Annotated in this window: 73 protein-coding genes; 43 read left to right on the plus strand and 30 right to left on the minus strand. The window is 65.5% G+C overall.

From position 1 onward, the window contains the following. From VNM24_06110 to VNM24_06180, 15 genes are all read right to left on the minus strand, one after another. A partial coding sequence (locus VNM24_06110) for a hypothetical protein (GenBank protein HWQ38176.1) occupies positions 1–457 on the minus strand: 457 nt, incomplete at its 3' end. 39 nt (positions 458–496) lie between these two features. Further along, the gene (locus VNM24_06115; protein HWQ38177.1) at positions 497–994 is read right to left on the minus strand and encodes a cupredoxin family protein; all 498 of its coding nucleotides are present in this window, start codon (positions 992–994) and stop codon (positions 497–499) included. Between the two features lie 25 nt (positions 995–1,019). Further along, positions 1,020–1,358, minus strand: coding sequence for a copper-binding protein (locus VNM24_06120; protein HWQ38178.1), 339 nt, complete (start codon positions 1,356–1,358; stop codon positions 1,020–1,022). 58 nt (positions 1,359–1,416) lie between these two features. Then, on the minus strand, positions 1,417–2,778 hold the full coding sequence (locus tag VNM24_06125) for a copper oxidase (protein HWQ38179.1): 1,362 nt from the start codon (positions 2,776–2,778) through the stop codon (positions 1,417–1,419). After that, positions 2,775–4,220 (minus strand): TolC family protein, encoded by a 1,446-nt coding sequence (locus tag VNM24_06130; protein HWQ38180.1) that lies wholly within the window; start codon positions 4,218–4,220, stop codon positions 2,775–2,777. Before VNM24_06130 ends, VNM24_06125 begins: the two co-directional genes overlap by 4 nt. A 330-nt stretch (positions 4,221–4,550) precedes the next feature. Further along, a complete protein-coding gene (locus VNM24_06135) occupies positions 4,551–4,970 on the minus strand; it encodes a hypothetical protein (protein HWQ38181.1) in 420 nt (139 codons plus the stop codon). A 108-nt stretch (positions 4,971–5,078) separates the two neighbouring features. Next, complete coding sequence (gene cueR / locus VNM24_06140) at positions 5,079–5,546, minus strand: Cu(I)-responsive transcriptional regulator (GenBank protein ID HWQ38182.1); 468 nt, start codon at positions 5,544–5,546, stop codon at positions 5,079–5,081. Between the two features lie 44 nt (positions 5,547–5,590). After that, positions 5,591–6,124 carry a DUF4396 domain-containing protein gene (locus VNM24_06145; protein ID HWQ38183.1) on the minus strand — a complete coding sequence of 178 codons (534 nt, stop codon included), beginning with the start codon at positions 6,122–6,124 and terminating at the stop codon, positions 5,591–5,593. A gap of 237 nt (positions 6,125–6,361) precedes the next feature. Next, positions 6,362–6,814 (minus strand): histidine phosphatase family protein, encoded by a 453-nt coding sequence (locus VNM24_06150; GenBank protein HWQ38184.1) that lies wholly within the window; start codon positions 6,812–6,814, stop codon positions 6,362–6,364. Between the two features lie 12 nt (positions 6,815–6,826). Then, a complete protein-coding gene (locus tag VNM24_06155) occupies positions 6,827–8,359 on the minus strand; it encodes a CHAD domain-containing protein (protein ID HWQ38185.1) in 1,533 nt (510 codons plus the stop codon). 52 nt (positions 8,360–8,411) lie between these two features. After that, the gene (gene ppk1 / locus VNM24_06160; GenBank protein ID HWQ38186.1) at positions 8,412–10,601 is read right to left on the minus strand and encodes a polyphosphate kinase 1; all 2,190 of its coding nucleotides are present in this window, start codon (positions 10,599–10,601) and stop codon (positions 8,412–8,414) included. Positions 10,602–10,722: 121 nt separating this feature from the next. Further along, a complete protein-coding gene (locus tag VNM24_06165) occupies positions 10,723–10,998 on the minus strand; it encodes an oxidative damage protection protein (protein HWQ38187.1) in 276 nt (91 codons plus the stop codon). 85 nt (positions 10,999–11,083) lie between these two features. Continuing rightward, complete coding sequence (gene argA / locus VNM24_06170; protein HWQ38188.1) at positions 11,084–12,403, minus strand: amino-acid N-acetyltransferase; 1,320 nt, start codon at positions 12,401–12,403, stop codon at positions 11,084–11,086. Positions 12,404–12,414: 11 nt separating this feature from the next. Then, entirely contained in the window at positions 12,415–13,182 is a 768-nt protein-coding gene (locus VNM24_06175; GenBank protein ID HWQ38189.1) for a 3-hydroxyacyl-CoA dehydrogenase, read from the minus strand. A 60-nt stretch (positions 13,183–13,242) separates the two neighbouring features. Beyond that, a complete protein-coding gene (locus VNM24_06180; protein HWQ38190.1) occupies positions 13,243–14,016 on the minus strand; it encodes a 16S rRNA (uracil(1498)-N(3))-methyltransferase in 774 nt (257 codons plus the stop codon). A gap of 93 nt (positions 14,017–14,109) precedes the next feature. Here VNM24_06180 and VNM24_06185 point away from each other — a divergent pair, with 93 nt between their 5' ends. The 20 genes from VNM24_06185 (at position 14,110) to VNM24_06280 (ending at position 38,296) form a co-directional block, all read left to right on the plus strand. Next, a complete protein-coding gene (locus VNM24_06185; GenBank protein HWQ38191.1) occupies positions 14,110–14,298 on the plus strand; it encodes a hypothetical protein in 189 nt (62 codons plus the stop codon). 12 nt (positions 14,299–14,310) lie between these two features. Beyond that, a complete protein-coding gene (locus VNM24_06190; GenBank protein ID HWQ38192.1) occupies positions 14,311–14,862 on the plus strand; it encodes a thioredoxin family protein in 552 nt (183 codons plus the stop codon). After that, positions 14,847–15,659, plus strand: a complete 813-nt coding sequence (locus VNM24_06195; protein ID HWQ38193.1) for an inositol monophosphatase family protein — start codon at positions 14,847–14,849, stop codon at positions 15,657–15,659. The genes VNM24_06190 and VNM24_06195 overlap by 16 nt, the downstream gene beginning before the upstream one ends. A 129-nt stretch (positions 15,660–15,788) precedes the next feature. Then, a complete protein-coding gene (locus tag VNM24_06200) occupies positions 15,789–17,513 on the plus strand; it encodes an acetolactate synthase 3 catalytic subunit (protein ID HWQ38194.1) in 1,725 nt (574 codons plus the stop codon). 24 nt (positions 17,514–17,537) lie between these two features. Further along, a complete protein-coding gene (gene ilvN / locus VNM24_06205) occupies positions 17,538–18,029 on the plus strand; it encodes an acetolactate synthase small subunit (GenBank protein ID HWQ38195.1) in 492 nt (163 codons plus the stop codon). Positions 18,030–18,135: 106 nt separating this feature from the next. After that, positions 18,136–19,152, plus strand: coding sequence for a ketol-acid reductoisomerase (gene ilvC / locus VNM24_06210; protein ID HWQ38196.1), 1,017 nt, complete (start codon positions 18,136–18,138; stop codon positions 19,150–19,152). A 156-nt stretch (positions 19,153–19,308) separates the two neighbouring features. After that, entirely contained in the window at positions 19,309–19,968 is a 660-nt protein-coding gene (locus tag VNM24_06215) for a phosphatidylserine decarboxylase (protein ID HWQ38197.1), read from the plus strand. Then, positions 19,965–20,768 carry a CDP-diacylglycerol--serine O-phosphatidyltransferase gene (gene pssA, locus VNM24_06220; protein ID HWQ38198.1) on the plus strand — a complete coding sequence of 268 codons (804 nt, stop codon included), beginning with the start codon at positions 19,965–19,967 and terminating at the stop codon, positions 20,766–20,768. The genes VNM24_06215 and pssA overlap by 4 nt, the downstream gene beginning before the upstream one ends. A gap of 261 nt (positions 20,769–21,029) precedes the next feature. After that, positions 21,030–22,565 carry a 2-isopropylmalate synthase gene (locus VNM24_06225; protein HWQ38199.1) on the plus strand — a complete coding sequence of 512 codons (1,536 nt, stop codon included), beginning with the start codon at positions 21,030–21,032 and terminating at the stop codon, positions 22,563–22,565. A gap of 170 nt (positions 22,566–22,735) precedes the next feature. Then, positions 22,736–24,052, plus strand: coding sequence for an NAD(P)/FAD-dependent oxidoreductase (locus tag VNM24_06230; GenBank protein ID HWQ38200.1), 1,317 nt, complete (start codon positions 22,736–22,738; stop codon positions 24,050–24,052). Positions 24,053–24,066: 14 nt separating this feature from the next. After that, on the plus strand, positions 24,067–25,473 hold the full coding sequence (locus tag VNM24_06235) for a TolC family protein (GenBank protein ID HWQ38201.1): 1,407 nt from the start codon (positions 24,067–24,069) through the stop codon (positions 25,471–25,473). Further along, positions 25,470–26,534 (plus strand): hypothetical protein, encoded by a 1,065-nt coding sequence (locus VNM24_06240; protein ID HWQ38202.1) that lies wholly within the window; start codon positions 25,470–25,472, stop codon positions 26,532–26,534. Before VNM24_06235 ends, VNM24_06240 begins: the two co-directional genes overlap by 4 nt. 190 nt (positions 26,535–26,724) lie before the next feature. Then, positions 26,725–29,850 (plus strand): efflux RND transporter permease subunit, encoded by a 3,126-nt coding sequence (locus tag VNM24_06245; GenBank protein HWQ38203.1) that lies wholly within the window; start codon positions 26,725–26,727, stop codon positions 29,848–29,850. A 44-nt stretch (positions 29,851–29,894) separates the two neighbouring features. Further along, complete coding sequence (trxA, locus tag VNM24_06250) at positions 29,895–30,269, plus strand: thioredoxin (GenBank protein ID HWQ38204.1); 375 nt, start codon at positions 29,895–29,897, stop codon at positions 30,267–30,269. A 584-nt stretch (positions 30,270–30,853) separates the two neighbouring features. Continuing rightward, positions 30,854–32,014: an efflux RND transporter periplasmic adaptor subunit gene (locus VNM24_06255; GenBank protein ID HWQ38205.1), complete on the plus strand. Its 1,161-nt coding sequence runs from the start codon at positions 30,854–30,856 to the stop codon at positions 32,012–32,014. Positions 32,015–32,043: 29 nt separating this feature from the next. Then, positions 32,044–35,175, plus strand: a complete 3,132-nt coding sequence (locus tag VNM24_06260; protein ID HWQ38206.1) for an efflux RND transporter permease subunit — start codon at positions 32,044–32,046, stop codon at positions 35,173–35,175. A gap of 185 nt (positions 35,176–35,360) precedes the next feature. Then, entirely contained in the window at positions 35,361–36,569 is a 1,209-nt protein-coding gene (locus VNM24_06265; protein ID HWQ38207.1) for an MFS transporter, read from the plus strand. Beyond that, positions 36,566–36,733 carry a hypothetical protein gene (locus VNM24_06270; GenBank protein ID HWQ38208.1) on the plus strand — a complete coding sequence of 56 codons (168 nt, stop codon included), beginning with the start codon at positions 36,566–36,568 and terminating at the stop codon, positions 36,731–36,733. Before VNM24_06265 ends, VNM24_06270 begins: the two co-directional genes overlap by 4 nt. Before the next feature lie 134 nt (positions 36,734–36,867). Beyond that, a complete protein-coding gene (locus VNM24_06275) occupies positions 36,868–37,566 on the plus strand; it encodes a pirin family protein (GenBank protein ID HWQ38209.1) in 699 nt (232 codons plus the stop codon). A 61-nt stretch (positions 37,567–37,627) separates the two neighbouring features. Then, on the plus strand, positions 37,628–38,296 hold the full coding sequence (locus VNM24_06280; protein HWQ38210.1) for an ABC transporter ATP-binding protein: 669 nt from the start codon (positions 37,628–37,630) through the stop codon (positions 38,294–38,296). A gap of 243 nt (positions 38,297–38,539) precedes the next feature. Here VNM24_06280 and VNM24_06285 read toward each other — a convergent pair whose 3' ends face one another. The 5 genes from VNM24_06285 to VNM24_06305 form a co-directional block, all read right to left on the minus strand. Continuing rightward, positions 38,540–39,040 (minus strand): hypothetical protein, encoded by a 501-nt coding sequence (locus VNM24_06285; protein HWQ38211.1) that lies wholly within the window; start codon positions 39,038–39,040, stop codon positions 38,540–38,542. A gap of 75 nt (positions 39,041–39,115) precedes the next feature. Next, entirely contained in the window at positions 39,116–39,493 is a 378-nt protein-coding gene (locus tag VNM24_06290; protein HWQ38212.1) for a c-type cytochrome, read from the minus strand. Between the two features lie 70 nt (positions 39,494–39,563). Next, positions 39,564–40,973 carry a benzoyl-CoA 2,3-epoxidase subunit BoxB gene (boxB, locus tag VNM24_06295; protein HWQ38213.1) on the minus strand — a complete coding sequence of 470 codons (1,410 nt, stop codon included), beginning with the start codon at positions 40,971–40,973 and terminating at the stop codon, positions 39,564–39,566. A gap of 63 nt (positions 40,974–41,036) precedes the next feature. Then, a complete protein-coding gene (boxC, locus tag VNM24_06300; GenBank protein HWQ38214.1) occupies positions 41,037–42,722 on the minus strand; it encodes a 2,3-epoxybenzoyl-CoA dihydrolase in 1,686 nt (561 codons plus the stop codon). Positions 42,723–42,741: 19 nt separating this feature from the next. Beyond that, positions 42,742–43,626 carry a helix-turn-helix transcriptional regulator gene (locus VNM24_06305; protein ID HWQ38215.1) on the minus strand — a complete coding sequence of 295 codons (885 nt, stop codon included), beginning with the start codon at positions 43,624–43,626 and terminating at the stop codon, positions 42,742–42,744. A 38-nt stretch (positions 43,627–43,664) separates the two neighbouring features. Here VNM24_06305 and VNM24_06310 point away from each other — a divergent pair, with 38 nt between their 5' ends. From VNM24_06310 to VNM24_06370, 13 genes are all read left to right on the plus strand, one after another. Continuing rightward, complete coding sequence (locus VNM24_06310) at positions 43,665–44,219, plus strand: flavodoxin domain-containing protein (protein HWQ38216.1); 555 nt, start codon at positions 43,665–43,667, stop codon at positions 44,217–44,219. A gap of 63 nt (positions 44,220–44,282) precedes the next feature. Continuing rightward, entirely contained in the window at positions 44,283–45,878 is a 1,596-nt protein-coding gene (locus VNM24_06315) for a benzoate-CoA ligase family protein (protein HWQ38217.1), read from the plus strand. A gap of 51 nt (positions 45,879–45,929) precedes the next feature. After that, complete coding sequence (locus VNM24_06320) at positions 45,930–47,129, plus strand: ABC transporter substrate-binding protein (protein ID HWQ38218.1); 1,200 nt, start codon at positions 45,930–45,932, stop codon at positions 47,127–47,129. A 106-nt stretch (positions 47,130–47,235) separates the two neighbouring features. Further along, a complete protein-coding gene (locus VNM24_06325; GenBank protein ID HWQ38219.1) occupies positions 47,236–48,135 on the plus strand; it encodes a branched-chain amino acid ABC transporter permease in 900 nt (299 codons plus the stop codon). Continuing rightward, positions 48,132–49,094: a branched-chain amino acid ABC transporter permease gene (locus VNM24_06330; protein ID HWQ38220.1), complete on the plus strand. Its 963-nt coding sequence runs from the start codon at positions 48,132–48,134 to the stop codon at positions 49,092–49,094. The genes VNM24_06325 and VNM24_06330 overlap by 4 nt, the downstream gene beginning before the upstream one ends. Beyond that, positions 49,084–49,839, plus strand: coding sequence for an ABC transporter ATP-binding protein (locus VNM24_06335; GenBank protein ID HWQ38221.1), 756 nt, complete (start codon positions 49,084–49,086; stop codon positions 49,837–49,839). Before VNM24_06330 ends, VNM24_06335 begins: the two co-directional genes overlap by 11 nt. 50 nt (positions 49,840–49,889) lie before the next feature. After that, positions 49,890–50,609, plus strand: coding sequence for an ABC transporter ATP-binding protein (locus VNM24_06340; protein HWQ38222.1), 720 nt, complete (start codon positions 49,890–49,892; stop codon positions 50,607–50,609). Beyond that, positions 50,609–51,451 (plus strand): alpha/beta hydrolase, encoded by an 843-nt coding sequence (locus tag VNM24_06345; GenBank protein ID HWQ38223.1) that lies wholly within the window; start codon positions 50,609–50,611, stop codon positions 51,449–51,451. Before VNM24_06340 ends, VNM24_06345 begins: the two co-directional genes overlap by 1 nt. Before the next feature lie 112 nt (positions 51,452–51,563). Next, a complete protein-coding gene (locus tag VNM24_06350; protein HWQ38224.1) occupies positions 51,564–54,092 on the plus strand; it encodes an FtsX-like permease family protein in 2,529 nt (842 codons plus the stop codon). Positions 54,093–54,196: 104 nt separating this feature from the next. Continuing rightward, positions 54,197–55,240 (plus strand): lipocalin-like domain-containing protein, encoded by a 1,044-nt coding sequence (locus tag VNM24_06355; GenBank protein ID HWQ38225.1) that lies wholly within the window; start codon positions 54,197–54,199, stop codon positions 55,238–55,240. Between the two features lie 96 nt (positions 55,241–55,336). Further along, positions 55,337–56,119, plus strand: a complete 783-nt coding sequence (locus VNM24_06360) for a 3-hydroxybutyrate dehydrogenase (GenBank protein ID HWQ38226.1) — start codon at positions 55,337–55,339, stop codon at positions 56,117–56,119. Positions 56,120–56,307: 188 nt separating this feature from the next. Beyond that, positions 56,308–56,724 carry a CDGSH iron-sulfur domain-containing protein gene (locus VNM24_06365; protein HWQ38227.1) on the plus strand — a complete coding sequence of 139 codons (417 nt, stop codon included), beginning with the start codon at positions 56,308–56,310 and terminating at the stop codon, positions 56,722–56,724. A 57-nt stretch (positions 56,725–56,781) separates the two neighbouring features. Further along, the gene (locus VNM24_06370; protein ID HWQ38228.1) at positions 56,782–57,180 is read left to right on the plus strand and encodes a DoxX family protein; all 399 of its coding nucleotides are present in this window, start codon (positions 56,782–56,784) and stop codon (positions 57,178–57,180) included. 51 nt (positions 57,181–57,231) lie between these two features. Here VNM24_06370 and VNM24_06375 read toward each other — a convergent pair whose 3' ends face one another. The 5 genes from VNM24_06375 to VNM24_06395 all read right to left on the minus strand — a co-directional run bounded on the left by VNM24_06375 (position 57,232) and on the right by VNM24_06395 (position 62,253). After that, positions 57,232–57,945, minus strand: coding sequence for a hypothetical protein (locus tag VNM24_06375; GenBank protein HWQ38229.1), 714 nt, complete (start codon positions 57,943–57,945; stop codon positions 57,232–57,234). Beyond that, a complete protein-coding gene (locus tag VNM24_06380; GenBank protein HWQ38230.1) occupies positions 57,942–59,327 on the minus strand; it encodes an FAD-linked oxidase C-terminal domain-containing protein in 1,386 nt (461 codons plus the stop codon). The genes VNM24_06375 and VNM24_06380 overlap by 4 nt, the downstream gene beginning before the upstream one ends. Positions 59,328–59,616: 289 nt before the next feature. Next, positions 59,617–60,705: an enolase C-terminal domain-like protein gene (locus tag VNM24_06385; protein ID HWQ38231.1), complete on the minus strand. Its 1,089-nt coding sequence runs from the start codon at positions 60,703–60,705 to the stop codon at positions 59,617–59,619. Between the two features lie 28 nt (positions 60,706–60,733). Then, positions 60,734–61,669, minus strand: a complete 936-nt coding sequence (locus VNM24_06390) for a 2-dehydropantoate 2-reductase (protein HWQ38232.1) — start codon at positions 61,667–61,669, stop codon at positions 60,734–60,736. A 95-nt stretch (positions 61,670–61,764) separates the two neighbouring features. After that, entirely contained in the window at positions 61,765–62,253 is a 489-nt protein-coding gene (locus VNM24_06395) for a transcriptional repressor (GenBank protein ID HWQ38233.1), read from the minus strand. A gap of 203 nt (positions 62,254–62,456) precedes the next feature. Here VNM24_06395 and VNM24_06400 point away from each other — a divergent pair, with 203 nt between their 5' ends. From VNM24_06400 to VNM24_06420, 5 genes are all read left to right on the plus strand, one after another. Further along, the gene (locus tag VNM24_06400; protein ID HWQ38234.1) at positions 62,457–63,635 is read left to right on the plus strand and encodes a pyridoxal phosphate-dependent aminotransferase; all 1,179 of its coding nucleotides are present in this window, start codon (positions 62,457–62,459) and stop codon (positions 63,633–63,635) included. Positions 63,636–63,829: 194 nt separating this feature from the next. After that, a complete protein-coding gene (locus VNM24_06405; protein ID HWQ38235.1) occupies positions 63,830–64,693 on the plus strand; it encodes an alpha/beta hydrolase in 864 nt (287 codons plus the stop codon). Positions 64,694–64,775: 82 nt separating this feature from the next. Beyond that, positions 64,776–65,642, plus strand: coding sequence for a tetratricopeptide repeat protein (locus VNM24_06410; protein ID HWQ38236.1), 867 nt, complete (start codon positions 64,776–64,778; stop codon positions 65,640–65,642). A gap of 62 nt (positions 65,643–65,704) precedes the next feature. Further along, a complete protein-coding gene (locus VNM24_06415; GenBank protein HWQ38237.1) occupies positions 65,705–66,709 on the plus strand; it encodes a DUF1835 domain-containing protein in 1,005 nt (334 codons plus the stop codon). A gap of 266 nt (positions 66,710–66,975) precedes the next feature. After that, positions 66,976–68,130: an alpha/beta fold hydrolase gene (locus tag VNM24_06420; protein ID HWQ38238.1), complete on the plus strand. Its 1,155-nt coding sequence runs from the start codon at positions 66,976–66,978 to the stop codon at positions 68,128–68,130. Between the two features lie 426 nt (positions 68,131–68,556). Here the strand turns inward: VNM24_06420 and VNM24_06425 are convergent, their stop codons facing one another. Both VNM24_06425 and VNM24_06430 read right to left on the minus strand, forming a co-directional pair. After that, complete coding sequence (locus VNM24_06425) at positions 68,557–68,706, minus strand: hypothetical protein (protein HWQ38239.1); 150 nt, start codon at positions 68,704–68,706, stop codon at positions 68,557–68,559. 423 nt (positions 68,707–69,129) lie between these two features. After that, on the minus strand, positions 69,130–72,216 hold the full coding sequence (locus tag VNM24_06430) for a BTAD domain-containing putative transcriptional regulator (GenBank protein ID HWQ38240.1): 3,087 nt from the start codon (positions 72,214–72,216) through the stop codon (positions 69,130–69,132). A gap of 184 nt (positions 72,217–72,400) precedes the next feature. On the opposite strand from VNM24_06430, the gene VNM24_06435 reads away from it, so the two are divergent. Together VNM24_06435 and VNM24_06440 are read left to right on the plus strand one after the other, a co-directional pair. Continuing rightward, positions 72,401–73,642, plus strand: a complete 1,242-nt coding sequence (locus VNM24_06435) for a branched-chain amino acid ABC transporter substrate-binding protein (protein ID HWQ38241.1) — start codon at positions 72,401–72,403, stop codon at positions 73,640–73,642. A gap of 117 nt (positions 73,643–73,759) precedes the next feature. Then, complete coding sequence (locus VNM24_06440; GenBank protein ID HWQ38242.1) at positions 73,760–74,989, plus strand: branched-chain amino acid ABC transporter substrate-binding protein; 1,230 nt, start codon at positions 73,760–73,762, stop codon at positions 74,987–74,989. A 126-nt stretch (positions 74,990–75,115) separates the two neighbouring features. Here VNM24_06440 and VNM24_06445 read toward each other — a convergent pair whose 3' ends face one another. Together VNM24_06445 and VNM24_06450 are read right to left on the minus strand one after the other, a co-directional pair. Beyond that, entirely contained in the window at positions 75,116–75,907 is a 792-nt protein-coding gene (locus VNM24_06445) for an aldolase/citrate lyase family protein (GenBank protein HWQ38243.1), read from the minus strand. Positions 75,908–76,328: 421 nt separating this feature from the next. After that, positions 76,329–76,517, minus strand: coding sequence for a hypothetical protein (locus VNM24_06450; GenBank protein HWQ38244.1), 189 nt, complete (start codon positions 76,515–76,517; stop codon positions 76,329–76,331). Between the two features lie 248 nt (positions 76,518–76,765). Here VNM24_06450 and VNM24_06455 point away from each other — a divergent pair, with 248 nt between their 5' ends. Further along, entirely contained in the window at positions 76,766–79,936 is a 3,171-nt protein-coding gene (locus VNM24_06455; GenBank protein ID HWQ38245.1) for a BTAD domain-containing putative transcriptional regulator, read from the plus strand. A 371-nt stretch (positions 79,937–80,307) separates the two neighbouring features. Continuing rightward, positions 80,308–81,777: an amidase family protein gene (locus VNM24_06460; protein ID HWQ38246.1), complete on the plus strand. Its 1,470-nt coding sequence runs from the start codon at positions 80,308–80,310 to the stop codon at positions 81,775–81,777. 102 nt (positions 81,778–81,879) lie between these two features. On the opposite strand, the gene VNM24_06465 is transcribed toward VNM24_06460, so the two are convergent. Then, positions 81,880–82,674 (minus strand): DUF4922 domain-containing protein, encoded by a 795-nt coding sequence (locus VNM24_06465; GenBank protein ID HWQ38247.1) that lies wholly within the window; start codon positions 82,672–82,674, stop codon positions 81,880–81,882. A gap of 459 nt (positions 82,675–83,133) precedes the next feature. On the opposite strand from VNM24_06465, the gene VNM24_06470 reads away from it, so the two are divergent. Then, on the plus strand, positions 83,134–83,487 hold the full coding sequence (locus VNM24_06470; GenBank protein HWQ38248.1) for a hypothetical protein: 354 nt from the start codon (positions 83,134–83,136) through the stop codon (positions 83,485–83,487). The last annotated feature ends 35 nt before the right edge of the window (positions 83,488–83,522 follow it).

Raw genomic sequence — 83,522 nt, forward strand, 5'->3', positions numbered from 1 at the left:
GCGCCAGGGACAAAGCGTTGACTCCCCGATGCTCGGCGCTGGGCATGACCTGCCGCATGAGGCTGTGCTCATGCTGGTAGCGCGAGTCGCCGATCAGCAGGCGGTGCCTGAGGGTCCCGGGGTTGTTCACCACGATGCGCACCGTTTCGCCCGGGCGCACCGAGAAGCTCGCGGGCGAGATCCGCAGCCGGTCCGACAGCTCCAGGCGCACCGTCCGGCTCGCCTGATCGGCCGCTCCCGGCCGGCCGAAGGCGAAACTTCTTGCCGGGTCCTGCGTCTTGCGTTCGTGGCCGTGCTGCTCATGGATCTGGCGCGCGGTTTCCTGCAGAGTCTGTCCGGTCATGCCGGGCATCCCGCCCATCCGGGGCGGGAAGTCGTGCGGGCTGTGCTGGGCGACGGCAAGACCCGAGGTCGTTGCCAGAACCAGGCTGACCGGAAAGAAGATGGATTGCCGCATGGGGTGCCTCCTCTCACGACTCGGAGTCGCGCGAAAACCTCACTTCGCACTGGTCACCGTCATCTTCATCCCCGCCGGATAGTGACCGGGGACGTGACAGGCAATCTCGAAAGTGCCGGGCCTGGTGAATTGCCAGATCAGCGCTTTCGTCTCCCCCGGTTCGACGGTGATGACATTGGGCTCGTCGTGCTTCATGCCCGGCATGGCTTGCATCATCTCGGCGTGCGCGGCCTGTTCTTCAGGGGTGCCGATGCCGAACTCGTGTGTAAGCTTGCCCTTGTTCTCGACCACGAAGCGCACGGTTTCGCCCGCTTTCACCGTGATCGACGAGGGTTCGTAGCGCATCGAGTCCAGCATCACGACCTTGATCGTGCGCCTGACCGCCGCGGCCATGCCCGGCTTGCCGGCAGCGGATGCGTGGGCGGCATGGTGCGCGTGCGCGCCGTGACCGTGATGCTTCTCATCGGCTGAGACGGCAGCGCTGACCAGCCCGGCGACACCGGTCGCCATCACGGCAAGAAGGAATCGCGTTTTCATGGTTCTCTCCGTGGCAGTCAGGCGATCACCTCACCGGGGCAATGCGCGTGATGTGATACTCCTTGCCCATCTTCACCAGGTCGAACTCCACGCGGTCTCCCTCCTTCAGGCCCTTGAGCAGGGCGGGATCGTGCGCCTTGAAATCCATGACCATCCTGGGCCAGCGCAGCGATTGGATCGGCTCGTGCTCCATGGTGATCACGCCTTTGGCGAGATCGACCGACTCGACCAAGCCCTTGCCCCGATGGATCTTGTCCGACTGCGAGGCGTGATGGCCGGAATGCTCTTCATCCGCCGCGTTCGCAGGTGGCAGTGCAAGGCCGAGCGAAAGCGCGGCCGCGGTGGCAAGAATTGCAGTTTTCATGTGATCTCCTTTTCAGGTGAAGTGAACGAACAATGAGTCGCGTTGGTGCGCTCCATCCTCAGCCGCTCCGTGCCTGCTGATCGGTGTCTTCTTCGGGCGTAGGCTTGAAATCCTGTCTGACGGGCACGGGGATATCGCCTTCGAGCTTCCATGCGACCGTTCCCTTCGGGTGTTCGTACCAGCCGGGATCGGTGTAGTCGCCGGGCGGCTGCGCGTCGCGCACTTTCACCACGGTGAACATGCCACCCATCTCGATCGGCCCGAAAGGCCCTTCCCCCGTCATCATGGGCAGCGTGTTTTCCGGCAGCTTCATGTGGCCCATCGCCGTGTGCGCGGCGTGCTCGGCCATCCCGGTCTCGCCCATCGCCATGTAGCCGGGTACGAGCTTGCGGATGCGCCGCGCGATGTCGTCGTGCTTGACGCCGATCATGTTCGGAACTTCATGACCCATCGCGTTCATGGTGTGATGCGACTTGTGGCAGTGCAGCGCCCAGTCGCCCGGCGCGTCGGCGACGAACTCCCCCACCCGGATGTTGCCGACCGGCACGAGCAGGGTGGTCTCCTTGTAGCGCGCGCTGGGCGCAATCCACCCGGCGTCGGTTCCCGTCACCTCGAACGCAGTTCCGTGGATGTGGATCGGATGCTCGTGCATGGACAGGTTGGCGATGCGGATGCGCACCCGATCGCCGGTGCGCGCGACCAGTGGATCGATCCCCGGGAACACGCGGCTGTTGAAGGCCCACATGTTGAAGTCGGTCATCACCGACGGGTCGGGCGTGGCCGTGCCGGCGTGGACCGCGAAGTTGTGCAGGATGAAGCAGTAGTCGCGGTCGATCTTCGGGTGCTCGGGGGTGCGCGGATGCACGATGAACATTCCCATCATGCCCAGCGCCATCTGCACCATTTCGTCGGCGTGCGGGTGGTACATGAAGGTGCCGTTCTGGCGCAGCGTGAACTCGTAGACGTAGGTCTCGCCGGGCTGAATCTGCGGCTGCGTGAGCCCTCCGACGCCGTCCATGCCGTTGGGCAGGAAGATGCCGTGCCAGTGAATCGAGGTGTGCTCCGGCAGCTTGTTGGTCACCAGGATGCGCACGCGGTCGCCTTCGACGCACTCGATGGTCGGACCCGGCGTGGAGCCGTTGTAGCCCCAGCAGTTGACGATCATGCCGGGCGCGAACTCGCGCTTGACCGGTTCGGCGACCAGGTGGAATACCTTCACGCCGCCTTCCATCTTCCATGGCAGCGTCCAGCCGTTGAGCGTAACGACCGGCGCATAGCTGACGCCTGCAGGCGCGGGCAGCGGCGGCCGGGTCGCGGCGGAGGCTTTCTCCGCAGCGGTCGCGGGGCGAAACGCCGCGCTGACCGCGCCGCCGGCAAACAGCGCGGCGCCGGTCTTCAACAGATCGCGTCGAGTGATCATTGCGAATCTCCGTGCTGATGTTGGCCTTGATCCTCGGGTCGAGCCGCCGGGCTCTGCGTCGAGGTTGCATCGCCCGCGGCCGCCGGAATCGCGAGCGCGGCGCCGGCGGCGCGTTCCAGATCAGCCCATGCAGTCCAGAACTCGCGCCAGACGCCGATGTAGTCGCGCGCCGCGTTGATCTGCGCCTGTTTCGCAGCCAGCAGCTCGTACACGCCGACCAGCATGCCGTTGTAGAACTTCAGCGTCTCTTCCACGACGCGCTCGGCGAGCGGGAGGATCGCTTCGCGGTAATGCCTGACCGAATCATGCGCGGCCGCAAGCCGGCCCATGGCTTCGCGGACCTCGGCGCGCACGTCGATGGCGAGTTGCGCGTAGCGGCTTTCCGCCTCGCGCAATTGCGCTTCCAGCCGGGCGATGCGCGCCTGGCCGCGATCGAACAGCGGAAGCCCCAGTTCCAGCTCCGGACCGCGCGCGGTGCCGCCATCCGGATCGCGCTTGACAGTGAAGCCGATACCGAACGCCGACAGCCAGCGCGTCTGCTTCGTGTAGTGAAGCGCCAGGTGCACGGCTTCGACTTCGGCGCGCTGCGCCGCCAGGTCCAGGCGCTGGTCGACCGCTTTGTTCTCCAGTTGCGGAGCCGGCGGCAGCCGGTCAGGAACGTCCGGCAGTCGGTCGGGAAGCCGCCAGGCGGTATCCTCGCCCCACAAGCCGAGCAGGCGATTGAGCTTCTCCCGATCGGCATTGAACGCGGCCTCGGCGCGCGCGGCCTCGAGCGAAGACTGCGCGTGGAAGGATTGCTGCAGAGCCTGCTCGCGCAGGCTCAGATTGCCGGCCTGGTACTGGCGTCGGGCCAGCTCGGCCGCGGCTTCGGTCGCATCCGTTACTTGCACGAAAAGCTCGATGGCTTGTCGATCCGCGACCAGGGCGTACCAGGCGCGCTTGACTTCGGCGATCAGATCGAGCGCCGATTGCGCGACTTCCAGGCGAGTGCGCTCCAGGTCGGTTGCCGCAAGCTTCTTGCGCGCCGAAAGCGTGACGACATTGAGGAAGTCCTCGAACAGCGACAGTTCGCTCTCGGTACCGGCATCGTCCCTGAGCAGGGACAGGCCGAACACCGGGTTGTCCAGCAAGCCGGCCCGGATCAGGTCCGCGCGCGCCACCTGCGCGCGCGCCAGCCGTGCGCGCATCTCGCGGTTGTTGACGAGCGCGATGGCGATGGCTTCGTCAAGGCTGAGTTCGTCGGCGAGCATCGCGCGCACCGCCTGGCGCACGGCCCGGTCTTCGGGAACGCCCGCGTTCCAGTCCACCGGCCGCGAAACCCGCGCGGACACGGTTTGCGCGACCTCGCCTTGGACGCGATCGCCAGGCAGGTTCGCGCACGCGCCCAGCAGGGGCAGAGTCAGCACCACCAGAATTCGAGTCAGGCTCCGCCTCGCGCTCATCGGTCCTGATCCCCGTGGTCATGGTGGGAATGAGCGTCTTCGGGGGAGGCTTTCCCTTTACCTGTCGAAGGCGCGGGTGCGCTCGACTGCGTGGCCCGGTAGCGCTCGAGAACCGTAGCCGGATTCACGACCCCCGGCGCGGCGGCCGGGTCGGCGGGATGGTCGGCCGCGCGCTGCCAGGTGCCGGCGGCGCAGCCGGAAAGCATCAGGGCGCCCGCAGCAGCGAGCGCAAGTCTGTTCGAGAACATAAGCTCCTCACGCGGATTCGCGGGCAAACGGCCCGCAGCCGAGCACGAGCGCGCAACGGCCAGCGGCGGCTGCGCACAGAACTCAGATCAGCGTAAAGAGCGGAGGTCGGTGCTCCGGGAGAGGAACGGTGCCGTGCAGGATGCCGGGCGCGGAGGCAGGTGCGGCAACAGAAACGAAGCCGGCCCCGGTAAGCCCGGGTGAGGGCAGCGTGAAAGCACAGCTCAGGTGACAATGGCCGCAGTCATCGCACGGAATCAGGCTGGCCTGAGCGGTATGGTTCGCGCCTGCCTGAGCGGCGTGCGCAGCATGATCAGCATGCCCCGCAGCATGCCCATTCGTGGCGTGAAGGCCGGCATGCGCCGTGCTCGCGGGCGGCGCGATACCCTGATCCGGCTCGCCGACCAGGCCGTGCTTGCAGAACGGCATCACCACCGCGGCCATCCCTTGCACGGGCAGCCACAGCGAGATGAGCAGCACTACGGCCAGCTTCCAGCGGCACATGCTTCTAGTATAGCCACTTCGGGGAAGAACCATGTCCCCGTCCGACACCCTGGACTGCTGCCGGGTTCCTGACCCGCGCGCCGATTCGAGTGCATCTTCGGGCTCGACTCAGGCAAAGCGCGCCCGCGGCCCGCCATGAGCCCTGGTCCGGGACTGTGGCGATCGTGCGTCCTCCGCAGAGAGGTCGTCGAGGATCGGGCACTCGGGGCGATCGTCACCGTGACAGTGCGCCGCGAGCCGCTCCAGCGTTCTCTTCATCTCGGACAGCTCTGCGATTCTCGATGCCAGTTCCGCCGCATGGGCCAGCGCGCGCCGCTTGACCTCCGCGCTCGCGCGGCGCCGGTTCTGCCATAGCCCGAGCAGGGTAGCGATTTCCGCGATGCCGAAGCCGAGGCCGCGCGCGCGGCGAATGAAGCGCAGCGTGTGCACTTCGTTCATCGAGTACTGGCGGTACCCTGACCCGGTGCGGCGCACCTTGGGTAGCAGCCCGAGCGACTCGTAGTGCCGGATCATCTTGGCCGACACGCCCGAGAGTCTGGCGGCCTGCCCGACGTTCAGCAATTGCTGCAGCTCCATGACTCCGCTCCAGAAGATCGGTGCGATGCGCCAGCGCGGTTCGGTCAATGGTACTGATGCACGACCGCGTGACCCCGGCCGCGGGTCAGCAGCCAGCGATTGACCGGGTAGGCCGCGATGCCGGCGACGAGCAGCGCACAGGCAAGACTGCCCCAGAACAGCCTGGAGCCGAGCGGGGCATCCATCGCGCCGGGAATCGCCAGCATGATCGCATTGTCCACGATTTCCATGACGGTGATTGAGGCGGTGTCGGCCGCGAGCGCCAGGCCGATCGCACGCTTGAAAGCAAGGCCCGCACGCAGCAGCGGGATCATGGTGAGCAGGTAACCGAATAGAAACGCAAGCGCAACGGCGAGCGCAATCGTTGCGCCGTTGTCCCAGCCCAGCGCGGTGCCGATCACCATGCCGAGAATCTCGCCGATGCTGCAGCCGGTCAGGCAGTGCAGTGTCGCCGAAAGCGCCAGACGGTTGAGCGAGCCGGTGGAAGCGTGCGGCCCGTGATGCGACTCCCGGGCACGCTGGCCGTGATGCGCGGATCCATGGTCTCCGGAATGGGAGTGCAGGTCGTTCAGGTTCATGGCAACGGTCCTCCGAGTGAAATGACGGCGCCATCCTGAGGCTTCCCATCGTGGGAAGGTCAAGCGGTTCCTTTCGCCGCGCGCGACCTTGAACCGGCCGGTGACCGGGCCCAACGCTTCGAGGGCGTGCAGGGTGCGCAGCGCCCCGGCTACGGATGAAAAGCTCGCGCAGCGGTGGCACCGCGCGTGGATCGCCGGCGTCGGGGACTGCGTGGCCGAGATCGGCCGCTTCGACCATCAGAGCAGCTCGGGTGCGATCACCGCGCGCAGGACGATCTGCGCTTCCTCGCCGCGCACGCGGTTGCTGAGCCACCACACTGCGCCCTTCTTGATGCTCCACTCGCGCGCAACGCCCGAGAGCAGGAAGGCCGCGGTCTGCCCGAGCGTCGGCTGATGGCCGACGACGATCACGGCGCGCCCCGCGTCCGGCCAACCAGCTGCCGCCAGGATTGCGGGATAGGCGGCATCGGGACCGATTTCACGCTGCACTTCATAGTCCTCGCTCAGGGCGTCGGCGGTCTGCCTCGCGCGCTGCGCCGGGCTCACGATCATGCGCACCTTGCGCGGCACTCTGGCACGCAGCCACTCGGCCATTGCTCTTGCCTGCTGCACACCCTTGGGGGTCAGCTTGCGCGCGAGATCGGGTGTGCCGTCCTCGGCATCGGCGTGTCGCCAAAGAATGAGGTCCATATTGCACTCCCTCTACCAGAAGACCGCGGCGCGACTGAAGCGCTCCCAGGCCCGCTTCAATGGTCTGAGCTGTTCCTGCATGTCAGCCGCGCAGTGGCTGCGCAGATAACCCAGTGCGGCATGCTTCACGCCGCCTGCGTGTTCGCAGAGAGCATCGACCAGCCGAACGGCGCTGGCCGCGTCGTTGATGCGGCCGAGCGCGTCCTGAAGATCGGCCAGTCGCTCGATGTAGCCTTGCGTCTTGCTCCCGGGAAACAGCGAGGCGAAAAACTCACAGCCATAACGCAGTTTCTTGGCGTCGATTCGCAGTCGGTGCAGCGCGGCCGCGTCGGCGGACTCCAGCACCGCGCCGCGCTCGAGCAGCTTGCGCTGTCTGCGCTCCAGCACCTTGCGGGCAAACGCGACGAGCGGCATGCGCGCACAGGCCCGGTGTTCCTCGGTCCGGCGCTGCTGCCAGACGTCGCAGCGCAGTGCCAGCGCCAGATCGAGCATCAGCTCCGTGTAGGAAAGGGCCTCGATCGCGGCACGGGCGGCGCGGCGCGCGGCGGAGCGCGCGCGCAGGGCGCGACGCCGGACACCGGTCAGATCGATCTGCGCCCCGACCTGCGCCTGCGGCAGCGTCTGCGTCAGGAAGACATCCCAGTCGCGAGCTTGTCCCAGCAGCGCCGCCAGAGTCTTCAGCGCGGCAATCGGCTGCCGGAACGCCGACTTGGGCACGGCGCGCGAAAAAACGCCGAACGCTGCGCGCAATCGGCGCAGCGCTACCCTCGCCTGGTGTATGTATTCCGGATCTCTCGAGCGCAGGACGCCGGCTTCGTTGGCCTGGAGCTGTCGCAGGCACGCGGTCGCCACCGTTGCGAACGCCGCATCCACGGTGCCGTGGACGGACAGCTCGATCGGCGCGGCCTTGACCGGTTGGACCGCCTTGCCATTTGCGAGACGGTAGCCGCGCTGCGCCTTGGTGGTGTTTTCCAGCCGCAGGGGCAGGTCGCGCAGCAGCTCGCGCGCCAGCGCGAACAAGGCCCGCGGCTCGCCGGCCTTGAGCTCCAGTTCGATTTCCGAGATCGGCGCGCGCCGCGACCCCGCCCGGATTTCGCCGCGGTCCACCGCGATTTCGATGCGCAGGCCGGGCGCGGGTTCGATGGTCGCGCGCCGGCGCCGGAAGCGGGTTGTGAAAACCACCGCGAGGCGGCTTCGGTCCTCTTCGCGTGCGATCAGCTCGCCCAGGCCGGCCTCGACCAGAGCGGAGAAGTCGAGAGCTTGCGACGCGACTTCGCTGTCGACCTCGCGATGCTCGTGCAGGCCGCCGACGGCCGCCGCGCCGATCTTGACGGTCTGGATCCACCGGCCCGCCTCGCACCGCAAGCGGATCGCAGCGCCACGCCGGCACAACTCGAAGCCGGGCGTATCGTAGTAGGCGGAGAAAACGGTGCGGCTGGCGGGAGGCGAACGCAGCCAAGGCCGGATCGCCGCGCTTTTCCAGACATCGTTGGCCCGCTCCGGGGCGACACCGAGCTTGAGTTCGATCTCCTGCTGCGCGGCCATGGACGCTTGCCTGCCGGTCGGGCGAAGGTTTTTCCGGTGGCGCGAAGCCCCTTCAGTTCGCCGCGGCGCCGGGGTGCGCCGAAAGCGACTCGAGCAGCGCGAGCTGGGCGGCGACGGGCTTCGCACGGCCGGGGTGCCTGCGGTGGTACTGTCCGTTGGCGTCCATGTCCCAGGCCTGCATGTTGTCGGCGAGGTAGATCCTGAGTGCTTCGTCGAGCACGCGCTTCTTGAGCCTGGGGTCGAGCACGGGAAAGCAGACCTCGATGCGCCGGAAGAAATTGCGGTCCATCCAGTCGGCGCTGGCCAGGCAGACGGTATCCGTGCTGCGGAAATAGAAGGCGCGCTCATGTTCCAGGAAACGGCCTACGATCGAGCGCACGCGGATGTTCTCGGACAACCCCGGCAACCCCGGCCGCAGCGCGCAAACGCCGCGCACGATCAGATCGATCTGCACGCCCGCCTGCGAAGCCGCATACAGCGCGGCGATGATCTCCGGCTCCAGCAGTGCGTTCATCTTGGCGATGATCTGCGCCGGCTGGCCGGCGCGCGCGGCCTCCGCCTCCTTGCGGATCGCCTCGAGAATGCGCAAGTGCAAGGTGAACGGCGACTGCCACAAGTGGGTGAGCCGCGTGGCCTTGCCCAGACCGGTGAGCTGCATGAAGATATCGTTGACGTCTGCGCACACCTGTTCGTTGCAGGTGAACAGGCCGAAGTCGGTGTAGAGCGTCGCCGTGCGCGAGTGATAGTTGCCAGTGCCCAGGTGCACGTAGCGTTTCAGGCCGCCTTCCTCGCGGCGTACCACCATCGCCATCTTGGCGTGCGTCTTGTGCCCGACCACGCCGTAGACCACGTGCGCACCGACTTCCTCCAGCCGCTGGGCCCAGACCAGGTTCGCCTCTTCGTCGAAGCGCGCCAGCAGCTCCACAACCACAGTGACTTCCTTGCCGCTCTTGGCTGCGTCGATCAGCACCTGCATCAGCTCGGAATTGACGCCGGTGCGATAGACCGTCTGCTTGATCGCCACGACCTGCGGATCGGCCGCGGCCTGCTGGATGAAACTAACCACCGGCTTGAACGACTGGAACGGGTGGTGCAGGAGAATGTCGTTCCTGCGCATCGCTTCGAAGATGTCGCCCTCCTCGTCTAGCGGCTCGGGCAGGCCCGGAATGAAGGGCGCGAACTTCAGCTCGGTTCGATCGACCAGATCGGGGATCTGCATCAGCCGCACCAAGTTCACCGGGCCGTTCACGCGGTACAGATCGTCCGGGCCCAGATTGAACTGCTGCAGCAGGAAATCGGAAATCTCCCGGGAGCACAGATCGGCTACTTCCAGCCGCACCGCGTCGCCGAAGTGACGTTGCGGCAGCTCGCCCTGCAGCGCGATGCGCAGGTTCTTGACTTCTTCTTCGTCGACGAACAGGTCCGAATTGCGCGTCACGCGGAACTGGTAGCAGCCCTGCACCTGCATGCCCGAGAACAGCTCGCCGACGTGCGCGTGAATGATCGAGGACAGGAACACGAATCCGTACTCGACACCCGCGATTTCGAGGGGCAGGCGGATCACCCGCGGCAGCACCCGGGGAGCCTGCACCAGCGCGATCCCGGAGTTGCGACCGAAGGCGTCCTTGCCGGAGAGTTGCACGGCGAAGTTCAGGCTCTTGTTGAGAATGCGCGGGAAGGGATGCGCCGGGTCGAGCCCGATCGGGGTCATGACCGGCATGATCTCGCGCAGGAAGTAGTTCTTGATCCAAGCGCGCTGCGCCTCGGTCCAGTCGCGGCGGCGCAGGAAGTGGATGCCGGCGCCGGCCAGTTGCGGGAGCAACTGTTCGTTCCAGAGCCGGTACTGGTGCGCCACCAGATCGTGGGCCGCCGCCGAAACCTGGCGGAACACCTGGACCGGCGAGGCACCGTCCGGCCCGGAAGCTTCCACGCCCAGGTCGATCTGCGCCTTCAGCCCCGCCACCCGGATTTCGAAGAACTCGTCGAGATTGTTGGAGACGATGCAAAGGAAGCGCAGCCGCTCGAGCAGGGGCACGTCCCGGTCTTCGGCCTGCGCCAGCACACGCCGGTTGAATTCGAGCTGCGAGAGCTCGCGGTTGAGCAGATGGCCCGGATCGACCGCGCGCGATTTGCGCGACTTCGATCCGGCGAGCGCGGCCTTCTTGCGGGCCGCCTTGTCGACCACCGGCCCCGTGAGCCGATCCGGCGACTCCGCCTTGTTGAAGATCATCTTGTTCGTCATTCGCCGTGCCTGGTAGGTCCGGCTCCGCTCAAGTCGCACGGCGAGCGAAGGGGCGCTTGTTGCCGTGCGAGGATGCGTGACTCGATGCAGCGGGGCCGTGGTGCGCCCGCGAGGCGCGAAATCAGCGCCTGGTGGGCGGCACGTAGCCTGCGGCGGTGTCCGCCCCCGAGCCGAAGAAGTAGCGCTCGGTCTGCTCCATCAGATATTTCCTGGCCTGCGGGTCGGCGAGGTTGAGCCGGTTCTCGTTGACCAGCATCTTCTGGTGCTCGAGCCAGGCCTTCCACGCCTCCTTGGAGACGTTCTCGAAAAGCCGCTTGCCGAGTTCGCCTGGAAACGGGGGAAAATCGAGACCTTCCGCTTCCCGTCCGAGCTTCACGCACTTCACCAATCTGGCCATCTTTACGGTTCAACAGGTTAGATGCAGCGCGTTGCCGCCGCGTTACGCGCGTGTGACACGGGACGAATTATAAGACCGGCATCTGCTACAGGGGTTTGGCGAGTACCTTGGAGCGCCGCTGGTAGTTGTACAGCGCCTGCTTGCGCGCGGGGAGCACCGCAAGCGGCGCTTCGCTGAAGCCGTGCTCGACGAACCAGTGCGAAGCCCGAGTAGTGAGCACGAACAGTTTCTTGAGCCCGGTTTTCCTGGCGCGGCTCTCGATCGTTTGCAGCAGCCGCTCGCCGGCCCCGCCGTTGCGGTAGTCCGGATGCACCGCAAGACAGGCCAGCTCCCCCACGCCGTCTTCCGGAAACGGATAGAGCGCGGCACAGCCGACGATCACCCGATCGTGTTCCAGCACGACGAAGCGATCGATCTCGATTTCCAGCAGTTCGCGCGAACGTTTGACCAGCGTGCCGTCGGCCTCCAGCGGCTCGATCAGTCGCAGGACGCCGCCGACGTCCTCGATCGTGGCCTCGCGCAGGCGCTCCAGCGGATCGCGCGTGACCATCGACCCGACGCCCTCGTGGGTGAACAGCTCCAGCAGCAGCGCCCCGTCCAGATGGCGGCTGATCATGTGCACGCGCGGGGTTCCGCCCCGGCAGGCCTGGATGGCGAATGGCAGATACTGTTTCATGCCGGCCGGAAGCCGTGCCGCGTCTTCGAGCAGCGCCTCGGCGTCAGTGACCGTGAGTTCGCGCAGAATGCTGCCGTCGCGTCCCGGCAGTCCGGCTTCCTCGGCGAGGAAAATCAGCTTGTCGGCGTGCAGGGCGATTGCGACCTGGGCCGCGACGTCTTCCACCGTCAGATTGAAGGTCTCGCCGGTGGGCGAATAGCCCACCGGCGAAATGAGCACCAGCTCGTCGCCATCCAGCCGACGGCGGATGGCTTCGGCGTCGATCTTGCGCACCTCACCGGCGTATTGCATGTCCACACCGTCCACCACGCCTTTGGGCCGGGCGACCACGAAGTTGCCCGAGGCGACGCGGATGCGCGCACCAGCCATCGGCGAATTGGGCAGCCCCATGGACAGCAGCGCCTCGATCTCCACGCGCAACTGGCCGTTGGCCTGCTTGACGCAGGCCAGCGTGGCCTCGTCCGTCACGCGCACGCCGCGCACGTAGCGCGACTCGATACCGCGCGCGGCGAGTGCATGCTCGATCTGCGGGCGCGCGCCATGCGCGAGGACCAGCTTGACGCCGAGGCTGGCCAGCAGGTTCAGATCGTGCGTCAGACCGACGAAGCGGCCGTCGGCCACCACCTCTCCGCCGAAGGCGATGACGAACGTGCGCCCGCGGAACGCGTGAATGTAAGGCGCCGCGGCGCGGAACCATTGCACGAAGTTTTCGTTGGGGAGCGCCTGCATCGCGGAGGGACTCAGCGCGGAGCCATCCGGATGGCGCCGTCGAGGCGGATCACCTCGCCGTTGAGCATTTCGATCTCGAAGATGCTGCGCACCAGCTGCGCGTATTCCGACGGCCGGCCGAGCCGCGAGGGGAAGGGCACCTGCTTGGCGAGCGAATCCTGCACTTCCTGCGGCATGCCCTTCAGCATCGCGGTCTCGAAGATTCCGGGCGCAATGGTTACCACGCGGATGCCGCTGCGCGACAGGTCGCGTGCGATCGGCAGCGTCATCCCCACGATTCCGCCCTTCGAAGCGGCGTAGGCGGCTTGTCCGATCTGCCCGTCGAATGCCGCCACCGACGCGGTATTGACGATGACCCCACGCTCGCCCGCGGCGTTGGGAGTGAGCTTCGACATGGCATCCGCGGCCAGCCGGATCATGTTGAAGGTCCCGATCAGGTTGACGTTGATGACGCGACTGAAACTGTCGAGCCGGTGCGGACCTTCCTTTCCGACCGTTTTCTCGCCCAGCGCGATGCCGGCGCAGTTCACCAGTCCGTGCAGGGCGCCGAAGTGCTTGAGCGCCGCGTCGACCGCTGCCTTTGCGTGTTGCTCGCTGGTGACGTCGCACTGGACAAAACGCGCCTTTGCGCCGAACTTCGCGGCCAGCGCTTCGCCAGTTGCCTGCTGCATGTCGGCGATGATCGCGTTGCCGCCGGCGGCGACGACCATTTCCACCGTGGCCGCGCCCAGTCCGGAGGCGCCGCCGGTGACGATGACAGTGCTGTTCTTCAGTTCCATGCCGATACCGTGCGAATGGCGGAAAAAAGTTGAAAGGGCCGCAGTATATCGGCGCGACCGCTAAAAGTCGCCCCACAGGGCCTGGATGCCGGCTAGCGCGGCGAGCGCTGCGGTTTCGGTGCGCAGGATGCGCGGCCCCAGCCGAACGGGCAGGAAGCCGCGGCCGAGCGCGGCTGCCACTTCCGCGCCCGACAGACCGCCTTCCGGACCGACGAGCAGCAGCACGCGAGCGGGAGCCTTGGGCAGGACCTTGAACGAAACCTCCGCGGTCGGCGACAACAGCAAGCGCAGTTCGCCGCGCGGCGCCGCCACCGGCAGCCGCGCCAGCCAGTCTTCGAGCTTCAGCAACGCGGCCACTCGCGGAACGGTGTTTCGCCCGCACTGCTCGCAAGCGGACACGACCAGGTTCTGCCAGTGCTCGGCGCGGCGCGCGGCCCGCTCTGCAGTAAGGCGCACGACGCTGCGCTCGGTCATCAGCGGCTGAATGCCGCTCACCCCCAGCTCGACGGACTTCTGCAGGGTCAGATCCATGCGATCTCCGCTGCAGACGCCTTGCGCCAGAATCGACTCGATCGGCGATTCACGCTGTGGCTCGGTGTAACCGCCGGTCTTGACCCAGACTTCGCCGCGGTCGAGGCGGACGATGCGCGCCTGGTACTCGCCGCCACGCCCGTTGAACAGCACCAGCGGGTCACCGATGGTCAGGCGCAGAACCCGTGCGGCGTGATGCGCGGCGCCGGAGGGCAGGCGCACTTCCGAACCGTTGCCCAGCGTGTCCGGGAAAAAGAAACGGGCGCCGGGCTTGACCGCTTTCTTTTGCACGCCATCGTTCATGGCTAGAATTCTGCCATGCGACCTTCGCTCGGTCCTTGCGTCTTCACGCCCTACCTGCCCCGATACCGCTTCGCGCGATAGGAGCCCGAGTCGATGGCGGCCCAGACCCCGGTGTGCGACTTTGGCTGGAAGGCGCGCGATTTCGATCTGCCCGGTACCGACGGCCGCCGCTACGGCTTGTCGGACGTGCGCGGCGCGCCGCAGCGCGGAGCAGGGGCCCCGCTTGCGGGGATGCGACCGTGCAGGCGCGCGTGGGCCGTGCACTCGGGCGTCTGGTCATAGGAGCTCGAGTCGATGGCGGCGCAGACCCCGGTGTGCGACTTTGGCTGGAAGGCGCGCGATTTCGATCTGCCCGGTACCGACGGCCGCCGCTACAGCTTGTCGGACGTGCGCGGCCCCAACGGCCTGCTGTTGATGTTCATCTGCAACCACTGTCCCTACGTCAAGGCCGTGCGCGAACGCATCATTCGCGACTGCAAGGACCTCGCTGCCCTTGGCGTGGGTTGCGTGGCGATCAGTTCGAATGACCCGGAGGATTATCCCGAGGACTCGTTCGAGAACATGAGGCAGGTGGCGCGGCAGTTTGCCTACCCGTTCCCCTATCTGTACGACGAGACCCAGGAGATTGCCCGCGCCTACGGGGCAGTGTGCACGCCGGATTTCTTCGGGTTCAACAAGGATCTGGAGCTTCAGTACCGCGGGCGCCTCGACGCCTCGCGCACCGCGCCGGTGCCCGATGCCCGGCGTGAGCTCCATGAGGCGATGGTGCAGATCGCACGCAGCGGCAAGGGACCGTCGCAACAGATCCCTTCGATGGGCTGTTCGATCAAATGGAAGCGGTCCTGACGCAATCTTCCGCCGTTCTGGAGCGTGTGATCGAGGTGGTTCGCAGGGTTGCTTCCGACGAAATCATGCCGCGTTATCTGAAGGTGGCGCATCAGCGCAAGTCGGACGGCAGTCTGTTCACCGAAGCGGACCTGGCGGCGCAGGATGCGCTGTCCCGCATGCTGCCGCAGATCCTGCCGGGGCCGATAGTGGCAGAGGAGATGACCCAGCAGCAGCAGGTCGAGCGCTGGGTCGGTGGCGCCGAGGGCCTGTGGTGTGTCGATCCGATCGACGGGACTTCCAATTTTGTCAACGGCCTGCCGTACTTCGCGGTGTCGGTGGCGCGGATGCGCAACGGCCGCAGCGTGCTCGGCGTGGTCTACGACCCGGTGGCCGACGAGGTGTTCTACGCGCAACGCGGAGCGGGGTCCTATCTCAACGGAGAGCGGCTGCCGATCAAGACGCAGATTCCGGAGCTGCGCAACGCGATGGCCCAGGTCGATTTCAAGCGCCTGCCGCGCACCCTGCGCGCCGCGCTGGCTGCCGCACCACCTTACTCATTCCAGCGCAACTTCGGCGCCAGCACGCTCGAATGGTGCTATGTCGCCGCCGGGCGCTTCGACGTCTATCTTCACGGCGGCCAGAAACTGTGGGATTACGCGGCCGGGTCGCTCATCCTCGAAGAGGCGGGGGGATACATGGCCACGCTGGAGCACGATGACTTCTGGGCCGGTCGCCTTTGGGAGCGCTCGGTCCTAGCCGCACGCGAGCGGACGCTGTTCGAGGCGTGGGCCCGGTGGGTTCGCGCTCATGTATAGAAACCATCTCCAGGGACTTTCCGCGTTTCTCTTCGCCCTTCGCGCGCGCTTTCAGGCGCCTTGACCGGTACAACCCGCCCCGGTATCTTGCCAAGTTTTCGCAGCAAATCTACCTACTTAGGTGCCTTCATGGAAATGACCCGGGCGTTTACCGCTGAACTGACCGGGGCCGAAATCGTTTCCCGTTGTCTGGCCGAGGAAAAAGTCGAATACGTCTTCGGCTATCCGGGCGGCGCGGTCCTGCCGATCTACGACGAGCTGTTCAAGCAGGACAAGGTCCGGCACATCCTGGTACGCCATGAGCAGGCCGCGGTTCACGCCGCCGATGCCTATGCGCGCTGCACCGACAAAGTGGGTGTCGCCCTGGTGACTTCCGGGCCGGGAGTGACCAACGCGGTGACCGGCATCGCCACCGCATACATGGATTCGATCCCGGTGGTCATCCTGACCGGCCAGGTGCCCACTCACGCCATCGGGCAGGACGCCTTTCAGGAGGTAGATACCGTCGGCATTACCCGACCCTGCGTGAAGCACAACTTTCTGGTCAAGGAGGTCAAGGATCTCGCCGTCACCATCAAGAAGGCGTTCTATCTGGCGGCCAGCGGCCGGCCCGGGCCGGTGGTGGTGGACATCCCCAAGGATGTCACGCTGGCCAAGACGCCGTTCTTCTACCCGGAGACGGTGTCGATGCGTTCCTACAACCCGGTGGTGAAGGGCCATACCGGCCAGATCAAGAAGGCGATCCAACTGCTGACGCAAGCCCGGCGGCCAATGATCTACACCGGGGGCGGGGTCATTCTCGGCAACGCGGCCCAGGAACTGACGCAGCTGGTGCGCGCGCTGGGCTTCCCCTGTACCAACACCCTGATGGGGCTGGGCGGCTTTCCCGGCACCGATCCCCTGTTCCTCGGCATGCTGGGCATGCACGGCACTTACGAGGCCAACATGGCGATGCAGCACTGCGATGTGCTGCTCGCGATCGGGGCGCGCTTCGACGACCGGGTGATCGGAAACCCGAAACACTTCTTCCAGGAACAACGCAGGATCGTCCACATCGACGTCGATCCCTCTTCGATCTCGAAGCGCGTGAAGGTCGACATCCCGATCGTGGGCGACGTCAAGGAGGTGCTGCAGGAAGTCAACCGGCAGCTGGCGGCGAGCAAGGAAAGGCCGGACGAGACCGCGCTCAAGAAGTGGTGGGCGCAGATCGAGCTGTGGAAGAGCCGGGACTGCCTGAAGTACGACCGCGCGAGCCCGATCATCAAGCCGCAGATGGTCATCGAAAAGCTCTACGAACTGACCAGGGACATGGACGCCTACGTCACCTCCGATGTCGGCCAGCACCAGATGTGGGCGGCGCAGTTCTACAAGTTCGACAAGCCGCGCCGCTGGCTGAACTCGGGCGGGCTCGGCACCATGGGTGTGGGTCTGCCCTATGCGCTGGGTGCGCAACTGGCGCACCGCGACGCCACCGTGATCTGTGTGACCGGTGAAGCCAGCATCCAGATGTGCATCCAGGAGCTGTCCACCGCGAAGCAGTACCACCTGCCTGTCAAGATCGTGAACCTGAACAACCGCTACATGGGCATGGTCCGGCAGTGGCAGGAGTTCTTCCACGGCAACCGCTACGCCGAGTCCTATATGGACGCGCTGCCCGACTTCGTCCGGCTCGCCGAGTCGTACGGTCATGTGGGCATGCGCATCGAGAAGCCATCGGACATCGAAGGTGCGCTCAGGGAAGCCCTGTCGCGCAAGGACGAGCTGGTCTTCATGGACTTCGTCACCGACCAGACCGAGAACGTGTTCCCGATGGTTCCGGGCGGCAAGGGTCTTTCGGAAATGATTCTCGTCTGACCCTTTTCTTCACGCTCGCCATCCATGCGGCACATCATTTCTTTGCTTCTGGAGAACGAGTCCGGCGCGCTGTCGCGCGTCTCGGGCCTTTTTTCCGCACGCGGCTACAACATCGAATCGCTCACCGTCGCGCCGACCGAGGATCCTTCGCTTTCGCGCATGACCATCGTCACCACTGGCTCCGACGACGTCATCGAGCAGATCACCAAACAGCTCAACAAGCTCATCGACGTGGTGAAAGTGGTCGACCTTTCGGACGGCACGCACATCGAGCGCGAGCTGATGCTGGTGAAGGTGCGGGCCTTCGGCAAGGACCGCGAAGAAATGAAGCGCATGGCCGACATCTTTCGCGGCCGCATCATCGACGTGACCGACAAGACCTATACGATCGAGCTGACCGGGACCGGCGCCAAGCTCGACGCGTTCATCGAAGCGCTGGAGCGCGGAGCCATCCTGGAGACGGTGCGCACCGGCGCGTCGGGCATCGGCCGCGGGGAACGTATCCTCAAAGTCTAGTCAGGCGCGAGGAGTGAGGAGAGAGGGGTGTACCGGGTGACACCTTGCCCCTCGCGCCTGACCCCTCGCCCTTCACGCCGTTGCACATCATCAAGAAGAGGAGAACATGAAGGTCTTCTACGACAAGGATGCGGATCTGCGTCTGATCAAGGGCAAGAAAGTCGCCATTCTGGGCTACGGCTCGCAGGGCCATGCGCACGCGCTCAACCTCAAGGATTCCGGCGTGAAGGTCACCGTGGGGCTGCGCAAGAGCGGAGCGTCCTGGGACAAGGCGAGGAAGGCCGGGCTGGAGGTCAAGGAGGTCGCCGACGCGGTGAAAAGCGCCGACATCGTCATGATTCTGTTGCCCGACGAGCACATCGCCGACGTCTATCGCACCGAAGTGGAGCCGAACATCCGCAAAGGGGCGACGCTGGCCTTCGCGCACGGCTTCAACATCCATTACGGACAGGTGGTGCCGCGCGCCGATCTGGATGTGGTCATGGTGGCGCCCAAGGCGCCGGGACACACGGTGCGTTCGACCTTCGTGGCCGGCGGCGGGGTGCCGATGCTGATCGCCGTGCATCAGAACCCGTCGAAGAAGGCGCGCGACCTCGCCCTGTCCTATGCCGCGGCGATCGGCGGCGGCAAGGCCGGCATCATCGAAACCAATTTCCGCGAAGAGACCGAGACCGACCTGTTCGGCGAGCAGGTCGTGCTGTGCGGAGGCACGACGGCGCTGATCCAGGCGGGATTCGAGGTGCTGGTGGAGGCGGGCTATGCGCCGGAGATGGCCTACTTCGAATGCCTGCACGAGCTCAAGCTCATCGTCGATCTCATCTATGAGGGCGGCATCGCCAACATGCGCTACTCCATTTCCAACAACGCCGAATACGGCGACTTCACGCGCGGGCCGCGCATCATCACCGAGGAGACCAGAAAAGAGATGCGCCGCATCCTGAAGGAGATCCAGACCGGTGCCTACGCTCAGGAGTTCCTGCTGGAGAACCGCACCGGCGCAGTGAAGCTGAACGCCATGCGCCGCATGGGCCGCGAGCATCCGATCGAAGTCGTCGGCGAGCGCCTGCGCGAGATGATGCCGTGGATCAAGGCCAATCGGCTGGTGGACAAGGCCAAGAACTAATGGCGAGGGAGGCGTGACCAGAAGCGATACCGACCCTGCCTCCGTATCAACCGACACGGTGAAGTGCCGCGCCGAGAGCCGGTGGCAGTTCAGGTTGCCGATGCGCGATCTGTCACCGCTCGCCCGGCGCTCGTGGCTCCTCACCCGGCGAACCGCGTGACGCCCTGGCCGCACCCGCTCATCGCCCGCGAAGGCTGGCCGTTCGTGGCCGGCTCGATCGCGGTTGCCGCGACGGCGACCTGGATCGGCGGCTGGTGGTCGGTGCCGTTCTGGCTGCTCGCCGCCTTCATCCTGCAATTCTTTCGCGATCCGCCGCGGCGCGCGCCCGCCGATGCGGACGCGGTGCTGGCCCCGGCCGACGGCCGGGTGGTCATGGTAGGCAAGGCCAACGACCCCTACACCGGGCGCGAGTCGCTGAAGCTCTCGGTGTTCATGAACGTGTTCAACGTCCATTCCAACCGCAGTCCCGCCGACTGCGAAGTGGTGCGCAACTGGTACCACGCGGGCCGTTTCCTGAACGCCGTCCTTGACAAGGCCTCGCTGGAGAACGAGCGCAGCGCGCTGCTGCTCAGGCTCGCCGACGGCACCGAGATCACGTGCGTGCAGATCGCCGGGTTGGTCGCGCGCCGCATCCTGTGCTACGTCAAGCCCGGCGACCGCTTGCAGCGCGGTCAGCGCTTCGGCTTCATCCGCTTCGGCTCGCGCGTGGACCTGTATCTTCCGCCCAGCGCGCGTGCGCAGATCGCCATCGGCGACAAGGTGTATGCTGGGGCGACCATCGTCGCCCGTCTCGAACGTTCAGTGACAACGCCATGAACTATCCCGGGCCCCGTCCCCGCTGGTTGATGAAGAACGCGATCGGCCGTCCCGGCATCTACTGGCTGCCCAACGCGATCACGACCTGCGCGCTCTTCGCCGGGTTCTACGCGATCGTCCAGGCCATGAACCTGCGGTTCGAGCTCGCGGCCATGGGCATCTTCGTCGCCATGGTCTTCGACGGGCTCGATGGCCGCGTGGCGCGACTCACGCGTACTCAATCGGCTTTCGGCGCCGAATACGATTCGCTCTCCGACATGGTCGCCTTCGGCGCCGCACCGGCGCTCGTGATCTACGAGTGGGCCCTGAAGGGAATGGGCAAACTGGGCTGGTTCGCCGCCTTCGTCTATTGCGGCTGCGTGGCGTTGCGGCTGGCGCGCTTCAACACCAATCTCGGGCTGGTCGACAAACGCTTCTTCCAGGGACTGCCGAGCCCGGCCGCCGCCGGCCTGATCGCGGGTTTCGTCTGGGCCATGGAAGCCTACGACATTCCGCGCCGCGAGCTGCCCTGGGTGGCCTGGTCGCTCGCCGTATTCGCGGGGTTCACGATGGTGAGCAACATCAAGTTCTACAGCGGCAAGGACGTGAACCTGCGCAAGGCGGTGCCGTTCTGGGCGGTCGTGCTGATCGCCTTTTCCGTGGTGGCCATCGTCCAGATCGCCGACAACCTGCCGGAAGTGCTCTTCTCCCTGTTCCTGATCTACGCCGCGTCCGGCTATGTGATGTGGATCGTGCAGTTCGTCTCCCGACGCAGGTCGAAGCAGCGACCGCCGCCGCGCCAGGAGCCCGGCGCCGGCTGATCGCGCCCGCAGTCTTGCGCGCCGGGCGAAAAGCTCTTATATTCGCGCGCATGTTTCTCCCACAGCACGGCCGACTTGTTCTCATCGCCGCCAGCGTCCTGCTGGCGGGCCTGCTGCTGCGCCTCGGGCGCTAGACACTCGAACGCTTCCCCACAGACAGTTTGCCGGGTTCGCTGAAAAAACCCGGACACCAGACGACACCGGAATTGCGTCCCGCGGGCACGACCTCGCGGGATCGGACCGAATCATCGGAGGCAGGCCATGAAGGAACACTTGATCATTTTCGATACGACGATGCGCGACGGCGAGCAGAGTCCGGGCGCCTCGATGACCCGCGAAGAGAAGCTTCGCATCGCGCGCCAGCTGGAGAGAATGCGGGTCGACGTCATCGAAGCCGGGTTTCCCGCAGCGAGCAATGGCGATTTCGAGGCGGTCAAGGCGGTCGCGCAGGCGATCAAGGACAGCCGCATCTGCGCCTTGGCGCGCGCCACCGACAGCGACATCCGTCGTGCCGGCGAAGCCGTCAGGCCGGCCGCAGCGGCGCGCATTCACACCTTCATCGCCACATCCCCCATTCACATGGAGCGCAAGCTGCGCCTGAGGCCCGAGCAGGTGATCGAGCAGGCGGTGAAATCGGTCAGGCTGGCGCGCTCGCTGTGTGAAGACGTGGAGTTTTCTCCCGAGGACGCCGGCCGTTCCGAGATCGACTTTCTGTGCCGGGTGCTCGAGGCGGTCATCGAGGCGGGGGCGAGCACGATCAACATTCCGGATACCGTGGGCTACACCATGCCGGAGCAGTTCGCCGGCATGATGCGGGAGCTGCGCGAACGGGTCCCGAACTCGGACAAGGTCGTGTGGTCAGTGCATTGCCACAATGACCTGGGACTCGCGGTCGCCAATTCGCTGGCCGCCGTCATGGCGGGCGCGCGCCAGGTCGAGTGCACCGTCAACGGCCTGGGCGAGCGCGCCGGCAACGCCTCGCTCGAGGAGATCGTGATGGCGGTGCGCACACGGCGGGATTATTTCCCCTGCGACACGCGCATCGACACCACGCAGATCGTGCCGGCCTCGAAGCTGGTGGCCGCGATCACCGGCTTTCCGGTGCAGCCCAACAAGGCGATCGTCGGCGCGAACGCCTTCGCCCACGAATCGGGCATTCACCAGGACGGCGTGCTCAAGCATCGGGAGACCTACGAGATCATGCGCGCCGAGGACGTGGGCTGGACTACCAACAAGCTGGTACTCGGCAAGCACTCGGGGCGCAACGCCTTCAAGCAGCGCCTGAAGGAGCTGGGCATCGAGCTGGAGTCGGAAGAAGCGGTCAACGTCGCCTTCGCCCGGTTCAAGGAGCTGGCGGACAAGAAGCACGAGATCTTCGACGAGGATCTGGTCATGCTCGCCTCCGACGAGGCCGTGACCCAGGAACAGGAGCACTACCGACTGGTGTCGCTTCTCGCCCACTCCGAAACCGGCGAGACACCGGTGGCGCGCATCGTGATCGCCGAGAACGGCGCCGAGCGGCAGGCGGAAGCCCGCGGCAGTGGACCGGTGGACGCCACGTTCAAGGCGATCGAATCGATCGTGGCGAGCGGCGCCGACCTGCAACTGTACTCGGTCAACGCCATCACCAGCGGAACCGATTCCCAGGGCGAAGTCAGCGTGCGGCTGTCCAAGGCCGGGCGCATCGTCAACGGCCAGGGCGCCGACACCGACATCGTCGTGGCCTCGGCGAAGGCATATCTGAATGCCCTGAACAAGCTGCATTCGCGGCTCGAGCGGCTGAACCCGCAAGTGTGAGATAGGCAGACCATCGAGGCATCGGGAGGAAGAGAACTCGTATGCCTTCGTGCCTTGGTGCCCTTGTGACGAATTCCTTGCTCTGAATTGCTTCCGGGCCCGGCTCGTGGCGCGGGCCTGCTATTCTCCGCACTTCACGCAATCGCAGGTACAGGGGAAGGCGGGGAGAAATGCAGACGGGGGCGCACCACTTGGTGATCGTCGGCGGAGGTGCCGGCGGACTGGAACTCGCCACCCGCCTCGGCGACCGGCTTGGGCGCAGGAAGAAGGCCAATGTCATTCTGATCGACCGGTCGCGCACGCACCTGTGGAAGCCGTTGTTGCACCAGGTCGCGGCCGGATCGATGGACCTCAACGACCACGAACTCGACTATCTGGCTCAGGCGCGCTGGCATCACTTCCGCTTCCAGCTCGGCGAGATGATCGGGCTCGACCGTTCACGCAAGGAAGTCAAGCTCGCGCCGATCGTCGATGAAACCGGCGCCGAGGTCATCCCGGCGCGCAGCGTGCGGTACGACACGCTGGTGATGGCGGTTGGCAGCCATACCAACGATTTCGGCACGCCCGGGGCGGCGCGCCACGCCATCTCCCTGGACACCGCCGAGCAGGCCACGTTGTTCTATTCGCGCCTGCTCAACGCCTGCCTGCGGGCGAACACCCAGAACGAGCCGCTCAAGCCGGGCCAGCTGCAGGTGGCGATCATCGGGGCCGGGGCCACCGGCGTGGAACTGGCTGCCGAGCTGCACAACACGATCCGCGAACTGGTGTCGTTCGGACTGGACCGCATCGACCCGGAGCGCGACATCAAGCTCACGATCATCGAGGCGGCACCGCGCATTCTGCCCGCGCTGCCCGAGCGCCTGTCGGAGGCCACGCTCAAGCTGCTGCACAAGCTGCGCGTGGAGGTTTTGACCGGCGAGCGCGTTACCGAAGTCAGTGCGCAGGGCGTGCGAACCGCGGGCGGGCGCTTCGTTCCGGCCGAACTGGTGGTATGGGCCGCCGGGATCAAGGCGCCCGATTTTCTGAAGGGTCTGGACGGCCTGGAGACCAACCGGCTCAACCAGCTGGTCGTGCATCAGAACCTGCAAACCACTCGCGATCCCGACGTTTTCGCCATGGGCGATTGTGCGAGCTGCCCCTGGCCCGGCAAGCCCGTGCCGGTGCCGCCGCGGGCACAGGCCGCGCATCAGCAGGCGTCGCATCTGGCGCGATGGCTTCCCGCGCACCTGCAGGGCCAATCCGTGCCGCCGTGGACTTACCGCGACTTCGGTTCACTGGTTTCGCTCGGCAAGTACAGCACGGTGGGCAGCCTGATGGGGGCGATCACGCGCGGCAGCCTGATGATCGAGGGACTGTTCGCCAGGCTGATGTACATTTCCCTCTACAAGATGCACGAATACGCGCTGCACGGCCTGGCCAAAGTCGTGCTCGACACGCTGGCCCGCCTGATCACGCGCCGCACCCAGCCTCACGTCAAACTGCACTGAGCCCCGGTTGCATCATGTCCGCATTTCCGAGGCGGCGCCGCCTTGTTGCGCTGGGATTGCTGGCGCTGGCCGCCTGCGTGCCCGTGCCGTACCAGGCGCGCGAGCTCGATGCGACCGCCGCCGCGGCCGACTACGTGGCGCGCCGGGTCGATCAGCCCGGGCTTGCCCGGTTCGCCGCGCGCAGCGGCTACGCCGGTACCTGGCCGCCGGAGCAGTGGTCGTTCGCCGAGCTGGCGCTGGTGGCGTTGTATTTCGATCCGCACGTGCGCAGCGCCCGCGCGCAGACCGACGTCACGCGCGCGGAGCTGGCGCTGGCCGGCACCCGCGAAGGGATGAGCCTCACGCCGGTGATCGAGCACCACAGCCGGCAACTCGACGACGCTCCGTGGAGCGTGGGCGTGGCCCTAGAGCTGCCGTGGGTGGCGCGCACCCGGCGGGAAGCCCGGCGCGCGCGCGCCGTGGCGCTGGCGGACGCGGCCGAGCTGGACGTTGCGCGCTCCGTGTGGCAGAGCCGGGCGCGGCTGCGCGACGCGCTCATCGAACTGACCGATTCGCGTCGTCGGCTCACCGTGCTGGAAGCCGCCCTGTCGGCGCGTCGCGACATGCGCAACCTGGTCGCCCGGCGCGTCGAAGCCGGCATGCTCTCCGCGCGCGAACTCGCGCAGGAAGAAGCGGCGCTTGGTGAAGTGGAAGCGACAGTGGAACTCGAGCGCGGACGGTTGCGCGCCGCGCGCGCGGCGATGGCGGGCAGCCTCGGGATTGCGCCGGAGGTCTTTGCCCGCATGACGGTCGCGGATTCGCCGCTGGGCGATGCCGCGCCGCCAATGACGCCTGCCGAGGTGCGCGCGGCGGCTTTGCGTAACCGGCTCGACGTGCATCGGCGCCTGCTCGAATTCGGCGCGGCCGACGCCGAACTCAGGTTGGCGGTCGCGGCGCAATACCCGGACCTCGCGGCCGCTCCCGCTTACCTCTGGGACCAAGGCGATAGCGTGTGGTCGCTCGCCGCCCGGATCGCGTTTCCTGCATCGGCACGGGCCGCGGCGACGGTGCGCCGGGCCGAAGCCGCGCGCGAGCTGGCGGCCCGGCGCTTCATCGAGCTGCAACACGAAGTCATTGCCCAGGCCGAGCGCGCATCGGCGCGGCTTGTCTCAGCGCTGGCGCAGCGCGAGGCTGCTGCGCGCCAGGCCGCCGCGGCGCGCGCTCGACTGCAACGCGCGCAGACACTCTTCGAGCGGGGTGTGGCCGATCGGCTGGAGCTCACGGCTGCGCGCCTGGTCGCCGGCGCTTCGGCCGATGGCGAGCGCGAGGCCCAGAGCGCCGTCCTGCGCGCGCTGGCGGCGCTCGAGGACACCACCCAAGCCCCGCTGCTGGGGGCGGACGCTACGCTGCACGCGGCGACCGGTCACCGGATCGCGCGATGAGAGTCACCGTCTTGCACGCCGTGATCGCCGCCATGGCCGTGGCCATCGCCGCCCTGACCTGGACGCTGGTGTACTTCGCGCGCGATGAGTTGCGCTTCGAGCAGGACGCCTACGAGGAACAGATCCGGGTCGCTTCCCACGCCGGTGAGGCCGACGGCCGCGCGATCGTGCGCATTCCGGCGACCAGCCAGGCGGCGAGCGGCATCGCCGTGCAGCCGCTCGCGCCGGCCGCCAGCGAGAACACGGTCGAGGTCTACGGCGCGGTCGTGGGCCTGCAAGCGCTGCTGGAGATGCGTGGGCGCTATCTGGCGGCGAGCGCGGAGCTGCGCGCGAGGCGCGCCGCCGCTGCCGCGGCGCAGGCCGAATATCGGCGCATGCAGGCGCTGTACCGTGACGATCGAAACGTTTCCGAGCAGGCGCTGGCGAGCGCAGAGGCCCGCTTCAAAGCCGAGTCGGCGCAACTGGCCGCGGCGCAGGCGGCGGTGGAAACGCTGGCCGACGCGCTGCATACCACCTGGGGAAAGGTGATCGCCGAATGGGTGCGCAGGCCGGATTCGCCCGAGCTGCGCGCGCTGCTCGACCGGCGCCTACATCTCGTCCAGATGTCATTCCCGTTCGAGCTGCCGCGCGCGGCGGCGCGCAACAGCCTGCTGGTGGCGCCGCTCAATGCGTACGACAAGGCCCGATCCGCGCGCTACGTATCGGAGGCGCCGCAGGCGCAGGCCGTGCTTCCGGGACAGACATTCTTCTATCTGGTCGAAGGCGGCGATCTGCGCGCCGGCACGCGCGTCGTCGGGCGCGTCGCCATGGGAGGAAGGGAAAACGGCGTGCTGGTGCCGGGCAGCGCCGTGGTGTGGCACGCGGGCAAGGCCTGGGTCTACGTCAGGCAGGACGGGGAGACCTTCGCGCGTTACGCGGTGCAGGCGTCGCGCGAGATGGGCGACGGCTGGTTCAATCCCGCCGGCGATCTGGAACCCGGTCAGGAAGTGGTGGTGAGCGGCGCGCAACTGTTGCTCTCCGAGGAGTTGAAATTCCAGATCCGCAACGAGAACGAAGACTGAATCCTTTTCACCACGGAGGCATGGAGCCACGGAGAAATTCGGAGAACGAATGAACCACAAAGGCGCCAAGGCACAACAGATCACAAGGTGCATAAAGAACACGAGAAACGGGTCAAAGGTTCTTCTTGGTGCCTTGTGGTGAGGATTTCTCTTCGATTTCCGTCTGTGCCTCTGTGGTGAATAACAACCCATGATCGCGGCGATCGTACGTCTTTCCATCCGCTACGCCGGCGTGGTCGTCGCGCTGGCCGCGACGCTGATCGTCTACGGGCTCTACACCCTGGTGCACGCCAACCTCGACGTGTTTCCAGAGTTCTCCCCCAGCCAGGTGGTGATTCAGACCGAAGCGCCGGGACTCTCGGCCGAGATGGTGGAGACGCTGGTGACGCAGCCGATCGAGAACTCGCTTGCCGGTGCGTCGGGATTGACGTCGTTGCGATCGCAGTCGATTCCCGGGCTGTCGGTGATAACCGTCGTGTTCGAAGACGGCTCAGACATCCACCGCAATCGCCAGATGGTCGGCGAGCGGCTCGCCGCGCTGGCGGGACAGATGCCCCGGGGCGTGGAGGCACCGGCGATGACGCCGCTGACCTCGTCGGCCAGCACGGTGCTGGGCATGGGCGTCACCTCCGCTCGGCGCAGCCTGATGGAACTGCGCACACTCACCGACTGGACGATCCGGCCGCATCTGCTGGCGGTGCCCGGCGTGGCCGAGGTCAACGTCTTCGGTGGCGAAGTGCGCCAGTGGCAGATCCAAGTCGAGCCCGAGCGGCTGCGGCGTTACGGGCTGTCCATCAACGAAGTGGTGGATGCGGCGCGCAACGCTACCGCGGCGGCGGGTACCGGCGCGGTGAGGACGGCGAACCAGCACATCATCATCGAAGCGAAGACCCAGCCGGCCGGACCGGAAGAGGTCGGCCGGGCCGTGCTGGCGTGGCGCGACGGGCAGGCGGTGCGCATCGCCGACGTCGCGCGCGTCACCGAAGGCGCGGCGCCGTCGATCGGCGCGGCGGCGATCGACGGCACACCGGGCGTGTTCATGATGGTGCAAGGCCAGCTCGGGGCCAACACGCACGCCGTCACGCGGGCGCTGGAACGCGCCATCGAAGAGCTGAAGCCGCTCCTGGACAAGGAGCAGGTCATGCTGCACGCCGAGCTGTTCCGCCCGGCCAACTTCATCGAGACCGCGATCCGCAATTTGCGACGCGACATCGCGATCGGATCCGCGCTGGTCGTGCTCGTGCTGTTCCTGTTTCTCTTCAACAAGCGTACCGCCTTCATCTGTACGCTCGCCATCCCGGTGTCCCTGCTTGCCGCGGTGCTGGTTCTCGACCATTTCGGAGTGGCGCTCAACGTCATGGTGCTCGGCGGACTGGCCATCGCGCTGGGGGAGGTTGTGGACGATGCCATCATCGACACCGAGAACATCTTCCGCCGCCTGCGGCTCAACCGCGCTGCGGCGCATCCGCGGCCGGTCGAGCGGGTGGTTCTCGACGCCTCGGTCGAGGTCAGGAGTTCCGTGGTCTACGCCACGTTCATCGTCGCGCTGGTGTTCGTGCCTTTGCTAACGCTCTCCGGTGTGGCGGGCAAGCTCTTCGCGCCGCTGGGGCTGGCCTATATTTTCGCGATTCTCGCCTCGCTCGTCGTGGCGGTGACCCTCACCCCGGCCTTGTGTTATCTGCTGCTCGGGCGCGGGGAACTGGCGGTGCACGATCCTCCCTCCGTCGCCTGGCTCAAACCGCGTTACCTCGCGCTGCTGCGGCGCATCGAGCGCTACCCGGCGCGGGTGATCTCGGCGGTGTTCGCGGTCATCGCTGCGGGGATTGCACTGCTGCCGCTTTTCTCCGGCGAGTTCATCCCGGCATTGCGCGAAGGGCACTACATCATTCACATGACCGCGGTGCCCGGTACTTCGGAAGCGGAGTCCCTGCGCATCGGCGGGCGCGTCAGCCAGGCGATTCTCTCCATCGACGGCGTGAAGTCGGTCGCGCAGTGGGTGGGTCGCTCGAAGATGGGAGCGGATACCTTTGGCACCCACTACAGCGAGTTCGAGGTGGAAATCGGCGCACTTCCCGGCAAGGAGCAGGCGCGGATCCTGCGCGAGATCCGCGCCAGGCTCTCCGGGGAGAGCGGGGCGGCCTTCCCCGGCGTGGCATTCGCCGTGAACACCTTTCTGACCGAGCGCATCGAGGAAACCATCACCGGCTACGCCGCGCCGCTCGTGGTGAGCCTTTACGGCTCCGACCTGGACGCCCTGGACCGTGATGCCCTGGCGGTGGCTGCTGCGCTGGCCTCGGTGCCGGGCGCGCGCGACGTGCAGCTTCAGGCGCCGCCGGGAACGCCACAGGTCGCGGTGCGCCTGCGTCACGAGGCGGCGGCGGCCTTGGGGCTGACCCCGGCTGCAGTGCTCCAGGCCATGCACGCTGCGTTCGAAGGGGCTCGCGTGGGCCAGGTGCATCAGGGGACGCAGACGATCGATCTGGTCGTCGTGCTCCCGCCCGAGCGGCGCGACAGCATGACGGAACTGGGCGCGCTCGTGCTGCGCAACCCGGAGGGCCGGCTGGTCCGGCTCGTGGAAGTGGCCGATATCGCGGTCACCGGCGGGCGTGCCAAGGTGCTGCATTCCGGTGGACGGCGGCTGCAGACCGTGACCGCGAACCTGGAAGGACGGGACCTGCAGGCGTTCGAACGCGACGCGCGGCGTGCGATCGCGCAGAGCGTGCGCCTTTCCCCGGGAAATTACATGGTAGTCAGCGGCACGGCGGAAGCTCAACGCCAGGCGCGCGCCGACCTTGTCGTGCATTCCCTGCTGGCTGCGGTGGGCGTTTTTCTGCTGCTCTACATCGCGTTCAACAATCTGCCCAATCTGCTGGTCACGTTCGCCAACCTGCCTTTTGCGCTGATCGGCGGCGTGGTCGCCGTGCTCGCCAGCGGCGGCTGGCTCTCGCTCGGGTCGCTGGTCGGATTTGTCACCCTGTTCGGCATCACGCTGCGCAACGCCATCATGCTGGTGTCCCACTACCAGCACCTGGTGCAAGCGGAGGGCGAAACCTGGGGCATGGAAACGGCACTGCGCGGCGCGGCGGAGCGCCTGCCTTCGATTCTGATGACCGCGCTCGTGACCGGACTGGGGCTGCTGCCGCTCGCGCTCGGTTCGGGCGAGCCGGGGCGCGAGATCGAAGGGCCGATGGCGACCATCATCGTCGGCGGTCTGGCCACCTCGACGCTGCTCAATCTGCTGGTCCTGCCCACGATGCTGCTGCATTTCGGCCGCTTCGAGCGCGTAGGGAACGCCAGGAGCGGCGGACCAAGCTGATACACTGCGCGCAGATCGCGCGACCGCGCTTTCTCGGAGCTTGCATGGCAACCGTTCAGCTGACAAAGGACAATTTCGAACAGATGGTCACCGACAATCCAGCGCTGGTGATCGATTTCTGGGCGCCCTGGTGCGCGCCCTGCCGGGTGTTCGCGCCGGTATTCGAGGCGGCATCGGAGAAGTATCCGCAGGTGGTGTTCGGCAAAGTGAACACCGAGGAAGAACAGGAGCTGGCGGCGAGCTTCGACATCCGCTCGATTCCCACGCTGATGGTCGTGCGCGATCGCGTGATCCTGTTCTCCCAGGCCGGCGCGCTGCCGGCCTCCTCGCTGCATCAGGTGATCGACAAGGCGCTCGCACTGGACATGGCGCAAGTGCGCCAGGAGCTGGAGGGCGGGGACGGCCAGCAGTCGTCCTGATCCTCGGGCGTGCGATGGGCGAGCGCGGCCGATCGGGTGATTGCGAACGCCGGGTGCAGCGCCACCCTTATTCTCTTCCGTCTGCCCGCGAATCAGACGCGCGGTCCGGTTGCGCCTGCGCAGACGGGGACACCCTCGCTCCGGCAGCGGCACGCCCGCTTCGATCCCCAGACCCGCCGCAAGTGTCGATGACGGGGGAGTTTCGGGCGCGAGCCGGCGGCCAGGCAGTGCTTGAGTGGGCCTTGGTCGGCCGTCGCCGAACCGTCCTCCCCCGGCCCCATAGGCCCGATAGATTATGTAAGTGATCGCTGACCGAGTCTCTCGGCCCCTGAAGGCCATCCGGCGATCCTCTTTGCCGGATCATGGCGCAGCACCGGTGAATCCGGCGAGATTTTCATGGTCGGAAGGACGAAGTTCCTTTATGATTGAGTCAAAGTAACTGACCCGTCAGTCAGAAAGTTCCGGACAAGGCGGGACGGGGCGAGCAGAACGACGAGCCAGCCGAACCTGCGTCGGGCTGGCGATTATTTTTTCTGCGGACCGCTTTTTCAGGTCCGGCGAATCCTGAATCGAGGGGAAATCGCTTGTACAACGCGAATTCATCCATCATTGGCGCGCTTGCCGCCTTGGCACTGGCCGCAGCCGCAGGCGGCTGCGGTTCGAAGAACGATGCCAACGCTCAGCAGGGAAAGACCGGCGCGCCACAGCAGCAGGCGCCGGCGGCGCAGCAAAAGCCCATGGGGCTGCCGGTCAAGGCCGAGCCGGTGAAAGTCGGGCGCATGGCTGACGAAATCAGCGCCGTGGGCTCCTTGCTGGCCGAGGAGTCGGTGATGATCCGTCCCGAGATCGACGGGCGCATCGTCGGCCTGCACTTCCAGGAAGGGCAGCCGGTGTCCGCGGGCCAGCGCCTGGTGACCATCGACAGCAGCGAGTACGAGGCGCAGCTCGCGGCCATCGAGGCCGACCTGCGCACCGAGCAGCAGCGCTATCAGCGCGCCGAGGAGCTTTTCCAGCAGAAGTTCATCAGCAAGGAAGCGCTCGACGTGCAGCGCGGTTCGGTCGAGCGGCTGAAAGCGCGCGTCGATGAGGCGCGGGCCCGCGTCGCGAAGTGCGTGATTCGCGCGCCCTTCTCCGGGGTCGTCGGGCTGCGACAGATCAGCCCGGGCGCCTACGTCAAGGCCGGGGACGACATCGTCCGGCTGGAGAATATCGGCTCGATCAAGGCCGACTTCCGGGTGCCCGAGGTGTTTCTGGGCAAGCTCAAGCCCAACCAGGAAGTCGCGCTCAAGCTCGACGCCTTCCCCAACGAGGAATTTCGCGGCCGCGTCTATGCGGTGCATCCGGCGGTCGACGAACAGACCCGCACCGTGCTGCTGCGCGCCCGGATTCCCAACCGCGGGTTCAAGCTCAAGCCGGGCATGTTCGCGCGCGTAGTGGTGACTACCGAAACGCGCCCCAACGCCATCATCGTGCCGGAACAGGCGATCTGGCCGCAGGGGCAGGACAATTTCGTGTATCGCGTCGTGGACGGCAAGGCGGCGCTGACCAAGATCCAGATCGGCAACCGCCAGCCCGGGGAGGTGGAGATTGCCGCCGGCCTCGGCCCCACCGATGTGGTCGTGACCGAGGGGCAGATCAAGCTGCGCGACGGCGCTCCGGTGATGGTGATGGGCGCTCAGCCTTCCGCGCCCGCGCCGGGCGGCACGGCGCCGGCGCAGGCGCAAGCGGAAAAGAAATCCGGCTGATGCGATTCGCCTCCTAGAAAGGTTCCGCCATGATCCTCTCAGACATCTCGATCCGGCGCCCGGTGCTGGCCACGGTGATGAGCCTGCTCATCATCCTTCTGGGGGTGATCTCGTTCGACCGGCTCTCGGTGCGCGAATACCCGAAGATCGATCCGCCGGTGGTGTCGGTGCGCACCGTCTACAAGGGCGCCACCGCCCAAGTCGTGGAAAGCGTGATCACCACCCCGATCGAAGACGCGCTCTCCGGGATCGAGGGCATCAAGACCATCAAGTCGCAGAGCCGCGAAGAGGTCAGCCAGATCACGGTGACGTTCGTGACCGACCGCGACGTCGAGGCCGCAGCCAACGACGTGCGCGATCGTGTCTCGCGCGTGCGCGCGCTCCTGCCGGATCAGGCCGATGACCCGGTGGTGAACAAGATCGAGGCCGATGCCTGGCCGGTCATGTGGATCGCGGTCACCAGCGACCGGCACTCCCCGATGGAGCTTACCGACTACGCCGATCGCTATCTCACCGATCCGCTGAAGACCATTCCCGGAGTCGCTACCGTCATCATCGGCGGGGAGCGCAAGTACGCGATGCGGGTGTGGCTGGACCGGGAGCGGCTCGCCGCGCTCGGGCTGGCGGTCCAGGACGTGGAGCAGGCCCTGCGGCGCCAGAACCTCGACTCGCCGGGCGGTCGCATCGAAAGCACGCAGCGCGAGCTCACCGTGCTGGCGGAGACCGACCTGAAGAGCGCCGAGGCGTTCAACAACATGATCATCCGTGACGTGGCCGGGTATCCGATCCGGCTGAAGGATGTCGGCTATGCCGCGCCAGGACCCTACGAAAACCGCAAGATCGTGCGCATCAGCGGCAACGAGGCGATCGGGCTCGGGGTCGTGAAGCAGTCCACCGGCAATACGCTGGCCATCGCCGAGGCCGTGCGCGAGATGGTGCCGCGGCTCAAGGCGGGGCTGCCGCCCGGAATGAGCATGAAGGTCGCGGTCGACACCTCGCAGTTCATCGAGGCGGCGATCAACGCCGTGTACAAGGTGCTGCTGGAAGCGCTCACGCTGGTGGTACTGGTGATCTTCCTGTTCCTGCGCAGCGTTCGCGCCACGCTGATTCCGGCGGTCACCATTCCGGTGTCGCTGATCGGCGCCTTCTTTTTCCTCTACATGTTCGGGTTCTCGGTCAACGTGCTGACGCTTCTGGGCATCGTGCTCGCGGTCGGCCTGGTGGTGGACGACGCCATCGTGATGCTGGAGAACATCCATCGCCATATCGAGGAAGGGCTGCCGCCCTACAAGGCGGCGATGAAAGGCGCCAAGGAGATCGGCTTCGCAGTGGTGGCGATGACCGTGACCCTGGCCGCGGTGTTCACTCCGCTGGTCTTCATGACCGGCCGCGTGGGTCAGTTGTTCGTCGAGTTCGCGTTGACCGTGGTGGCGGCGGTCGTGGTATCCGGCTTCGTGGCCCTGACGCTCACGCCGATGATGTGCTCGAAGGTGCTCAAGGCGCATGAGAGCAACTGGCTGTACGACCGGACCGAGGGTTTCTTCGAGGGCATGAATCGCGGATACCAGGCACTGCTGCGCGGCACGCTGCGCGCCCGCTGGGCCGTGGCGCTGGTGTTCGGCCTGGTGCTGGTGGCAATGGTGTGGCTGTTCACGCAACTGAAGTCCGAGCTCTCGCCGGTGGAAGATCGCGGCGTGTTCATGGCGTTTGCCATCGCGCCCGAGGGCTCCACCATGCAGTACACCGACCGTTACATGCGCGCGGTCGGGGAGATCGTCAACGCGGTGCCCGAGGTCGACACGCTGTTCGAAGTGGTGGCGCCGGGGCTGGAGCGGCCCAACCCGGTCAACGTCGGCATCGGGTTCGCCGTGCTCAAGCACTGGGATCAGCGCGATCGCAGCCAGATGGAGATCTCCAAGGAACTCACGCCGAAGCTGTTCGGCGCGCTGCCCGGGGTGCTCTCCTTCACCGTGAATCCGCCCTCGCTCGGACAGAACTTCCTGTCCAAGCAGATCGAGTACGTGATCTACGGCACCAGCTACGAGGAGCTGCAGGGCTACGTCAACAAGGTGATGGCGCGGCTGCGCGAGTATCCGGGGATCACCGGTCTGGATACCGACCTGAAGCTGAACAAGCCGCAGTTGCGCGTGGAAATCGACCGCGACAAGGCGGCTGCGGTGGGGGTGTCGATGGAAACCATCGGCAGCACGCTGGAAACGCTGCTCGGCGGGCGCGACGTCACGCGCTACAAGCGCGAAGGCAAGCAGTACGACGTGGTCGTGCAGATGGAGGACGACAAGCGCCGCCGCCCCGACGATCTGACCTCGATCTACGTTCGCAGCGCCAACGGGGATCTGGTGCAGCTGTCCAACCTGGTGCAGCTGCGCGAGACGGTCGCGCCGAAGGAGCTGAACCACTTCAACAAGTTCCGCGCGGCGGTGATCAATGGCAACGTCGGTCCCGGCGCCAGCCTGGGCGACGCATTGGCCTATATCGACAAGGTGGTCGCGGAGGAATTGCCCCAGCACGTGCTTACCGATCTGGACGGCCAGTCGCGGGAGTTCCGCGAGACCGGCGTCGAGCTGTACGTGACCCTGGCGCTGGCGCTGATCTTCATCTACCTGGTGCTCTCGGCACAGTTCGAGAGCTTCGTGGGACCGTTCGTCATCATGCTCACCGTGCCGCTGGCCGGCACGGGCGCGCTTCTGGCGATGTGGATCAACGCCAAGCTGGGCAACGGCGGCACGCTCAACGTCTACAGCCAGATCGGGTTGGTGATGCTGGTGGGCCTCATCACCAAGAACGGCATCCTGATCGTGGAGTTCGCCAACCAGTTGCGGCGCCGGGGCATGGAACTGTTCGAGGCGGTAGTGGAAGCCTCCACGCTGCGGCTGCGGCCGATCCTCATGACCACCTTCGCCACCGTGCTTGGCGCGGTACCGCTCGCCATTTCGACGGGCGCCGGCGCCGAAGCGCGACAGGCGATCGGCTGGGTGATCGTCGGCGGCATGCTGCTCGGCACCTTCCTGACCCTGTTCGTGATTCCCGCGTTCTACACGCTGATCGTGCGCGGCATCCATCTGCTCCCCGAAGAGAAGGAAGCCCTGCTCGCGCCCGGCGGTGCGGGACCGCTCGCGTCCCCGCAGCGCCGCGAGCCTTGAGCGCGCGCCGGTACAGGCGCTGAGTCCGGAACGGCGGCAAGTGTTCATGCACTTGCCGCTTTTTCGTGTCTATCCTGACCGGAAACACGGCGGTCCGGCATAAGGCCTATGCACGCCGCGCCATCGCAACTTCGGTCGCGGCGTGTTAGAAGAGCCCTTCATTACCTTCGGCACAGGGCGAAACGATGACCGACTCCAAATACGGCTGGCGCACCCCCGCGATCGTGCTGGCCTGCGGCTCCCTGATTCTCACCCTCGCGATGGGCGTGCGCCAGAGCTTCGGCTTGTTCCTGCCGCCGATGACGTTGGAGTACGGCTGGGGCCGCGAGACTTTCGCCTTCGCCATGGCGCTGTCGAACCTGCTGTGGGGCGTGTTCCAGCCGTTCTTCGGTGCTGCCGCCGATCGCCATGGCGCCGCCCGCGTGGTGGTCGTGAGCGCGCTGCTTTATGTGGCGGGGCTCGCGCTCATGCCGCATTCGGCGAGCGGGATCACGCTGAACTTCAGCGCGGGATTGATCATCGGACTGGCGCTTTCCGGCACGACTTTTGGCGTGATCCTGGGCGTGATCGGGCGCGCCTATCCGCCGGAGCGCCGCAGCTTCGCCCTGGGCGTGGCGACCGCCGGCGGCTCCTTCGGCCAGTTCCTGATGCTGCCGCTCACGCAGTGGTTGATCAGCGCCTACGGCTGGAAGGGCGCTTTGTACGCGTTGGCCGCCACGATGCTCGTCATCGTTCCGCTTTCAGCCGCCATGGTGGAGACCGGACGCGAGGCGGTTCAGGGGCCCAGGCAGTCATTGCGCGAGGCTTTGCGCGAGGCGAGCAGCCAATCCAGTTTCTGGTATCTGACCTCGGGATTCTTCGTGTGCGGCTTTCAGGTGGCGTTCATTGCGGTGCATTTGCCGGCTTACCTGGCGGATTCGGGAATGGCGGCCCATGTGGGCGCGCTGGCGCTCGCCCTGATCGGACTGTTCAATATCGCCGGTTCGTTTCTCGCGGGAATCCTCGGCGGGCACTACAGCAAGAAATATCTGCTCTCGGCGATCTACTTCGCCCGCGCTGCGGTGATCGCCGTATTTCTGCTCTGGCCGATTTCGGCCGGGAGCGTATATCTGTTCGCCGCTGCGATCGGCTTTCTCTGGCTCGGAACGGTTCCGCTCACCAACGGATTGATCGCCCAGATCTTCGGCGTGCGCTATCTCGCCACCTTGTTCGGCATCGTGTTCCTCAGCCACCAGCTCGGCAGTTTTCTCGGCGTCTGGCTCGGCGGCGTGCTGTTCGACATGACAGGCACGTATCAGCTTGTCTGGGTCGGCGGCATCGCCCTGGGCGTGGTTGCCGGTCTTCTCAATCTGCCCATCGACGAGCGGACCCTGCCGAGGCCCCAACCGGCATGAGACCCGAGGGCTGGCATCCCGCTTGGTGGTGGCTGCTGGTGATCGCGGTCTGCGCCATGCTCGCCGTCACCGCACTGCGCGGCTACCTGTCGCCGGCCGCCGTGATCGATCTTTCCAATTCCCGTCTTTGCGAATCGGCCGCTCCGGGCAACCCGGCGGCGTAAGCCGGTGTTGCCTCGATTACTCGACCCATGCGAATGAGTTCATTCGCTTCTCGATCATTGTTCCAGGCACGGCCCGGCCCTACCATCGTTCCCCGGCAGACTTGCCGATTTCACCGCAAGGGGGGCACGGATCGATGACCGAGATCAGGAAAGGACGAGAACGCGGGTTCGCCGACCACGGCTGGCTCCAGAGCCATCACACGTTCTCTTTTGCCGATTACTACGATCCCGGGCACATGGGGTTCGGCGTGTTGCGCGTCATCAACGAGGACCGGGTGGCGCCGGGGCAGGGCTTCGGTGCCCATCCCCATCGGGACATGGAGATCATCAGCTACGTGCTCGAGGGCGCGCTCGAACACCGGGACAGCATGGGCAACGGCTCGGTGATCCGCCCGGGCGACGTCCAGCGCATGAGCGCCGGCACCGGAGTGTTTCACAGCGAATACAACCCGTCCCGGACCGACCGCGTGCACTTTCTGCAGATCTGGATCGAGCCCGCGCGCTACGGTGTTCCTCCCAGCTATGAACAGAAGCACTTCAGCGCCGAGGACAAGCGCGGCAGGCTGAAGCTGGTGGCGTCGCCCGACGGGCGCGACGGATCCGTGACGATTCACCAGGACGCGCGGGTCTACGCCGCCCTCCTGGACGGAGCGGAGCGCGCCGAGCACACGATCCAGATGGGGCGCCGGGCATACGTGCATGTGGCACGAGGCAGGGCGACCGTGAACGGGCATCCGCTCGAGGCCGGCGATGCGCTCAAGGCGACCGGCGAGCAGCGCATCGTCATCGAGCAGGGCGAGGGGGCCGAAGTGCTGCTGTTCGACCTTCCCTAGGGAAAGGCGGTCTGGATTGCGTGCCTGAAGTCGGCGGCGCGTGCGCTAACATGCAGGTGCCGTGCTCTGCCTTCGTTCCGTTTCCAAGTCCTTCGACGGCCCGCGTCCGCGCCGGGTGCTGAACGGCATCGACCTCGAGCTGCGCCCGGGAGACTACGTCGCGGTAATGGGCGAATCGGGCGTGGGGAAATCCACGCTGCTCAACCTCATTGCCGGCCTCGAGACGCCGGACGCCGGCAGCGTGACTTTCGAGGGAACGAACCTCGCCGAGCTCCCCGACGAAGCGCTCACGAAGCTGCGGCGCACGCAAATGGGCTTCGTCTTCCAGGCTTTTCACGTCCTGCCCTATCTCAGCGTGGCACAGAACGTCGAGCTGCCGCTCGCGTTGGCGCGAATGCCGTCGAGTGATATCGCAAAGCGGGTCGACGAAGTTCTGAGCGCAGTCGGTCTGAAGGATCGCGCGCAGAGCATGCCGCGCGAACTCTCCGGCGGCGAGCTGCAGCGGGTCGCCATCGCCCGTGCGCTGGTGCACCGGCCGCGGCTGGTGCTTGCCGACGAGCCCACCGGCAATCTCGACCACGACACCGCGCAGCAGGTGCTGGCGCTGCTGCGCGCTCAGATCAAGGAACGGGGCGCCGCGGGAATTCTCGTCACCCACTCGCGGGAAGCCGCCGCGACGGCGGATCGGGTCTATCTGCTCACTGCGCAGGGGCTGCATCGGCGATCTTGATGCCGGCTCCATAGCCAGGGGATTGACCGCTGCTGTAGCGGAACGAACTGTTCGTCCACCACGCGCAGTTCATTCGCGCTTCCGGCCACCGCGTAACCTGCCGCTGTGGACAGCAGCGCCGCCGAAATGACGGTCGCGCGCCGGTGGCCTGATCAACTGTCGGGGAAAATGCGCGAGATTGCGTTCATGTTGCCTCCCTTGAAGTGTTGCTGCTTAACCGCGGGCTTGCCGCGCTGACCGTCGCTACTGCCGCGACTCGGACTGCTCCTCGTAAATGAGCCATCGGCCGGTGGGAGAGGGCCCGACCAGCAGGCTGATCGGGCCCGTGTTCTTGCCCGGTTCGGAGGTTCGCAGCGCTTCGATGCGCACGAAACCGGCCTCCCGTTCGTAGGTCACGTTCGAGTAGCCGTTGCGAACGCCGCGCGCCCTGGCCGTCGTCATGATCTGGCGCAACTGCGCCTTGTACTGTGGCGCTGGCATGGTGATGTTCTGCGCGTCACCCATCGGCATGCTGCGACGAAGCTTGATGAACGCTTCGTCGGCGTAAAGATCGGCGATGCCCGGGTCGTACGCGCTCTCCAGAGCGACGTACTGTTCGAAGAAGCGCTTTGCCTCTTGGATTGCGGAGTCCTGCGCCCACGCCAGCGCCGCGACCGCAAGGCCTCCCAGCGCCGCTAGAAGTCTTGGCCAGATGCCGTAGGGGTCGGCCGGCTGTACGGTGGAGGTGATCGTCACGGCGAGCAAGTCAGGCGATCGATCCGCGTTGACAACAAGAAGTGCCAGCGGCGCCGAGCCACGCGATTAGCCCGAGGCTGCGACTCACTTCCAGTTGGCTCCGGGCTCGGCCAGGGTTTCGAGATAGGCGCCGATCTCGTTGATCGATCCGTCGCCCAGCACGTCTTTCCAGGGCGGCATCATCTTCTGTACCCGTCCGTCTCTCACGGTTGCCAGGAATTCCTTGTAGCCCTTGGAAAAGACCTTCAGGTTGGCGCCGTACTTGCCACCTTCGGCCTTGGAGCCATGGCACTGGGCGCACCAGGTGTTGAACAGTTTCTTGCCGCCAGCGATCGCCTCTGGATTGCCCGACATCGGATTGCCTTGTTGCGTCGCGGCAAGCGCGGCATCCAAGCCGGCGAACCCGAGACCGTCGACGGACATGACCAGAGCGATGGATGCTAGACGTGAACTGAGCTTCATCTCGCCCCCCGAGTTTGTGAGTGCTGTTCGTCTGGCTCGTGCGGCAGCGCGAACGAACAGTCTACTATTACTACGCCAATCTCACGTACTCGTAGTCGACCGCCAGATTGTTGATGCCGCGATCCGGCGGGGCGATCCAGCCGGCGATCTTGCCCGGTTCGACGACGCGCTGCATGAGGCCGCGGACGAACGCCTGATCCGACTCGCTCGGAATCCATTCGGGAAGGCGACGTAGGTACTCTTCGCGGGATCGCAGGTTCCCGGCGGGATCGTAGGTGCCGTCGGCCCACACGCCGATCGCGCGGCGGAAGCGCGAGCTGGGCAGCGAAAGCCGGAAATCGAATCCGGCACGCTCGATCTGCATATTCCAGCGCTTGACCCCGATCTCGCAGTCCTTCAAGTACGCACTGCGCATGATCTCGTTCATCGCATTGCGCAGGTTCACCTGCTCCTTGCCGCGCGGCGTTTCCAGCTCGCAGACGGCGTCGCCGCACACATGGTCCTGGTACTGCGCTTCGTCCGGTCGGCCCTTGATGCCGTTGGCGAAAGAGGACGCCGCGTTCGAAGAGATCTCCGAGCCGAAAAGATCCAGCGAAGAGCTGCACCAGAAATTGAGGTAGCGCTGCAGTGTCGGCAGATCGATGGCGCCTTGGGCGCGGACCGCGGCCGGGTCGTCGGTGCCGATCTGCTTCATCACCTCCAGCGTGCGCTTGACCACGCGCCCCACGCCCGTCTCACCGACGAACATGTGGTGCGCCTCCTCGGTGAGCATGAAGCGACAGGTGCGCGCCAGCGGATCGAAGCCCGATTCGGCCAGGCTCTTCAACTGGAACTTGCCGTCTCGGTCCGTGAAGTAGGTGAACATGAAAAAGGACAGCCAGTCGCTGATCGGCTCGTTGAAGGTACCGAGGATTCTCGGTTTGTCCGCGTCGCCCGAGTGGCGCGCCAGCAGTTCCTCGGCTTCTTCGCGTCCGTCGCGCCCGAAGTAGGCGTGTAGCAGGTAGACCATCGCCCACAAGTGACGACCCTCTTCGACGTTGACTTGGAACAAGTTGCGCAGGTCGTAGAGCGAGGGACAGGTGTGGCCGAGCAGGTGCTGCTGCTCGACCGAGGCGGGCTCGGTGTCGCCCTGTGTGACGATGATGCGGCGGAACTGGGAGCGCAGCTCGCCGGGCACCTGCTGCCAGACGGGTTGACCGTAATAGTCGCCGAAGCCGATCTTGCGCCCCGGCGTGGGTTCGGCGAGAAAGATCCCCCAGCGGTAATCGGGCATCTTCACGTACCCGTAGCTCGCCCAACCCTGTGCGTCCACGCCGACCGCGGTGCGCAGGTACACTTCGCTCGCCGCGAAGTCGTGCGGCCCCATCTCCCGCCACCAGTCCAGAAACTTCGGTTGCCAGTGTTCGAGCGCTCGCTGCAACGCTCTGTCGTCGGCCAGATTGACGTTGTTCGGTATGCGCTCGCTGTAATCGATGTTCATTGGTCCCGCTCCGCGCCTAGAGTGACAAGTGACGAGTGACGAGCCACGCCTTTCGCTGCGCGCTCATACGCGCTCCCAGCCGAATCGAGCCTTCGTGCCGGAGCCGTAGACCCTGAGTGCACCGTGCTCGCCCACGGCGTTAGGGCGGTTGAAGATCCAGTTCTGCCAGGCCGAGAGCCGGCCGAAGATGCGCGTCTCCATCGTCTCCGCGCCGGGGAAGCGCAGGTTCGCTTCCATCCCGGTCAACGCATCCGGTGAAAGGCTGGCACGCTCCTCGACGGCGATGCGCACTTCTTCTTCCCAGTCGATGTCGTCGGGGGCGAAGGTCACCAGGCCGGCCTCCAGCGCGCTGCGGGCATCGAGCTTCTCACCGCAGCGCGCGCGCAATTGCTCCACCGGCTCGGGCGCGCCGCAAAAGCGCGTCGCCAGCCGCGACTGACGGTTCACCATCGGATAGGTACCGAAATTGAGCGCGGAGAGCGCGACCGTGGGCACGGCCGCCCCACCGTCGGGCAGCATCAACATGTAGCTGCGGTCGGCCGCCAGCGCCAGCTCGAACAACGTGCCGGCGAAGCAGGAGCCCTGGTCGATGATCGCGAACAGGGTGCGAGACGACACGTCCAGACGCGCGAGCGTGCGGCGCAACCAGCCAATGGTCTCGCGTACCAGCCAGTGGCCGCGATGCCGCTCGAGCGTGGCGTCCATCGCGAGCACCGCATCCGGATCGCCGCGCGTCCTCAGCAGCCAGGTGCCGATCTCCGGCTCGTTGGTGCGCAGCGCGAGGATGGCGTCGTCCAGCTCCCGCGCCAGCGCCAGCGGCCACCACTGCGCGCCGGCCGCCAGGATCGCGGTCGGCTCTTCGGGCTGCGAAGCCGAGGGCGCGCGCAGGGTGATGGTGGCGGTACGGGCCCTGCGGTCGAGCGCCACGTCCACATGCGAATAGTGGTAACCGTTGTCGTCGATCTCGCGCTCAAGTGCGGTGAGCGCGATGCCGGGTGGCGTGCCATCGCGCGTGCTGGAGCGCACCAGCTCTTCGGCGCGCCGCCTCACCGCTTCGCCAAACTGCTGCGGGCGGGCGGTCTCGTCCACCAGATTCCATCGCCTGGCGCGGTCGGCGCGCACGCCTTCGGCCGTGCCGCAGAACACGTCGGCCAGATCGCGGCGCACCTTTCTCTTGTCGGTCAGGCGGGTGAGCCCGCCGGTTCCCGGCAGCACGCCCAGCAGCGGTACCTCGGGCAGGCTCACGGTGGAGGAGCGGTCGTCGATCATCAGAATGTGGTCGCAGGCGAGCGCCAGTTCGTAGCCGCCCCCGGCCACCGTGCCGTTCACCGCCGCCAGAAACCGCAGCCCGTCGTGGCGGCTGGAGTCTTCCATGCCATTGCGCGTTTCGTTGGTGAACTTGCAGAAGTTCACCTTCCAGGCGTGCGAGGACCGGCCCAGCATGTAGATGTTGGCGCCCGAGCAGAACATGCGTTCGCGCGCCGAGGTCAGCACCACGCATTTCACCGCGGGGTGCTCGAAGCGGATACGGTTCAAGGCGTCGTACAGCTCGATGTCCACTCCGAGATCGTAGGAGTTGAGCTTCAGCCGGTAACCGGGTCTGAGACCTCGTTCCTCGTCCACGTTCATGCTCAAGGTGGCGATCGGGCCGTCGATGGCGAGGCGCCAGTGTGCGTAGCGATCCGGGTGCGTCTCGAAAGTCACCGGCGCCTCGGTCGGCTTCAGGGTCGATTCCGGAATCTCATTCATGCTTGCTCTCCGTCCCGAGTCACGCGGCCAGCGCGCGCTTCAGATCCCTCAGGCTCTGGCGCACGCTGCGGCCCGCGGTGTCCACGGTCGTGTCGGCCTGCGCGTAGAGCATCGCGCGGCTCTCCAGGATGCGGCGCAGGTCTTCCATCGCCTGTGCGTTGCCCGCCATGGGGCGCGTGTCGCCCTGCGCGACGACTCGCGCCATGTGCTCCTCGGGCGCGGCTCTCAGCCACACGGTGAAGCAGGTGGCGAGCAGCAGATCGTAGGTAGCCGGCTCCGATACGATGCTGCCGCCGGTCGCGATCACGCAGCGCGTGTGGTTTTCCAGAACCTTCTCCAGGCATCTCCTCTCGTAGCGCCGATAGCCCTGCTGGCCGTACAGCAGGAAGATCTCCGACAGGCTGGTGCCTGCCTCGCGCTCGATTTCCCGGTCCAGTTCGAGGAACGGTACCTTCAGCTCCTCGGCGAGCAGCTTGCCCAGGGTGGACTTGCCGGCCCCGCGCAATCCCACCAGGGCGATGCGCTTGCGGCGCTCGACCGGCTGCGGGCCGAACTCGCGCAGCAACTGATCGCGAATACGCGCCAGGCGCGGCCGCGGCATGCGCTCGAGCAGCGAGTGAATCAGCGTCAGTTCGGGCGAGCGTGCGTCCTCCTCCCGCAGGAGTTCGACGAGCGGCAGCCCCAGAGCGCCGGCAATCTGGCGCAGGAGCAGCACCGAGACGTTGCCGCGCCCGGATTCCAGCAGGGCCAGATAGCGTTCCGACACTCCCGAGTCGCGCGCCAGGAGCTTGCGCGTCATTCCGCGGCGCGCACGGGCTTCGCGCACTCGCTCGCCCAGGCCGCACAGGAATTCGCCGTCCAGTTCTGCGAGACCTGCTTTGGGCTTCGGATCGCGCGCTCCCATGGCTATTGCGCTGCAATATATTGCCTATTCGGAAAGGCATGTGCATCATACTGCACCTGAGGCGGCTGACCAAGCGCGATGTGGCCGTCGAGGAGACCGATTTGCCGCAGGACCTGACGATACTGGTTGGAACCCAGACCGGAATCGCCCAGCTCGTGGCGCAGGCGATCGAGTTGCGGCTCGAGGGCGAGGCGAACGTGCGGGTGCGGATGATGGACGCCCTGGATGCGAGCGTGTTCGCGGCCGGCGGACTGTTCCTGATCTGCACGTCCACGTACGGACAGGGCGACGTGCCGGACAACGCCAGGCAGCTCTACGAATCGCTGTGCACGGAGCGGCCCGATCTTTCCAATGTGCGCTATGGCGTGATCGCGCTCGGCGACCGCACCTATGCGCAGACGTTCTGCTTCGGCGCAAAGCGCTTCGACAAGCTGCTTACCGAGCTGGGGGCGCAGCGGGTTGGCGAGATCATGCTCAACGATGCCAGCGACGGCACCCTGCCGGAGGACGAAGCCGTGGTCTGGATCGAAGGATGGATGACCCTGTGCCGGCAGTTGCCCGAGGCCGCGCAGGCTAAACTAGATACCGTTTGAACGTCCGTGCGACGGGCCGGCAAGAGCCCGCGCGACCAGAGCAATCGGAACTGGAGGAGCGCCGTGTCAGGATTCAGCCGGGCTGATCATTCGGTCAGTCCGCCGGTCATCAACATTCCGCGCGAGTACAACGCAGCCTACGATCTGGTCGAGCGCAATCTCGTCGCGGGCCGCGCCCGCAAGATCGCCTATATCGACGACGCCGGGCGTTATACCTACGGCGAGCTGGCGGAGCGCGTCAATCGCGCCGCCAATGCACTGACCGCGCTCGGGCTCGAGATGGAAGACCGCATCTTGCTGGCCCTTCTCGACACGATCGATTTTCCCGCCGTCTTCCTCGGGGCCATCAAGGCCGGAATCGTGCCGATCGCCGCCAACACGCTGCTCAAGAGCGCCGACTACCGCTTCATGCTCGAAGACAGCCGGGCAAGGGCGCTCGTCGTGTCGGAACCGCTGCTCGCAACCTTCGAGCCGGTTCTGAACGACCTGCCGTTTCTCAGGCATGTCATCGTCTCGGGCGCCGACGCCCATGGCCGGTTGCATCTGCAGACATTGTTGGCGAAGGCCGGCGCCGCGTTCGATCCCGCCCCCACCACCTGCGACGACGCCTGCTTCTGGCTCTATTCCTCGGGATCGACCGGCACGCCGAAAGGAACGGTGCACATCCATTCGAGCCTCATCCAGACTGCGGAACTGTATGCACGGCCCATTCTCGGCATCGGGGAGGACGACATCGTGTTCTCCGCGGCGAAGCTGTTCTTCGCCTACGGGCTGGGCAATGCGCTCACCTTCCCGCTTTCGGTGGGGGCGACCGCGCTGCTGATGGCCGAGCGGCCCACGCCGCCCGCGGTGTTCCAGCGCTTGCGCGAACACCGGCCGACCATCTTCTATGCGGTCCCGACACTGTATGCCGCGCTGCTCGCGAGCCCCGACCTGCCCAAGAAGGCGGATCTGGGGCTGCGCGTCTGCGTGTCGGCAGGTGAGGCGCTGCCGGCGGATCTCGGACAGCGCTGGCATCGCCATTTCGGCGTGGATATCCTGGATGGCATCGGCTCCACCGAGATGCTGCACATTTTTCTGTCGAATCGCCCCGGGCAGGTTCGATACGGAACCACCGGCAAGCCGGTGCCGGGATACCGGATCCGTCTGCTGGGCGAGGACGGCCGGGAGGTCGGAGTCGATGAGCTCGGCGAGCTTCAGATCGACGGCCCGACGAGGGCGCTGATGTACTGGAACAACCGCGCGAAGTCGCTGGCCACCTTCATCGGTCCATGGACCCGCGCCGGCGACAAGTACAGCATCGACCGCGATGGCTACTACGTCTATGGCGGGCGCTCCGACGACATGCTGAAGGTGAGCGGGATGTACGTCTCGCCGTTCGAGGTCGAGGCGGCCCTGTTGACGCATCCCGATGTGCTGGAAGCCGCCGTGATCGGCGCGGAAGACGAGCAGCATCTCGTCAAGCCGAAGGCCTTTGTGGTGCTAAAGCCCGGCGTGATCGCATCGACGGCGCTGGCCGAGGCGCTGAAGCAGCACGTCAAGGACCGGCTGGCGCCTTACAAGTACCCGCGCTGGATCGAGTTCATCGCCGAGCTGCCGAAGACCGCGACCGGCAAGATCCAGCGCTTCAAGCTGCGCGCAGCTTCGGGCGCCGCGTAGCGGCAAAAGCAAGAGGCTCTCAACGTACAGATTCGGATAAGGATGCCGGGCATGCACGATCCAGAAACAACGCCACATCGGAGCAGGCGGCGCTTTGTAGCGGCGGCAAGCGCGCTGGCCGGCTGCTCGCTCGTGCCGCGGCTGGGCAGGGCACAGCCCGCGAAGATCCGGCTCGGGCTGATGCTGCCCTACACCGGAACCTACGCGCAGCTCGGTCTGGCGATCGACAACGGCCTGCGCCTGGCGCTGGAGGGAAACGGCGGCCGTCTCGCCGGGCGCGACGTCGAATTGCGCCGCGTCGACGACGAATCCGATCCGGCGAAAGCCACCGACAACGCCAATCGGTTGATCACCCGCGACAAGGTCGACGTGCTGATCGGCAGTGTCCACTCCGGCGTGGCGCTGGGCATGCTGAAGGTGGCGCGCGAGACCGGCACGCTGATGCTGATCCCGAACGCGGGCGCGGATGCCGCCACCGGAGCCCTGTGTTCGCGCAACGTCTTCCGCACTTCTTTCAGCAACTGGCAGCCGGTGCATCCGCTCGGCAAGGTGCTGGCGGAGCGCGGCCACAAGAGCGCCGTGTTCATCACCTGGAAGTATGCAGCGGGCGAGGAATCGCTGGGCTCATTCCGAGAGGGCTACGCGAAGGTCGGCGGCAGGGTGGTGAAGGAACTGTTCGTGCCGTTTCCCAACGTCGAGTTTCAGGCTCTGCTGACCGAGATCGCCGCCGTCCGACCCGACGCGGTGGCCTGTTTTTTCGCCGGAGGAGGGGCGGTCAAGTTCGTCAGGGATTACGCCGCTGCGGGATTGAAGGACAAGATTCCCCTCTATGGCTCGGGATTCCTGACCGAGGGTGTGCTCGCCGCGCAGGGCCCGGCGGCCGAAGGTCTGCTGACGACGCTGCACTACGCGGATTCACTGGACAATCCGCGCAACAAGGCGTTTCGCGCCGCGTATGCGCGCGCCTTCAAGATGCAAGCCGATGTCTACGCGGTGCAGGGTTACGACACCGGCCTGCTGCTCGCGCAGGCGCTGGCGCGGGTCAAGGGCGACCTCGACGACCGCGATGGCATGATCGGCGCGATGGAATCGGCCGTCATCGACAGTCCGCGCGGACGCTGGACCATGTCCAGGGCGCACAACCCGATCCAGGACATCTATCTGCGCCGCGTCGAAAACGGCGACAACAAGGTCATCGGCGTGGCGTGGAAGGCGCTCGAGGATCCCGCACGCGGCTGCCGCATGGGTTGAGCGTTTACATCGAACGCCGCGACGCAAGCGCGCAGAGAAGACACAAAGAGGCGCAACGCAACCCTTTGCGCCGTGCCGAGTGCCGAGCCTGGCCTCCTGCGGATAAATGGACATAGTCACCTTCCTGATCCAGCTGCTGAACGCGGTCCAGTACGGACTGCTGCTGTTCCTGGTGGCGGGCGGGCTCACGCTGATCTTCGGGATCATGGGTGTGATCAACCTGGCGCACGGCAGCTTCTACATGATCGGCGCCTACCTGGCATGGTCTCTGAGCGAGCAACTGGGCAGCTTGTGGCTGGCGATTGTTGCCGGCGTGGCGTTGTCCGTGGCCCTGGGCCTGCTGCTGGAGTGGCTGTTCTTCCGGCATCTGTACCGTCGCGACCATCTCTATCAGGTGCTGCTGACCTACGGGCTGATCCTGATCTTCGAGGAGCTGCGCAGCATCCTCTGGGGTGACGATGTGCACGGGGTGCGGGTGCCCGAAGTCCTGTCGGGTTCGATCCCGCTCACCGACACGCTGTCCTATCCGGTCTACCGCTTGTGGATTTCCGCGGTGTGTGTCGGGCTGGCGGCGTTGCTCTACTTCGTCATTCAGCGCACGCGGCTGGGCATGATGATCCGCGCCGGCGCCTCCAATCGCGAGATGGTGCAAGCGCTGGGCATCGACATCGGTTTGCTCCACCGTGTCGTCTTCGCGCTGGGCGTGGCGCTCGCCGCATTGGCCGGCATGCTCGCGGCGCCGGTCTCCTCGGTATTTCCGGGCATGGGCAACCAGGTGCTGATCGTCTGCTTCGTGGTGGTCGTGATCGGCGGCATCGGGTCGATCAAGGGGGCGCTGCTGGCTGCTCTGCTGATCGGGCTGGTCGACACGTTCGGGAAAGTCGTCGAACTGGAGATTGCCGGCTTCGGCGTGCTGCCCGAGTTGGCCGGCATGAGCGTCTACCTGATGATGGCTGCGGTGCTGCTCTGGCGCCCGGAGGGCATCTTCGGCAGGAGGCTTGCGTGAGCGTGCGTGGCGGAGCGCTCATGCTGGTCACGGCGCTCGCCGCGCTCCTCCTTCTTCCGTTCGTCGCCGAGAAGTTCTACGTGCAATTCGCCACCAAGGTGCTGGTCATGGCAATTTTCGCCGCGAGCCTGAATCTGCTGGTCGGTTACACCGGCCTGGTCAGCCTGGGCCACGCGGCGTTCTTCGGGATCGCCGGCTATCTGCTGGCGCTGGTCACGCCCCAGTACGAGGCGGCCGATCTCTGGTCGAGCCTGTTGCTCGCAGTGGGTGCGGCTGCGCTGCTCGCGCTCGTGGTCGGCGCGCTGGTCGTGCGCACCTCGGGGATCTACTTCATCATGGCCACGCTGGCGTTCGCGCAGATGCTGTACTTTCTTTTTCACGACACCTCGCTCGCCGGCGGCTCCGACGGCATCTACATCTATGTGCGTCCGCAAGCCAACATCGGCGGCTGGCGCCCGTTCGACCTGGAGAACTTCAGGCACCTGTACTTCGTGGTCCTGGCGATGTTCGTGCTGGTGCTGGGTTTCCTGCGCGCGCTGGTCGATTCGCCCTTCGGCCGCGTGATCGCCGGCATCCGCGTCAACGAGCAGCGCATGCGTGCGCTCGGCTTCGCAACCTTTCGCTACAAGCTGGTGTGTTTCGTGATCGGGGGCGCGCTGGCAGGACTGGCCGGCTATCTGTCCGCCGTGCAGTTCGGAGTGGTCAATCCCGACATGCTGGGTTGGCACCTGTCCGGGTCGGCGTTGATGATGGTGATCCTCGGGGGCATGGGCACGCTGCCCGGCCCGGTGCTGGGCGCCGTCACCATCATGCTGCTTGAGCTGGGTTTTCAGTCGCTGACCAAGCATTGGCAGCTCCTGATGGGCGCGGTGATCGTGCTGGTGGCCTTGGCGCTGCCGCAAGGTTTGGCCGGCCTCGTGGCGTTGCCCGGAACGGCCAGGGCGCGCGATGACGGCTGAAGTCCTTCTTTCCACCCACGGACTGTCGCGCCGCTTCGGCGGTCTGACGGCGGTCGACGGCGTGTCCATCGAATGCCGCAGCGGCCAGGTACACGCGGTCATCGGCCCCAACGGCGCCGGCAAGAGCACGCTGATCAACCTGCTTTCCGGCGATCTGAAGCCGAGCGCCGGCACCGTGCGGCTGCGCGGTACGGATGTGACCGGGCTGCCGCCGCACCGCATCTCGCAACTGGGCGTGGGGCGCAGCTACCAGAAGACCAACGTGTTCCTGCCGTTCAGCGCGTTCGAGAATTGCCGCCTCGCCGCGCAGTCGCGCATGGGCAGTTCGATGCGCTTCCTCAGACCTGCCTTGCGCTGCCGGCAGGCGCGCGAAGCCGCCGAGCGGGCGCTGTCGCTGGTCGGCCTCGATCAGCGCGCGCACGTGCCGGTCGCCGAACTGTCGCACGGTGAACAGCGCGAGGTGGAGATCGCCATGACGCTCGCCACCGATCCGGACGTGCTCCTGCTCGACGAGCCGCTGGCCGGCATCGGCGCCGGGGAGTCGGCGCGCATCGTCGATCTGCTGGGGAAGCTCGCGCCCGACCATGCGATTCTGCTGGTCGAGCACGATATGGATGCGGTGTTTGCGCTCGCCCACACGTTGACCGTGATGGTCAACGGTGCCGTGCTGGAATCGGGGCCGCCGCAAGAGGTGCGCGCCAGCCGCGCCGTTCAGGAGGCCTACCTCGGCGAGCTGTCGCATTGAGGCAGCGGACGCCGAAGGCGCACAACCCCCCGCGGTGAGAGCTTGATTTCATGTCCGGAGGCCAACCGCTGATCGAAGTCCGCAGCGTGCACGCGCACTACGGGGCGAGCCACGTGCTGCACGGCGTCGACCTGGCCTTGCGCACGGGAGAAACGATCGGCCTGATGGGCCGCAACGGCATGGGCAAGACCACGCTGCTGAAAAGCATCCTCGGGCTGGTGCCGCCCACGAAAGGCCGGATACTGGTGCGCGGCGAGGACATGACGGGTGCGGCCCCGCACCGCATCGCACGCGCGGGAATCGCCTACGTGCCGGAAGGCCGCGGCATCTTTCCGAACCTTTCGGTACGCGAGAACCTCGTGATGGCGGCGCGCGCCGGCGCGGACGGCCGCCGCGATTGGACGCTGGAGCGCGTGCTCGACACCTTTCCGCCGCTGCGCCGTCGGCTTTCGCACGGCGGGCAGCAGCTTTCCGGCGGCGAGCAGCAGATGCTGACCATCGGCCGCGCGCTCATGACCAATCCCGATCTGCTGATTCTCGACGAGGCGACCGAGGGACTGGCGCCGCTGATTGCGCGCGACATCTGGCGCGTGCTGCGCGAAGTCCGGGCAAGCGGCATCGCCGCCATCGTGGTGGACAAGAACTTCGCCTCGGTAGCCGCGATCGCCGACCGCATCGTCGTCCTGGTCAAGGGGCGTGTGGTGTACGACGGCGAAGGCGGGGTGCTGCGCGCCGACGTCGCGCTGCGCCACCGCTACCTGGGCGTGTGATGAGCGCGTTCGTCGAGGCCGCCGGCCATCGTCTCGAGTATCGCTGGATCGAGCCTCCCCGGCCAGTTGCGGCTGCCAACCGTCCGGTGCTGGTATTTCTGCACGAAGGGCTCGGTTCGGTCGCGCTCTGGAAGCGGTTTCCGGCGCGCGTCGCCGAGCACACCGGCTGCCGCGCGCTCGTCTACTCGCGTTACGGTTACGGGCGGTCGGACCGACTGGCTGCGCCGCGCGGCGCGGACTACATGCATCGCGAGGCGCTGGATGTGCTGCCGGAGCTGCTCGAGCGCCTGGGCGTGGATGCGCCGGTGCTGATCGGCCACAGCGACGGCGCGTCGATCGCGCTCATCTACGCGGGCACCGAGGGGCGCCGGACGCGCGGTCTCGTGCTGCTCGCGCCGCACGTGTTCGTGGAGGAACTGACCGTGCGCAGCATCGCGCAGGCCCGGGTCGCCTTCGAGACGACCGATCTCGCGCAACGGCTCGGCCGCTATCACGACGACGCGCACGCGACTTTTCGGGGCTGGAACGACATCTGGCTGCATCCCGACTTCAGGAACTGGAACATCGAGCGCTGCCTTCCGTCGATTCGCGCTCCGCTCCTTCTCATCCAGGGCAGGGACGATCAGTACGGCACGCTCGCGCAGCTGGATGCTATCGCGCGGCAGGTGTCCGGTCCGGTGGAGACGCTCGTGCTGGACGACTGCGCACACTCGCCTCACGTCGACCAGCCGGAAGCGACTCTTTCCGCGATCGCGGGTTTCGTCGGGAAATACGTCGATCGAAGTCAGACTCTCGACGTGCGGACGCGGAGAACGCAGAGCTCGCGCAGCGAGGACCAATAGGAAGAGATGCGCTTCGTCATGCAGGCCGCAATGAACAACACTTCCGAGCGACCCGACCTGCATTGGGATCTCGGCGGCTGATGTGTTTTCTGCGTCCTGGACGTCCCGCGCGTTGAGTTCATTCCAGCCGGGGAGTTTCGTGCTCTCGATCCTGCTCATCGTGCAGCCGCTTTGGCAGAACAAGGGGCGGTTGCTGCTTTCCGTGGGCGCGATCACCATCGGGGTCGCACTGGGCTATGCGGTGCAACTCATCAACCGGGCGGCGATCGACGAAATGGCGCGAGCCAGCGCCACGTTGTCCGGCGAAGCCGAGCTCACCGTGCGCGGCCCGCGTGCCGGTTTCGACGAGGCAGTCTACGCACGGCTGGCAGCGCGCCCGGAAGTACTGGACGCCAGCCCGGCCGTGGAAGTGGAGGCCAGGCTCGCCGGGCGCGACGAGACGCTGCGGGTGATCGGGCTCGACGTGTTCCGCGCCGCCGCGGTACAACCGGCGCTGGTTGCGCGCGAGTCCGAAGAAGACGAAGACCCGCTCGACATGCTGCGCCCGGACGCCGTATTCCTGTCGCCCGCGGCCGCGCAGTGGCTGCGCGTCGCCCGCGACGATCGCATCCGGCTGCAGGCAGGCTTGCGGGTGATGGAGCTGCGAGTGGCCGGCACGCTGAGCGAAGGCGCGGGCCGCGGCCGTTTCGCGTGGATGGACATCGGCGCCGCCCAGCGGCTGTTCGACCGCATCGGCGCGATTACCCGCATCGATCTCGATCTGGTGGCCGGCGCGGACGCCAAGCGCTTCGTCGAGCAGGTCGCGTCCGAGCTGCCCCCCGGCGTCTTCATCGAGCGGCCGGAAACTGCGTTGCAGGCCAACGCGCGTCTGACGCGCGCCTATCGTGTAAATCTCAACGTGCTGGCGCTGGTGGCGCTGTTCACCGGCGGGCTGCTCGTCTTTTCCACCCAGGCGCTGTCGATCGTGCGCCGTCGCTCGCAGCTTGCGCTGCTCAGGGTGATCGGCGTGACGCGACGCGCTCTCGCGCTGCTCCTTGTCGCGGAGGGCGCCACCGTGGGATTGCTGGGCTCGGCGCTCGGCGTGCTGCTCGGGATCGCGCTGGCCGGCGCGGTGTTGCGGCTCTACGGCGCGGATCTGGGCGCCGAGTACTTCCGCGGCTGGGAGGCGACGCTGTCGCTGGATGCGCCGTTTCTGTTTCTTTTCCTGGGGTTCGGCATTGCCGCGGCCGTGCTGGGAACGCTCGCGCCGGCGCTCGATGCGGCGCGGATGCCGCTCGCCCGGGCACTGAGAGCCGGTCAGGAACTCAGGGCTTTCGAGCGCCTGAAACCCGCGTGGCCGGGGTTGCTCTTCCTGGTCGCGGGCGCGGCGCTCGCTGCACAGCGCCCTGTCGGCGAGCTGCCCGTGGCCGGATATTCCGCGATCGCCTTGCTGCTGATCGGAACCTTGCTGCTCATGCCGCGCGTGACCGCCGCGGTGGCGCAGGTCCTGCCGACGGGGCGATCGGCGTGGCTGCGGCTGTCCATCGCCCATCTGCGCCAGGCGGCAGGGCAGTTGAGCGTCGGACTGGCCGCCCTGGTGGCCTCGGTCAGCCTCGCCGTCGCGATGGCCATCATGGTGGCTTCGTTTCGCGACTCGCTGGACGCCTGGCTGCAGCGGATCCTGCCGGCGGACCTTTACGTTCGGGCCGCACCCTCGGGCGACACGGCCTATCTGGACGAGGCGGCACAACGCCGGATCGCCGCCGTGCCCGGCATTCGAAAGGTGGAATTCCTGCGCAGCCAGCACATCCTGCTCGATCCGGCGCGACCGCGCGTCACCCTGATCGCGCGCGATCTGGAAGACCCGCTGCGGCAGATCCCCTTGGTGCGCGGCGCGGCGCAGGCGGCGCGCGGGCTTCCCGCCGCCTGGGTGAGCGAGCACGTCTGCGACGTGTTCGGCTGGCAACCGGGAGACGAAGTGTGGCTTCCCATCGCCGGGCAGCGGCACCGCTTCGCGGTGGCGGGCGTCTGGCGCGACTACGCGAGGCAGAACGGCGCCGTCCTGATCGAGCGCAGCGTGTACGTTCGCCTCACCGGCGATCGGCGCGCGAACGACGCGGGCGTGTGGCTGCACCCGGAGGTGGCTCCCGCTGCGGTCGCGGAGCGCATTCGCGCCGCAGTGCCGGCCGGCGAGCAACTGGAGATTGCGCAGCCGGCCGAAATCCGCGCGTGGTCGCTGCGCATCTTCGACCGCACCTTTGCGGTGACCTACGCGCTCGAGGCGGTGGCGATCGCGATCGGGCTGGCCGGGCTGTCGGCCAGTTTCGCGGCCAACGCGTTTGCGCGGCGGCAGGAATTCGGCATGCTGCGGCACATCGGCGCAGGCCGCAGGGAAATCGCAGCCATGCTCGCCTGCGAAGGGCTGATCGTGAGCACGATAGCGGCACTGGTTGGATTGGTACTCGGCTGGGTGGTCAGCCTGCTGCTGGTGCACGTCGTCAATCGCCAGTCGTTTCACTGGAGCATGGAGATGCACTATCCGATCGGCGGCATCGCCGCGTTCCTTTTCTGTGTGCTGGTGCTCGCCGTCGCGACCGCCGTTGTCGGCGGCCGTTACGCGCTGTCGGGCGAAGCCGTGCGCGCGGTCAGGGAAGACTGGTAAGACCGGGGGAAGACGCGATGGCCGCAAATGGAATGCGGAGCGTCTTGTGGGTGGAGATGTTTCGTCTATCGCCGCGTTGCTTGCGCTCCTTTGCGAGCCTTGCCTTGAGCCTGTCCTTGCTGTGGGCTGCGCCCGGACAGAGCGCGGACTATGCCCAGGTACGGCCGGGCCATCGACTCGAGTTCCCGCGGGATCACGGCGCACATCCGCGCTTTCGCACCGAGTGGTGGTACATCACCGGCTGGTTGACCACCACCGATGGCGCGGCGCTTGGCTTCCAGGTCACGTTTTTTCGCAACCGGCCCGGCGTGCAGGAAGACAACCCGTCGCGCTTCGCGCCCAAGCAACTGCTGTTCGCGCACGCGGCGATCGCCGATCCACGCCGGGGGCGGTTGCGCCACGATCAGCGCGCTGCGCGCGAAGGCTTCGGCCTCGCGTCCGCAGCCGAAGGGGATACCGAGGTGAGGATCGGCGATTGGCGCCTGTCTCGCGACCGGCATGGCTATCGCGCCACCATCCTTGCACGGGAGTTCGGTCTCGATCTGGGATTCGCGACCGATGCGCCACCGCTGCTGCAGGGGGAGGCCGGATACAGCCGCAAAGGACCGCGCCCCGCGCAGGCCAGCTACTACTACAGCCGCCCGCATCTGCGCGTGAACGGCGGAATCGAGGTGGACGGGCGCCGTCTCGCCGTGAGCGGAGAAGCCTGGCTGGACCACGAGTGGTCGAGCGAATATCTGGCGCAAGAAGCGGTCGGCTGGGACTGGACCGGGATCAATTTCGCCGACGGATCCGCGCTGATGGCGTTTCGCATCCGCGACCGGGCGGGCGGCAGCTTCTGGGCGGGTGGCAGCCACCGCGACGCGCGCGGAAGGCTCACCGTATTCGCGCCGCGCGATATCGAGTTCGCGCCGCTGAGGTACTGGCGTTCGCCGCGCACCGGTGCGACGTATCCCGTGGCGATGCGCGTGCGCGCCGGCGCGCTGCAGATCGAGCTGGATCCGCTGATGGACGACCAGGAGCTCGACGCACGCGCCAGTACCGGAACCGTGTATTGGGAGGGTGCGGTACGCGCCCGGGGCGGCACCGAGGTCCTGGGTCGCGGCTATCTCGAGCTGACCGGCTACGCGGGCAGGCTCAATCTCTGAGCGATCCCCGATCGATACAAGTTGCGCACTGCTGCGATTGTCGCGCGCGCTCTGCTAGACTGCGCCGGGAAGCGCGCAGCCAGACGGATTCGCGAGATGGTCAATGGAAAGGCAGTCGTAGTCACCGGTTCCACGAGCGGCATCGGCCTGGGTATCGCAAGAGCGTTCGCCGCGCAGGGTGCGCGCGTGTTATTGAACGGTTTCGGCGACGCCGCGCAGATTGAACGCATGCGCGCCGGCATCGCCTCGGAATTCGGCGTCAAGGTAGCTTTCTCGCCCGCCGACATGTCGCGCCCGCAAGAAGTCGTGGCCATGATCGAGCAGGCCGGCAGGGAGCTTGGCGCGGTCGACGTCCTGGTGAACAACGCGGGCGTCCAGCACGTCGCACCGGTGGATGAGTTCCCGGTCGAGAAGTGGAACGAGATCCTCGCCATCAATCTGTCCGCCGCCTTCCACGCGATTCGCGCCGCGTTGCCCGGAATGAAGACGAGGCGATGGGGTCGCATCATCAACATCGCGTCGGCGCACGGGCTGGTGGCCTCTCCCTTCAAGTCGGCCTATATCGCGGCCAAGCACGGCCTGGTCGGCTTGACGAAGACCGTGGCGCTGGAGACCGCGGGCAAAGGCATTACCTGCAACGCCATCTGCCCGGGCTACGTGCTCACGCCGCTGGTCGAGAAGCAGATCGACGACAACGCGCGCGTACACGGGATCGCGCGCGAGGACGTGATCAGGAAGGTCATCCTGGAACGCCAGCCTTCGAAGGAGTTCGTCAAGATCGAGGAAGTCGCGGCGCTTGCCGTGTTCCTGGCCGGAGAAGCCGCCGCTTCGATTACCGGGGCTGCGCTGCCGATCGACGGCGGCTGGGTCGCTCAGTAGAAGAGACAGCCTGATCGGCCGCTTCAAGCGCTCGCAACGTGCCTTTGCAGGGCGCCTGAGGCTTTGCCGTGGTCGGCCCGCTTCTCCACAAAGCTGTTTTCCTCTGATTTCCTCGGCGTTCCCCCCGCGTCCTCGGCGAGCGTTCAAGTCGGCCGTTCAGGCGGACAAGGGAGTAATATGCGCGCCAAATGCCGAACCTGCTCCAGCCGCAAATCGACGGCCCGCTCAAGGTCCAGGGCGAGATCGAGATCCTGGCCGCGGACGGCACGCTCCTGCGGAAAACCGCCGAGGCGTGGCTGTGCCGCTGCGGCGGTTCGTCCAGCAAGCCCTTCTGCGACGGCACGCACGCCAAGGCCGGTTTTCGCGAGGCCGCGCGGGTGGGATCCTATCAGCCCAAGACTCTGGAGCCCGTTGCGCCGGGAACGGGATTGCGCATCAGCCTGAGAACCAACGGTCCGCTACGCTGCGTGGGCGAGATGCGCATCGAGGGTGCCGACAATTCCACATGGAGCGGCACCCAGGCCTCGCTGTGCCGTTGCGGAGGTTCGAAGAACAAGCCGTTCTGCGACGGTACTCATCGGAATATCGGGTTCGAGGCGGCTTGACCGCGTCGAAGTGCAGTACGCAACGCCAACCGTCAACGCAACCAAGAGGAGGCATCGATGGAAATGGTGAAGCAATACGGACCGCCGATCGGCCGGATCCTGCTGGCGCTGATCTTCATCATCTCGGGTGTGGGCAAGATCACGGGCTTCGAAGGTACGGTCGGATACATGCAGGCCTACAATGTTCCGGCGACCCAGGTGCTTCTGGTGATCGCGATCATCGTCGAGTTGGGCGGCGGCATTCTGGTCGCGATCGGCTGGCAGACGCGCTGGGCGTCGGCGGCGCTCGCCGTGTTCGTCATCATCGTCACGCCGATCTTCCATGCGTTCTGGGCCGTGCCCGAAGACCAGGCGATGATGCAGCAGATTCAGTTCCTCAAGAACGTCTCGATCCTGGGCGGGCTGCTCTATGTGATGGCCCACGGCCCGGGCAAGTGGGCCGCCGAGAAAGGTTGACCGGAGACTTGCCTGTCGAAGCGCGGCGACCGCCGCGCTTTTTTTGCGACTTCAACGCCTGCGCCAGACCTCGGACTCGCCGTCCGCGCCGATCAGCACGAGCGCGTCGTCTCTCACCTGATATCTGCCCAGCGCGGTCCATTCGCGACCACCATTAGGGCGAATCCGTAGCGCTCCCGCCGCGGTGCTCCACTGCCCGCGGCGCGCCACGCTCATCGAGCCTTCATTGGTGATATGGGCCTTCTCCGCGAACGACCCGTCGGCGTGCAGTTCCAGGACGGCGCTTGCGTGCAGAACCATGTCGCCCGCGTGGTGCAGGCGGCTGCCTTGCCAGACCCCGATCAACCGCGGATCGCGCTGCGCCACCGTGGCATCGAGTGCAGCATCCGGCAGGGAGGGCGCCGCCGCGGCCCTCGACAACCGGACTTGCGTGCGCAATGTCTGGCCGGACACGGGCGCCATTTCTTCCAGGGTGAGGATGAGCCCGCCGTCGATCGGCCGCAGTTCGAACGTCGCCACACCGAGCGGGCTGGATGCGCCGCCGGTCACGCCGCCCGCCGTGCCTTTGCCCTTGAGCAAGACGGTGTAGCCGCCTTCGACGGTGAGACGCCCGGTGACCTCCGTGGCGGAATCATGCAGCAGCACGGTGACGGGTTTGTCGCCAACGGTTCCGCGATACGTGCCGGATACGCTCTCCGCGGCCGGGCACGCGGCCGGCGCGCCGAGCGCCAGCCCCGTCCCGAGCGCGATGAGGATCCGCTTCACAACGTGAAGATCTTCCCCGGGTTGAGGATGTTGTCCGGGTCCAGCGCCTTCTTGATCTGGCGCATGACGGCGACCGCTTCGCCGTGCTCGGCGATCAGGAATTTCATCTTGCCCAGTCCGATGCCATGCTCGCCGGTGCAGGTGCCATCCATCGCCAAGGCGCGCATCACCAGCCGTTCGTTCAGTCGCTCGGCCTCGGCGATCTCCGCGGGGTTGTTGCGGTCGATCAGGAAGCCGAGGTGGAAATTGCCGTCGCCGACGTGACCGACCAGCGGCGCTGTGAGGAAACTCTGCTTCAGGTCCTTTTTGGTCTCGAGGATGCACTCCGCGAGCCGCGAGATGGGCACGCACACGTCGGTCGCCCAGATCTCGCAGCCCGGGCGCAGCGCCTTGTTGGCGTAGGTGACATCATGGCGCGCGGTCCACAGTTTGCTGCGCTCCTCCGGCTTGACGGCCCACTTGAACTCGGCCCCGCCGTTCTCGCTGGCGATCGCCTGTACCATCTGCGCCTGCTCCTTCACGCCGGCTTCGGTGCCGTGGAATTCCAGGAACAGCGTGTCCTTGACCGGATAGCTGAGCCTCGAGAACCTGTTCACCGAGTCCATCTGCACGTCGTCCAGCAGCTCGATGCGCGCCACCGGGATGCCGAGCTGGATGGTCTGGATCACGGTGTCGACGGCGCCTTTGATGCTGTCGAAGGAGCACACCGCTGCGGCCATCGCTTCCGGGATGCCGTACAGGCGCAGCGTGACCTCGGTGATGATGCCCAGCGTACCCTCCGAACCGACGAAGAGCCGGGTGAGGTCGTAGCCCGCCGCCGACTTGCGCGCGCGGCGCGAAGTGCGAATGACGCGCCCGTCGGCCAGCACCACTGTGAGTCCCAGCACATTCTCACGCATGGTGCCGTAACGCACGGCGTTGGTCCCGGAGGCGCGTGTGGCGGCCATGCCGCCCAGGGAGGCATCGGCGCCCGGATCGATCGGAAAGAACAATCCCTGGTCGCGAATGTAGTCGTTCAACTGCTTGCGGGTCACGCGCGCCTGCACCGTGGCATCCAGGTCCTCCGCGCTCACGCGCAGGATGCGGTTCATGTTCATCAGGTCCAGCACTACGCCACCCTGGTGGGGAATGACGTTGCCCTCGAGCGAGGTCCCGGTTCCGTAGGCAATCACCGGCGTCCGGTGACGCGCACAGAGCTGCACGACCTGTGCGACCTCCTCGGTCGTGTCGGGAAACACGACGGCGTCGGGCCGGTGCGGGTGATGCCAGGATTCGTCCTTGCTGTGGTGGTCGCGGATTCCGGGACTGGTGGACAGGCGATCGCCGAACAGGGCCTTCAGCGCCTCGATCGCTGACTGCACGTGGGTGGCGGCAAGGGTCATGTCGGGCCTCGTGATGATGCGCGGCGACGCCGGGGCGTCGAGCGGGGTGATTCGAAGGAAGACATCTTAGCGGAAACGGTAGTCCTGGCGCCCTCCCGGCCACCGGTAGCGACGGCAACGCCCATCCGCCAAGTTTCGAATCGATCTGGCCCGCAGCCTGCCGACATTCGGGTCAAGCAAACCGCCGTTTACAGCAAAATCACCAGGGGCATCTGGAGATACGGGTCGGAATGCATCGCGGTTCTCGGCCCGTGCCGGTTCGTTACCGGGTTCCTGCAGGCAGTCGGACTCACGGTGCTGCATACTTCTTCACCGCCTGCTCGTCCCACACCACGCCGCTGCCCGGCCGATCGGGGATGAGTACGTGACCGTTCTTCACTTGGAACGGTTCGGCGAGAAGCGCGTTGGCCCAGTCCATGTATTCGAGCCAGTGGCAGGTCGGCGTGACGGCGAGCAGGTGCGCGCTGTATTCCGGGAACAGATGGCTGGACATGTCCAGTCCGTGCGCCTGCGCCAGCGCTGCGGCGCGCAGCCAACCGCTCACTCCGCCGATGCGCTGGACGTCGGGCATGTAGAACTCCGCGGCCTTGGCCTCGATCGCTTTCTGCATCTCGAAAGTGTTGGGCAGGTTCTCGCCGATCTGGATGGGCGTCTTGACTTCCGAGGCGATGCGAGCGCAGCCTGCATAATCGTCCTGCCGCACGGGCTCCTCGATCCAGTACAGGCCCTCGTCGTCGAGCGCACGACCGCGGCGGATCGCTTCGTTGACGGTGAGGCGCTGGTTGAAGTCGGTCATCAGCGCGACTTCGTCGCCGATGCGCCGCTTGACGTTGCGCACGGCGGCGAGATCCTGCTTGAAATCGTCGCGCCCGATGCGCAGTTTCACCGCGCCGAAGCCGCCTTCGGCCAGCAGTTGCTCAGCCTCGTCGGCGAGCAGTGCGGGATCCTTGATCCACAGCCCGCAACTGTTATAAGCGCGTACCGGGCGGATTTCCCCGCCCAGGAGGACGACCAGCGGCACGCCTTGCGCCTGGGCGAGCGCGTCCCATGCCACCATGTCGATGCCCGACAGCGCCAGCCCCACGGTGCCGTCGGTGCCGAACAGCGTGAGCCGCGCGCGCAGCTTGGCGTCGAGCGCGACCGGCGCCACCGCGTCGCCCTTGATCAGTCCGGCCAAGCCCTCCAGCGTCGATACCAGCGGCTTGAGCAGGTAGTCGTGGAAGGCGAAGAGATACGCACGCCCGGTGATGCCTTCCGCGGTCTCCAGGTCGACGAGCGCCAGCGGCGCAGTGGGGATCTCGCCGCTTGCCGAGCGCAGCGGGCGCTTGAGCGGCGCCATCACCGGTCTTACCCGGATGTTCCTGATCGTCAGCTTCACTTGTAGCTCCTCGAGAGAATCGTTTGAATCAGATCTGCGCCAGCGGATGACGACCGTCGGCGTGCAGCTTGAGCGCGGCATGGACGAACTGGTTGGCCGGCGTCGGAGTTCCGAGCTCCGCGCCGAGTTTCGCCACGGTGCCGGAGAGCCACGGCAGCTCCAGGCGGTTGCCGCGCCGCAGGTCTCCGCACATGGAGGCCACCATTCCCGGCGGGTAGGAATCGATCTTCGAGAGCTGGTCCTCCACGATGTTGACGGGAAAACGGATGCCCTTGGCCTGTCCGACCGCTACCACTTCCTTCATCACCTGGATGAGCAGCGCGCGCGTGTCCGGGTCTTCCCGGATCGGCCCGATCGGCAAGCGCATGAGCGTGGTTACGGCCGACATCGTCACCAGCCGCACGAATTTTTCCCAGATCGCCAACTGGATGTCCGGGACGATATCGGCGCTGATATTCGCTTTCCGGCACGCCGCCAGCAACGCTTCGGCCCGTGCCGAGCGCCTGCCGTCCAGCTCGCCGAAAAACAGATTGGCCATGTAGCCGTTGTGGCGGATCACGCCCGGCTCCTCGATGAGCGCGGCGATGTTGGCCACTCCGCCCATCACGTGCTCCCGGCCCACCACCGGAATCAGCGTGTCGACGGCGACTACGCCGTTCTGGAACGACACCACCGCGGTCTCCGGGCCGAGCAGCGCCTTGGCCGAGCGTGCCGCCTCCCCGGTGGACCAGAGCTTGACGGCGATCATCACGACGTCCACGGGGCCGATCGAGGAGGGATCGTCGGTGCAGCGCACGTCCTTAAGATGCAGGTCGCCGAGCGCGGAGAGCACCTTCAAGCCGCGTTGCTTCATCGCCATCAGGTGCGGCCCGCGCGCGACGAAGGTGACTTCCGTACCGGCGGCGGCGAGACGGCCGCCGAAATACCCGCCGACGCCACCGCTGCCGATCACCGCGATTCTCATTGCGTTGCGCTCCGTTCGTGAAACCGAGGCGCAATTCTACCCGCCCGCAGCGGCGGGCCGGTCTTCGCACCGCTCGGACGGATCCGGTCGGTCGCTCAGCGAACGCGGCGCGCGCCCTCCCGCGCGTGAGCGGCTGGACTGTGGTTCGGTCGCGAGCAATCGGCGCACAGTCCGCGCACCGACAGCTCCATCTGCCTGGCCCGGTATCCAGGCGGAAGCCTCGGGCGCCGCTGCGGCGCGGCGCCCGGCAGGACGATCGTCTGGCTGCAGCACGTGCAAGTGAAATGCGCGCTGCTGGCGGCAGTGCGTCCTTCCGTGAGCGCGATGAAGCGCCAGATGCGATCCGATTCGGTAATGCGGCGTGCCAGCCCCACCTGCGTCAGCCAGTCGAGCACCCGATACACCGTGACCCGATCGACCGAGAGGTTCTTTCCGAGCTGGTCCTCGACTTCGTTGTGCGTGAGCGCGGATCCGGCATTCAGCAGCAGGGTCAGAATCTGCACGCGCGCGGTGGTGACCCTGTGACCGGTCTTGCGGATGAGCGCTTCTGCAACGGCTGGCGTTGCAGTGCGACCCCTTTTCATGATGTACCTCCCCCCGCCTTGGATTATAGACAGTGGCGCCGGAAAATCAGCAACACCTGTCCGTCCGGCCCGGACCATGACTGCGCGCCGGCGGCATCCGGACACCGGCCTTCGGCGGGCGCAAGTCGTGAAGAAGCTAGAATCCGCTGGCGCCCATGGCCGAGCACCTGGAACTCCCCCCGATGAACCGATCTGCAACAGCAGTGAATTCTCAACCGCAGCGCCTGCGCCTCGCGGCCCGGATGGCGGAAATCGAACCATTTCACGTAGTGGTATTGATCACTCGCGCCAAGCGGCTCGAGGCGCAGGGCCGCAGCATCGTCAACATGGTGATCGGTGAGCCCGACTTTCCCACCCCTCAGCCGATCGTTGACGCCGGCATCGCAGCATTGCGCGAAAACCAGATCCGCTATACGCCCTCGCTCGGGACTTGGTCTTTGCGCGAGACTTTGTCTAATTGGTATCGCGGCCGCTACGGCGTGGACGTGCCTGCAACACGCATCGGCGTGACGAGCGGATCGTCGGGAGCGCTGCTGCTGACCATGGGCGTGCTGCTCTCGCCCGGTGACGAAGTGCTCATGGCCGATCCCGGCTACCCGTGCAATCGCCACTTCGTGCGGGCCATGGAAGGCCATGCGGTGGGCGTGCCGGTCGGTCCCGAGACCGGATATCAGCTCACCGCGGAACTGGTCGACCGCTACTGGACTCCCCGCACCGTGGCGGTCATGGTGGCTTCACCCTCGAATCCCACCGGTACCCTCGTCGAGCTCCCGGAGCTGGCGCGCATCGCGGAAGTCACGCGTCACAGGGGCGGCCGGCTCATCGTCGACGAGATCTATCACGGCCTGACCTATGGCTGCGAGGCGCAAAGCGTGCTGCAGGTCGCGGACGACGCGTTTGTCATCAACAGTTTTTCGAAGTATTTCTGCATGACCGGCTGGCGTCTGGGGTGGATGGTGGCGCCGGCGGACTACGTCGATGCCATCGAGAAGCTGGCGCAGAACCTCTACATCTCCAACTCCGACATCGCCCAGCAGGCGGCGATGGCTGCCTTTGCGCCCGAGACGCTGAAAGTCGTGGAAGGCAACCGCGCCAGATTCCAGGCGCAACGCGACTATCTGCTGCCGGAGCTGCGGCGGCTCGGGTTCGACATTCCGGTCGAGCCCCGGGGCGCCTTCTACATCTACGCCAATTGCAGCCGGCTCACTTCCGACAGCTACGGTTTCTGTCTCGACGTGCTGGAGAAGGCGGGGGTGGCGATCGCGCCGGGAATCGACTTCGGCAGCCATCGTGCGAACGAGCACGTGCGCTTTTCCTATCCCAAACCGATTCCTGTGCTCGCCGAAGGCGTCCGGCGCCTCGGCCAGTATCTCGGCAGATAAGCCCTCGACGCGGAGGGCGCAAAGGACGCGGAAGAGAACAGGAAAAGAGAAAACAGCGGACTGGTGATCGGCGGCCAGACAGCGAAATCGCTTGCGGCAAACCTGCAGCTCATGTCGTCGGTTGCACGATTTCGATCCTTCTCTTGCTTTTCCACTGCGTCCTTCGCGTCCTGCGCGTTTCCTGGAGAAAACGTATGAGCGACTTCATGACAGGCATGCACCGGGAGACGGTGCCCGCCAACGGCCTGCGGTTCAACGTCTGGCACGCAGGGCAGGGACCGGCGGTGGTGCTGCTGCACGGCTACCCGCAAACCGGGCAGATGTGGCGCAAGCTCACGCCGGAGCTCATCAAGTACTTCAGTGTGATCGTGCCGGATCTGCGCGGCTATGGCGACAGCGACAAGCCGCGCGACGGCTACGACAAGCGCACGATGGCCGCCGACATCGCCGGGATCATGACAGCGCTGGGCCACGCGCGTTACAGCGTGGTCGGCCACGATCGCGGAGCGCGGGTGGGACACCGCCTCGCGCTGGATCACGAAACGGCGGTCGTGCGGCTGGCGGTGCTGGACATCGTGCCCACCCACACCGTGTTTCGCGATACCGGCAAGGACCTCGCGGCCGCGTACTGGCATTGGTTCTTCTTTCAGGTGCCGGATCTGCCGGAGATCATGATCGCCAGCAGTGCCGAGCCCTTCCTGCGCCATCTGCTGCGCGCACTTACCTTTCGCGCAGGAGCGATCGATGAGGCGGTGTTCCAAGAGTATCTGCGCGCCTTTCTGCTGCCGGGCACGATCCGCGGCGGCCTGGAGGACTACCGTGCCGCGGCCACCGTCGATCTGGCCGACGACGAGCGCGACCTCGGGCGCAAGATCGCCTGTCCGGTGCTGGCGGTCTGGGGCGAGTACGGCAAGATGCACCGGCTCTTCGACGTGCTCGCCACCTGGCGCGAGAAGGCGCTCGACGTGCGCGGCGGCCCCTTGCCTTGCGGCCATTTCATTCCCGAGGAAGCACCGGACGAACTGCTCGCCGTGCTGCTGCCCTTCCTGCGCGGCTAGCGGCGCCTTCCTGTTTCTAACCGCCCGCGCCTGGCGTACGATGTTGCTCGTAGCACTTGTTCGCTGTTTCCGGAGGCGGTCCTTGAAGTCGCATGCATGGATGCTGGCCGCGTTGCTTGCGGCGTCCTTCCCGGCGCTCGGCGAGGAGCAGGAGGAGACTTTTGTCGACCTCGTCCCCGGCCAGGAGATGCTCGACCCCGCCCGGCTCGCCCCGCTGATCAGGCAGGGCGACGTGCGGGCCATGAACAACATCGGTCTGCTGTGGGCCAAGGGCTTCCAGGGAAAGCAAAGCTATGAGGAAGCGCTGCGCTGGTGGAAGGAGGCGGCGCGCCGCGGCTACACCGTCGCCATGAACAACGTCGGGCTCGCCTACGCCAACGGTCACGGGGTGGAGCGGGACATGCAGAAGGCCTTCGAGTGGTGGCACCAGGCGGCGTTCCTGGGCAACGCCTGGGCCATGAACGCGGTGGGCGACTGCTACGAGAAGGGCGAAGGCGTCGAGCAGGACGATCGGATGGCGATGACGTGGTACCAGAGCGCGGCCCAGTACGGGGAGGCCATGGCGATGTACAACATCGGGGCGCTCTTCGAGCACGGGAAAGGAATCCCGCGCGACTATCACGAAGCGATTTCCTGGTACCGCAAGTCGGCGCAGAAGGGCGATGCCTCCGCCATGCGCGCCATCGGACGGTTCTACCGTCAGGGCCTGGGCGTAAACATCGACCCGCTGGAAGCGTGGGCGTGGCACAGTGTCGCGGCCGCGCGCTTCCGCGCGGAGGAAGCCGATGAGGCCGCGCTCAACCGGCGCGAGCTGGAACAACTGACCGCACAACTGTCGGCCGAGCAGCGCACGCAGGCCCGGGTGCGCGCCGAACAGATCGATCTCGCCACCCGGCCCGCTGCCTCCGCCACTGGCGCACCGCAGCAGCCGGGAGAGCAGCGCATCTGAAGCGTAGCCGGATGCGCGCGGCCGGCCCTCCGCGGATACGCCGCCGGAGGGCATAGGCCGGCATGCTGCACATCACCAATGGGGACGCCGTGGTCGCGCGGATGCGCGACGGCGCGCTTCCCGGCATCTACCTTCCCTGGCGCGACGCCCTGCACGAGGGTCCCGTGCCCAGAACCGAGAATCTCACGCAGCTCTCCACGATCCGCGCCCGCTATCTGGCCGAAGCGGGCTATGGAAGCGAGCTCGCGCTGCGCGATCAATTCAAGGCGCGGGACGCGCAGCTCGCCGGTGCGGCGCGCGAAAACGAGATCGTGCTCTGGTTCGAGCACGATCTCTACGATCAGTTGCAACTGCTCCAGATTCTCGACTGGCTGGCGATGCATGCCGCGCAGGCGCGGGTGTCCCTGATCGTGATCGGGAGTTATCCAGCAATTGCGCGTTTCGTCGGGCTCGGCCAACTGACGCCCGCCCAGCTGGTCGGGCTGCTCGATGCGCGCACGCCCGCCGAACCGGCGCACTTCCAGGCAGCCCGGACTGCGTGGCGTGCATTTCGCGAATCCACTCCCCGGTCGTGCTTCGCGCTGCTTCGCCTGGACTGGACGTCGCTGCCTTACCTTCCCGACGCGCTGCTGCGTCTGCTCGAGGAGCTGCCTTCGACGCGCAACGGACTCTCGCGCACGGAGCAGGCGGCGCTCGCGGTCATCGCCGAAGGCACCTCGGCACCGCGAGAAATCTTCTCCGCGGTCCAGGCGCTGGAGGATCGCCCGTTCATGGGCGACTGGTCGTTCTGGCGGCTGCTGTCGCGTCTGGCGCGCCCACCGATGCCGCTCGTGCGCTTGGAGCGCGGAGCGCGGTTCTTCTACCCGCCGCGCGTGCCGGACGGACCCGAGTTCGCGGCGCAGCGACTGTCGCTCACCGAGCGAGGCCGCGAAGTTCTGGAGCAGCGCATCGATGCGGTCAGGCTCCGGGGCATCGACCGATGGCTGGGCGGCACGCATCTGGAACCGCATTGCGTCTGGCGCTGGGACGGCGAGCACCAGCGGCTGGTGGCGCCCGAGGCGACCTGAGCCCTGGTGCCGAACCCGCTGGCGCATTCCTGGAAGTGGCGTAGGGGTGGCCAGCGACAAAGTTCTTCTCCCCTTCGATCGGGGAAGAATGGAAGTTCGAACCGGGGGCGGGGAAAGACCGAGGTGGGATAAAGAAGCGCACAGAGTGTGAGGCTGCGAGCGCGGCACACCGATACGCCTGGCAAATCAATCCTCGACGGCAAAGCTATTGGACATCGCTGCCCCGCATGGCAACAATCCGCTCCTCCGAATCGAAGGACTACACCATGACTCAGCCGACCCCCTTCCAGATTCGCGTCGACGACTCGGTTCTCGACGATCTCAGGCAACGTCTCGCGCGTTGCCGCTTCCCCGACGAAATTCCCGACAACCGCTGGCGCTACGGACCGGATCTCACGTACATGAAGTCGCTGGTCGAGTACTGGCGCAGCGGCTACGACTGGCGAGCGCACGAAGGAGCGCTCAACCGGTTCCGCCAGTACAAGGTGAGGATCGCCGGCATCGATCTTCATTTCATCCACGAAGAAGGCAAGGGCCCGGCCCCCGCGCCTTTGCTGATTTCCCACGGCTGGCCGGGCTCGGTGTACGAGTTTCACCGGATTCTGCCGTTGCTGACCGATCCCGCCGGGCACGGCGCGGACGCACGCGACGCCTTCACGGTGGTCGCGCCTTCTCTGCCGGGTTACACGTTCTCTTTCGCGCCGGGGCAGAAGCGCTTCGCGATCGAGGAAATCGCGGAGGTCTTCAACGAGCTCATGACCAGGGTACTCGGTTATTCGCGCTATGCGGCGCAAGGCGGCGACTGGGGCGCTTTCGTCACTTCGCGACTCGGTTACGCGCACCCGGAATCGCTGTACGGCATTCATCTCAACCTGCTCGCCGTGAGGCGCGAGCCGAAGCTGCTGGAGAATCCGAGCGCCGAGGAGAAAAGGTTTCTCGAAGAACTGAATCATTTCCTGAAGGAGGAGACCGGCTACCAGTGGATTCAGGGCACCAAGCCGCAGACGCTCGCCTACGCGCTCACCGACTCTCCACTGGGCCTCGCGGCGTGGCTGGTCGAAAAGTTCTACACGTGGACCGATTGCGGCGGTGATCTGGATCGGTATTTCGGCCGCGACGTCATCCTGACCTGCATCATGCTGTACTGGGTGACGGGCGCGATCGGCTCCTCCTTCTGGCCGTACTACGCGCGCATGCACGGGCCGTGGCCGATTCCAGAGGGCAAGACGGTCGATGTACCCATGGGCTACCTCGAGCTTCCGAAGGAAATCCTGCACCCGCCGCGCTCGGTGGCGCAGCGCATGTACAGCGATATCCGCCGTTGGACCCGGGCGGAAAAAGGCGGTCACTTCGCGGCGCTGGAGCAGCCGCAACTGCTGGCTCAGGAGATCCGCGCCTTCTTCCGCGATCTGAGACCCTGAAGCGCGCGTGCGCGCCAGGCGGGACCAGACGCTGTTCCGGTGCTGTCCCGCGCTCGCGCCCCTGCCTGTGGCCCGATCGGACGGGTGCCGCTGCTGACCGGTCCATTCGGGTTCTGCCCGCTCTATGCGATCCTGGGTGTCGATTGCCCGTCGCGCCGAGCGGCGTTACGCCTGAATTTTCGACTCGAGCGGGGCGTGCCCGCTCGCGCCTTTCTTCGCTGGTCGCTTAAGGAAGCTCCCACTCGCCTTTCCATGCAGCCCAGCCCGCCGGTGATCCGGCGGGTCCAGCATAGTTGTTCTGGTAGGAGTTGCGACCTTTCAGACCTGCGTACTTGCCGGTGCCACCGGTCCACTGGAACTCGCCGATGGAAGGGCACTTGGTGCACTTCCATGTCGCGAACGCCCGATCCCCGTCCCGGTCGGTGGCTACGCACTCCCCGCGATCGTCTGAATGGCCTTCTCTTCTTGAGACACCCGCAGCCGTGCAGACCACGAGAGCACCATGCAGGAACCCGCTTCCGGCATCGTTTCGAAAGGCACCGGTACCTGCGCCACCCCATACGGAATGGGCGTCATCTCCCGACACGGTTCCCTGAAAGTACCACCCGAATGTCCCCGCGTAGCTGCCACGCTTCGGCAATTGATCTGCGGCATTGCACGCCAGCGATATCAGGCCACCGGCAATTAACCCGGCAGCCGCTATGCGGCGTTTCGCTGTCGAAAAATTCATCTTCTTGCACCTCTCAGGTTGATTTCTGAACTCGCGCGCGGAGTCATTGCTGACGCCGGCGCCGGCCAAGAGGAAAGACGCAACGGTGGTGAATGACCCGGTTGTCGATCGGTACTTCGCCAGCGAGAACTTCTGGACTACCTGGACACCGGCTTGCTCACGCGCGCCTTCGGTTCCTCTCGCGTCAAGCTTGCCGTAGGTCGGGTTATAGATTGGTTTCTTATTCGTGTTGATCGGCCAAGGCCCGGCTGTGAAGCAACTTCTCTGGATTATCGGCCAGGCCGGATGGATGGCGGTTGCATGAGCCGCCCATTCGGCTCGGCGCCCGTGTGCTGCTGATTCAGGCGCCGATAGCAGCGCACGACACCTTCATGCAACGCTTCGATGGTGTCATTGGCTTCGAGACCCCGCTGGTACAACAGCAGCGCGATCTCGGGCCTGTTCTGCGCTTCGAGTGTGCTGGCGCGGGCAAGGACCGTTCTGGCGAAGAGCGCTTTCAGCCGAGTGCCAAACTGATAAGCCCATGGTGCGTCGCTTTCGGGAATAGACAGCGGGCCCTTGTAAAGAGCCAGGGCGGCATCCAGCGCTTCGGGCTCCGTCTTGCTGGCAAGTTCCTGAAACGCAAGCGTGTCGACCCAGCATTGCGTGAAGTCAAGCGACAGCAAGCCACCCTTCTGGACGATAACGTCTCGAACGTCGAGCAGGGTGCGCAAACGGTGCAGGGTAACCTTTAGCAGCCGGTACCCGACATCGCCTTCTGATTCTGGCCACAGCGCATCGAGCAGGGTTTCCTCGGGCACGTTCCGGCCGCCAAGGGCAATGATCAGTCCCAGCAACGCGAGTGGTTTGCGCGGAATCTTGCGCGAGTAGCAGATCGGCTGGCCCAGCACCGTGATCTCAAACTGTCCGAGCATCCGTATTCTGATCGCCCATGGCCACCTTTCCTGTTGCCGATCCTTGGGAGCGATTCTGAGTTCATTGATGATCCGGCAAGCCGTTTCCGTCTCGATGTTGAACTTCAGTGCCATCGGCAAGAGTTCGGAGAGCGTGTAAGCGAACCATCGTATGAACACGAGACGTTCCGAGCAGCGGATCTCGGCAAGTGCCTGGGCAAGACGAGTGCGGCAAAGATCCAGCTCAGCGCGTTTGAGCGCGATCAGGGACTCGATGAATAAGAAGACGGCACTCCATGCCTTCTCGCTGAAGGTGCCCCGTATCAACTGCTGGCCGCGTTCCAGCCAGCGCTCGCTGTCTTCGAGGCGTTGCGCCTCGATCATCATTTCCGCGAGTTGCAGTTGCTGTGAACCGTGCAGAATGCAGTCGTTCGCCTCCATGCCCAGCGCTTTCGCGCCCAGCTCTACGGCATGTCCGATGTGTCCCCGAGATCGCTCGTTCAGCGCGCGCAACCAAAGCGTATTGGCGAGCGAACCGACGTCGTTTGCGGAGCGCTCGAGCTGGCTTGCCAATGCTTCGGCGCCACGTACGTCCCCGGTTCTTCTGACGCAGTACGCATGCCAGGCACGAATATGCGCGATCCGAGGTGCGAGTCCCGTCGATTCGCTCGTGTGCTCCGCTTCTTCGAAGAGTCGAATCGCCTCAGCGCTGTCGCCCGCCACATAGCGCAGATATCCGTAACTGCCAAGCCAGAAGACATGAAGCACGGGGGACAGGTCAGCGGACCCGAGGTGCGGATGGACCGCCGCTGCCGTGGCTTCGGCCAGGCTGATGCGTGCGCACAGGGTTGTGTAAAAGCACAGGCCGATCCCGGCGCTCACGATGAGATTGGGTTCGGTTATCCGATCCAGGAGTTCGTTTGCGCGTTCTGCGTATCGATGGATCGAGGGATGATCGGGTCTTCGCGACACCAGGGCGCTCAGCAAGGCGGAGAGGATGCGCAACTCGCACTCTTCGTCCGGAAAGGTACGGCTGCCCGCGACGAGAGCGATGAGCACGTCGATCCATTGGTCGACGCGCTGGAAAGATCGGAACTCCAGAAAGAAGGCTCTCAGAATCTCCGCTGCGCACAGCATCTCGCCATGCCGGTCACGGCGATCACGGAAGAGGTTGAAGGCGCGCTCCAGCTCCGTTCTGCCAGCCGCGGCATCTATCGCGGCGCGTGACACGCCCAGCCAATAGCGCAGCCAAGGACAGGCATCGAGTCGCTCCCCCGGGATCCGGCCGATCCATTCGACCAGGGTTTGCCATCGTCCCTGCGACAGCAGCGAACGGGCGCCTGCCACGATGAGTTCACCAGCTTCTTGCCACGCTCCGACCTCGAGGAAGAGCGGGACTGCAGCCTCCCACTCCTTACGCCTTTCCAGGAGTCGAGCAGTCTCGATGCTCAACGTCCGGCGCAAGCCGGGCTCAAGTGCGGATTTGGCCTTCCCTAGCAGGAACTGTCGGAAAAGCGGGTGATACTGGTACCCCGGCCGGGAACGGGAGAGTCGATCGGTGAAGAGGTTGCGGCGATGCAGCTCGGCGAGCGCTGCCCCCGCCTGCGGATTGCCGGAGATCTCACGTGCGACTTCCACATCCACCCAGGGGAGGTGCGCTGTCAGCAGCAAGAGCCGCTGAGTGGCCGGATTGGCCCTTTGAAACACTTCGGCCGTGAAGTATTCGAAAAGGATGTCGGGCGTATCTGGCAGCTCACCGGACTTTCCGGTTCTGGAAGAGCGGACTCCTTCGAGCAGCAGTGTGAAGCCCGCAGCCCAACCCAGGCTTCGCAGATAGAGGCCTTCGACATCTATCGCGCTCGTCTTGTTTCGCAGGTTCGCGATCTCGCGCGCTTCTTCGAGAGTCAGCTTGAGCTGTTGCCAGTCAAGCAGCACCATCTTCTCGTTCGCCACCCACCGAGCGCAGCCCTCCGGAAGACCCTCTCGGCTAATGGCCACAACGGTGACCGCGGAAGGGGCTTCCTCCACAGCCTGTGCAATCAAGAGTCGGGTCTTCTGCTCCCCGGTCAGGTCGTGGCAGTTGTCGATGACCAGGGCCGAGCCGCAATCCATTCTGGAGAAAAAGTCGCGGAAGAATCGCCGAGCAAACGCCTCAACGTCATGGAGGTGGCCTGGCGTGAGAACCGGAAGATCCATTCCACCCCTGCGTGAAAGGCCGCTCGCGGCCTGTCCGAGGTAGTAAAAGAACGTGGCGGGATCGCGATCGGCCCGATCGGCTTGATACCAGATGCCGCGAATGTTCCGCGACTGGAGCCAGGAGGCCACCAACGTGGTCTTGCCGGCGCCGGGCGGAGCGGTGATAAAGAGCGAGGCCCCACGCAGGCGCGCAGCGTCCATGGCCCCAAAGAGCTTTTCGCGCCTTATCGGGTTCCCAAGCTGCGGTCGTGTCAGCTTGGCGATCACAGGACTTGTCCTGGGCATGCTGACCTCCCCCTTTTGATGCCCGAGACAGATCTTACGCCTGCCGGTCCGATGCGTCTCAATGGCGCTTGGCGTTCGCGAAAAACGAGACTCTCCATTCTCAACTCAGCCGCTTTCCCCCGCCAGCGGCGTATGATCTAGCCCGACGGAAAATCACCGGAGAAGCATCGTGGCATTGGCCCGGTTGTGGGTCGCCATACTGGGCGCCGTAGTGAGCACGGCAGCTTTTGCGGCCGACACGATCAAGATCGGCTTCATCGACCCGCTGTCCGGGCCGTTCGCCAATATCGGCCAGTCGAGTCTGAAGCACTACCAGGCGGCGGTGGAGCGTGTGAACCGCCACGGCGGTGCGCTGGGCGTGAAGCTGGAGATCGTCGCCTTCGACAACAAGTCCAGTCCGCAGGAAGCGCTCCTCAATCTGCAGGCGGCGATCGACCAGGGCATCCGCTTCGTCACCCAGGCCAGCGGCTCGAACGTGGCCCATGCCTTGATCGACGCGATCAGCAAGCACAACGAGCGCAATCCCAGCCGTGCGGTCGTCTACCTCAATCATGGCGCGGTCGATCCGGCGCTCACCAACGAGAAGTGCAGCTTCTGGCACTTCCGCTTCGACGCCAGCGGCACCATGAAACTGGACGTGCTGACCAGCGCAATCGCCCGGGACGAGTCGATCGCGACCGTCTACCTGCTCAACCAGGACTACGCGTGGGGCCATAGCGTGAGCCGCGAGGTCAAGGAGATGCTCGCGCGCAAGCGTCCCGACGTCCGAATCGTTGGCGACGACCTGCACCCGCTGGGCAAGGTGAAGGATTTCGCCCCCTATGTCTCCAAGATCATCGATTCCGGCGCCGACGTGGTGGTAACCGGAAACTGGGGCAACGATCTCGCGTTGCTCATCCGTGCCGCGAAAGGCGCCGGGCTCAAGGCGCAGTTCTACACGCTCTACGCCTCGCTGCAAGGGACACCGGGCGCCATGGGCGAAGCGGGCGCGGACCGCGTGAAGACTGTCGTAACCTGGCATCCGAACATCGAGCGCAACGAGCTGGAAGCCTTCGCCAACGCGTTCAAGGAGAAGTACAAGGAAGACTGGGGCTGGCTGCCGAGCTACGTTGCGCTCCACATGCTGGTCACGGCGATGGAAACGGCGCGCACCACCGATCCGCTGAAGGTAGCGCGGGCGCTGGAGGGTCTGTCGTATCTCAGCCCTACGGGCCCGGCGCTCATGCGCAAGGAGGACCACCAGCTCCTCCAGCCGCTGTACCTCGCCACCTTCACCAAGGCGGGGGCGCCCGGCGTGAAATACGACTCGGAAGGCACCGGGTTCGGCTGGAAGACCGACGCCCGCATCGAGCCCGACCAGACCGCGCTGCCCACTACCTGCCGGATGCAACGCCCGGACAAGCCGTAGGAGGCGAAACCGGTGTAATCTCCGGCCCGTCCAAGGGCGTTGAAACCACCTGCGGGGGCAGTGGCGCGCCCGCAGCACAGGGGACCGAGTACCGCAATGTCAATTGAGGGAGGAGTAATGAAACGCACGTTCGTCTTTCTAGCCGCGATTCTGGGTTTTGCCGCCGTCGCGCGGGCGGCCGATACCATCAAGATCGCGCACATCGATCCGCAGAGCGGACCTTTCGCGCTGCAGGGCCAGTCGGGCAGCCGCCACATCCAGAAGGCGATCGACGAGATCAATGCCCGTGGCGGCGTGCTCGGCGGGGTGAAGCTCGAGCTGGTGACGTTCGACAACAAGTCCAGCCCTCAGGACAGCCTGATCGCGCTCAAGCAGGCCACCGATCAGGGCATCCGCTACGTCACGCAGGGCAACGGCTCGCACGTGGCGCACGCGCTCACCGAAGCGGTGCTCAAGTACAACCAGCGCAATCCCGGCAAGGAAATTCTCTACCTCAACCACGCGGCGATCGACCCGGCGCTCACCAACGACAAGTGCAATTTCTGGCATTTCCGTTTCGACGCCAACGTGGACATGAAGATCGACGCGCTGACCTCCGCCATTGCCGCGCGCAAGGAGATCCGGAAGGTCTACCTCATCAACCAGGACTACGCCTATGGGCAGTCGGTGCAGCGGGTGTCCAGGGAGATGCTCGCGAAGAAGCGGCCCGACATCCAGATCGTCGGCGACGAGCTGCACCCGATCGGCAAAGTGAAGGACTTCGCGCCGTACGTGGCCAAGATCAAGGCGAGTGGCGCCGACACGGTGCTCACCGGCAACTGGGGCAACGATCTCGCGCTGCTCATCAAGGCGGCGGAAGACGCCGGACTCAAGGCGAATTTCTATACGAACTACGCCTACCTCGTGGGTACGCCGCGCGCCTTCGGCGCCTCCGGCGCGGAGCGCGTCAAGACGGTGGCCAGCTGGGCACCCAACTTGCCGGGCTACCCCCTGGAGAAGTACTACCTCGACTACAAGAACCGTTACAAGGAAGACTGGGGCTTCATTCCGATCAAGTACGCCATCGACATGTGGGCGCTGGCGATCGACAAGGCCGGCTCCGCCGACCCGCTCAAGGTGGCGCGCGCGCTCGAAGGACTGCGCTACGACGGGGGTGCGGGCGAAGTCTGGATGCGCCCCGACGATCACCAGCTCATGGAACCGTTGTTCGTCTCCACTTTCACCAAGGCCGGCCGGCAGGGCGTGAAGTACGACGCCGACGACACCGGCTATGGCTGGAAGACCGAGGTGCGCATCGACGCCAAGGACAACATCCTGCCCACGACCTGCAAGATGGAGCGGCCGTAGAGACGGTGACGCGTGACAGGTGACGAGTGAACCAGGAGGTCCCGGCCACGGCCGGCTTTTGGCGTCCTCCCCCGCGAGGGGATTCGAGCGGTTTCCCTTTTGTTCGGGAGGGTGAGGATAGACGACCTAGTAGGCGCTGGCCGCTTGCGCGAGCGGGACCGTCTGGCGCATCTCCGCCACCGCGCTCTTGGCGGCGGCTGCCAGAAACGCGTTATCGGCGAGCAGCGTGACGAACTGGAAGCCCAATGCGATCATCTCCTTCGCCATCGCAGTCGAGCCGCAGTGCAGACCGGCATACACGCCATGCCGCTTCGCGCCGGCGAGAATGGTTCTGATCGCCTCGAGGACCGCTGGATCGGTGGGCACGGGGGCGGGCGCAGCCCCAAGCGTCAACGCCAGGTCGTTGGGCCCGATGTACAAGGCATCGAGGCCCGGGACGGTCAGGATCTCGTCAAGATTCTCCACGGCTTGCCGGGTCTCGATCATCGCGATGGTGATGACGGTTTCGTTGGCGTGCTTCCAGTAGTCCGCACCGCCGTACCACGTCGCGCGCACCGGACCGAAACTGCGATAACCCCTCGGCGCGTAACGGCAGGCGCCGACAAAGGCCTCACACTCGGCCCTCGTATTGATCATCGGACAGATGATTCCGTAGGCACCGGCGTCGAGCAGTTTCATGATGATTCCCGGCTCCAGCCACGGCACACGGGCAAGCGGCACGGTCGGCGTGGTCGTGATCGCCTGAAGCATGGTGACGGCGGTCTGGTAGTCCACGAGGCCGTGCTGCAGGTCCACGGTGAGCGCATCCCATCCGGCTTGCGCCATGTTCTCCGCAGAGACCGAGCTCGGGATCCCGAGCCAGCCGTTGATCACCGCACCGCCTTGCTTCCAGATCGACCTGAGTTTGTTTTCTCTCACAATTTCTCCTTGATCGCGCTCTTCGCGGAAAATTCCGCGAACTGTCTCCTCTGGCCACTGCCCGTGAGCTGTCCACCCACGCGTCGGTCTACCGGCGGTCGCCCCGTTGAAGGTCGGACAACGCTGCGAGAAGGGGTGAGTCTGTTATTTCCTCGAAGTGCTTCAGCCACCGGCGAACGTCATTCGTGTCGTACGCAGGATTCTTGAGCAGGATTCCGCGCACGTCCTCGATATCCCGGGGACGGCCAGCCACGATTTTATGAATGATCAGGTCTTCCACCGAAGCGTAGCGCACTTCGCTGCCGCCTACTCTCACCCGCTTGACCCGGGATAAGGCCTCGGCAGCACTGCCTGCCCGCCGATCACCATGTAGGCGATCGAGCGGGCTTCCATCTCTCGTGCAAGTTCTTCGAGCAGGCGCTCAAACATTCAGCGCCTGCGCGAGGCGCAGTTTGGTGGGCAACGTGTCGCTGCTGCGCTCCCAGGCGCCTAGCGCTTGCGCGTGTTCGAACATCGCTTCGAGGAGCTTCAGAATGCGCTCGAAATCAGCAGGAGAGGCGCGATTTTCTTCGTCCTCGAAGCGCTGCAGGATGTGGGGGTTCTTGACCATACAGGATGACTCGTTCAGGCGACATTTTACTTGCTGTACATCCCGGACTGAAGCGTTCTAACCCACCGTGGAGTGTCCCAGTGGATGCCCGTCGAGTGGTCGACCGTTCCATGCGCCGAGGAGTCACGCAGGTTCGCGAATCCTCTTGATCGCATCACCGCTGTTACGTACTCGGACCATAAAAGGAGTGTACCCGTCGTCAGACGGTGCTGCCTATAATTAGGTCGGGCAGCCCTTGGGGGGAGACCATGGCGCGCAAGGCGCCGCAGCTTGCCAAGCTCAGCCGGCCACGTCTGTACGACGCGCTCCCGCGCGAGCGGCTGTTCAGGCTGATCGATGAAAAGCGCAGGCATCCAGCGATCTGGGTCTGCGGACCTCCTGGCGCGGGCAAGACTACGCTGATAGCCAGTTACCTCGAGGCGGTAAGACTCTCGAGCATCTGGTACCAGGTGGACGCCGGTGACGCTGATCCGGCAACGTTCTTCTATTACCTCGCGTTGGCCGCCGGTCAGCGGCGCACAGCGAGGCAGTTGCCGCTTTTTACCGCCGAGTATTTGCCCGACCTCGAGGGGTTCAGCCGCAGGTACTTTCGGGACTTCTTCGCGCGCGTGCCATCGGATACGCTGCTGGTATTCGACAACTGCCATGAAGTGCGCGACAACGGCGAATTCGATCGCATCTTGCTCGAAGCGATCGATGAGGTTCCCGAAGGGATCAATGTCGTATTCATCAGTCGGTCCGGACCACCGGCGGCATTCGCCCGCGGCCTTTCGAACCGGTCGGTATCAGTTGTCGACTGGCCGGACCTGAAGCTGACGCTCGAAGAGGCTGCCGCGATCGCCGAAACCCGCATCGTACTCGATCAACAGTCAATCGAGCGTATCTACGATCGCTCCAGCGGATGGGTCGCAGGCCTCACCCTAATACTCGACCACGCCAAGCGTCGCGGATTGTCGGTCGATACGATGGAGACCGAGACGAAGGAAGGTGTATTTGCCTTTTTCGCGAGCCAGATCTTCGATCAGATGTCTCGGCGCGCACAACTCACGATGATGCGGGTCGCCGTGTTGCCATTCACGACTGTACCCATGGCAATCGCGCTGAGCGGCGATCCCCGTGCCGGAGCGCTGGTGGAGGATCTCTATCGCCGACATTTATTCACAGATCGGCGCGGAAGAGACGATGCTCGGTACCAATTCCATTCGCTCTTTCGCGAGTTTCTCTTGGAAAAATTTCGCGAATCCCACCTCGAGCCGCAGCGCCGAGATCTTTCACGCAGCGCAGCCGCCCTATTGGAAGGAGCCGGATTTACCGAGGACGCGATCGCACTGTATTGGGAGGCCGTCGATTGGGAACGGGCGATCGCCCTCATCTTGAAACACGCGTCAATGCTGGTGGCGCAGGGACGATGGAGAACGCTCTGGCAGTGGATCGAGGCCATCCCGGAAAGTCTGCGTGAGAGGGATGCGCGCCTGCTGTACTGGCAGGGAATTACGTCGATGCAGCTCGACTTGGCCACCGCGAGCGGCTTTCTGGAGAGTGCGTTTACGCGGTTTGGAACCGGTGGCGATGTCGTGGGGCAGCTTTTGGCGGCCTCCGCCATCATCGAGTGCATTTACTATCAGTACGAAGACTTCACGTCGCTCGATCGGTGGATAGACGAGATCGACCGCTTGCTTCAAAGCGACCCGATGTTCCCGGATGAGCGTACGGAGCTGACCGTGTACTCGGCCATGCAGCTTGCGACGATGTCCAGACGTCCGGGGCATTCCCGGTTATCTTCTTGCGTGGAGAAGATCGAAGCGCTGGTCGAACGTGCGCGGGACCCGAATCAGACTGTGCGCGCAGCCAGCGCGCTGCTGCGCTTCTTCTCTTATGCCGGAGCGTTCGAAAGGGCACAACGTCTGACGGAGCGTGTTGCGCCGTTACTATCAAGCCCGGAGCTTACTGCTCTTAACCGAGCGTGGTGGTGGCTGTTCCATGGCTGGTATCTGCACGCACGGGCGGATGCCAGTGCCAGTCTTTCTTCCTTCGACGAAGCAGACCGCATAGCGGGGCATGAAGGCTTACGCCAGATCACTTTCCTGTCGTCGATCTTTCGCGCTTATCTGTTCAATTGCCTTGACGATCCCGCATCGGCAGAGAAGGCAGTCGCCATCGCGGAGCAGCACTTCGATCCGAGACGGCGCATGCACGTTGCCCAGCTTCATCTCGCCAAGATGGGCATCGCGGTTCGACAACAGGAGGGCGAAGCGGCCGCGCAGCATGCGAGGGAGGGTTTGCGCGCGATAGCGCCGCTCGGCTCGAACGTGCTCCATGTCATATGGCTTTTCGACAACGCGGTCGGGCTGGTCGCGGCCGGGGCACACGAGGAAGCGGCGAATTGGCTGGAGCTTGCGTGGTCCGAGTCCGAAGGATCCTATCTGGAAGTATATCGCCCGGCAATCCTGCTGGTGCAGGCTGCGCTGTGTAAGTCGATCGGAGAATCGAGTCGTTGTCTCGAGTGCCTGCGGAACTCGCTGGAGCTTGCCCGCCCGAACAATGGGGCTTACTTCTATCGCTGGCTTCTGGGTCTCACGGAGATCATGCTTGCTCACGCTATCGAAGCAGGCATCGACATCGAGCATGTAACCGGTCTTATTCGCAAGTTTGACCTGCGGTCGCCAGACATAAGTTTCGATCGATGGCCTTGGCCGATCCGTATCGTGACGCTCGGCCGCTTTGCCATCTATCGGGACGGCAAGGCGATCACGTTTCCGCACAAGGCCCCGCGCAAGCCTTTGAGCCTGCTCAAGGCAGTCGTCGCATTCGGGTGTGTAGACGTACCCCAACGCAAGCTCGCCGATGCGCTCTGGCCGGACGAGGAAGGCGACGTTGCGCTGGAGTCGCTGGCTATCAATGTGCATCGTTTGCGAAAGCTCCTCGGCGACAAGAACATGCTCCGCCTCAGCGATCGCGCGCTTTCTCTGGATCAGGAACGTTGCTGGGTTGACGTGAAAGCGCTGGAGAGGGCTTTGGAGAGACCAATTCCGGACGCTTCGAGTATCGGAAACGTCGACGATCAGGTGCTTAGACTCTATGGAGGACAGTTCCTTCCCGGCGATGAGGATGAGCCTTGGGTCTTGTCCCTGAGGGAGCGGCTGCGAGCCAGACTTATGGCCTATGTGGCAAGAGTCGGCCGGCAGCTCGAAGCCCGCGCCGAGTACGAAGCGGCTGCCCAGCATTACCAACGGGGAATCGAATCGGATGAACTGGCGGAGGAGTTTTACCAAGGCCTGATGCGCTGTTACCTCAAACTCGGCAGGCGGGCGGACGGGATGGCCGTATTCCGCCGGCTCCGGCAGACCCTCTCAGTAACATTGGGCATTCAACCATCGCCTGCTAGCCAGGAAGTATTCCGAGATCTGGAGCAGGCTTAAGGCGCAGCCCAAACTCTCGATCTGCAAACAATCTGTACCCTCGTCTGAGCTAGCCTGCGGAGGCGGTTCAGAGGAGGGGGTGTGCGTCAGCTGCGAACCTATATTGTCCGCATCTATCGGCAGGGCTTCGACAGCCTGTGGGGTACCGTGGAGGATCCACGGATTGGATTCAAACATCCTTTCTCGAGCGCTGCGGAAGTCTGGGATTTGTTGCGGCAACCGACTCGCGGCGTAGGGAAAAAGCGCGCTGACGCCCATCCCTCGAAAGTTACGAACAGGCGAGGGAAATTTCGATGAGCAACGCTACGCTCCCTAAGACTCTTGACCAAGCAGCAATGGGCCGGCGTCAATTTCTTCGGAGTCTGAGCGCGATGAGCGCACTGTCGGCGGGCGGGCTGCCGCTGCCCGGCGCGGCCCGTCTCGACAGCAGTTTGATCGAGCTTTCGGCCGTCGAAGCGGTGGCTGCGATGCGCTCGGGCGATCTCAAGGCAGAAGACTACGCCAAAGCACTGCTCGACCGGTGCGAAAAACTGAAGCATCTCAATGCGTTCACCACCCTCGACTACGACCGGGTTATGGAAATGGCGCGTGACGCCGATCGCAAGCGGGCCAAGGGCGGAAAGCTCGGTGTTCTGCACGGGCTCCCGGTACCCGTCAAGGACAGCATCAATACCAAGGACCTGCCGACCACGCTGGCGACCGAAGCATTGCGCGATTTCCGGCCCGGCACGGATGCCGCAGTGGTGACTGCACTCTATCGCGAAGGCGCGCTGTTGCTGGGCAAGACCAACCTGCACGAACTTCAATTCTGGTGGACAAACAGCCACAGCGCCTTCGGCCCGGCGCGAAATCCGTATGACCCGACGCGTATCTCCGGCGGCAGCAGCGGGGGGACGGCGGTCGCGGTGTCCGGGCGCATGGCTCCAGCCGGCTTGGCGGGAGACACCAATGGCTCGATACGCGTTCCGGCCGCGCTTTGTGGCGTGATCGGCTTTCGGCCAACGACGTTGCGTTGGCCACAGAGCGGGGTGATGCCGTTGACGCCCACGTATGACACTGTCGGTCCCCACACGAGGTCGGTTGCTGACGCGATTCTGTTTGACTCGGTGGTGACAGGAACTGCCCAAGGTGCAAATCCGATCAGCCTCAAGGGCACGCGCATCGGCGTGCCGCGCGGCTATTACTACGCCGATCTCGACCCGGAAGTCGAGCGCGTCACGAAGGAGGTTCTACGGAAGCTGAAGGATGCCGGCGTCGAGCTGGTGGATGCCGATCCGCCATATCTCATGGAACTGGTGAACCTCGCCAACTATCCGATCATCCATCATGAAACAGGTCCCAGCATAGACTGCTATCTGAAGGGCCACGGCGCCAAGGTCACCCTGAAAGAGATCCTCTCTACCGCGAGACCGGATGTCAGGCAGGCCTTCGAGCTGTTCGTTCTGCCAGGCGGACAGTATCGCGCGCCTTACGATGTCTACACCGCCTCGCGAAGCACCAATCGGCCGTTGCTGCAGCGAATACTCGGTTCCTATTTGCGGGACAACGGCCTTGCCGCAATGATCTTCCCGGCCACTCTCTGCCCGGCGACGCCAATCGGCCACGAATGGGAAGTCGAGTACGGAGGGCGCAAGGTGCCCACGTACATCGCCCTTGCGCGAAACATATCGCCTGGGAGCTGTGCTGGGCTCCCCGGGCTCGTGATCCCGGGGGGCTTGACCTCAAGTGGGCTGCCGGTCGGCATCGAGTTTGACGGTCATGCTGGCGGGGATCGCGAGTTGCTGGCCCTCGGATTGTCGTTGGAAAAGGTGCTGGGGCCGATTCCGCCTCCGCAGGCGTGAGCGCCGGCGTACGGTGCGCGCCGTCTGCCAGAAAGGACCGCCTGCGCCCTGCGGCTCGGGGCAGGTTGCCGGGAGGACCCGCGCGATGCCCGCTTGCTTGGTCTACTCGCATCGTACCGCCACCGCCCGCAGGACATTCATCGGTCCGGCGGCGCGGATGCGTTCGAGTTCGGTGCGATCGCGCGCCAGGAGCGAGCCGGCGAAGCCCAGTGCGTTCACCGAGATCGATTCGAAGTGCTCCCGCGCGCGCGGCACGACCAGCATCCAGCGGTGCGTGAGGAGCAGGTTGTAGGGAGCGGTGCCGCCGACGCCCGCCGAATCGAGAAGCCGGCAATACAGAGCATGCAGTGCCTCCGCGTCCGTCTGTTCGGGGCGCCCGAACGCGTGCCGGAATGGGAGCCCGGGGCCCGCATCGAGCAGCGCCTCGATCGGTACCGGTTGCGGAATCTGTGGTGCGAGTGGCAGAGGGACGAGCTGCAGGTGCTTTCGGTGCTGGCTTGCCCCCGCTTCGCGGCCCGCATTGTAGAAGCCCAGGCTCGCGGAACCCTCCATGCACCGCGCGAGCGCCGCGAAGTCCCTCGCAGTCAGGCGCGCGTCCTGCGGCTCGTAGTCCCGCACGACGATGAGCAAATGCTGCGGCATGACCGGAAACTTGTTGAGCAGCGCGTAATGCGTGGACGAGATGTCCGCCACAAAGAGCTCTGGGTCGTAGTCGCCGAGGGGATCCCATACCTGCCTTCGTGCAGCCGCGTCCTTGCGCCGTAGACTCGAGACCACGCGCACCACGAACTGCACGCCTGCGTCCGGAATCACCTCGAGTTCGGTCTTGATCGGCTCGAGTGCCCCCTTTTTCAAGGCGCGGTGGGCGACTGTCTGAATGCGGGATTGCAACTGCATTTCGTGCCTCGCCGAGCGACACGCTTTCCTGGCGGCAGGAAGCGCAACAGCGATGTATGGCCACAATTGTTGCAGCAAACAGCTCGCCCACGAAACTCAAGCCGAAGAAGATCGTCTGGGCCGCCCACGTCAAGTGCACGATCGTGTACCCGCAGCCAGTGGCGTTGCGCTAGCATTGCGGCAGAGCGCTCGAGACCCGGGGCGATGCGCCGTCGGCGATGGTCCCCCGCTTTTCTAGATGAACCAGAGTTCTTTGCGCGAACGCGGTTCGCGGTCCCACGCACGGCGGTTTTTTCTCGATCTGTAAGTAATCTGTATACACCCCAGCCCAATCCGTAAGCGAACTGTTACCTCTTCAGACGTAGTGTGGCCTCATCCGCCAAGGAACAAAGCTGCCTTTGCGGTGCGGAGCGGTAATCGATCTCTCCGCCAATCCGTTAACGGAGATGAGGAGGTGTCATGTTTACAGCGAAATGGTGGTGTGCGGCGGCGGTCGCGGGGATGTGCACAGGCGTGGCGACCGCGGTTCTGGCGGCGGAAACGATCACCACGCGTAGCCCCGACGCGGCTTACGCCGATCTGATGCGCGACTGGAACGCCAAGCCCGGCAACCAGGCGGGCGCGCCGGTGCGCATGCGCAATCTGCAGAACGCCAACGCCGATCTGATCCGTGATTTCGGCGCCAAGGGGTCCGGCGAGCAGGGAGCGGCCTTCACGCAGCGCAGCTTGGATGCGATGTACAAGGACCTGGTTCGCGACTGGTCGCCCGACAAACCGGCTGATGGACGCCAGGCGGCGTACACGAACCAGTAACGACTGAGTCGATCTACGTGCGGGCAGCATGGCAG

It is taken from the genome of Burkholderiales bacterium, from assembly GCA_035560005.1.
In the GTDB taxonomy this organism is placed as follows: Bacteria; Pseudomonadota; Gammaproteobacteria; order Burkholderiales; family Eutrophovitaceae; genus DASRFY01.

Excerpts from the sequence above, each read along its gene's own strand:
- VNM24_06115 (HWQ38177.1), bottom strand. The coding sequence starts at position 994 with ATGAAAACGCGATTCCTTCTTGCCGTGATGGCGACCGGTGTCGCCGGG.
- VNM24_06120 (HWQ38178.1), bottom strand. The coding sequence starts at position 1,358 with ATGAAAACTGCAATTCTTGCCACCGCGGCCGCGCTTTCGCTCGGCCTT.
- VNM24_06125 (HWQ38179.1), bottom strand. The coding sequence starts at position 2,778 with ATGATCACTCGACGCGATCTGTTGAAGACCGGCGCCGCGCTGTTTGCC.
- VNM24_06130 (HWQ38180.1), bottom strand. The coding sequence starts at position 4,220 with ATGAGCGCGAGGCGGAGCCTGACTCGAATTCTGGTGGTGCTGACTCTG.
- VNM24_06135 (HWQ38181.1), bottom strand. The coding sequence starts at position 4,970 with ATGTGCCGCTGGAAGCTGGCCGTAGTGCTGCTCATCTCGCTGTGGCTG.
- cueR (HWQ38182.1), bottom strand. The coding sequence starts at position 5,546 with ATGGAGCTGCAGCAATTGCTGAACGTCGGGCAGGCCGCCAGACTCTCG.
- VNM24_06145 (HWQ38183.1), bottom strand. The coding sequence starts at position 6,124 with ATGAACCTGAACGACCTGCACTCCCATTCCGGAGACCATGGATCCGCG.
- VNM24_06150 (HWQ38184.1), bottom strand. The coding sequence starts at position 6,814 with ATGGACCTCATTCTTTGGCGACACGCCGATGCCGAGGACGGCACACCC.
- VNM24_06155 (HWQ38185.1), bottom strand. The coding sequence starts at position 8,359 with ATGGCCGCGCAGCAGGAGATCGAACTCAAGCTCGGTGTCGCCCCGGAG.
- ppk1 (HWQ38186.1), bottom strand. The coding sequence starts at position 10,601 with ATGACGAACAAGATGATCTTCAACAAGGCGGAGTCGCCGGATCGGCTC.
- VNM24_06165 (HWQ38187.1), bottom strand. The coding sequence starts at position 10,998 with ATGGCCAGATTGGTGAAGTGCGTGAAGCTCGGACGGGAAGCGGAAGGT.
- argA (HWQ38188.1), bottom strand. The coding sequence starts at position 12,403 with ATGCAGGCGCTCCCCAACGAAAACTTCGTGCAATGGTTCCGCGCCGCG.
- VNM24_06175 (HWQ38189.1), bottom strand. The coding sequence starts at position 13,182 with ATGGAACTGAAGAACAGCACTGTCATCGTCACCGGCGGCGCCTCCGGA.
- VNM24_06180 (HWQ38190.1), bottom strand. The coding sequence starts at position 14,016 with ATGAACGATGGCGTGCAAAAGAAAGCGGTCAAGCCCGGCGCCCGTTTC.
- VNM24_06185 (HWQ38191.1), top strand. The coding sequence starts at position 14,110 with ATGGCGGCCCAGACCCCGGTGTGCGACTTTGGCTGGAAGGCGCGCGAT.
- VNM24_06190 (HWQ38192.1), top strand. The coding sequence starts at position 14,311 with ATGGCGGCGCAGACCCCGGTGTGCGACTTTGGCTGGAAGGCGCGCGAT.
- VNM24_06195 (HWQ38193.1), top strand. The coding sequence starts at position 14,847 with ATGGAAGCGGTCCTGACGCAATCTTCCGCCGTTCTGGAGCGTGTGATC.
- VNM24_06200 (HWQ38194.1), top strand. The coding sequence starts at position 15,789 with ATGGAAATGACCCGGGCGTTTACCGCTGAACTGACCGGGGCCGAAATC.
- ilvN (HWQ38195.1), top strand. The coding sequence starts at position 17,538 with ATGCGGCACATCATTTCTTTGCTTCTGGAGAACGAGTCCGGCGCGCTG.
- ilvC (HWQ38196.1), top strand. The coding sequence starts at position 18,136 with ATGAAGGTCTTCTACGACAAGGATGCGGATCTGCGTCTGATCAAGGGC.
- pssA (HWQ38198.1), top strand. The coding sequence starts at position 19,965 with ATGAACTATCCCGGGCCCCGTCCCCGCTGGTTGATGAAGAACGCGATC.
- VNM24_06225 (HWQ38199.1), top strand. The coding sequence starts at position 21,030 with ATGAAGGAACACTTGATCATTTTCGATACGACGATGCGCGACGGCGAG.
- VNM24_06230 (HWQ38200.1), top strand. The coding sequence starts at position 22,736 with ATGCAGACGGGGGCGCACCACTTGGTGATCGTCGGCGGAGGTGCCGGC.
- VNM24_06235 (HWQ38201.1), top strand. The coding sequence starts at position 24,067 with ATGTCCGCATTTCCGAGGCGGCGCCGCCTTGTTGCGCTGGGATTGCTG.
- VNM24_06240 (HWQ38202.1), top strand. The coding sequence starts at position 25,470 with ATGAGAGTCACCGTCTTGCACGCCGTGATCGCCGCCATGGCCGTGGCC.
- VNM24_06245 (HWQ38203.1), top strand. The coding sequence starts at position 26,725 with ATGATCGCGGCGATCGTACGTCTTTCCATCCGCTACGCCGGCGTGGTC.
- trxA (HWQ38204.1), top strand. The coding sequence starts at position 29,895 with ATGGCAACCGTTCAGCTGACAAAGGACAATTTCGAACAGATGGTCACC.
- VNM24_06260 (HWQ38206.1), top strand. The coding sequence starts at position 32,044 with ATGATCCTCTCAGACATCTCGATCCGGCGCCCGGTGCTGGCCACGGTG.
- VNM24_06265 (HWQ38207.1), top strand. The coding sequence starts at position 35,361 with ATGACCGACTCCAAATACGGCTGGCGCACCCCCGCGATCGTGCTGGCC.
- VNM24_06270 (HWQ38208.1), top strand. The coding sequence starts at position 36,566 with ATGAGACCCGAGGGCTGGCATCCCGCTTGGTGGTGGCTGCTGGTGATC.
- VNM24_06275 (HWQ38209.1), top strand. The coding sequence starts at position 36,868 with ATGACCGAGATCAGGAAAGGACGAGAACGCGGGTTCGCCGACCACGGC.
- VNM24_06290 (HWQ38212.1), bottom strand. The coding sequence starts at position 39,493 with ATGAAGCTCAGTTCACGTCTAGCATCCATCGCTCTGGTCATGTCCGTC.
- boxB (HWQ38213.1), bottom strand. The coding sequence starts at position 40,973 with ATGAACATCGATTACAGCGAGCGCATACCGAACAACGTCAATCTGGCC.
- boxC (HWQ38214.1), bottom strand. The coding sequence starts at position 42,722 with ATGAATGAGATTCCGGAATCGACCCTGAAGCCGACCGAGGCGCCGGTG.
- VNM24_06305 (HWQ38215.1), bottom strand. The coding sequence starts at position 43,626 with ATGGGAGCGCGCGATCCGAAGCCCAAAGCAGGTCTCGCAGAACTGGAC.
- VNM24_06310 (HWQ38216.1), top strand. The coding sequence starts at position 43,665 with ATGTGCATCATACTGCACCTGAGGCGGCTGACCAAGCGCGATGTGGCC.
- VNM24_06320 (HWQ38218.1), top strand. The coding sequence starts at position 45,930 with ATGCACGATCCAGAAACAACGCCACATCGGAGCAGGCGGCGCTTTGTA.
- VNM24_06325 (HWQ38219.1), top strand. The coding sequence starts at position 47,236 with ATGGACATAGTCACCTTCCTGATCCAGCTGCTGAACGCGGTCCAGTAC.
- VNM24_06335 (HWQ38221.1), top strand. The coding sequence starts at position 49,084 with ATGACGGCTGAAGTCCTTCTTTCCACCCACGGACTGTCGCGCCGCTTC.
- VNM24_06340 (HWQ38222.1), top strand. The coding sequence starts at position 49,890 with ATGTCCGGAGGCCAACCGCTGATCGAAGTCCGCAGCGTGCACGCGCAC.
- VNM24_06345 (HWQ38223.1), top strand. The coding sequence starts at position 50,609 with ATGAGCGCGTTCGTCGAGGCCGCCGGCCATCGTCTCGAGTATCGCTGG.
- VNM24_06360 (HWQ38226.1), top strand. The coding sequence starts at position 55,337 with ATGGTCAATGGAAAGGCAGTCGTAGTCACCGGTTCCACGAGCGGCATC.
- VNM24_06365 (HWQ38227.1), top strand. The coding sequence starts at position 56,308 with ATGCCGAACCTGCTCCAGCCGCAAATCGACGGCCCGCTCAAGGTCCAG.
- VNM24_06370 (HWQ38228.1), top strand. The coding sequence starts at position 56,782 with ATGGAAATGGTGAAGCAATACGGACCGCCGATCGGCCGGATCCTGCTG.
- VNM24_06380 (HWQ38230.1), bottom strand. The coding sequence starts at position 59,327 with ATGACCCTTGCCGCCACCCACGTGCAGTCAGCGATCGAGGCGCTGAAG.
- VNM24_06390 (HWQ38232.1), bottom strand. The coding sequence starts at position 61,669 with ATGAGAATCGCGGTGATCGGCAGCGGTGGCGTCGGCGGGTATTTCGGC.
- VNM24_06395 (HWQ38233.1), bottom strand. The coding sequence starts at position 62,253 with ATGAAAAGGGGTCGCACTGCAACGCCAGCCGTTGCAGAAGCGCTCATC.
- VNM24_06405 (HWQ38235.1), top strand. The coding sequence starts at position 63,830 with ATGAGCGACTTCATGACAGGCATGCACCGGGAGACGGTGCCCGCCAAC.
- VNM24_06415 (HWQ38237.1), top strand. The coding sequence starts at position 65,705 with ATGCTGCACATCACCAATGGGGACGCCGTGGTCGCGCGGATGCGCGAC.
- VNM24_06420 (HWQ38238.1), top strand. The coding sequence starts at position 66,976 with ATGACTCAGCCGACCCCCTTCCAGATTCGCGTCGACGACTCGGTTCTC.
- VNM24_06425 (HWQ38239.1), bottom strand. The coding sequence starts at position 68,706 with ATGACGCCCATTCCGTATGGGGTGGCGCAGGTACCGGTGCCTTTCGAA.
- VNM24_06440 (HWQ38242.1), top strand. The coding sequence starts at position 73,760 with ATGAAACGCACGTTCGTCTTTCTAGCCGCGATTCTGGGTTTTGCCGCC.
- VNM24_06450 (HWQ38244.1), bottom strand. The coding sequence starts at position 76,517 with ATGGTCAAGAACCCCCACATCCTGCAGCGCTTCGAGGACGAAGAAAAT.
- VNM24_06455 (HWQ38245.1), top strand. The coding sequence starts at position 76,766 with ATGGCGCGCAAGGCGCCGCAGCTTGCCAAGCTCAGCCGGCCACGTCTG.
- VNM24_06460 (HWQ38246.1), top strand. The coding sequence starts at position 80,308 with ATGAGCGCACTGTCGGCGGGCGGGCTGCCGCTGCCCGGCGCGGCCCGT.
- VNM24_06465 (HWQ38247.1), bottom strand. The coding sequence starts at position 82,674 with ATGCAGTTGCAATCCCGCATTCAGACAGTCGCCCACCGCGCCTTGAAA.
- VNM24_06470 (HWQ38248.1), top strand. The coding sequence starts at position 83,134 with ATGTTTACAGCGAAATGGTGGTGTGCGGCGGCGGTCGCGGGGATGTGC.